The following is a 109,993-nucleotide window of genomic DNA, read 5'->3' as shown; positions in this document are numbered from 1 at the left end:
GTTCCCGGCCACCGGCTGGAAGTCCTACAGCGGGCCCTCGGACCACACCGACCACGTGCACATGTCGCTGCTCTGACGACGTACACCGAAAGGGGCCGGCCCGCGACACGCGGGCCGGCCCCTTCGACGTTTTCCGACGGCCGTCAGTTGGCGAGCGCCGGGTCCGCGGGCGCGGCCGGTGCGGGCACCTGGGCGGCCGGCGTGCCGGCCGGGGCCTGGGCCACCCTGCGCACCTCGCCCGCGCTGAGCCGGTACGACAGGCCGACCACCGCGCACCGCCCGGCGACCACCTCGTCGGCGAGGACGGCGGACCGGGCCAGCAGCGCCTCCACGGTCTGCGCGATGTGGATGTCGACGATCCCGTCGAGGTCCTCGACGCCCTCCCGGCCGGCCCGGAGCAGGCTGGGCGCGACGGCGTCCACCACGGCGCCCAGGTGCCCGGACGGCGACGTGCCGGTGCGGACCGCCTCGCGGGCGGCCTGGACGGCGCCGCACGAGTCGTGGCCGAGCACCACCACGAGCGGGGTGCCCAGCACGGTCACCGCGTACTCGACGCTGCCGAGCACCTCGGGGCCGGCGGTGTGGCCGGCGGTGCGGACCACGAAGAGATCACCGAGACCCCGGTCGAAGATGATCTCGGCGGCGAGCCGGGAGTCGGAGCAGCCGACGATCACGGCGAACGGGTGCTGGCCGTCGGCGACGGCCGCCCGGTGTCCGGCGTCCTGATTGGGATGGCGCGGGTCGCCGGTGACGAACCGGTGGTTACCGGCATAGAGCTCGGCGAGCGCCTGCTCGGGAGTGGTCGGCACTGGTCCTCACCTCGTCCTCGCGCGAAAACGCCCTGGTCAGCCGGCCTGCGACGGTGGCGGCCTCGGCACCCACGGTCACACGCAGCCCAAGGTACGTCAAGATTTACGTGATACGGATTTCATACGTTGGCCGGACCTTGACGGCGGCCGCGGCAGCGGCCTCGACAGGACCGGAGCACGCGGGACCCATACGATGACCATCATGGCGACGACACCGGGTGCGAGGGGCAGCGGCCGGAACTGGACGTTCCTCACCAATCACGGGCACGTGCTCCTGGCCATCGCCCGCAACCCCACCGCCCGGCTGCGGGACGTGGCCGACGAGGTGGGGGTCACCGAGCGGGCCGCCCAGGCGATCGTCGCCGACCTGGAAGCCGGTGGCTACCTCCGTCGCACCCGGGTGGGCCGGCGCAACGAGTACACGGTCAACCCGGCCGGGCACTTCCGGCACCCGGCCGAGGCCGACCAGCAGGTGGGTGCCCTGCTCGCCCTCTTCACCGCCGAGCCGCTCAGGGAGCCGGCGGCCGGGAGCTGAGCGCGCCCCGCGTACGCCCGTCACCGCACGGGCGGCGCGGCGACGGTAATCTCACCGCGTGCGCGACAGCTTGCGGCCGGACGGGACGACGGGGCGCGTCCGGGCCGGACACCGGATCCGATCCGTCCTCTCCGGAGCGGCGGCCGCCGCCGCCCTGCTCGGCGGCGTGCTGACGGTGCCCGCGCCGGCCGTGGCGGCCCAGGAGTGCGGGCCGTCCGGCGGCCCCGCCCCGACCGCTTCGCCGTGGGCGCTGAACCGGCTCGACCCGGCGTCGGCGTGGCGGGTGACCAAGGGGCAGGGCATCACGGTCGCGGTCATCGACTCCGGCGTCTCACCGACCCACCCGCTGCTGCGCGGCCGGGTGCTCCCCGGGGAGGACTTCAACCAGCTCGACAAGCGCAAGGGCCAGTGCGACCAGGTCGGCCACGGCACCCTGATCGCGGGCATCATCGCGGGCAAGGAGGGCACGGGCGCGCCGTACTCCGGGATCGCACCGGAGGCCCGGATCCTGCCGGTCCGCGTGCTGGCCGACAACAAGAAAGCCTTCGACGAGTCCATCCCGGCCGAGATCGGGAAGGCCATCCGGTGGGCGGTCGACCACGGCGCCGACGTGGTCAACCTGTCCCTGGTCACCCTCGACGACCCGGCCCTGAGGTCCGCCGTGGACTACGCGCTCGGCAAGAACGTGATCCTGGTGGCCGCCGCCGGCAACCGGCAGGAGAACCAGCAGGACCAGCCGGCCTACCCGGCCTCCTACCCGGGGGTCATCGCGGTCGCCGGGGTGGACGAGAGCGGCGGGCACGTCGGCAGCTCGGTCACCGGCGACTATGTGGACATCGCCGCACCCGGGCTGAACATCATTGGCCCGGCCCCGCAGGGCTCCGGCTACCTGGCCGAGCCCAACGGCGGCACCAGCTACGCCACCGGGTACGTCTCCGGGGCCGCCGCGCTGGTGCGGGCCGCGCACCCGGACCTCGACCCGAAGGACGTCGCGTTCCGGCTCACCCGCACCGCCGACAACCCGCCCGACGGGCACAACGCGCTCGTCGGCTACGGGGTGGTCAACCCGTACCGGGCCGTGACCAGCCTGCTGGGCACCCGCAGCGACCCGCCCCTGGGCGCGATGCCGGCGCCCGCGCCGCACGAGGATCCGCTGGCCTGGCAGCGCACCGTGGCGATCTGGGCGGCCGTGATCGGCGCCGTGCTGGCCGGGGCCCTGCTGACGCTGCGGCCGATCCTGGTGCGGGGCCGCCGGCGCGGCTGGCGCCCCGGCCGGCGTAGCGTGCCGCAGGACGCCTGAACGGCCCGGGCCGACCACCGGTGCGGGGCCCGGCCCGGAAAAGCACCACGGCCCCGACCCCGGCGTGAGCCGGAGCGGAGCCGCAGCGGATCGGTCGGGTCAGCCCCAGACCTTCGAGTTGCTCATCTCGGTGGTCATGTAGTTCTCGCGCGCGATGCCCACCGCGCCGCCGATCTCGTTCAGGACCTTGTTGATGTCCCGCACGGCGGCGTCCCACTGAGCCTGGTGCTGCTCGTAGGCCACGCGGTCCTGGCCCTCCCACTCGAGCTTGCTCAGCATCGAGCGCAGCGTGTCCAGCTTCTCGTCGATGGTCCGCGAGATGGCCTGCATCTGCTGGTTGCTGCTCTCGAGGACAGCGTAGTCAACCTTGATGCTCATCGATTCCTCCTCTGCCTGTCTTCGCGGATCACGGGTTGAGAGCAGAGTGGAACTTGTCCAGCATCTGCTGCTGCTCTTCGTCGTTGACCTGGTGCGTCGTGCCGGACTTGTCAAGCAGGTCGGCGATGTTGTCCATCGCCGTCAGCAGCTTGTTCGTGTCCTCGTTCCAACGCAGCATCAGGTTCTGGAAACCCGTGGACGCCCCGCCCTTCCAGGCCATGGCCAGGTCGTCGACGACGTTCCACAGCTTCTTGAGCTCACCGTCGACGTCGCTGCGCGTGGACCGCACGTCACTCGCGGCGGTGTGCAGGCTCGCTGCACTGACCTCGAACGCCATGCTTCACACCCTTCCGTCATCTCTGTGGCGGCGGATCCGCCGCGCCCCTCCCCCGCGGCAAGGCGTACACACCCCACCGACGGACACTTCAATCGAACCGTAGCGGACGACGTCCAATCCGCGCAGCCCTGCTTCCCCATGGCGCACAACGCCGTCCGGCGTTCAGACCGTACGACGTGGACGGTCGCGGTCGCCAGCGGCCGCTCAGGACGGCCGTCGATACGACCTGACGTGCAGCACCGCGCCGAAGACCAGCACCACCGCCAGCAGCGCCACGAACAGCCACAGCACCGGCTTGTCGAGCGCCCGGTCGAGCACCACCGGGATGAGCGCCGCGACCCCGGTGAGCAACACCACTTCGCTGGCCCGCTTCGCCCACGCGGCGCGGGCCAACTGGGCGACCAGCGCCAGCCCGAGGAAGACCGGCACGGTCACCAGGAAGTACACGAAGAGCACCAAGGTCACCCCGGACCCCTTCCCGTCACTGGTAGAACTTGGAGTCCTGCACCCAGTCGATCTTGATGTCCTTGATGTCCGGGTCCTGGCCGGCGGCCGCCCAACCCGGGCGGGAATCCGACACGAAGGCGAACCGGTCGTTGCCCTGGAAGCCGGCCACGACCGCGGAGAACAGCGCGCTGATGTCGCCGAAGACCAGCGCCAGGATGGCGGCGCTCGCGGCCATCCCGGCCACGCCGATCGCCTCGGCGATGGGCGCCGTCGGGGGGAACGCCTGGAGAGCGACCGAGGCGATCACCGCGATCAGGATCGGGATGAGCGCGTCGACCAGCGCGTTCACCGCGTCGTTGAAGGCGTCCCGGGCGGCCGTCAGGGTGTCCCGGTTGGCGTTGAACGCCTCGGCCAGCGAGTTGATCTCGGCCCCGAGCTTGCGGAGGAAGAGGTCGAAGGCGTCCCGGTCGTCGAAGTCCCACTCGGCGTCCGACGGCGGGACCTGCTCCAGCGCCGCCCCGAACTGGTCGCCGCCGAGCAGCCGCGCCGCGTCGCCCCACTCCTTGATGGACTTGTTGACCTCGTCGTTGTCGAACGTCTCCAGGTAGGCGATGGCGGCACCCAGCGCCCCGGCGAAGACCAGCCACATCCAGTTGGCCCGGGCCGCCGGCAGCAGGCCGCGCACCGGCGCCGTCGCGGCGGCGACCGTGTGCGTGCCGGTCACCGTGCCGGCCGCGTTGGCGATCAGGATCTCCGACATCAGCTGCTCCCCCCGTCCACCCGGCCGGTCACTTGACCACCCAGGGCTGGTCGGACTTCTCCCAGTTCTTCGCGGTCTGTTCCAGCTGCTCGGCCGCCTTGTGCAGGTGCTCGATGCCGGTCTTGACGTTGGCGAGGTGACCGTCCACCGAGGCGTTGTGCGCCTGCACGGTCCCGCCGCCGAAGAGGGTCAGCGCGCCGTCCGGCAACTTCACGCTCTCCAGCAGCGTCTGCACGTTGCGCAGGTACTGGATCGGGCCGTCCGGAGCGTCGAGCTTCTTGCTCGCCTTGCGGATCGCGTCGACGTCGACCTTGTTCGCCACCGCGTCTCCTCCCTGGTCAGCGGCGCAGGCCGCGGGTCGGGTCAGTCAGGTCCACGCCGAACTCCCGGAACCAGTCCTCCGGGGTGAGGTTGCCCGCCTGCGCCCGGCGGACCAGGTCCGACCCACCGAGCACCTCGCTCATCAGCTCCTGCTGCCGCTCGGCGAAGGCCGCGTACGCCGCGTCGATCGCGGCCTGGAGCGACTCGGCCAGGGTGTAGCTGTCCAGCCGCATGGCCCGGGCGTTGACGTCGATGCCACCGACCTTCATGTCACCGTCGACCGTGACCCGGACCAGGCCGTCCGGGCTCTCCCCGGTCACCCGCAGCTCGGCGCGCTGCTGCTGGAACTCCGCCAGCCGGCGCTGCTGCTCCTGCGCCTGGCGCAGCAGGTTCTCCACGGCGCCGCCGGCGCCGCCGTAACCCCACGAGGTGCTCACGACTGTCCTCTCCTCGGATCGACGGTCGGGCCGACGCTACCGGACCCGCTCATCCGGCGTCCGCCCCTGTCAGGCAGGCTCCGTCCACGCGGTCTGGATGAGCTGCTGGCCGTCGCGGCGGCGGACCAGGGTGCCCCGGCCCGGCGGTTGCGGGCTCGGCCGCAGGTTGCCGAAGACGGCACCCTCCTCGCGGCTGCCGGACATCAGCAGGCCCGGCGAGTCCAGCTCGCGCAGGCGTTGCAGCACCGGCTCGTAGAGGGCGCGGGCCACACCACCCACCCGGCGGGTGATGATCAGGTGCAGGCCGATGTCCCGCGCCTGCGGCAGCAGCTCGTGCAGGGCGCTGAGCGGGTTGTTGCCGCCGGAGGCGACCAGGTCGTAGTCGTCCACCAGGATGTAGAGCTCCGGCCCCTTCCACCAGCTCCGGTCGCGCAGCTGGGCGGTGGTCACGTCCGGCCCCGGCAGCCGGTTCTGCAGGGCGCTGCGGATCGAACCGAGGCCCTGGCTGAAGACCTGGTTGGACGGCGCGTAGTCGAGCAGATGGTCGCCCTCCACCGCACCCAGCAGGCCACGCCGGTAGTCGGCGATGACCAGCCGGGCCTGCGCCGGGGTGTACCGCTCGGCGATGCCCCGGGCGATCAGCCGCAGCAGGTTGGTCTTGCCGCACTCGGCGTCGCCGAACACGGTGAGGTGCGGCTCGGTCGTCAGGTCCAGGTAGACCGGGGCGAGCGCCGACTCGTTGACGCCGATCGGGATGCCCGGGGCCGACCGGTCGACCACCTTCGCCAGCTCGGCGACGCCCAGCTTGCGCGGCAGCAGCCGCACCTTCGGCGCCGGGCGGCCCGGCCAGTTGGCCGCGACGTGCCCGGCCAGGGCCACCGACGCCTCGGTCAGGTCCTCGATGTCGCGCTTGCCGTCGATCCGCGAGACGCCGGTGAGGAAGTGCAGCTTGTCGCGGGTCAGGCCGCGACCGGGCGTGCCGCCCGGCACGTTCTGCGCGGCCCGCCGGTCGATCTCCGACTCCGCCGGGTCGCCGAGCCGCAGCTCCAGCTTGGTGCCGAGCAGGTCCCGCATGTTGATCCGGATCTCCGCCCACCGCACGGCGGTGACCACCACGTGTACGCCGAAACCGAGCCCCCGGTTGGCCAGGTTGGTGATGGTCTGCTCCAGCTCCTCGTACTCCTGGCGCAGCGTGTTCCAGCCGTCGACCACGAGGAAGACGTCGCCGAACGGGTCGTCGGCGAACTCCCCGGCCGCCCGGCGCCGGCGGTAGCTGGCCACCGAGTCGATGCCGTGCTGGGTGAACCGGTTCTCCCGCTCGTCGATGACGGCGACCACCTCGGCCACGGTCCGGCGGACCGCCTCGACGTCGCGCCGCCCGGCCACGCCGGAGGTGTGCGGCAGCCCGTCCAGGCTGCGCAGCGCGCCACCGCCGAAGTCGAGGCAGAAGAACTGCACCTCGCGCGGGGTGTGGGTGAGCGCCAGCGAGGCCAGCATCGTGCGCAGCATGGTGCTCTTGCCGCTCAGCGAGGCGCCGACAATCACCACGTTGCCGCCGGCGCCGGACAGGTCCACCATCATCGGGTCGCGCCGCTGCTCGTACGGGCGGTCGACGATGCCGACCGGCACGGCGAGCCGGCCCCGCCCCGGCCAGTTGGCGGTGGTCAGCCCGAACGTCGGGTGCACGGCCAGCGGCGGCAGCAACTCGGCCAGGGCCGGCGGCTCGGCCAGCGGCGGCAGCCAGACCTGGTGCGCCGGGCGGCCCCGCCCCTGGAGCCGGTCGATCAGCACGTCGAGCATGGCCACGGCCTTGCCGTCGCCCGTCTGCTCCGGCTCGGGCGTGGTCTCGGCCGGGCTCGGCAGGGCCGGCGCCGGCACGTAGTCGATGCCGTACGGGACGATCCGCCGCTGCACCTGCGCCCGGGTGGACCGCTGCACCTGCCCCGGCGCGCGGTACGGGCCGGACACGTAGGCGGCCCGGAACCGGAGCATCGTGGCCGTGTCGGTCTTCAGGTAGCCGTGGCCCGGCGCGTTCGGCAGCTCGTACGCGTCCGGCACGCCCAGCACGATCCGGCTCTCCACCGCCGAGAAGGTCCGCAGACCGATCCGGTACGACAGGTGGGTGTCGAGGCCCCGGAGCTTCCCCTCCTCCAGCCGCTGGCTCGCCAGCAGCAGGTGGACGCCGAGCGACCGGCCGAGCCGGCCGATCATCACGAAGAGGTCGATGAAGTCCGGCTTCGCGGCGAGCAGCTCGGAGAACTCGTCACAGATGATGAGCAGGCTGGGCATCGGCTCGAGCGGCTCGCCCGCGGCGCGGGCCTTCTCGTAGTCGTAGCGCGAGACGTAGTTGCCGGCCGCCCGCAGCACCTCCTGGCGGCGGTTCATCTCGCCGGCCAGCGCGTCCCGCATCCGGTCGACCAGCGGCAGCTCGTCGGACAGGTTGGTGATGACCGCGCTGGTGTGCGGCAGCGCGTCCAGGGAGGCGAAGGTGGCGCCGCCCTTGAAGTCGACCAGGACGAAGTTGAGCTCCTCGGACGAGTGGGTCACGGCCAGCGCCCCGACGACCGTACGCAGGAGTTCGCTCTTGCCGGAACCGGTCGCGCCGATGACCAGGCCGTGGGGGCCCATGCCCTCGTGCGCGGACTCCTTGAAGTCCAGCTCGACCACGTTGCCGTCCGGCCCGACCCCGAGCGGGATGCGCAGGCGGTCCCGGTGGCTGCGCGGCCGCCAGGTCTGCTGGGTGTCCACGGTGGCCGCGTCGCCCACGCCCAGCAGGTCCGGCAGCTCCATGCTGCGGGCCAGCGGCTCCTCGGTGCTGGCGCCCTGCTGCTGGGAGAGCCGGTAGGGGGCGATCTGCCGGGCCAGCCCCTCGGCGGCCGCCATGCTGAGCCGGTCCGGCCGGCCCAGCCGGGACGTGGCCGTGCCCCGCACCAGGTCCAGCCCGCTGCCGTTGCCGGTGTCCAGGCAGAGCAGCCAGCGGCCCGCGTCGCGCGGCACCGTGCCGGAGAGGTCGATGACCGTGGCGCCGAGCAGGCCCGGCCCCATGAGCGCGCAGGTCGGCGAGACCTCGCCGCCGTCGAGCACCACCACGAGGTGCGGTGCCGTGGTGAGCGGCTTCGCCTCCGGGGCGAACCGGGGCCGGCCGCCCAGCTCGTTGGCGAGCGCCGCCTCCGCCTCGGCCAGGCTGGCGAAGACCATCCGCCGCGCCCCGGCCGCGTCCGTACGCCCCGGGTGCTGGGCGTGCGGCAGCCACTTCACCCAGTCCCACACCGGCTGCCGGTCCGGCGCGGCCACCACGGCCACCAGGAGGTCGTCCGGCGCGTGGAAGGTGACCAGCTGGCTCAGCGCGGCCCGGGTGAGGTCCAGCACCGGCTCCCGGTCGCCGCGCAGCGCGATCCGGCTGAACGCGCGCAGCGACAGCGCGGTGGGCAGGTCCGGCACGCTGGAGTGGGCCCGGACGAACCGGCGCAGCGCGATGGCGCTCATCGGCTCCAGGTCCTCCACCGGCTTGGTCTCCGGCGGCACGATCTCCACGGCCAGCCGCTGCGGGCCGAGCGCGATCCGGACCTCGCCGAAGTCGTCCTCGGTGATTCGCCGCTCCCACAGCCGGCGCGACGCGGCGACCGACCAGAGCGCGTCCGGCTCCGGGTGCCGCCAGGTCATCGCGGCGCGCTGCTGCTCGGCGGCGCGCCGGGTGCGCTTGCGCATCTGGGCCAGGTAGCGCATGTAGTCGCGCCGCTGGGCGTTCAGCTCGGCCTTGTCGTTGCCGCCGTTGCCGAGCGTGCCGACCGCCATGCCCAGCATCGACACGCCGAACAGGCCGCCGGCCACGTACGTCATCATGCCGCCACCGCGACCGGCGTAGAGGAAGGCCATCGCGCCGACACCGCAGAGCATCGGCAGGATCATCAGCACCTGACCCATGCCCTTGGCCTGCGGCTCCGGCAGCTCGGGCGGGGACTCCAGCAGCACCTCCCCGCGCGGCAGCGCGGGCCCCGGTTGACGCGGAAGCCGGCGGAACACCACCGTGCTCACGGCTGTCTCCTCCCCAGAAGCGGCCCTGCTCGTCGTCGGCCGACGCACCCGAGTCGTCGGGTGGGCAACCTGTGCGACCGCCATCGTAGGTAATCTCCCGGAGGCGCCGTGGACCCACGGGGGCGGCGCGGGCGGCCGAGGTGGATCGTAGGCGAGCACGAGGAGGCCACTGTGGCGACGAAAACGGCGACCGGCGGACTGAGCCGGATCACCATCGTGGCGCCGCGGACCAGGATGGATCTGGCGCTGCCGTCCGACGTGCCGCTGGCCGACCTGCTGCCGACGCTGCTGCGTTACGCCGGCGAGGATCTCGCCGACGAGGGCGTGCGGCACGGCGGCTGGAGCCTGTCCCGGCTGGGCGGTCAGCCGCTCGACGGCGGCCGCACCGCCGCGCAGCTCGGCGTCCGCGACGGCGAGGTGCTCTACTTCAACCCGCGCGCCGCCGCCGCGCCCGAGATCGTCTTCGACGACGTGGTGGACGCGGTCGCCACGGCGACCAGCCAGCGGGCCGGCGCCTGGCAGGTCGGCACCACGCGGGCGTTCTCGGTGCTCTTCGCCGGTGGGGCGCTGGCGGCCGGCGCGGCGGCCACGCTGTTCGCCGGCCCGCCGCAGCTGCCCGGCGCGCTCGCCGCGCTGGTGGTCGCGGTCGCCCTGCTGATCAGCGCCGCGGTGCTCTCCCGGGCGGCCGGCGACAGCCGGACCGGCGCCCTGCTGGCCATGGGGGGCCTCGGCTACGCCGCGATCGGCGGCCTGCTGGTCCTCGCCGGCGACCGGCGGCTCGCCGAGCTGGCCAGCCCGCACGTGCTGCTCGCCGCGACCGCCGTGGTGCTCTTCGGCGCGGTCGCCGCGCTGGCCGTCGGGGACCGGCTGCCGCTCTTCCTCGGTGCCGTCGGGGTGGGTGTGGCGGTCGGCTTCGGCGCGGCGCTCTGCCTGGCCTTCGACATCGGGGCGGCGGCCGCCGCCGCGGTGGTGGCGACGGTGGCGTTCGGCGCCCTGCCGGCGCTGCCGATGATCTCCTACCGGCTGGCCCGGCTGCCGGTGCCGTCGATCCCGACCGGCCCGGACGACCTGAAGAGCGACACCGAGTCGGTGGACGGCCCGCAGGTGCTTCGCAACAGCGAGCGCGCCGACGCGTTCCTCACCGGCCTGCTCTGGACGGTCTCGGTGCTGGTGCTCGGCGGCGAGGTGGTGCTCGCCGACAACGGCCGGCTGCCGGCCGTGCTGCTCTGCCTGGTGCTGGCCCTGCTGGCGCTGCTGCGGGCCCGCCCGTTCCTGGGCCGCGGCCAGCGCACCCCGGTGCTCCTCGCCGGCACCCTCGGCCTCGGGCTGGCCGCGGCGGCCACCTTCGGCGCCAACCCGCTCCCGGTCCGGCTCGGGCTGATCCTGGGCGGCCTGCTGGTGGTCGCCGTGATCAGTCTGATCTACGGGCTCACCGTGGCGGGCAAGCGGATCTCGCCGGTCTGGGGCCGCACCCTCGACATCGTCGAGATCCTGCTGATCGTCGCCCTGGTGCCGCTGGCCGTCTGGGTGTGCGGCCTCTACGGCTGGATCGTCAACCTTCGACCGTGACCGTGCCCATCGCGGTGCCCACCGGCGCCGTGGCGTAGACGGCCGGGCCGTGCTGGCCGTCGAGCGGGCGGGCCGGCACGCCGGAGCGGCGGGCCACGTCCCGGACCGCCTTCACCAGCGCCTCGGCGTGACCGTCCATGGCGGCCACCCGCAGCAGCGGCGGGAGCTGCCGGCCGCCGGGGAGGACCACGGCCGCCACGGTGTGCGAGGGGGCGGAGGTGGCGGTCACCGCGTCCACCAGCGCGCCCAGCGAGCCGTTGGGGCGGACCCGCAGCGCCAGGCAGCGCTGGGTCCAGCCACCGCCGCGCAGGCTGTTCCAGCTCTCCACCGGTGACTCCGGGGCCAGGTCGAGGCCGGCGCCGGAGACGACCGCCGCGTGCAGCTCGTCCCGGCCGAGCACCCGGTGGCCGAGGCCGGCGGCGTTGAGGGCCTTGCCGAGCCGGCCGACGCCGGCCGCGACCGTGCGGTGCACGCCGTGCATGCCGCCGCCCCGGCTCACCGTCTCGGCGCGGGCGTCGGCGACCGACAGGCGCAGCGCCACCCAGACCGTGCGGTGCGCGGCCGGGGGCGCGCCCGGCGAGGGGTACCACACCAGGGTGTGCGAGACGACCTGGGTCTGGGTGACCGGCCCGGAGAAGTCGGCGAGCACCGCGATCGCCTCGTCCACCGTCGCCGCCTCGACCGACCCGGCCGGGGCGCCGGGCCGGCCGGTCAGCGCGACGGCGGCGAACCAGCCCCGGTCGTCCTGGCCGATGCCGAGCCGGGTGCCGCGCTCGGTCAGCTCGACGACGGACAGCTCCGGGGCGAGCGCGGCCAGCCGCGGGTCGCCGGCCGGCGCGGCGCCCCGGGCGCGGTCGCGGCGGCGGCGCAGCCGGCGGCGGAGCATGAGGTCCTCGTACCACCACCGGCCGCCACGCCGAGCGAAGGCGGCCACCACGGCGAGCAGCGCCAGCGCGGCGACGACGCCCAGCAGCCAGGCCGGGCCGCCGGTGGCGAACCAGACGGCGAGCACGGCGCACTCCAGCACCACCAGCTGGCCGACGAAGACCGGGCCGAGCCGGCCGCGCCGGCGCCGGTCGACCGGGGTGACCGGTCGGTCCGCCGGCGCGGCGGAGGCGGTGGCCGTACGACCGGGTGGCGCCTGGACCTGGGTCATCGGTGAGCGTCCCTTCTGGACATCCTGGGCATCCGCCGGTGCGGTGGGTCGCCGGGTGGCGGGCGGGGTCCCGGTGAACCGTCGACGGCCCCTTATCGTAGGGAAGCCCGCGGCGGAGTTCGGACCTGATCGCCGCGGACCCACCCCTGCCGGAGGTTAGTCATGCGGACCCGCCGCGATCAGGTGCAGGCGTACCGCTTCGTCACCCGCCGGATCGTCTCGGCGCTGCTCTCCGGCGATCCGGAGACCAACGACCTGCCGATGCGGCGCCTCGGCATGGCGGTGTTCGGCAGCGTCATCGCGGCCGCCGTCGTGCTGGGCGGCGCGGGGGCGTACGGGCAGTTCACCAGCAACTCCGCCCCGCTGGAGCCGAACACGCTGGTAATCGAGCGGGAGACCGGGGCGACCTACGTCTTCACCGACGACAAGGTGCTGCACCCGACGCTCAACTACGCCTCGGCCCGGCTCATCCTCAACGACGCCGGCGCGCCGGTCCGCACCATGTCCCAGGCCTCGATCAAGGACCGGCCGCGGGGCCGGGCGGTCGGCATCGTGGGCGCGCCGGACGCCGTGCCGGACCGGAAGTCGCTGGTCGGGCTCCCCTGGTCGGTGTGCGACGTGCCCGACCCGAACGACCCGCAGCGCTCCACCACCCGCCTGGTGATCGACCGGCCGCTGCCCGGCGGCACCCCGCTCACCGACCGGGCGGTCCTGGTCAAGCTGAACGACGCGCGTTACCTGCTCACCGGCGGCGCGCGGCTGCGGGTGGTCGGGGACGAGCAGGCGCTGGTGGCGTTGAAGATGGCCGGCGCGACCACCCTCACGGTCGGCCAGCAGCTGCTCAACGCGGTGCCGGTCGGCCCGGCACTGCGCAAGCCGACCATCGACGGGGAGGGCGACCCGAGCGGGCTGACGGTGGGCGACCGCCCGGCCCGGGTCGGCCAGGTCTACCGGGCCGCCGGCCAGTACTACGTGCTGGCCAAGCAGGGCCTGGTGGCGATCCGGGAGGTCACCGCGCTGCTGCTGCTGGGCGGCGGCGGCCAGGTCACCGACATCACGCCGGACCAGGCCGGCCAGCTTCTCACCGACCAGCGGCTGGAGGCCGAGGGCCTGCCGGACCGGCTGCCCACCGTGCACGAGGTCCGCGCCGGGCGGACGGTGCTCTGCGCCACGTACCGCTCCGGGCCGGCCGGCCAGCCGACCACCACGCTGGAGGTCTTCGACCAGCCGCCGGCCGAGCTGACCGCGTCGACCGGGGTGGCGGCGCGGCAGAGCGACCGGGACGCCGTCCGGACGGCCGAGAGCGTGCTGCTGCCCGGCGGCAAGGGGGTGCTGGTGCAGGCCACCGCCGGGGAGACCGGCAAGGCGGCGGCCGGCTCGACGGTCTACCTGATCACCGCGCAGGGTGTCCGTTACCCGCTCGGCACCGCCTCCGGCGACGCGAAGAGCGCCCTGGGATACGGCGACGTGAGCCCGCTCGCGGTGCCCGCGTCCCTGCTGGCGCTGGTGCCGACCGGGCCGACCCTGGAGCGCGCGGACGCGATGAACCAGTTCGATGAGGGTGCGGTGCCGAGGGGCGGCGCGACCTCGGGACCGGGCGACGGCACGGCCCCTGCGCAGGGCGGATGACCGGGGCGGGCACGGTCCGAAGTGGATAGGGCCGGATGACGGGTCGCCCTGGCTGGCCCGTGTCGACTAACCTGAACGTGGCCAACGGTTCTCGACGATGACTACGGGGATGCAGCCATGACCGGGCGCACGACAGTGGACGTACTGTCCTTGGAGGACTTCCACCAGCGGCTCGAGCGCCGGCTGAGCGAGGCGGAGTCGGTGTTGAAGAAGCTCAACACCGAGATGCAGTGCCGGCCGCCGGCACTCGGCACGTTCACCGACGCCAACGACAACTCCCGTCGCTACTCCGAGACGCACCAGAGCTACGCCAACCACGTCGAGCGGTTGCGGCGGGCGATCGTGGCAGCCCAGAAGGCCACCAAGAGCATCATGACCAACTACCGGACGGCCGAGGCACGCAACGCCGCCGCCGCGGCCGACATCGTCGCCGCTCTCTCCGGGCTGACCGAGGCGATGAAGCCGAAGGGAGAGGATCCGCGTGTCTGAATACACCCAGCGCTACGAGCACGTCAGCCACAAGGAGCTCTACCAGGGCGTCAACGCCGGTGACCCGAAGCAGATCGACGGGCTGAGCGCCCAGTGGACGTCGATGAAGGGCACCCTCGACGACCTCAGCCGGGATCTGACCGCCGACCTGGACGCGCTGCTGAAGACCTGGACGGGTGACGCCGCCCGCGAGTTCCACCGCCGGCTCAACCTGGTCGCCGACTACTCCGGCAACCTGGCCGAGGGCATGACGGGCATCCGGCAGGGCCTCGACATGATGGCCAGCGAGCTGCGCACCGCCCAGGCGAAGGCGGAGAGCCCCGAGGAGACCGACGACAACGACAAGCTGCTCTCCGGCGCCGGCAAGGGGTTCCTGGTCGGTGGTGTGCCGGGCGCGCTGGTCGGCGGCATCGTCGGCCACGAGCAGGACAAGGCCGAGCAGGAGAAGGCGCACCAGCGGATGGTGCAGGTCGTCGCCAAGCTGGCCGAGGGCTACGACTTCTCGGCCTACGGCCGGATCGTCGTGCCGGAGGCGCCGGACTCGGGGCTCCCGGGTGACGGCGACCCGACGAACCCGACGCTGCGCAGCGGCCCCTCGGTGAGCACGCCGTCGGCCGCGCCGGGCGTGGGCAGCTTCGGTCCCGCGGCGAACGCCACCGCGAGCACCTCGGGCGTGCACCACACCGCCCCGGGCAGCGGCACGGTGGGTGGCGACACGACGGGCGGCGGCACGACCGGCGGCCAGCCCGGCGCGGGCAGCCCGGGCACCATCGGCGCGGGCGGCACGGTCGAGCCGACCGGCACCTCGCTCGCCGGTGCGGCCCCGCTGACCGCGACCGGCCCGACCACCGGCCTGGCGGCGGGCCCCGGGCTCGGCGGCACCAACGCGACCCTGCCGACCGCCGGGGGCGGCGGCTCGTTCTACGGCACGCCCGGCGTGCTGGGCGGCACCGGGTCGCTGGCCGGCTCGGGTGGCGGCTCGGCGACCTCCGGCCGGGTCGGCGGGATCGGCGCCGAGAACCGGTCGGCCGCCGGCACCGGCCGCCTGGCCTCGGGGCGCGGCGTGACGGTCGAGACGGAGAGCCGCTCCACCGGCAAGGGCGGCACGACCGGGCGGCCCGCGATGGCCGGCCGCAACGGTGTGCTGGGCGCGCGTGGCACCGAGGACGACGAGTCCGAGGGCCGGCTGACCTGGCTGACCGAGGACGAGATGGTCTGGTCCGACGGCGAGGCGGCACCGCCGCCGGTGCTCGGCGGCAACTGACCGCAGGTTCACGACGGCGCGGCGTCCCCCACCGGGGCGCCGCGCCGTTTCGCGTCCACCCCCGCGCCGGCCGCCCTACGGGACCGGGTTCGTCCACAGCGAATCGTGGGACGGGTCACGTCGACCGGAAAGATCGTCGAGCTGCACGAGGCGGAGCTGACCGATAGGTTGAAACGGTGCTGCCCGTAGCGTTCGCCTCGTCCCTCTGGACGGCCACGCTGCGCAGGATCGCCCGCACGGCGGTGACCGCCCTCGCGCTCATCGCCGGCGTCACCGGTCCGGCCGCCACGCCGGCCGCCGACCACCTCCACCCGACCGCGACGGCCCGCCCGGCCGTCGACCTCCGGGTCGACGTTCCGGCCGCCGCCCCCGTCGACATGGGCCCGGTCCGCCGGGCGTCCGGCATCCGGCCCGCCGCCGACTCGCCCGTCCGGCACCCGCTCGCCGCGCCGGCCCTGGCCGGGCCGCCGCACCGGGCCATCACCGACGCCTCCGCACCGGTGGCGGACGCGGCCGTCGTGGCGGACTCCGCCCACATGGCCGCCGCCGACCCCGGCCGGGCCGCCATCGCCCGCCGCGGGCCGCCGCGCGCCTGACCGCGCCGACCCGGGTACGCCCCGGGCGCCCCTCGACCGCGCCCGCCGCTCCCCCCGTCGCGTGCCGCCGCGACCCCGCCCGTCGACCGGGCCCCGACCGTTGACTCCGACCGTTCCACCACGAGGTGCTGGTGATGCAGACCGTCTTCTCCACCGTCCTGCCCGACGTTCCCCGAGCCGCCGTGATCTGGCTGGCCCTGCTCGCCGTGGCGGCGACCGTGGTCGCCGCCCTGATCGTCCGCCCGAACCGGTTCCGGTCGGTGTTCGGCGACCGGATCAGCGAGGCCGCCCGGCCGAGCAGCATCGAGCTGGCCGCGCAGGCCCGCGAGCACGCCCGGGAGCAGTCCCGGTACGCGCAGGAGGTGGCGGTGGCCGCGTCCCGGGCGGCGGCGACCGCCGAGCGGCGCCGGACCGAGTGGCTGGCCGCGCAGGAGGAGGTCGAGGAGGCGTGGCGGGCGTCCGAGGCGGCGGAGGAGGATGTCCGCCGGCTGGCCGCCGCCGCGGCGCTGCCCCTGCCCCGCACCGCCCGCACCCCCGCCGAGTACGTGGACCGGGAGCGCTGGCTGCACCGGGCGGCGCTGGACGCCCAGTGGCGCAAGGAGATCACCGTGCAGCAGCTCAGCGACATCCTCGGCCACCAGGGCTGGGATCCGAGCCGGCACCCGGTCGAGCAGGAGCTGCTGCTGCGCCGGCTGGTCCGGGACAACCTCCGCGCCCGGCAGGAGGCCGCCCGGGAGCGGGAGCAGGCTGCCTGGCGGGCCGCCGAGCTGGCCGCCGCCGCCGCGCGGAGCCTGCGCGACGAGGCGTACGCCGCGACCCGACCGGTCACCGAGGCGCAGCCGGCGCTGTCGATCGTGGACCTGACCGGGCCGGAGGCCACCCGTGAGCTGCCGACCTCCGCCCGGGCAGCCGAGGTCACCCGTGAGCTGACCCCGGTGGCCAGGGGGCGGGCGGCCGTCCCGGCGTACTGAGGCGCCGGACACCCGGACGGCGGAGAAGGCGGAGCTGGCCCGGCTCGGTTAGCGTGACCTCGTGTCCCGTGAAGCCTGGATACTCGTCGTGCTCGCCGCCGTCGCCGCGCTGGCGACGCTGGTCGGGGCGGTGCTGCTGGCCGTCCGGGTGGTCCGCACCCGTCGCATGCTGGGCGCGCTCGGGGTCGGCGGCAAGGTCGCCTTCTACGGTGCGCTGATCTACACGATCCTGCCGGTGGATGTGCTCCCCGACCCGATCTACCTGGACGACATGGGTGTGCTGGCCGGGGCGCTGATCTACCTGGGCCGGCTGGCCGCGAAGCACCGGGCCGCGCAGCGGGCGCTGCCCGACCGGTCGGACTCGCCGCCGGGCACGGGCCGGGAGCACCGCCCCGTGTCATGATCGGCGCGGGGCCGGCGGTCGGCCCGCACGAGCGCACCGAGGACGGCACATGGCGGGCGACCACCGGCTGGACCCACATGACGAGCGGGTCGCCCGGTTCTTCCGGGACCGGCATCTCGCCACGCTGACCACGCTGCGCGCGGACGGCACCCCACACGTCGTACCCGTGGGGGTCACCTTCGACGCGGACGCCTGCCTGGCCCGAGTGATCACCTCGGGTGCCTCGGCGAAGGCCCGGCACGTCGCGGCGGCCGGCGCGGCGGGCACGCCCGTGGCGGTGTGCCACCTCGACGGCCGCTGGTGGCTGACCGTGGAGGGCCGGGCGGTGCTGCGCCGCGACCCGGAGTCGGTGGCGGAGGCCGAGCGGCGGTACGCCGTCCGTTACCGCATCCCCCGTCCGAATCCGCAGCGGGTCGTCATCGAGATCGCCGTGACCCGCCTCCTCGGCAGCCTTCCCACGGTCACCACCTGACCCGCCCGTCACCGCGTCGACCACCCGCCCGCGCGCGGTGTCCGGTTAAACCGTGACGGCCGCCACCTGCGGAAATCCGGACCGGCGGCGGTCCGTTGCACCTTCCGTACGAGCGATACGAGCGAGCGGGCAGCCGGTCCGCCGCCCCCGGTGAGCGAGTGGGGCAGCGCCTCCAGTGCGCACCGAGATCCCCCGAGGCACGCCGAGCGCCACTCCCGGTGCCGCGTCTCCGAAACCCGGAGACGTCAACCCCCGAATGGAGCTTCGACATGAACTCGATCTTCCGTAAGAGCATGCTGTCCGTCGCCGGCCTGGTGATGTGCGGCGGGACCGTCGTGGGTCCGGCCGTGGCGGCGCAGGCCGCCCCGTCGGCCGCCCTCAAGGGCAAGGGCGAGCGCAGCGCCGGCTACGAGTACGAGGCGCAGCCGAACTTCTTCTACTGCGGCCCGGCCTCGACCCGCATCGCGCTGTCGGCCGAGGGCAAGGAGGTCAGCCAGGACGAGCTGGCCGCCAAGCTGGGCACCACCGAGAACGGCACCGACTCGGCCCTCGACATCACCCGGGTGCTCAACGAGTACACCGGCGGCAAGTACAAGACCACCGAGATCCGGGACGACGTGGCCACCAAGGAGCAGGTCGAGCGCCTGCGGGCGGACGTCAGGGCCGCCGTCGACCAGGACCGGCCGGTCGTCGCCAACATCCTGGGCGGCGCGCTGGACATCGACGGTGTCGAACACAGCTACCCCGGCCACTACCTGACCGTGGTGCAGTACAAGGACGACGGCAACACGGTGCTGATCGCCGACCCGGCCAGCCCGAACGAGCCGACGTACTGGATGGACGTGACCGAGCTGGCCAACTGGATCGCCGGCCGCGGTTACAGCTCCTGACCGAACCGAGCGAGGGCCGGTCTCCCCGAGCGGGAGGCCGGCCCTCTGCGTCCCCGGCCCCGGACGGTCCCGCTAGAGTCTGACCGTGCCGCGACCGGTGATCTTCGACCTGTTCCACACCCTGGTGCCCGGCGGGGACCCCGAGCGGGACCGGGTGGTCGGTGAGATGGCGCTCATGGTGGGGGTGGAGCCGGCCGCGCTGGTCGAGGCGTACCACGCCACCTGGCGGGACCGGATGACCCATTGGGACGCGGCGGAGACAGTCCGCGTCCTGGCCCGGCGGCTCGGCGGCGCGCCCACCGAGGAGCAGGTGGCCCGGGCGGCGGCGCACCGCCGCGCACTGGCCCGGCGGCTGCTGGCCCGCGTCCCGCCGTCGACCGTCGCGGTGCTGGACGCGCTGCGCGCCGACGGCCACCCGATCGGGCTGGTCAGCAACGCCACCGCGGAAACCGCCGAGGCGTGGCCGTCGACCGGGGTGGCCCGCCGCTTCGACGTGGCGGTCTTCTCCTGCGACGTGCGCCTGGCCAAGCCCGACCCGGCGATCTACCGGCTGGCGGCCGAACGCCTCGGCTTCGAGCCGGCCGACTGCGTCTTCGTCGGCGACGGCGCCGACGGCGAGTTGGCCGGCGCCGCGGCGGTCGGCATGACGGTGGTCCGGACCACCGAGCACAACGACAGCGACCCGGCCTGGGCCGGCCGGGCGCTCACCGCGCTCGGCGAGCTGCCCGACCTGCTGCGCGAGCCGGCTCGGGGGCGCTGACCCGGCGGCGCCCTCCCGCCACGGGGACGGGAGGGCGTCGGGAGCCGGAGGTCAGCGGGTGAGGATCTGGGACAGCACGTCGTGCACGTGGGTGTTCGGGTGCTTGCCGGTGAACTGCTCGGCCAGCGGCCCGTACGCGGTCACCGGCACGTCGGCGCCGGTGTGACCGCTGGTCGTCCAGTCCAGGTTGAAGGTCTGGCTGCTGCCCTTGATCGGGAACGGCCCGTCCTCGGCCGAGATGCCGTCACCGGACTCGTCGGAGGTCGCGGTGTCCTCGACGGTCAGGCCGCCGCACTCGTGGTCGCCGGTCACCACAACGAGGGTGTCCGGGTGGGTGGCCGCGAAGTTGCGGGCGACCGCCACGGCCTTCTCCAGCTCGCCGAGCGCCTGGAGCATCCGGGTGCCGTTGTTGTCGTGGGCGAACTCGTCGATGCCCTCCTCCTCGACGAGGAGGAAGAAGCCCTTCTTGTTCGTCGACAACGTCGAGAGCGCCTTCTCGGTCATCGTGGCCAGGCTGGCCGGCGGGGCGTAGACGTCGCCCTGGCCCTCGGCCCGCTGCTGGAACAGCTCCTCGTTGCCGAAGAGACCGAGCAGCTTGCCGCCCTTGGCGGCTTGGAGCTGCGCCGCGGTGGAGACGTACCGGTAGCCCTTGGCCTTGGCCTTGGCGATCAGGTCGCCCTTGGTGCCCTTGCTGGCCTCGGAGGGGTCCTCGGCCGGCTTGTCCGGGTACGCGCCGCCGTTGCCGGCCGGCAGCCACCAGTCCTCGCCACCGCCGAGGATCACGTCCGGCCGGGTGACGTCCAGGTACTGCCGGGCGATCTCGTCCTGCGCGCCGCGGTCGGCGGTGTTGGCGAAGAACGCGGCCGGGCTGGCGTCGGTGACCTGGGCCGTGGTGACCAGGCCGGTGGACTTGCCGGCCGCCTTGGCCTGCGCGCCGAGGGTGGGCAGCGGGTTGCCGTCCACGTCGACGCTGATCGCGCCGTTGTAGGTCTTCTCGCCGGTGGCCCAGGCGGTGGCCGCCGCGGCCGAGTCGGTGATCGGCGTCTTCGGGTCGTGCGGGCTGGTGGTGAGCTGGCCGGAGTACGGCAGCTTGTCCATGGTGAGCTGGCCGTCGAGCCCGGCCAGGTAGAGGCGGGCCGCCTCGCGCTGGGCGGCGGACATGCCGTCGCCGTTGATGAAGATGACGTTGCGGGCCTTGCCCTTCGCCGCGCCGGCGTCGGCGTCGGTGATCGGGTTGGCCAGGCTCAGTCCGGCGGCGGCCACCACCCCCGCGACGACGGGGGCGAGCAGCCAGCGGCTGGAACGGAAAGTCACGGGTGTCCTCCTGGCGGATGGAACGCTGGGCAGCCATCACGCAACCGCAGCCACCGGCCGGGCAGTTGGCCGTCAGATTAACGGAGGGCGGCCGTTGCCGGGACTCTTGTCGCCCGGGGCAACGGCAGTTGCCTGGTTGGACCGTTCGCCCGGGGGTAGTGGCCAGACGAGCCGTTCCGCAACCCACCGGTAAGGGGCTGTTGAGATGACCGACGTAGAGACGGAGCGGGACGTCGTCGACGTCCTGATGACGGACCACCACGAGGTCGAGGCGATCTTCGTCGAGCTGGAGAGCCGGCAGGGCACCCCCGAGCACCGCCGGCAGCTCGCCGACGTGATGATCGCGGAGCTGGTCCGGCACGCGGTGGCCGAGGAGGCCCACGTCTACCCGGCCGCCCGCAAGGCGCTTCCCGACGGCGACCAGCTCGCCGAGCACGAGATCTCCGAGCACGCCGACGCCGAGCGGACCATGAAGGAACTGGAGTCGGTGGACCCCTCCGACCCGCGCTTCGACGAGCTGCTGGCCCACCTCACGGCGACGATCAGGCACCACGTGCGCGACGAGGAGAACGAACTCTTCCCCCGGTTGCGCGCGGCCTGGGCGAGGGAGGAACTGGTCGAGCTGGCCGGCAAGGTGGAGGCGGCGAAGAAGTCGGCGCCGACCCGGCCGCACCCGGCCGCGCCGGACCACCCGCCGGCGAACAAGCTGCTCGCCCCGGGCGCCGGCCTGGTCGACCGGATGCGCGACGCGCTCAGCGGCCGGCCCACCTCGATGCGGGAGCTGCGCGAGAAGTCCTGACCACCGGTCGCGGCGGCCACGCTCCCGGCACGGGGGGCATGGCCGCCGCTCCGGCACCAGACCTGCCCGTGCGGCTTGTTAGCGTCAGGCCGGACGTCAGTCACGGGCGGAGGCGGTCGGCGTGGATCGGTTCAGGACGCGGTTCGAGGTGCGGGACGAGCGGTTCCGCCGGGTCAACGGCGACGAGTGGACGGAGTGCCTCTGGACCGGTGGCCGCTGGCTGGAGGGCCCGGCCTGGTTCCCCGCCGGGCGTCACCTGGTCTTCAGCGACATCCCCAACGACCGGCTGCTGCGCTGGGACGAGACCACCGGCGCGGTCGGGGTGTTCCGCCAGCCGGCCGGCTACGCCAACGGGCACACCGTCGACCGGCGGGGGCGGCTGGTGAGCTGCGAGCAGGGCGCCCGGCGGGTCACCCGGACCGAGGTCGACGGCACCGACACGGTGCTCGCCGAGCGCTGGCACGGCAAGCGGTTGAACAGCCCCAACGACGTGGTCGAGCACTCCGACGGCTCGATCTGGTTCACCGACCCCAGTTACGGCATCGACAGCGACTACGAGGGCCACCGGGCCGAGAGCGAGATCGGCGGCAACCACGTCTACCGGGTCGACCCGCACGACGGCGAGGTGCGCCTGGTCGCCGACGACTTCGGGCAGCCGAACGGGCTGGCGTTCAACCCCGACGAGTCCCTGCTCTACGTGGTCGACACCCGGGCGAAGCACCTGCGCCGGTTCACGGTGACCGGGGGCGGCGCGCTGCGCGGCGGCGAGGTCTTCGCCACCTGTGACGCCGGCTCCTTCGACGGCGTACGCCTCGACGACGCCGGCCGGGTCTGGGCGGCGGCGCACGACGGGCTGCACTGCTTCGACCCGGACGGCACGCTGCTCGGCAAGCTGCACCTGCCGGAGGTGGTTGCGAACTTCACCTTCGGCGGCCCGAAGCGCAACCAGCTCTACATCTGCGCCTCCAGCTCGCTGTTCAGCCTGCGGGTCAACGTGAACGGCGCGCGCTACCCCGGCTGGTGACCGGTCAGCCCTCCGGGGCGATCCGCCGGAGGCTGTCCACCTCGGAGACGACGATCGCCTCCAGCGGGCAGGACTCCGCCGCGTCCAGCACCGACTCGTCGGCGGCGATCCGCTCGGCCACCGGCCGGGACAGCCCGTCGACCAGCACGAAGTGCCCCGGCGCCACCCCGGCGCAGATCCCCGACCCGATGCACCGGGTCGGGTCGACGTGCAGCCGCCACTCGCTCACTCCGCTCACCCGTCCTCCCCCGGCCCGGTTCCCCAGGCCACCGGCATGGCCAGCAGGCCCCGCACCAGCAGGCCGCTCTTCCAGGTCAGCTCCTCCACGGGCACGGCCAGCCGGAGCCCCGGCGCCCGGTCGAGCAGGGTCTCCAGCACCACCCGCAGCTCCATGCGGGCGAGCTGAGCGCCGACGCAGTGGTGCACGCCGTGCCCGAAGCCGAGGTGCGGATTGACCTCGCGGGTCAGGTCGAGCCGGTCGGCGTCGGCGAAGACGGTGTCGTCCCGGTTGGCCGCCGCGATGTTGACCACGACCGGCTCACCGGCCCGGACCAGCACCCCGCCCAGCTCGATGTCCTCGGTGGCGTAGCGGGGGAAGGCCGCCGTGGCGCCGAGCGGGATGAACCGCATCAGCTCCTCGACGGCGGCCGGCACCAGCTCCGGCCGGTCCCGCAGGGTGTCCCAGGCGCCGGGGGTGGTGAGCAGGACGTACACCATGTTGGGGATCTGGGTCACGGTGGTCTCGTGGCCGGCGGCGAGCAGCCCGGCGGCGAGGATGACCATCTCCTGCTCGGTGAGCCGGTCGGCGTTCTCGTCGCGGGCCCGGACCATGGCGCTGAGCAGGTCGTCGGCGGGTTCGACCCGGCGCCGGGCGACCAGCGCGCCCATGTAGGCGAGCAGGTTGTCGAGGTAGTGCTGGGCCAGCCCCGGCTCCAGCGACGTGGTCGAGACGATCGCCTCGGACCAGGTGTGGAACTTGTCCTGATCGGACACGGGCACGCCGAGCAGCTCGCAGATCACCCGGATGGGCAGCGGCGTGGCCAGGTGCGCCACCAGGTCGGCGGGCGGCCCGGCGGCGAGCAGCCCGTCGACCAGTTCGTCGGCCACCGCCCGGGTGCGCGGCCGCAGCTCCTCGACCCGGCGCGCGGTGAACGCCTTCGCCACGAGCCGGCGCAGCCGGGTGTGCTCCGGCGGGTCCATCGAGAGGATGCCGGTCTCCTGCTGGCGCGGGGTGTTGCGGGGTTCGTCGCGCCCGACCGACGCGGCCCGGCTGAACCGGGGGTCGCCGAGCACCGTCTTCACGTCGGCGTACCGGGTGGCCAGCCAGGCGGGCTCGCCGTAGGGCAGTTGGACCCGGACCAGCGGCTGCTCGCGCAGCTCGGCGTAGCGGGCGTCCAGGTCGAGCCGGACAGGGGCGTTGAACGGGTAGCGCTGCGGGATGGTCGCCTGGGAAGTGTCGGTCACCGGCTGGCTCGCTCTCGTCCACGGCACCGCGGGCGGTGCGGTCGGCTCCGCACGACTCGACGCTGAGTCATGCCCCGACTGCGCATGGTAGCGAGAACGGTCGATGGAAACCAGAGGGTCGTTCCGGTTTCGACACGACGATCCCGGGCCGCCGTGCGGGACGGCCCGGGATCGGATCGCGGTCAGCGGCCGGTGTCGCCCTCGCCGGTCCGCTGCTGCGCCATGTCGACGCCCTTGTCGATCTTCTCGTCGTACTTGCCCTGGGTTCGCTTGTCGGCCATGTCGCCGCCCTTTTCGATCCCCTGGTCGACCTGCTTGTCGTGCTTGTCGGCGAAGTCCTTGGCCTTGTCCATGAAGTCGCTCATGTCGGTTCTCCCTTCGATACCGTGAATGCCTTCCCTGGGGCCGGCGGCACAAACACGCCGCGTCCCGAAGGCGCCCGGGTGTCGGATCCGCGTGCGTCGGGTACCAACGGCCACGATCGAGGAGGCGACGTGGACGAGGACGCGGGGACGCCGGAACCGGCGGCGCGGAGCAGGGCGGCGGGCCCACGGCAGACCTGGGCCGGGCTGCCGTGGCCGGTACGGACGGCGGTCACCTGGAGCGCCTGTCTCGTGGTGGTGGTCGCCGCACTCTGGCTGCTCGGGAAGATCGCGGTGCTGCTGGCCCCGCTGGCCGTCGCGCTGGCCGGCACGCTCTTCCTCACCGCGCTGCTCGACCCCGTGCTGCTCGGGCTGCGCCGGCTCCGGGTGCCGCGGGCGCTGGCCGCCCTGCTCAGCGTCCTGCTGCTGCTCGGCGTCCTGTTCGGCGTCGGTGCGCTGGTGGGGAACCTGACCGCGAGCCAGTTCGGCGAGCTGAGCCAGCAACTCGACCAGGGCCTGGAGCGCAGCCGCGACTTCGTCACCTCCAGCCTGCCGGTCACCGACGAACAGCTCGACCGCCAGATCACGCAGATCCGGGAGGGGTTGAGCGGCAGCGCCCCCGACCCGGTCGCGGGGGCCCGGACGGCCGCCGAGGTGGCCGGCTCGATCCTGCTCGGCCTGGTGCTGCTCTTCTTCCTGCTCAAGGACGGCCGGTCGATGTGGCACTGGGTGCTGCGCCGGATGACCGGCCCACGCCGCGACGTGACCGCCGAGGCGGGCCGGGCCGGGTGGCGGACGCTGAGCGCGTACAGCCGCGGCACGATGATCATCGCGGCCATCGACGCGATCGGCATCGGGCTGGCGCTGGTGGTGCTGCGCGTCCCGCTGGCCCTGCCCCTCGCGCTGATCACCTTCCTCGGCGGTTTCGTGCCGATCATCGGCGCCACCGTGGCCGGCGCGATCGCGGTGCTGGTCGCCCTGGCCGCCAACGGCCCCACCACCGCCCTGCTGACCCTGGCCGCGGTGATCGCCGTGCAGCAGATCGAGGGCAACCTGCTGGAGCCGCTGGTGATGAAACGGCAGGTCCAGCTCCACCCGGCGGTCATCCTGGTGGTGGTCACGGCCGGCACGCTGATCGCCGGCATCGCGGGCGCGTTCGTCTCGGTGCCGATCGCCGCGGTCACCTGGCGGGTGCTGGACACCGTGCAACGCCACCGAGCCGCCCGGCCCGACTGACCCGCGCGACCGACCGGCCCGGCTCCGGCCCGCTCAGGCCGGGTGTGGCTGGCGCAGGTGGGTGGTGAACCAGGTCCCGGCCTGGTCGGCCACCTGCTCCAGGGTGCCCGGCTCCTCGAACAGGTGGGTGGCCCCGGGCACGATCCGCAGCTCGGCGACGTCGCCCAGCTCCGCCGCGGCCTGCTCGTTGAGGACGATCACCTCCTCGTCCAGCCCACCGACGATCAGCAGCGTCGGGGCGCGTACCGCCGAGAGCGAGCTGCCGGCCAGGTCCGGGCGGCCGCCACGGGAGACCACGGCACCCACCTGGTCCGGCCTGGCGGCCGCGGCGACCAGGGCGGCGGCCGCTCCGGTGCTCGCCCCGAACAGCCCGATGGGCAGCCGGCCCAGGGTCGGCTCGCCGGCCATCCAGTCCACGATCGCGGCCAGCCGCTCGGCGAGCATCCCGATGTCGAAGCGCAGCTCGGCGGTGACCGCGTCCCGCTCGTCCTCCTCCGGGGTCAACAGGTCGACCAGCACGGTGCCCAGCGCCCGCCCGTTGAACTCGTGCGCCACCGCCACGTTGCGCGGGCTGTGCCGCGAACTGCCGCTCCCGTGCGCGAACAACACCACCCCCACGGCCCCCGACGGCACGATCACGTCAGCGGCCAGGCCGCCGTCCACCACGGGCACGCTCACCTCACGCGCATCCCCCATACCCCACACCTCCCACCCGCCGCATACCCCCACCCACCCCGACCTCACCTCCGGAGGTTGCCTTGACGTCGGCGGCAAGGTTTAGCGTGAGGGCGGTCAGGGGGCGAGCAGCAGGTCGGGGTGGGTGGGATGCGGATCGGTGAGTTGGCCGAGCGGGCCGGGACCAGCACCCGGACCCTGCGCTACTACGAGTCCCACGGGCTGGTGTGCCCGCGCCGGTCGGCGAACGGCTACCGGATCTACGACGAGGCGGAGCTGCGCGTCGTGCACGAGATCCGGGCGCTGCTGGCCGTCGGCTTCGGGCTGGACGACATCCGGCCGTTCGTGGCCTGCCTGCGGGCCGGCAACAGCTCCGGCGACGTGTGCCCCGACTCCGTGGCCGTGCTGCGGCGCAAGCTCGCCGAGGTGGACGACTACCTCGACCGGCTCGGCGAGGTCCGTCACCAGCTGCACGACCAGCTCGCCCGCGCGATCGCCCATCGGGAGGAAACATGCCTCAGGACACGCACCAGGGCCGACTGACCGCGGTCACCGACGACACCTTCGCGGCCACCGTGCTGGCCGCCGACCGGCCGGTGGTGGTCGACTTCTGGGCGGAGTGGTGCCCGCCCTGCCGCCCGGTCTCCCGGCACCTGGCGGAGCTGGCCGAGGAGTTCGGCGACGCGCTGCGCTTCGTCACCGTGAACTCGGACGAGAACCCGCAGAGCACGCGGGCGTACCAGGTGATGTCGATGCCGACGATGCTCGTGTTCCGGGACGGTCAGGTGGTCGGTTCGATCGTCGGCGCCCGGCCCAAGAACCACCTGCGGCTGAGCTTCGCCCGGCACCTGGACGGTTGAGCCCGCCGGAATCGGGAAGGCGCGGGGTGACCACGGACCCCGACGGATCGCGAGGCTCGTCATGGCGAAACAGGACAGGTCCCGAGAGCAGGAACTCACCGATCAGGAAAACCGCAAACAGGAGCTGAAGGGCTCGCCGGACTGGGCGGACCGCGCCTCCGTGGCACGCACCGCCGACGACGCGCGGGCGACGGCGCCGCGCGACGCCGGCGGCCGGCCGTCCAACGGCCGCCAGTTCTGAGGTACGCCGACGAAGCCCCGGCCCGCGCACACGCGGGGCGGGGCTTCGCTCAGGCCATGTTCTCGGGCAGGTGCAGCAGCGGCGCCCGGCCCGGCGGCTGTTCCGGCTGCGGCCCCGGGGGGTGCGCCGGCGGCACCGGCACGGTGACCGGCTGGGCGGCGGTGACCCGCAGCGGCTCGCCGTGGTGCCGCAGCTCCAGCACGGTGTCGGACCCGCCGTTGCGCAGCGAGTACGTCGTCTGGTGCGGCCGGACGTCGACCCGCAGCCGCAGGGACTGCCACTGGAGGGAGAACTCCAGCCGGCTCAGCCGGCTGGAGAGTCGGGGCGAGAAGGAGAGCGTCCCGTCGTGGTCGCGCAGGCCGCCGAAGCCGGCGACGAGGGCGATCCAGGCCCCGGCCAGCGAGGCCATGTGCACGCCGTCCCGGGTGTTCTCGTTGAGGTCGTGCAGGTCCATGAGCGCGGCCTCGCGCAGGTAGCGGTGGGCCAGCTCGGGGTGACCCACCTCGACCGCCATGACGGCCTGCGTGCAGGCGCTCAGCGAGGAGTCCCGCACGGTGCGCCGCTCGTAGTAGAGGAAGTTCCGCACCTTCTCCGCGTCGCTGAACGCGTCGCCGCGCCAGTGCATGGCGAGCACCAGGTCCGCCTGCTTGACGACCTGCTTCCGGTACAGGTCGAAGTACGGGTAGTGCAGCAGCAGCGGGTACTTCTCCGGCGGCGTGTGCTCGAAGTCCCACTCCTGCAACCGGGTGAAGCCCTCGACCTGCCCGTGCACCCCGAACTCCGGGTCGTACGGGATGTGCATGGCGTGGGCCGCGTCCCGCCAGGCGGCCGCCTCCTCCTCCGTGACGCCGAGGTCCTGGGCCTGGTCGCGGTGGCGCATCGCGCAGTCGGCCGCGGTGAGCAGGTTCCGCTGTGCCATGAGGTTGGTGTAGACGTTGTCGTTCTTCACGGCGGTGTACTCGTCCGGGCCGGTCACCCCGTCGATGTGGAACCGGCCGGTGCGGTCGTGGTGGCCGAGCGAGCGCCACAGCCGCGCCGTCTCGACCAGCAGTTCGAGCCCGATCTCCTCTTCCAGCGCCCGGTCGCCGGTGACCAGCACGTAGCGGCGCAGCGCGTCGGCCACGTCGGCGGCGATGTGGAACGCGGCGGTCCCGGCCGGCCAGTACGCCGACGACTCGGCCCCCTCGATGGTCCGCCAGGGGAAGGCGGCCCCGGCCAGGTTCAACGTCCGGGCCCGCTCCTGCGCTTGGGCGAGGGTCGAGTAGCGCCACTGCAGCGCGTCCCGCACCGCACCCGGCTGCGTGTAGGTGAGCACCGGCAGCACGAACATCTCGGTGTCCCAGAAGGCGTGCCCGTCGTACCCCGGGCCGGTGAGGCCCTTGGCGGCGATGGGCCGGCGTTCCGCGCGGGCGCCGGCCTGGAGCACGTGGAACAGCCCGAACCGGACCGCCTGCTGCACCTCCGGGTCACCCTCCACCCGCACGTCGGCGGCATCCCAGAACTCGTCGAGGTATTCGCGCTGCTCCCGGCGCAGCCCGTCCCAGCCGTCCAGCCGGGCCGCGGCCAGCGCCGCACCGACCTGGTCGCGCAGCGCCGGCAGCGACCGCCGACTGGACCAGCCGTACGTCAGGTACTTGACCACCCGCAGCGTCTGGCCGGGCTTGAGCACGCAGCCGATGGTGGTGCGCACCCAGTCCTCGTAGCCCTCGGACTCGAGGGTGACCCGCTCCGGGGCGTCCACGTCGTGGGCCATGGCCGCGGCGACCCGCAGCCCGCTGACCTTGGTGCGGTGGATGAGCAGGCCACCGTCGTCGGTGGTCAGCTCCTCCTCCGCCTGCAACGGCGATTCGAGTACGGCGGCGACGCGGGGATCCTTGCTCTGCGGCGGCAGGGTCTCGTTGGCCACCAGCTCGGACTGGACAATGAGCCGCAGCGGCCCGTCCAGCGCCTCGACCTCGTAGTGGATCGCGGCCACCGCCCGCTGGGTGAAGGACACCAGCCGGGTGCTGCGGACCTTCACGTCCCGGCCGGCGGGCGAGCGCCAGTGCAGCTCGCGGTGCAGGGTGCCGGCGCGCAGGTCGAGGACCCGCTCGTGGGAGATGAGTTCGCCGTACCGGACGTCGAGCGGCTCGTCGTCGACCAGCAGCCGGAGCAGCTTGCCGTTGGTGACGTTGACGACGGACTGCCCGGACTCGGGGAAGCCGAAGCCGGCCTCCGCGTAGGGCAGGGGCCGCAGCTCGTAGAAGGAGTTGAGGTAGGTGCCGGGCAGGCCGTGCGGCTCGCCCTCGTCGAGGTTGCCGCGCAGCCCGACGTGACCGTTGGAGAGCGCGAAGACCGACTCGGACTGGGCCAGCACGTCCATGTCGAGCCGGGTCTCCCGGACGTGCCACGGCTCGACCGGGTACGCCCGTTCCCGGATCACGCGTGGGCCCCGGTCAGCAGTTCCGACAGGTCGGTGACCACCACGTCGGCGCCGTGGGCACGCAGGTCGTCGGCCTGGCCGACCCGGTCGACGCCGACCACGTACCCGAAGCCGCCGGCCTTCCCGGCGGCGACGCCGGCCAGCGCGTCCTCGAAGACGGCCGCGTTCGCCGGCTCCACGCCGAGCAGTTGCGCACCGGCGAGGAAGGTGTCCGGGTGCGGCTTGCCGCGCAGCCCGCGCTCGCGGGCGACCAGCCCGTCCACCCGGGCCTCCAACAGCGGCTCCAGCCCGGCGGCGGCGACCACGTCCCGGCAGTTGGCGCTGGCCGAGACCACGGCCCGGCGCAGCCCGGCGGTCACGGCCGCCTCCAGGTAGCGCACCGAGCCCTCGTAGACCTCGACGCCGTCGGTGTGGATCCGCTTGAGCAGGATGACGTTCTTCCGGTTGCCCACCCCGTTGACGGTGTCCGCCTCGGGCGGGTCGTCCGGCGACCCCTCGGGCAGGGTGATCCCGCGCGAGGCCAGGAAGGAGCGCACCCCGTCGGCCCGCGGCTTTCCGTCCACGTACCGGTTGTAGTCCGGGCCGGGGTCGAACGGGCGGAACGGCTCGCCGGTGGCCGCCGCGCGCGCCTTCAGGAACGCGTTGAACGTCTCGGTCCAGGCGGCGTTGTGCACCTTGGCGGTCTGCGTGAGCACACCGTCCAGGTCGAAGAGACAGGCGGTCACCTGCGCGGGTAGGCCCAGCATTGCCTGAATCTATCCAGGGCACCGGCCGGGCAAACCCGATTCGGACCTCAGCGGTTCGGGCGAAGTGTCCAGATCACGGTGAGCGCCGAGGTCACGGTGCCGTCCTCGGTGCCGATCTCCACCTCGACCGGGAACTCCGGCCGCTGCCCGGCGTCCAGCTCGGCGAGCACCTCGGCCGGGGTGCGCCCCAGCCGCGCGGTGGCCAGCACCGGCCCCAGGGCGACCTTCTGGTAGCGGATGGTGGCGGTCACGGCGAGGGGTACGGCCCGGTCGAGCACCTGCCCGAACGCGGCGAGCACCACGGCACCGGAGGCGGTCTCCCCGAGGGTGAACATGGCGCCGGCGTGCGGGCCGCCGACGTGGTTGTGGTGCTCCGGGACGTCGGGGAGCCGGACCACGGCCCGGACACCGCCCTCGGCCTCGGGGGCGACCTCGACGAATTCGATACCGAGCGTGCGGGCGAACGGCACGGCCTCCAGCAGACCGGCCGCGACCTGGCGAGAGTCGATGGACATGCCCAGACGCTACTCGTGAGTAACTTGCTGGGCAAGGGCCGATCGGCGGGCTTGCCCGACGAAAGCGGCCCAGCTCAGCGGCGTGAAGGTCAGCACCGGGCCGCGCCGGTCCTTGCTGTCCCGCACGGCCACCACGCCGGGCAGGTTGTCTGCGACCTCGACGCAGTTGCCGGAGTTGCCGCTGCTACGGGTGCTCTTGCGCCAGATCGCGCCGGTCAGGTCCATCGCTCTGCCGCCTCCGAGATCGCCGCCAGGGTGGCTCCGTGCGGCATGGCTTCCGCGCGCACGGACTCCCAGATCTGCCGCAGGGAGTTTACGTCGACTGTCCGCTCGACGATGTGGCCCTGCAACTGGTTATCCAGGTAGCCCACATCGTCGCCATCGGGCGGGGTGGCGAGCACGAACGCCCCGTTCAACCCTGGGTAGGCACCGACACCACCCGGCACCAGGTGGAGGTGGATTCGCGGCCGGCGGCCCACTTCGACCAGGTGCCGCAACTGCTCTCGCATCACCTCCGGGCCGCCAACCGGGCGCTCCAACACGGTGTAGTCGAACACCGCCACGAGCTGCGGCGGGCTCGGCCGGTGCAGCACAGCCTGGCGTGCCAACCGGGCGACCACCTGCTGCTCCATCTCGTCGCCCACGAGCGGGCTCGCACCCTCGTGCAGCGACCGGGCGTATGCCTCCGTCTGCAGCAAGCCGGGCACGACCAGCGGCTCAAAGCTCCGCAGCGTCGTCGCCTCCTGCTCGACGCTCACCCATTCGCGGAACCACGGCATCAGGCTCTCGCGGACCAGGGTGTCCCGGATGCGCACCAGCAGGCCACCGGCCCGCAGCGCCTCGTCGCAGCGCTGGGCGAACTCCTCCCGGGGCGGGCGGCGGCACTGCTCCACGGCCGCCACCAGCGAGGCCGAGTAGTTGACCCGCTCGCCCAACGCCTCCTGGGACAGCCCGGCGTCGCCGCGCAGCCGGCGCAGCTCGCCGGCGAACAGTTCCAGCATCGGCATCCGGCTCATCTGCACACCTCTGCACAACGGGGGTGGCCGATCGCACGGCCGGGCTGGTGGGGACGGAACGGCTTCCGACCCTAGCCCCACGGTGACCAGACTGTCACCCAGCGGAGCCGCCCCGTACCCGTCAAGGGCCCGCTCCGGGGCCCGCCCCATCCCCCGAGCCGGGGCGGGCCCACCCCAACGAAGCGAGGCGCCATGCACCCACCACGGCAAGCAGATCTTGGTGGCAAACGGCCCCTTGAGGGGCCACCCGGTACCAAGATCTCGAACGAAGTGACCACAACGGACGGAACGGTTGGCGAGCGGCCGAGGGCGTACCCGTCACATGCCCCGCCGCACACGCCGCTGCGGCCCGTGTGGTGCTGCCGGGCCTGCGGGCAGCCGTGGCCCTGCGCACAGGCACGCCTGCTGCTCAAGGCCGAGTACGCGGACGACCAGATCGGCCTCTCGCTCTACCTGTGCGGGCTGCTCCACGAGGCGGCCCGTGACCTCTACCGCCTGAATCCGGACGACGGCCCGGCGCCGGCCGACCTGTTCCGCCGGTTCGTGGCCTGGGGCCCCTACCGCCGGCCGGTCGTCAACCCGCCGTAGCTGTTAAGCGGGGTCCCCTTCTCTACCGAATGCGTTAAGAGGGGGCCCTTCCTTGCACCTCAGCGCCAGCCGACGTCGATCCGGTCACCGCGCTCGTCGAAGAAATGCAGCGCGTCCATCCGCACCTGGACGGCGAGCGGGTGCCCGGCCGACACCTGCGGGTACGGGGCCAGCCGCACGGCCAGCTCCGCGGGACGGCGGTGGTGCCGGCCCAGGTCGGGGAGCACGCTGGTGCGGTTCCCGCTGCCGCTCGGCGCGGCGGAGACGGGTGCGTCCGCCGGCCGGCCGGCGAGCCGCTGCATGACCTGACCGAACCGGCGCAGGCCGCGCTGGCCGGGGGCGCTGTCCTCGGGCCGGCTGCCCATCTCGTCGACCACGATGGCCGTGGCGCCGATGTCGAGGAAGGCCAGGGACTCGTGGCCGTGGTGCTCCAGGTAGCGGATCCGGCCGTGCAGCACGTCACCGGCGGTGTCCGGGGCGACCGGGGTGAGGGCCTCGGCCCGCATGCCGACCACGATCCGCTCGCCGTGGTAGTGGGCCACGGCCCGGCTGCGGATGTCGTCCCACGGCAGGTAGAGCGACTGCTCGCCGAGGTTCAGCGTGACGTACCGGTCGAGGTGGACGTAGACCGACGCCTCCAGCAGGTTCATCCGCGGGCTGCCGAGGAAGGCGGCGACGTAGAGGGTGGCGGGGCGCCCGTACACCTGGGTGGGGGTGCCCACGTCCTGGAGCACCCCCTTGCGCATGATGGCGACCCGGTCGGCCATGGTGAGGGCCTCGGCCTGGTCGTGCGTGACGTAGATGGTGGTGACGCCCAGCTCGCGGGTCAGTCCGGAGATCTCGGCGCGCAGCTCGGCGCGGAGGCCGCTGTCCAGGTTGGAGAGGGGCTCGTCCATGAGGAACAGGCCTGGCCGGCGCACTATGGCCCGCCCCATGGCCACCCGCTGCCGCTGGCCGCCGGAGAGCTGGCTGGGCTTGCGCGCCAGCACGTCGCCGATGCCCAGCGCGCCCGCCACGTCCTGGATCCGCTCGCCGCGCGGCCCGGGCTCGACGCCGGAGAGCCGGAGGGGGAAGCCGATGTTGTCGCCGACGGTCATGTGCGGGTAGAGCGCGAAGTCCTGGAAGACCATGGCGATCTTCCGCTCCCGGGGCGGCAGGTCGTTGGCCACCTCGCCGCCGAGCATCACGGCGCCCGAGGTGGGATCCTCCAGCCCGGCGACCATCCGCAGCACGGTGGACTTGCCGCAGCCCGAGGGGCCGAGCAGCACCATGAACTCGCCGTCGTTGACGTCCAGATTGATGGTGTCGACCGCGATTGTCCCGTCCTGGAACACCTTGGTGACATCCTTGAGCGCGACGGTGGTCACCGTCTGCCTCCCCAGTTCTCGGCCGAACCCGGGAATGACTGTGGCCAGGATCATGCCGCCCGCGCATCGGGTAAACGTGCCATGTTCGACTCGTGAAAGAACCATTAACGAGATTGGCGGCCTTCCATCAGTAAAGCGACCGCTCAGTAACGCCTTTTCAGGCCGGTTCGCCCAGAAAGACCCGGCGGACCACCCGCTCGGCGGCGTGCCCGTCCTCCAATGCGCAGAACCGGGCCCGGAACCGCTCCCGGGCCTGCTCGGCGGCCGCGCCGCGCACCGCGCCGCTGCGGAAGACGTCGAGCAGCCCGGGAAAGTCGACGGCGACCGCGCCCGGCGGCTCGGCCAGCAGGTCGAAGTAGACGCCCCGGGCTACCCGGTAGGCATCCCAGTCCGGCGCGTAGACCACAATCGGCCGGTCGAGCACCCCGTAGTCGAACATCGCCGACGAATAGTCGGTGACCAGCACGTCCGCGGCGAGGTACAGATCCTCGACCCGGTCGTATCCGCTCACGTCCAGCACGGCGCCGTCGGACGCGCCGCGCAACTGCCGCTCCCGATCGTGGAAGTAGTGGCTGCGCATCAGCAGCCGCCCGGCCGGGCCGAGCACCGCACGCAGCCGGTCCGGGTCGAACGGCGGCCGCCAGCCCGGCAGGTGCTCCCGGTGCGTGGGCGCGTAGAGCACCACGTACTCGTCGGGGCCGATGCCCAGCCCCGCGCGGGCCTGGCGGCACTCCTCGGCGGTGGCCAGCGCCAGCCGGTCGTTGCGCGGGTAGCCGACCTCCAGCGTGGCGTAGTCGGCCGGGTAGGCCCGCTCCCACATCTGGGTGGAGAAGCTGTTCGAGCTGACGCTGTAGTCCCAGCGGTCCACCCGGCGCAGCAGGTTCGCGAAGTTCATGCCCATCGCGCCGACCGGATAGCGCTGCTGGTCCAGCCCCATCACCTTGACCGGTGTGCCGTGGTGGGTCTGGACGTGCACCGAGCCGGGTCGCTTGCGGACGAAGTCCGGGAAGTTGACGTTGTTGACCAGCCAGCGGGCCCGGGCCAGCACGCGGTAGTAGTCGGGCGTGCCGGCCACCACGTACTCGACGCCCGGCGGCAGCCCGGCCACCCGGTCCCGGCGGACGATCCAGACGCCGCGCACCTGCGGGGCGAGCCGGCGGGCGGCCGTGTAGATGGCGGCCGGGTTGCAGGAGTAGCCCCGGTACCAGTACGACGCGTAGACGGCGAGCGTCGGGTCGAGCGGGCGGTGCAACTCGGCCCGGTAGTACTCGCGCAACGCCGCGTCCCGGGCCCGGCGGGCGTTGCGCCGGGCCACCGGCAGCACCCGCCGCTTGACCCGCCGGGCCGAGCGCCGGGCCCGCTCCTCGGCCTGGTGGGCGGCCCGGAGCGCGCTGAACGTCCGCCACCGCCCGGCCGCCACGAGCCGGTGCTTCACCCCTTCCAGGCCGGGCGGGACCGGGTAGCCCTCGGGCGGCAGGAACCGGGCGTGGTCGGCGTGGATCTGTTCGAAGAACGGCGGCCGCAGCTCGGGGGCGATCCGCTCGCCGTTGCCCAGCACGGTCAGGTAGTGCCAGATCATCCGCTCGAAGACGGCCGGACGCAGCCCGTCCACCACCGCCGGCCCCCACTGGTCCATCAGCCGGAACACCCGGTGCCACTGGGCGAAGACCTCGAAGTGCCGGTCGCCCCGCGTCCGGGTGATCGCCCCGGTGCGGCGCTGCCGGTAGTTGAGGCAGACCCGGTCCAGCACACCGATCCGCTCGGCGGTCATCAGCACGGGATAGCTGAACGAGACGTCCTCGTACCAGCCGGGTGCGAAGCGCAGCCCCTGCTCGACCAGGAACTCCCGGCGGACCAGCCGGTTCCAGGCGGTGTGCAGCAGCCGCAGGGTCTCCGGCCGCTCCCGCAGCCGGAAGGTCGCCTCGCCGGGCGACTCCGGGAACACGTCCCGCATGGCGCTGCGCGTGCCGACGTTGTTCCAGTGCGCCCGGATGTGGTCGACGATCAGCACGTCCGGTCGGGTGGCGTGGAGCCGGTCGGCCACGTGCGGCAGGCAACCGGGGACCAGCCAGTCGTCGCCGTCGACGAACCAGACGTAGTCGCCGACGGCCCGGTCCAGCCCGATGTTGCGGGCCGGACCGAGCCCGACGTTCTCGGTGAGCCGGACCGGGTGGACCCGGGGGTCGCGGGCCGCGTACTCGTCCAGGATCTCGCCGCTGTCGTCCGGGGAGGCGTCGTCGATCCCGATCACCTCGACGTCCTCGAACGGCTGGTCGAGGATCGAGTCGAGACACTCCCGGAGGTAGCCCTGCACCTTGAAGGCCGGTACGACGAAGCTGATCAGGGTCATCCCGGCCGGCCCTCCGTCAGCCCGGCGAGCGGTCACCCCCACGGGCGCGGGCCGGCAGGACCACCCAGGCGAGGACCACGCTCGCGACAAAAACCACGAGAAGGTACGCACCGAGTGTAGCTAGAGCGATGCTCGCAATTCCGGCGATTGACCCGATGGTCAGCAGCGCCGAACGCCCCTCCCAGCCCAGCGCGGCGGCGTGCAGCGGCGGTGCGGCCTGCCGCTTCTCCAGCCGCGCGGTCAGGTCGTAGTGGTGCAGGGTCAGCACGAAGACGTACCCGAAGATGAGCCACGGCGGCACCCGCCCGGCCACCCCGACGGCGATCGCGAAGAGAAACTCGCCGGCCCGCAGCGCCGCCGGGACCAGCCAGTCCAGCGGCCCGTCGTGCGCCGCCCGCGCGCCCAGCGCCCCGCCCAGCAGCACCAGCAGGCCGAGCGGCACCACCCAGGCGCTCAGGTCCGCGCCCGCGTGCACCACCCGCAGCGCGACGACCAGCAGCGCCGCCGCGCCCAGCGTGCCGAGCGCCGCCAGCGCCAGCGGCTGCCGGGCGGCGGGCAGCGTCCGGGCCAGGAACCCGTCGTCGCGGTGCAGGCCCGTGTCGACGGTGCTCATGACCGGCACCCGCATCCACCGCGCGCGCAGGGTGCGCAGGGCCCCGGTGTACGCGAACGCCAGCACCCCCCACACCAGCACGGCGCAGAGCGCCACCAACGGCCCGAACAGCGCGGCGGCCACCGCCATGAGCGCCCACCGCTCGCCGATCGGGAAGACCACCGTCCGCTTCAGCCAGTAGGACACCGAGCCGGTGTCCGCCTGCACCTTCGTCGAGGCGGCGTTCAGCTTGCCGCCGATGCCACCCGCGTCCCCGGTGGCCGCGCGGGGGCGGCGGGCCGCCTCGTCGTGCAGCACCCCGTACCAGGTGTCGGTCATGTGGCGCACGGTCTGGAGGGTCATGGCGGCGATCGCCAGAGCCCAGCCGTAGCGGAAGCCGGCGTGCGTGGCGCCGTAGCCGAGACCGGCGTAGACCAGGTATTCCTTGGCCCGGTCGGCCATCGTGTCGAGCCAGCCGCCCCAGGCGCTGAAGTGCCGGGTGTACCGGGCCAGTTGGCCGTCCACGCAGTCCAGCACGAAGCCCAGGTAGAGCAGGACCGCGCCGGCCACCAGCGCGGGCCGCCCGCCGGCGCCGAACAGCACGGCCGCGGCCACCGCGAAGGCCACCGAGATCATGGTGACCCCGGTCGGGCCCAGGCCGATCCGGGCGGCCACCTTCACCACGTACGGGGACCAGGTGCTCACGAAGAACGTGGTGAAGAAGTCGTCCCGCTCCTTCACCGACAGCCGCAGCTCGGCCCGGTCCTCGTCGACCGCCGCCACGGCGGCCTGCGCCGCGGCCAGTTCCGCCGGGTCGCCGACCCGGTGCGCCACGAGCAGGCGGACCCGGTGGGCGAAGGTCAGCGTGCCGCAACCGGCCAGGTCGGCGAAGAGGCGGTCGACGCCGCCCCCGGCCGCCGTGCGGGCGGCGGCGGCGAGGGCCGGCAGGTCGGCCGGGCCGACCCGCAGCGCCCCGCCGAACACGCCCGTGGCGCCCGCCGGGTCGCCCACGGCCACCACCTGGCCGCGCTCCTCGCGGACGGTCACCTGCCCGGCGGCCGGCGTATCGGTCAGCACCAGGGCCACCGTCGGCCCGACCGGGCTGGTGGCCAGATGCCTGAGTACGGCGGTGTGCGCCACCAGGTCGGCCCCGCTGACCAGCACCGGCCCCGTGGCGGCGGCCACCAGGTCGGCCAGCTCGGACAGGTCGTCGACCACCCGCACCTCGTCCGCACCGGCCCGGCGCCACTGCCCGGCGAGCCGATCGGCCAGGCGCTCCCCGGCGTCGGTGGTCAGGCCCGCCGCCGGCCCGGCGGCGAGCACGATCGCGAGCGTCACCGCTGCGTCGCGCCGGCGTACGCCCGCAGCGCCTCGTCGATCGTCCCGTCGACGGTCAGCCGCCCGGCGTCGAGGTAGAGCCCCCGACGACAGAACCGGGTGAGGTCCTTTTCGTTGTGTGACACCAGCACCAGCGTGCGCCCTTCCGCGAGAAGTCGCTCGATGGTCGCATAGCACTTCGCACGGAACTCGGCGTCCCCGACCGCGGTCACCTCGTCCACCAGCAGCACGGGGTGCGGCAGGTGGGCGATCACCGCGAAGCCCAGCCGCACCTTCATGCCCGACGAGTAGTGCCGGACCGAGGTGTCGATGGCGCGTTCCACCTGCTCACCCGCGAACGAGACGATCTCGTCGAAGTGCCGCCGCAGGTACGCCGACGGCAACCCGTGCAGCCCGCCCACCAGGTAGAGGTTCTCCCGGCCGGTCAGGTCACCGGAGAAGCCCGCGGAGAGTTCCAGCAGCGGCGCCACCCGGCCGTGCACCCGGATCGCGCCCTCGTCGGGGATCAGCACCCCGGCGATCAGCCGCAGCAGCGTGCTCTTGCCGGTGCCGTTACGCCCGACCACGCCGACCGTCTCGCCCGGCTCGATCCGGAACGACACGTCCCGCAGCGGCCAGAACCGGCCCGCGTCCGGGTCGCGGGAGCCGCGGTGGATGAGCAGTTCCCGCAGCCGGAGCTGCCGGCGGCGGTTGCGGACGAACCGGATGCCGAGGCCGTCCGCCTCGATGATCGCCGCCATTCACAGTTCCTTGAGCACGGCCGGTTCGAGGCGGCGGAACGACCACCAGCCGACCGCGAACACCAGCAGGCTGCCCGCCACGGTGACGGTGAGCAGCCGGGCGTCGGGGAACTCGTCCGGATACCAGATGGCGTGGTGCAGCTGGAAGATCCCGACCAGCGGGTTCAGCTCGTACGCGACCTTCAGCCAGCCCGGCATGCCCGAGTCCCGCACCAGGTTCAGCGGGTAGATGATCGGGGTGGCGTAGAAGAGCACCCGGATGATCAGCCGCATGATGCGCTCGATGTCGCGCATCAGCACGTTGCCCGCCGAGAGCAGCAGCGCGAGCCCCACGAGCAGGACGAACTGCACCGCCACGGCCAGCGGCAGGGCCAGCAGCGTCCAGCCGAGGTGGATCCGGCCGTGGGCCACGTAGAGGGCCGCGATGGCGGCCAGGATGGGCAGCCCGGCGGCGTACTCGGCGAACCGGCCGGTGACCCGGCCGATCGGGAAGACCTGCCGGGGCAGGTTCATCGTGGTGATCAGCCGGGCCTGCCCGGTCAGCGCGTTGGCCGCCTCGGTCAGCGCCGAGCTGGCCCACATCCACGCGAAGATCCCGGTGATGAGGAACAGCGGGTACGACCCGGCCGCGTCGCCCAGGTGCCGCCGGGTGGCGCCGGAATAGAGCACGCCGAAGACGAACCAGTAGATCAGGCCCATGCCGAGGGGCTCGATGAGCGACCAGAGGTAGCCCAGCACGGACTGCTGGTATTTCACCGCGAGATCACGCCGGACCAGGATGCGCAGCGAGGTGCGGGCGGACCAGAGCGCGGCGACGCCGGACGTCACCGTCCCATCCTCGCCCGGAGCGTCCCGGCCCGCCGTACGGACGCGCCGGGTCACCCCTTCGGGGTCAACACTCGATGACGTTGACCGCGAGGCCGCCCCGCGCCGTCTCCTTGTACTTGATCTTCATGTCGGCGCCGGTCTCCCGCATGGTCTTGATGACCTTGTCGAGCGACACGGCGTGCACCCCGTCGCCGCGCAGCGCCAGCCGGGCCGCGGTGATCGCCTTGATGCTGGCCACCGCGTTCCGCTCGATGCACGGGATCTGCACCAGGCCGCCCACCGGGTCGCAGGTGAGCCCGAGGTTGTGCTCCATGCCGATCTCGGCCGCGTTCTCCACCTGCTCGGGCGTGCCGCCCAGCGCCTCGGCCAGCCCGGCGGCCGCCATCGAGCAGGCCGAGCCGACCTCGCCCTGGCAGCCGACCTCGGCCCCGGAGATCGAGGCGTTCTCCTTGAACAGCACGCCGATCGCGCCGGCCGCGAGGAGGAAGCGGATCACGCCCTCCTCGTCGGCGCCCGGCACGAACCGGGTGTAGTAGTGCAGGACGGCCGGGATGATCCCGGCGGCCCCGTTGGTCGGCGCGGTGACCACGCGCCCGCCGGCCGCGTTCTCCTCGTTGACCGCGAGCGCGAAGAGGGTGACCCAGTCCATGGCGTGCAGCGGGTCGGTGGCGTCGCCCTCCGCCTCCAGGCTGCGGCGCAGCTCGGCCGCCCGGCGGCGCACCTTCAGCCCGCCCGGCAGCACGCCGTCGTGGGCGCAGCCGTTCTCCACGCACTCCTGCATCACCCGCCAGATCTCCAGCAGCCCGGCCCGGACGTCGGCCTCGCTGCGCCAGGACAGCTCGTTGGCGAGCATCACCTCGCTGATCGACAGACCGGTGGCGGTGGTCACCGACAGCAGCTCCGCGCCGGTGAGGAAGGGGTGGCGGACCCGGGTGCTGTCCGGCTTGATCCGGTCCGCCCCGGCGGCGGCCTCGTCGACCACGAACCCGCCGCCGACGGAGTAGTAGGTGCGCGACCGCACCTGCTGCCCCGCCGCGTCGAAGGCCGCGAAGGTCATCCCGTTCGGGTGGTACGGCAGGGAGCGGCGGCGGTGCAGCACCAGGTCCCGGTCCGGGTCGAAGTCGATCTCCTGGCTGCCCATGAGGCTGAGCCGCCGCTGCGCGCGGATCCGCTCCACCCGCGGCCCGACCGTGTCGGTGTCGACCGTCTCCGGGACCTCCCCCTCCAGCCCGAGCAGCACGGCGCGGTCGCTGCCGTGGCCGTGGCCGGTGGCGCCCAGCGAACCGAACAGCTCGGCCTGCACCCGCACGACGTCGGCGAGCTGGCCGTCGGCCTTGAGACCGGCCACGAACGTCCGCGCGGCCCGCATCGGCCCCACGGTGTGCGAGCTGGACGGCCCGATGCCGACGCTGAAGAGGTCGAAAACACTGATCATGGCTGCACTTTCCTCGCCGTCGTCCCCGTCGTGCGGGTCCGGCCCGGTGTGTGCCGCTTCCCGGTGCGGGAGGCGGCGGGCGGCACCCGGGGTGTGGGCGCCCGACCGGCGAGCCTACCCGCCCCCGACACCTCCCGCCCGTGCCCGGGCACGCCCCCAGCCTGCGCCTCCACCCGTCTCCCTGCCGTCACGACCCGGGCGCGTCGGCGGGGGTCCGCGGGGGTAAAGCACCTACGGGTTCCCGGGTCGCCGATCCTCCTCGGGACCGAGGGCGGGAGGCGCGTCCGTTCCTACCGTGGAATCAGCGCGGCGGATCGCCGCAGAAGTGGGAGTTCGACGATGAGTCGCAAACTGGTCCGGCCCCGCCAGGGGCGCGTGTTCGCCGGCGTCTGCGCCGGCCTGGCCCAGCGGTTCGGCATGTCGGCCGGCATGGTCCGGCTGCTGTTCCTGCTGTCGCTGCTGCTGCCCGGCACGCAGGTGATCGTCTACCTGATCCTGTGGGTCCTCATGCCGAACGAGGACCGCTACCTGGCCGCCCGTCACTGACCGTGCCGCCCGCCCCGGGACCACCCGGGGCGGGCGCCGCCGGCGTCAGGGCGCCGTGTAGGTGACGGTCACCTTCTGGTAGCCGAGGGAGCGGAGCAGCCCCTCCAGCATCTTGCGGGTGTTCTCCTCGGCCCGGGCGGTGAGCCCGCTGTCGCGGGCCGCCGCGGTGATCCGGTCCTCGGCGAGCTGGTAGACCTGCTGCTGCCGGTTGGGGTCGCCGCCGACCAGGTCGTTCAGCCGGTTGATCAGGCCGCGCTGCTCGGCGAAGACGTAGCTCTTGTCCATGTCGAGGTCGGTCTCGCCGAGCTGCGGTGCGGGCAGCTTGATCTCCACGGACTTGCCGTCGTCGGAGACCACCACGGCCCCGTCGGCGATCTTCGCGAAGTCGACGTACGCCTCGATGCGGCCGGCCCCGACGAAGAGCGTGCGCTCGTTGAGCAGGAAGTCGGGCACGTTGCGCCGGTCCTTCTGCACGTCGACGACCACCTGGAAGTTGCCCTCGGCGGCCACGTAGCGGCTCAGGTCACGGATCGACTTGAGCAGCGGCGGCTGGCTGCGGTCGGTCTGCTCCTTGGCGAACGGGTTGCGGAACTCCGGCAGCAGGCCGGTCGCCTGCACGCCGAGCAGCACCACCACGGCCAGCGCGGCCGCGCCGAGCACCCAGAGCAGGCCGCGCACCGGGCCGCCGGACGACGCCGGGGCACCGGGCCGCGGGTCGGACGGCACGTCCGACCGGGCCCGGAGGGACTCGCCGGTCGGGTATTCCGGGAACTCCCTGGTGGGCTCGTTGATGTCACCGTCGCGGGCCATCGCCCCTCACCGTCCTCGTCAGACACATCCACTGAGAATGACGGTACGGCCACCGTGCGACAGTCGCTCGCCGAGCGACCCGATCGGGTGAATCCGCAGCTCAGGCGAACGCGGAAAGCCCGGTCAGCCGCTGCCCGATGACCAGCTGGTGGATCTCCGAGGTGCCCTCGTAGGTCAGCACGCTCTCCAGGTTGTTGGCGTGCCGCATGACCGGGTATTCACCCGAGACCCCGTTCGCGCCCAGGATGGTCCGGCACTCCCGGGCGATGGCCAGGGCCTCCCGGACGTTGTTCAGCTTGCCCACGCTGACCTGGTCGGGGCGCAGCCTCCCGGCGTCGGCCAGCCGCCCCAAGTGCAGGGCCAGCAGCAGCCCCTTGTTCCACTCGACGGCCATGTCGGCGAGCTTGGCCTGGGTGAGCTGGAAGCCGGCCAGCGGCCGGCCGAACTGGGTGCGGGTGGTCGCGTAGGACAGCGCCGTCTCCAGGCAGTCCCGCGCCGCGCCGAGCGCGCCCCAGACGATGCCGTGCCGGGCCTCGGTGAGGCAGCTCAGCGGCGCCTTGAGCCCGATTGCCTCGGGCAGCCGGGCGTCCGCCGGCAGCCGCACGTCGTCGAGGGCGATCTCGCCGGTCAGCGACGCGCGCAGCGACATCTTGTGCCGGATCTCCCGCGCCGTCACCCCGGGCGTGTCCATGGGTACGGCGAAGCCGCGCACACCCTCGTCGGTGCGGGCCCAGATCACCCCGACGTCGGCGATCGGCGCGTTGGTGATCCACATCTTGCTGCCGGTGAGGATCCAGTCGTCGCCGTCGCGGCGGGCGCGGGTGGCCATCGAGGCCGGGTCGGAGCCGTGGTCCGGCTCGGTCAGCCCGAAGCAGCCGATCGCCTCACCGCTCGCCATGGCGGGCAGCCACCGCTGCTTCTGCTCCTCGCTGCCGTAGCGCCAGATGGCGTACATGGCCAGCGAACCCTGCACCGAGACCAGCGAGCGGAGGCCGGAGTCGCCCGCCTCCAGCTCCAGGCACGCCAGCCCGTACGCGACGGCCGACGCGCCGGCGCAGCCGTAGCCGGTGAGGTGCATGCCGAGCAGGCCGAGCTTGCCGAACTCGCGGGCCAGCTCGCGGGCCGGGACGTGGCCGTCCTCGTACCAGCCGGCGACGTGCGGGCGGACCCGGTCGTCGACGAGCTGGCGCACCACGGCGCGGATCTGCCGCTCCTCCTCGCCCAGCGACGCGTCGATGTCCAGCAGGTCGAGAGGGGTCATGGCGTCACCTTAACGAAGACTCAGGGGCGCGTCACTCGGGCTGACCGCCCAGCACCAGCACCCGGGCGTGGATCTGGTTGCGCTGCTGGAGCGCCGCGCGCAGTGCCCGGTGCAGGCCGTCCTCCAGGTAGAGGCCGCCGTTCCACTGCACCACGTGCGGGAAGAGGTCGCCGTAGAAGGTGGAGTCCTCGGCGAGGAGCTTGTCGAGCGCCAGCTCCCGCTTGGTAGTGATGAGCTGGTCCAGCCGCAGCGGGCGCGGCGGGATCTCGGCCCACTGCTTGAGCGTGAGGTTGTGCTCCGGGTAGGGACGCCCGTCCCGGACCGCCCTGAAGATCACGGCACGCTCCCCTCCCCCCGGCCGGGCTGATGATGTCGATGCCAGCCTAGCCGCACCCGCCACACCGCGTTTTCCTCCCTCATGTCGGTTTCGCTACCGCCGATACCCGGGCCGGACGCGCTGAACCACGCTCAACTCCAGCGGCCCCGCCGGACCACCTCGTCCACCGGCCGGCGACCGCGCCGCAGCGACGGTGACCGGTGGTCGGGTGCCCGGTAACCTACCGTGATCGCGCCGATCGGGTGGTACCCCGCCGGCACGCCGAACGCCTCCCGGTACGCCGCGATCCGCTGCGGCGGGATGCCGAAGAAGCAGGCGCCCAGGCCCTCGTCCACGGCGGTGAGCAGCATGAGCAGGGCCGCGAAGCCGGTGTCGACGTACCAGTAGGGCACCGGCCAGCGGTCCTCGGAGCGGTCCGCCCAGCCCTTGTCCGGCTCCGCGTAGCGGTCGAGGTACGCGGAACGGTTGGCGTGCGGCACCACGATGAGCGGGGCCGTGCGCATCCCGGCCAGCCAGCGCTCCCGGCCGCCGCCGCCCGGTGTGGCCGCCGCCCAGAACCGCTCCCGGTCCGCCGGCTCCTCCAGCACCAGGAAACCCCAGCCCTGCGCGAACCCGGCCGACGGGGCCCGGACGGCGTGGTCGAGCAGCCGGTCCACCACGTCGGGCGGGACCGGGCGGTCCGGGTCGTAGTTGCGGACCATCCGGCGACGCCGGACGACCTCGGCGAACTCCACGCTCACACCCCGGGCCGGATGCCCCAGGTGCCCCGCCAGGTCTGCCCGGGGGCCAGGGTGATCAGGTCCTTGCCGGAGCGGAACGCGTCGGCCGGGCAGGTCATCGGCTCGACCGCCACCGACCTCCGGTGCCGCTCCCCGGTGAGGGTGTCCCCGGTGAAGACCTGCCACCAGCCGAACTCGCCGTCGGCCCAGATGTGCACCGCCGCCGAACCGTCCGGGGCGGCCAGGGTCACCGACGAGCCGCCGTCGGCGTCCCGCACCACGTCACCGAAGGCCAGGTCGAGCACCGCGTCGCCGATCGCGCGGGGCTCGGTGTAGTCGTACTCGGAGCCGGCCACCTCGGTCGCGGCCACCGGCAGCAGCCGGTTGTCCAGCAGCACCCGCGTCCGCCCCGGCACCCGCATGGTCAGCTCGTTCACGCCGACCTTCGGCAGTTGCAGGTAGGGGTGCACGGAGAAGCCGAACGGGGCCGGCTCGGCGGACAGGTTGGTCACCTCGTGGTCGGCGCGCAGCCCGTCCGCCCCGACGCTCCACCGGCTCCGCAACCGCAGCGCCCACGGGTAGCCGGGGCTGGGCGGCAGCTCGTAGCCGATCGTCACGCTCTCCGGCGACTGCTCCACGAGCTGCCACCGCACCCAGTTGACCAGCCCGTGGATGGCGTTGTGCCGGGCCGGCTCGGTCAGGTCGAGCTGCAACGACCGGTCGCCGAAGGTGTAGACGCCGTCCCGGATCCGGTTCGGCCAGGGCGCCAGCACGTGACCGGCCGACCCGGGGGCCAGCTCGTCCGCCTCGTACCCGTCGAGGTAGTCGATCCCGTCGTGGCGGTAGGTCCGCAGGCCCCCGCCCACCTCGACCACGACGGCCTCGTGGCCGCCGGCCGCGATGGTCCACTGTGCTCCGGACGGGGACGGGCGTGCGTCGGTCTCCATGCCGGCGACCTTAGTCCGTCGCACCGACCCGGCGCTCAGCCCGCCCGGCAACGTCCCAGCGTGCGGCCGGTCCGGCCCGGAGCGGCGGCCCGCACCGGGCCCCCGGTCAGGTCCGCTCGCCCGCCCCGGCGGCCCGGTAGCGGAGCAGGGCCGGGAAGATCGCCACCAGCAGCACCGCGAGCATGGCCGAGGCGAGGCCGCCGCCCACCATGGCGATGGTCGTGCCGGACGCGGCGGCCATCGCGCCCGCCCGCAGGTCGCCCAGGCGCGGGCCGCCGGCGACCACCACCGTGTTGACGCCCTGGAGCCGGCCGCGCATCCGGTCCGGCGCGTAGATCAGCAGCATCGACTGGCGCAGGGTCGCGCTCACCAGGTCGGCGGCGCCCGCCAGGCCGAGCAGCATCACCACCAGCCAGAGCTGGCGGGCCAGCCCGGCCGCGGCGATCGCCACACCCCAGCCGACCACGGCCACCACGAGCACGACCCCCTGCCGGCGCACCCGGCCGATCCAGCCCGAGGTGAGGCCGCCCAGCATCGCGCCGATGGCGATGGCGCTGTAGAGCCAGCCGACCGCCGCCCCGCCGCCGAAGCGCTCGTGCGCCAGCTCGGGGAAGAGCGCCCGGGGCATGGCCAGGATCATGGCGATCAGGTCGATGGCGAAGGAGAGCAGCAGCACCGGCGTGGTGGCCAGGTAGCGGAGCCCGTCGACGATGCTGGCCAGGCCCGCCCTGCGCGGTGTCTCGTCACCGTCCGGGTCCGGCTCGGGGGGCATGGCGGGCAGCCGCAGGGTGGCCCAGAGCGACACGGTGAACAGCAGCCCGTCGACCCCGTACGCGATCGGCAGCCCCGCATCGGTGTGCCAGGTGGCGAAGATCAGGCCGGCGGCGAGCGGCCCGAAGACCGAGGTCGCCGTGAACGTGGTGAAGTTCAGCGTGCTGGCCGCCGGCACCAGCTCGGCAGGCACCAGGCGGGGCAGGATCGCGCTGCGGGTCGGCGACGTGACCGCGAACGCGATCGACTGCACCGCGACCAGGACCAGCAGCAGCACCGGGCTGCCCACCCGCAGCAGCGACTGGAGCAGCAGCGCCAGCGTCGACGCCCAGAGCAGGGCGCCCCCGCCCAGCAGCACCCGCCGCCGGTCCCGGGCGTCGGCGACCGCCCCGCCCCACAGCCCGAAGACCAGCAGCGGCAGGAAGCCGGCGATCCCGAGCAGGCCGACCCAGAACGAGCCGCCGGTCAGGTCGAACATCTCCACCGGCACCGCCACGGCGGTGAACTGGAAGCCGAACATCGCCACGGCGTTGCCGAGCCACACCCGGCGGTACGCGGGCACGCCCAGCGGACGCAGGTCGATGGCCCAGCGACGCGCTCCGCGCGGCCGGGCCTCCTTCACCCCCGTCACGGGGCCAGCCGCTCGGTGACCCAGGCACCGTCCCCGGTACGCCGGAACCGCAGCCGGTCGTGCAGCCGGCCGGCCCGGCCCTGCCAGAACTCCACCGTCTCCGGCCGCACCCGGAACCCGCCCCACTGCGGCGGCGCGGGGATCTCGTCCACGCCGGCGAAGCGCTCGGCAGCCGCCCGGTACGCCGCGTCCAGCGCCGCCCGGTCCGGCACCACCCGGGACTGTGTGCTGGCCCAGGCCCCGAGCTGGGAGCCGCGCGGCCGGGCGGCGAAGTACGCCTCGGTCTCGGCCCGGTCGACCCGGCTCACCCGACCGGTGACCGTCACCTGCCGGTGCATCGGGAACCAGGGGAAGACCAGGCTGGCCCACGGGTTGGCAATCGCCTCGCCGCCCTTGCGGGAGCCGTAGTTGGTGTAGAAGACGAACCCGTCCGGGTCGTACCCCTTGAGCAGCACGGTGCGGCCACTCGGCCGCCCGTCGGCGTCGGCGGTGCCGACCACCATGGCGTTCGGTTCGGGCAGCGGATGCGCCACCGCGTCGGCGAACCAGCGGGCGAACTGGGTGTGCCAGTCCGGCGCGAGATCCGATTCGGAAAGGCCCAGCTCGGCGGCGTACTCGTTACGCATCCCGGCCGGGGCAGGTGTGTCGCCCGTCACTCTCGTCGTCCCTCTCCCGGGGATGCCGGCGTCCCCCGACGCTGGCCAGGCCCCAGCGTCCAGTCTTCTCCAGCCCGTGAGCTTGTCCACCGGCGGGGATGTCATGTGGCGCACACTCGCCGCGGGTCGCGGAGCCGGTTGCCGAGCAGGCAAGATGTTCCGAACACACCCCTGAGGGTCACCCAAAGCCGCGGGTCCGTCAGCCCGCGCGGCAACCACCACCGCCGGAAGCCAGGAGACGACATGGCCGACTTCAAACCGGGCCTGGAGGGCGTCGTAGCCTTCGAGACCCAGATCGCCGAACCGGACCGCGAGGGCGGCGCGCTGCGCTACCGCGGCGTGGACATCGAGGATCTGATCGGTCAGGTCTCCTTCGGCAACGTCTGGGCGCTGCTGGTCGACGGGCGCTTCGGCCCGGGCCTGCCGCCGGCCGAGCCGTTCCCGGTGCCGGTGCACTCCGGCGACATCCGCGTCGACGTGCAGTCCGCGGTCGCCATGCTGGCCCCGTACTGGGGGCTCAACCAGCTCCTCGACATCTCCGACGAGCAGACCCGCGAGGACCTGGCCCGGGTGTCGGTCACCGCGCTGTCCTTCGTCGCCCAGTCCGCCCGCGGCCTCGGCCTGCCGGCCGTGCCGCAGAAGGAGATCGACAAGGCGGAGACGATCGTCGAGCGGTTCATGAAGCGCTGGCGGGGTGAGCCCGACCCGCGGCACGTCAAGGCCGTCGACGCCTACTTCATCTCGGCCGCCGAGCACGGCCTGAACGCCTCCACCTTCACCACCCGGATCGTCGCCTCCACCGGCGCCGACGCCGCGGCCTGCATCTCGTCGGGCATCGGCGCGCTCTCCGGCCCGCTGCACGGCGGCGCGCCGTCCCGGGTGCTCAGCATGCTGGAGGCCGTCGAGCGCAGCGGCGACGCCGAGGGCTACGTCAAGGGCGTCCTCGACCGGGGCGAGCGCCTCATGGGCTTCGGCCACCGGGTCTACCGGGCCGAGGACCCGCGCGCCCGGGTGCTCCGTCGCACCGCCAAGGAGCTGGGCGCGCCCCGCTTCGAGATCGCCGAAGCGCTGGAGAAGGCCGCCCTGGCCGAGCTGCAGGCCCGCCGCCCGGACCGGGTGCTCGCCACCAACGTCGAGTTCTGGTCGGCCGTGGTGCTGGACTTCGCCGAGGTGCCGGCGCACATGTTCACCTCCATGTTCACCTGTGCCCGGATGGGCGGTTGGTCCGCGCACATCCTGGAGCAGAAGAAGCTCCAGCGGCTGGTCCGCCCGTCGGCCCGCTACGTCGGCCCCGGCAGCCGCAAGCCCCAGCAGGTAGAGGGCTGGGACGCCATCCCGCACGGCGTCTGAGCTGAAAGGAAGGGCCCCTTCTTAACGCCTCCTGTAGAGGAAGGGCCCCCTGTTAACGCCCCGAAGGGCCCGGTCCGCGACGGACCGGGCCCTTCGTGCTGTGGCGCATGCCTCAGCTCCGGGGGTGGGACCAGCCGCCGGGGCGGGCGGCGCGGGTGCGAGGATGAAGGCCGGCAGTGCCGCCGGACCGGGCTCGGACCCGGCTCCGCCGCGCGCCCGCGCGTGGCCGCCGTCGTTCCGCGCCCCGCTGACAGGGCCCACTCGCCCACGCGGAAGGATCGAGAAGACCGTGGCTGACGCACCGACCATCCGGATTCCCGACGACATCAGGCCCGCCGACGGCCGCTTCGGCTGCGGCCCGTCCAAGGTCCGTCCCGCGGCGGTTTCCGCGCTCGCCGACGTCGCCACCAGTTACCTGGGCACCTCGCACCGCCAGAAGACGGTCCGCGACCAGGTGGCCCGGCTGCGCCGCGGCATCGCCGAGTTCTTCTCCGTCCCCGAGGGCTACGAGGTGGTGCTGGGCAACGGCGGCACCACGGCCTTCTGGGAGGTCGCCACCTTCGGCCTGGTCCGCGACCGGGCCCAGTTCGCCAGCTTCGGCGAGTTCGGCGCCAAGTTCGCCAAGTCGGTCAAGGACGCGCCGTTCCTGGGCGAGCCGACCGTGCGCAAGTCCGAGGCGGGCACTGCGCCGACCCTGGTCGCCGAGGCGGGCGTGGACGTCTACGCCACCCCGCACAACGAGACCTCCACCGGCGTGGCGGTGCCGATCAGCCGGGTGCCGGGCGCCGACGAGGGCTCGCTGCTGCTGGTCGACGCCACCTCCGGCGCTGGCGGCCTGGAGGTCAACGTCGGTGAGACCGACGTCTACTACTTCGCCCCGCAGAAGTGCTTCGGCTCCGACGGCGGCCTCTGGCTGGCGCTCATGTCGCCGGCCGCGCTCGCCCGGGCCACCGAGATCAAGGAGTCGGGCCGCTACATCCCGGCCTTCCTCGACCTGGTCACCGCGATCGACAACTCGCGGCTGGAGCAGACCTACAACACGCCCGCGCTGGCCACCATCTTCCTGGCCGCCGAGCAGACCGACTGGATGAACTCGCAGGGTGGGCTAGCCTGGGCGGCCAAGCGCACCGCCGAGAGCGCCGGCATCGTCTACGGCTGGGCCGAGCGCTCGTCGTTCGCGACCCCGTTCGTGACCGACCCGGCGCTGCGCTCCAACGTGGTCGCCACCGTCGACTTCGCCGACGGGGTGGACGCCTCCGCGATCGCCAAGGTGCTGCGCGCCAACGGCATCGTGGACACCGAGCCCTACCGGAAGCTCGGCCGCAACCAGCTCCGGGTCGCGCTCTTCCCGGCCGTCGAGCCGGCCGACGTGGAGGCGCTCACCGCGTCCATCGACTACGTGGTCGAGCGACTCTGATCGTGTGGTGACGGTGGGTGGTCGTCGGGGCTCCGGCGACCACCCACCGTGATCATCGCCGCAGCTCAGTCGCAACATGCCGAGTGTCGCTTCCCCAAGCTCGGGGTAGATGAGCGTACGGTGGTCCGAGACGCCCGGGTGGCCGGCTCGTGGCGTGACGGCCAGCGAAGCGGGACGGAGGCAAGCCCATGCGCCCAGTACGCTTCGTCGCCCTCTCGGAGGACGGCCAGGCTCTGGTGCTCGCCGACGAGGTCGGGCGCCTACTCGCCCTGCCCATCGACGAGCGCATCGCCTCGGCGCTGCACGCCGAGCCCGGCGCGGCCCCGCTCGCGGTCGTGCCGAGCGCCGCCGACCCCATCCCGTCGCTCTCCCCGCGGGACATCCAGGCCCGGATCCGCTCCGGCGAGTCCGCCGAGGACGTCGCCCGGATCGCCGGCGTCCCGGTCGACCGCGTCCTGCGCTACGCGGGCCCGGTGCTCCAGGAGCGGGCCATGCTCGCCCAGCACGCCCGGCGCACCCGGCTCAAGGGCGCCGAGAAGCCGACCCCGCTGGCCGAGGTGGTCAACGGCCGGCTGGCCCAGCACGGGATCGACACCGAGAAGATCTCCTGGGACGCCTACCGCCGCGACGACGGCACCTGGCGGATCATCGCCACCTGGCCGTCCGGCAAGGCCACTGCGCAGGCGGTCTGGGATCTCGACAAGACCCGGCAGAACGTCATGCCGCACGACGACATGGCGCAGTACCTGTGCGCCGAGCGGCCCACGCCGATCCTCGGCCAGGAGCCGGCGCCGGAGCGGGGCGGCCACGCGCTGCCCGGCCCGTCGCGCGGCGAGCCGAGCCGGGGCGGGCACGGCCTGCCGTCGCCCGCCGAGCACGCCCGTCCGGGTCGGGACCCGATCCGCGCCGGCCGGGACGCGCTGCTCGCCTCGCTGGACCGGCCGCTCGGCGGCACGTCCGGTCGCGGTCTGGACACCCGCTCCCCGGCCGCGCTGGCCGGGTCCGACGCCCCCCGCCAGCGGGCGGTCACCGGGGGCGCGGCCGCGCTGCTCGGCGGCGGCCAGGGCTCCGCGTTCGACGACGACTCGGACGCGCCGAAGGAGATCCCCGCCGTGCCGTCGCTGGCCGTGCTCCGGCCCCGCCGCACCGGTCCCGTGGCGGCGACCGGCGGCACCGGCAGCGAGTCCACCGAGGCCGGTGGCAAGCCGCGCAAGCGCCTGCCGAGCTGGGACGACGTCCTCTTCGGCACCGGCCCGGCGGCCCGCGAGTCCTCCTGACCCGGCTCGGCTCGCGGAGTTCGCCGTGAGCCGAGCCGTCGTCATGCGTTGATCTCAGCGGCTCGCGGCGGGGCGGCTCAACGAACCGGCGACCACCCGGCGGGCGGGTACCACGCCGGCGGCGGCCGCCAGCGTCAGGCACAGCACCACGATCCCGGCCACGGTCGGCCACGGCACGACCAGGTCGACGCGCGCGCCGGCCTGTTCGCGGAGTGCGCCCACCGAGCCGAGCAGGGCGAGCAGCGCTGCCAGCCCGCCGACCAGGGCGCCGATCGCCGCGGCGAGTGCGGACTCGGCCGCCACGGCGACCAGCACCTGCCGGCGGGTCGCCCCGGCGTGCCGCAGCACCCGCAGGTCACGTGCCCGGGTCACCGTGGCCAGGGCGACGGTGCTGACCACCGCCAGCGCGCCGTACCCGGCGGAGACCCCGACGAGCAGCAGGGTGAAGACCCAGACCAGCCGGTCCTCCTCGGCGTCGGCGCGCGCCGCGTACGTGGCGACGTCCACCACCGCCGCGCCGAGTGGCGTCGCCGAGGGTCCCGGACCGGGCAGCAGGACCGCCGTGGCCAGCGCCGACGGGTCGCGCTGTCGGACCATGCGGCGGTCCAGCAGCAGCTCGGCCGGTACGCCCTCGTCGGCGACGACGGCCACCACCCGCAGCGGGGTGAGTTGCCCGTCGGCGAAGGCCACCCGCGTGGACGTGCCCACCCGCCAGCCGAACCGTTCCGCCGTCGACCGGCGGACCGCGACGGTCTCCGGCTCGGCCAGTTGGGCGACGGAACCAGACAGCACCGACAACCGGGACGCCGCCGCACCGAGCCGGTCCGGATCGGTCCCGACCGCGCTGAGGACGGTGTCGGCCAGGTAGACCCTGGTGGGGAGGAGGACGGTGCCCTGCGTGCCGGCCACGGCCGCGTCGGTCAGCCCCGGGGTGCCGTCCGGAACCAGCACCGACCCGGCCCGGACGGCCGCTCCCCGAGCAGCGGCGTACGCGCCGGTGGTGGTCTGGACGTTGCCGAGGATGAAGACCGCGAAGGTGACGGTCAGCAGCACCGGGGTGGCGGTCGAAGCGGTCCGCCGTACCGCGACCCGGGCGCTGCTCCGGACCACCGTGCCGAGCACCCCGGGAACCGCCCGGCCGAGCACCCGTACCAGGACCGGCACCACCGCCGGTGCGAGCAGGGTCGCCGCGACGACCAGCGCCATGGCACCCAGCAGCGCGGCCGTCGCGAGATCGGAAAGCTTCTCGGTGGTCACGGCGATGATCCCGGCGAGGCCGCTCGCGGCCGTCGCCGCCAGTCCGGCGCCCCACCTGGTACGGCTCATCGCCCGTTCCTCCACCTCGGCCCTGCGCAGGGCTTCTAGCGGGCGGACCCGCGCCGCTCGGCGGGCGGCGGCGCCGCTGCCCAGCAGGGCCACGATCGGCCCCACGGTGAGCCCGACGAGCAGGGGCCAAGCCCGCGGTCCGACCTGGAAACCGGCGGGCTCGAGCCGGGCGTCGACCAGCAGGTCGTCGGCGGGCAGGGCGACCAGCGCCCCGAGCAACGCACCGAGCGCCGCGGCGGGCACCCCGGTCCGGAGGGCGTCCCGGTACACCGTCCGGCGGACCTGGCGGGGGGTGGCGCCCAGCGCCCGGAGCAGGCCGAGCTCCCGCCGCCGCTGGTTGACCGTGAAGGTGAAGGTCGCGGCGACCACGAAGACGCAGGCGAAGGCGGCGAGGGCGGACACCGCGGTGAGCACCTGCGTCCCGATCCACCGCAGGCGGGTGTCCGCGCGGGGCTCGAGCGTGCCGCGCTCCGCTCCGGTGACCACCGTGCCGGCGGCACCGACCACGGCGTTCACCGCCCCGAGTCGCGGGGCGCCGAGCAGGCCGATCGCCCGCACTCCCGGCGCCAGGCGCCGGGCCTCGGCGTCGGAGACGTACAGCACGGCCGCGTCGACCAGGCCGGTGACCGTCCACCTCGACGCCCCGGTCGCGGTGAGCAGGGTCAATCCGTCGCCGACCGGCACGCCGAGCGCGCGGTCGACGACCACCTCCCGCTCACGCTCCGGTGGGGTGCCGGCGACGAGCCGGTACGGCGCGAGGGCCACGCTCGCCCACCCCTGTCCCTCGGTCAGCCCGGGCATGGCCCGCCCGTGGCGTACCGGCTGGGCGTAGAAGCTGTGGTCGGGGACGGCTGCCGTCACGCCCTGGACCGCCGCCAGTCGCCGCGTCAGGGCCGCCGCCTCCTCGGCCGACCAGGGGCGCGGGACGGGGATCGGGTCGGCGGCAGTGGTCACGTCGGGGCTGCGCACCACGGCTGCCGTACCGGCGAACCGGTCCGGGACCCGCGTGCCGGCCGAGGCGTAAAGCAGCAGGCTCGCCGTGACGAGCAGGGTTCCGGTGAGCACGGCCCAGAAGGCCGCGAACCGGCCGCGGTGCGCACCGGCGGCACGACGGAACCTCTCTGCCGGGCCGACGCTCAGCACGTACGCTCCCACGCGCCCATCCGGGCGACGAGCGACTCGGCGTCCAGTCCGGACAGGCGGTCGAGCAGCCGACCGTCGGTCAGCACCAGCACCTCGTCGGCGACGGTCGCCGCCGCCGGGTCGTGGGTGACCATGACGACGGTCTGCCCATGCTCATCGACGAGCGCGCGCAGCAGACGGAGCACCTGCCGGGAGGCGCGGCTGTCGAGGGCGCCGGTCGGTTCGTCGGCGAAGACCACCGCAGGCCGGCCGAACAGGGCGCGAGCGATCGCGACGCGCTGCTGCTCACCGCCGGACAGTTCGCTCGGCCGGTGGCCGGCACGCTCGGCGAGCCCGACCGCGGCGAGAGCGGCGGCGACGTCCGGCGGGTTCGGGCGCCGGCCGGCGAGCCGGGCCGGCAACGCCACGTTCTGCTCGGCGGTCAGAGAGGAGACCAGGTTGTACTCCTGGAACACGAAACCGATCCGATCGCGGCGCAGCCGGGTCAGCCCGGCCTCGTCCAGGCCGCCCACGTCGATGCCGGCGATCGTGATCCGGCCCGCCGTCGCGCGGTCCAGTCCGGCGGCGCAGTGCAGCAGGGTGGACTTGCCCGAGCCGGACGGGCCGATGACGGCGGTGAAGCTGGCCGGCGCGAAGTCCACCGTCACCCCGTCGAGGGCGAGCACGCGACGCGGTCCGCTGCCGTACACCATCCGAACGTCGCGGAGAGAAACCGTTGCTGTGGTCATGGCACCGAGGATCGTCACCGCGGGCGGCGGAGACATCGGGCCGGGATGGGCAGTTCGCCCTCGTACCCGGGTCGGAGCCGGCCGCCCGGCTCGGCCCGGGGAACGTCCGACCCAGGGCTGACGCGCAGGGGCCCGCCGGGTCACTACTGTCGATGGCGTGACCGCCGCCGCCCCGCCGCTGCCCATGCGCCGCCTCGGCCCGGTCGGGCTGGTCCTGGCGGATCTGCTCCTGGCCGGGGCGGTCGCCGCGCTCTGCTGGTACGCGGCGTTGGAGGTGCCGCAGCCGCCGGCGAGTGGACTGCACGAGCCGCCCCTGGTGTCGGCGTTCGCCGGTCTGGCCCTGGGCGCTCCGGTGGCGCTGCGCCGGCAGCGCCCGCTGATCGCCACCGCGGTCGTGCTCGTCGGGGTGGCGGCCACCCTGGTCACCGGCGTCATCCCGGACTACGCGGTGGCGGCACCGCTGACCGCGGCCGGCAGCGTCCTCTACACCGTCGCCCTGTCCCGGCCGGCCCGCCGTTCCCTCCAGGTCCTGGCCGTCTGCGTCGTGGTGACCTCCGTCGCGATGCTGCCGGTGACCCCCTCACCATTCGGACCGGGCTCCCTGGGCACAGCGTTCGCCGCCCTCGTGCTCTCTGCCGCCTGGGGCGTCGGATGGACGGTGCGGGAGCGGCGCGCCGCGGCCCGGCGGAGCACGGAACGGGCGGTCCAGGAGGAGCGGCTGCGGATCGCCCGGGAGGTGCATGACATCGTCGCGCACGGCATGGGGCTGATCGCGGTGCAGGCGGCGGTCGCCAACCACGTCGCGGAGGAGCGCCCCCAGCAGGCCCGGGAATCGCTGCGGGTGATCGAGTCCACCAGCCGGGGAGCACTGGCCGAACTACGACGCGTGCTCGGCACCCTGCGCCCCGAACCGGACCTCGAACCCATCCCGGGGCTGGCCGACCTGCGGTCGCTGGTCGAGCGGACGCGCGCGGCGGGGGTGCCGGTGGATCTGCGCCTGCGCGGCGCGGCGGAGGTCCCGGAGGGGGTTGGCCTGGCGGTGTTCCGCATCGTGCAGGAGTCCCTGACCAACGTGGTGAAGCACGCCGGCCGCGCCCGCTGCCGGGTCGAGGTCACGCTCTCCCCCGGTGAGGTACGCATCGAGGTGCGCGACGACGGGAACCCGCCACCCGGGCGGCGCGATCCGGCCGGCCAGGGCCTGCTCGGCATGCGGGAGCGGGTGGCCCTGTACGGCGGCGAGTTCCACGCCGGGCCGAGCGACGGGGCCGGTTACGTCGTCCTGGCCACCCTCCCGTACGGCGGCGCCGGATGACGCCGGTGCGGGTGCTGGTCGCGGATGACCAGGCGTTGCTGCGGGCGAGTTTCCGGCTGCTGGTCGAGCACACCGACGGGCTGAGCGCCGTCGGCGAGGCCGGCACCGGGGCCGAGGCGGTCGCCCTGGCCAGACGGGAACGGCCGGAAGTGGTGCTGATGGATGTCCGGATGCCCCGGATGGACGGCATCGAGGCGACCCGGCACATCTGCGGCTCGCCCGAGACCGCCGGCACCCGGGTGCTCATCCTGACCATGTTCGACCTGGACGAATACGTCTACGGCGCGCTCCGTGCCGGGGCGAGCGGGTTCTTGCTCAAGGACACCCTCCCGGCCGACCTCATCGCCGGGATCCGGCTGGTGGCCAACGGCGAGGCGCTGCTCGCGCCCAGTGTGACCCGACGGCTGATCGAGGAGTTCACCCGTCAGCCCAGGCCGGGTCGGGGACCGGGCCGGGCACCGGACGGGTTGACGCAGCGGGAGCAGGAGGTGCTCACCCTGATCGGGCGGGGACTGTCCAACACGGAGATCGCCGCGGAGCTTCACCTGAGCATGGCCACGGTGAAGACCCACGTCGGCCGGTTGCTGGCCAAGCTGCACGCCCGCGACCGGGCCCAGCTCGTGGTGGTGGCGTACGACAGCGGCCTGGTCACCCCCATCGGTTCACCCTGGCGTAGCGAGGCACTCTAAGTGCCCGCGTGCCAGGGTGGACCCATGGAGTACACGAACCTGGGACGCACCGGCCTGTCGGTGAGTCGGCTCTGCCTCGGCACCATGAACTTCGGGCCGCAGACCGACGAACCGGACAGCTTCGCCATCATGGACCGGGCGCTCGAACACGGGATCAACTTCTTCGACACCGCCAACGTCTACGGCTGGAAGACCGGTGAGGGCGTCACCGAGCAGATCATCGGCCGCTGGTTCGCCCAGGGCGGCGGGCGCCGCGACAAGGTCGTCCTGGCCACCAAGGTCTACGGCAAGATGGGCGAGTGGCCCAACGAGCAGGGCCTGAGCGCCCGGCACATCATCCGGGCCTGCGAGGACTCGCTGCGCCGGCTCCAGACCGACACCATCGACCTCTACCAGATGCACCACATCTCCCGGACCACGCCGTGGGAGGAGATCTGGCAGGCCATGGAGACCCTGGTCGCCCAGGGCAAGGTGCTCTACGTCGGCTCGTCCAACTTCGCCGGCTGGCACATCGCCCAGGCGCAGGCCGCGGCCGGCCGCCGCAACTTCCTCGGGCTCGTCTCCGAGCAGTGCATCTACAACCTCATGACCCGGCACGTCGAGCTGGAGGTGGTCCCGGCCGCGCAGCACTACGGGCTGGGCATCATCCCCTGGTCGCCGCTGCACGGCGGGCTGCTCGCCGGGGTCATCCGCAAGATGGCCGAGGGCGGCGCGGCCCGCGGCGCCAGCGGCCGGTCGGCCGACGCGCTCGCCGAGCACCGGGCCACCATCGAGGCGTACGAGAAGCTCTGCGCCGACCTCGGCCACGACCCGGCGGACGTGGCGCTGGCCTGGCTGCTCTCCCGCCCGGGCGTGACCGCCCCGATCGTCGGGCCGCGCACCATGGACCAGCTCGACCGCAACCTGGGTGCGCTGGCCGTACGGCTCGACGAGGCCACGCTGGAGAAGCTCGACGAGCTCTTCCCGCCGGTCGGCAACGGCGGCCCGGGCCCCGAGGCCTGGGCCTGGTGATCCGCTGACCGGGTCGGCCGGCTGCTCCGGCCGACCCGGTCAGACCGGCCAGGCGGCGAGGCGGTCGTAGGTGGGGCGCGGGCCCGGGTGGCTGCGCACCAGGACCAGTTCGTCGGCGCTCCACTCCGGGCCGTGGTAGTCGTGCAGGGTCTCCCGGTCGGCGAGCACGTCGGCGCGGTCGATCCGGTCGCCGGGGCGGGCGATGGTGAGGTGGGCCCGGAACGGCTTCTCGTCGTGCGGCAGCCGGGCCCGGCGCAGCCCCGACCGGATGAGCCGGGCGAGCACCTGCAACCCGTCGACCTCGCCGCGGACGTCCACCCAGAGCACCGTGAACCGGCCGCGCCCGAAGCTGCCCCCGCCGCCCAGCCGCAGTCGCGGGGAGCTGCCCCGGGCGTCCCGGAACGTCTGCGCGGCGAGGCCGAGGGCGCTCTCCACGTCGACCAGCCGGTCGTCGGGTGTGTCGCCGAGGAAGGCCAGGGTGAGGTGGGCGTTGGCCGGGTCGGCCAGCCGGACGTTGGTGCCGGCGGCCGCGGCGGCCCCGGTACGCAGCCGGGCCACCTCGGCGCTCAGGTCGTCGACCGCCGGCTTCGGCGGGTAGACCGCGACGAAGAGCCGCACCGGTCAGCGGTGCCGCTGGTGGTGGCCGGGGCGGGCGGCGGGCAGGGTGAGGCCGGCGGCATGCAGGAGGCCCTCGACGCGTACCCGTTCGATCTCCCGGTCGACGCCTTCCAGCTCGGCCAGGTGCTCGGCGATGCCGAGCGCCCCGCAGGCGGCCCGCAGTCGCTCGTCGTACGCGTCGATGACCGCGCCGTGCCACACCACCGAGCGGTCGGCGGCGGCGAGCCGGTGGCCGCCGAGGCGGCGCAGGTCGACGGCGAGTTGTTCCAGCGGGCGGCGGTCCTCCCGGTCGAACTCGGTGAGGTCGATGTCGCGGGTGAGCGACTCGGCCTCGATGGCCCGGTCCAGCCGGGCGATGGTGCGGCGTTCCCGGCGCTGTTCGCGCCACTCGGCCCAGCCGCAGGCCACCCGGTCGATGATCTCGTCGGCGCAGAAGACCAGCGCGAAGAGGGCCGGCAGGCAGCAGACAGCGAGAATCGCCAGTATCAGCAGCAGTCCTCGTCCCACTCCCACGTATCGACGCTATGCCCCACCGTCACCGCCCGCCACCCGATTGGCGAGATCCGGACGCGAATGAATGAGGAAGGACCGGTCCCCTCGGGCGGGAACCGGTCCTTCGGGCGGTCGACGGGTCACTCCGCCCCGGGCGACACCACGTAGAAGCGCGGCATGGGCAGCACCCGCATCCGCAGCCGGGCGCCTGAGCGGCGGAGCTGCCAGGTGAGCGCCAGCAGGGCGGCGGCCAGCGAGATCAGGCCACCGATCCAGATGCTCGCGCCGGCCCCGTAGGTCTCGGCCACCCAGCCGATGAGCGGCGCGCCCACCGGGTTGGTGCCCAGGAACACGAGCACCCACAGGGCCATCACCCGGCCCCGGAAGGCGGCGTCGACGCCGAGCTGGACCCGCTGGTTGGCGGCCTGGGCGAAGAAGACCATGAAGAACCCGGTGGGCAGCAGCAGCGACACCACCAGCCAGTACGTCGGGGCGAGCCCGACGAGGGTGCCGAAGCTGGCGCAGCCGATCGCCGCGCCGAGCACCAGCCAGACCGACGGCCGGCTGCGCCGCCCGGTGCCGGACAGGGCGCCGGTGAGCGCACCGACCGCCAGCGCGGTGCTGAACAGGCCGAACGAGGCGGCGCCGGTGTGGAACACGGTCTTGGCCAGCGCGGCGAGGGTGAGCTGGAAGTTGAACAGGCTCATCCCGATCACCGACATGACGAACATCGGCAGCAGGAGATCGGGGCGCCGCGCGACGTACCGGAGGCCGTCCACGACCTTGGCCTGGTCGCGCTGGCCGGCCGGCGGCAGGTCCTTGCGGTGCAGCTCCGCGGCGCGCATCCGGACCACGTTGACCAGCGGGGCGATCGAGCTGAGCGCGCTGAACATGAAGACCGGGCCGACGTCGAAGGCGGCGATGGCCAGGCCGGCGACGGCCGGGCCGACGATCCGGGCCGAGTTGAAGGTGGCCGCGTTGAGCGAGAGCGCGTTCGGCAGCAGCGGCACGCCGACCAGTTCGGAGACGAACGCCTGCCGGACCGGGGTCTCCACGGCGTTGGCGACGCCGAGCAGGGCGGCGAACGCGAAGACGTGCCAGAGCTGCACGAGCCCGGTGACCACCAGGATGCTCATCACCAGCGCCAGCACGGTCCAGAACGCGTTGGCGACGAAGAGCAGCAGCCGCTTGTCGTAGCGGTCGGCGAGGCGGCCGGAGAGCAGGGTCAGCAGGAGGACGGGGGTGAACTGCATCGCGGTGACCACACCGAGCGCGGTCGCCGAGTTGTCGCTGAGCTCGAGGACGAGCCAGTCCTGGGCGATGAACATCATCCAGACGCCGATCAGTTTGATCAGCTGCCCGGTGGCGAAGAGTCGGTAGTTACGGACTCGTAGGGACTGGAACATCGTGCTCAGCTTGGCCTGCACTCTAGGTGCGCCTCCTCGCGATCATGTACGCCTCATCCACAACGGACGAAGCGGACCGCAGGACGCGGGTACCCACTCAGGCGCGAGCGATGCCCTGAAGAATGTCGGCGGCACGCCGCAGCGTGTCGCGTTCCTCCTCGGTCAGGGCGGCCAGCCGGCTGGCCAGCCACTCGTTGCGGGCCCGCTCGAACTGGTCGAGCACGGCCTGTCCCCCCTCGGTCGCCGCCAGGATGACCTGCCGTCCGTCGGTCGGATGGGGGGTGCGCTGCACAAGGCCGCGCTCCTCCAGCTTCGCGACGATCTTCGTCATCGTCGGCGGCTGCACCCGCTCGGTGTCGGCCAGCTCCCGGGGTGTCAGGGCGCCTGCCAGCCTGAGGCTGGTGAGCGCCGAGAGCTGGGTGACCGTGAGGTCGCCGACCGGCCGGGCCTGTCGGACCCGCCGGTTGAGTCGGGTGATCGCATCACGCAGCTGAGGGGCCAGCTGCGCCGGTGGCACGCGTTTCGCCGTCACCGTCCGCTCCGTCACACTAGTTAGCTTAACTAATGAGCCTGGCTAACGACATGCGATATGACCAGGCTCACCAGAGGGGTCAGAGGACCACGGACTCGATCGGCCCGCGCAGGAAGTAGAGGACGAACAGCGCGGCCACCCCGTACAGCAGGGGGTGGACCTCGCGGAACCGGCCCTTCGCCAGCTTCAGCAGCACGAAGGTGATCACCCCGGCGCCGATCCCGTTCGAGATCGAGTAGGTGAACGGCATCAGCACGATCGTGAGGAACGCCGGGATGGCGATCTCGTAGTCGGTCCAGTCGATCGTGCGGACCGCCGTCATCATGAGGAAGCCGACCACCACGAGCGCCGTCGACGCGGCCTCGAAGGGCACCACCACCGCCAGCGGCGCCAGGAACATGGCCAGCAGGAACAGGCTGCCGGTGACCAGGTTGGCCACCCCGGTCCGGGCGCCCTCCGCGACACCGGCGGCACTCTCGATGTACGACGTGTTGCTCGACACCGAGGCCGCGCCACCCGCCGCGGCGGCGATCGAGTCGACCAGCAGGATCTCCCGGGCCCGTGGCGGGGTGCCCCGGTCGTCGAGCATGTCGCCCTCCTGGCCGATGGCGACCATGGTGCCCATGGTGTCGAAGAAGTCCGTGATGAGCAGGGTGAAGACGAACATCAGCGGGACCAGCCAGCCGACCCGGGTCCACGAGTCCAGCACGTTGAAATTGCCGAGCAGCGACAGGTCGGGGACGTCCACCACCTTCGCCGGCAACTCGGGCACGTTCAACGCCCAGCCCTTGGGGTTCGGCTTCCCGTCGACGAAGGACGGCCCGATGTTGCCGACCGCCTCCACCACGATCGCCAGGACGGTGGAGGCCAGGATGCCGATGAGGATCGCGCCGCGGACCCGGCGTACCACCAGCACCAGGGTCAACAGCAGACCCACCACGAAGACCAGCAGGGGCCAGCTGACGATCCGGCCGCTGATGCCCAACCCGACCGGGACCGTGGTGTTCGCGGCGTCGGGCACGCGCCTCACGAAGCCGGCGTCGACCAGGCCGATGATCGTGAGGAAGAGGCCGATGCCGACGCCGATCGCCGTCTTGAGCTGGGTCGGCACCGAGCGGAACACCGCCGTACGCAGCCCGGTGAGCACGAGGATCCCGATCAGCACACCCTCGATCACCACGAGACCCATGGCGTCCGCCCAGGTCATCTGCGGCGCGATCTCGAACGCGACCAGCGCGTTCACGCCCAGCCCGGCGGCCAGCGCGATCGGGAACCGGGCCACCACCCCCATCAGGATGGTCATCACGCCGGCGACCAGCGCGGTGGCCGCCGCCAGCGCCGGAATGGCGAGCTTGCGCCCGTCGCCGTCGACCGCGCTGCCCAGGATCAACGGGTTCAACACCACGATGTACGCCATCGTGAAGAACGTGGCCAGCCCGCCCCGGATCTCCCGGCCCGGCGTCGACCGGCGGGCGGAGATCTCGAAGAAGCGGTCGAAGGCGTCGCGCGGGTGCGCGGGATCGGGTGGGGTGCCGTGGTCCGGCGGCGGCGCGATGGCCATCGGGTCCTCACATATCGATCGACCGGTTGTCGCGCGCATCGTCCCAGATCACCCGCGGGCAGGGAAGGACGATCACGTACGCTGGGCGGGTGCCCCAGGAGCAACCGCCGCGGCCCGAGCCGCTCGACCCGCCGATGGTGCCGTTCGCCCTCGCCGGGCTGGTCGCGTGGGCGGTGGCCGGGCTGGTGCTGCTGCTGTTCTTCCGTGACTGGCTCACCGCGCACGGGCACCAGAACTGGCTCTGGACCTGCCTGGCCGGGTTCCTGTGGGGCTTTCCCGGGTTGGCCGTGATGATGCGGCACGACGCCAACCGGCGCCGCCGCCGAGGAGCCACCGCCCGTCAGGGCTGACGGTCAGGGGTGCCCGTACGGCTCCGCCGGCTCGGCCGCCTCCACCGAGCCCGGGGCCCGGCTCACCGACATGGCCTCGACCGCGCTGTCGTCGTAGACCGTCGGCAGCTCGTCCACCGGGCTCTCCGCCGCCTCGATCAGCGTCTCGGAGTGGGCGCCGCAGCCGTGGTCGGCGCTGACCACCCGGCCGTCGTCGGGGGCGTAGAAGTTGCCGCAGGCGCCGAAGGACTGCCGCAGCGCCCCGGCGAGCGGCAGGTAGAAGCCGCAGGTGCCGCAGCGGGCAGCGGCCGGCGCGGCCACCGAGATCGCGGCGTTGGGGCCGTGGTCGCCGTCGTACCAGCGCTGGGCCGCGTCGGTGCGACCCTCGCGGGACAGCACCCGGGCCCGGCCGAGGCCCAGCTCCCAGGCGGTCTCCTCCACGGCCGGGTCGTCGGAGAGCAGGTAGCCGGGGGCGAGCCGCTCGTCGTCCGCCGGGGTGGGCAGCAGGTCACCGGGGCCCAGGTCGCCCGGCTTGAGCCGCTCCTGCCAGGGCAGCCAGCCCGGGGCGAGCAGCGCGTCGGCGCCCGGCAGCAGCACCGTCTCGCAGATGGTGACCGTGCGGCTGCGCGGCGCCCGGGTCACCGTGACGGCCCAGCGCCAGCCCCGGTAGCCGGCCAGGCGGCACTCGAAGTAGTGGGTGACGAGCCGGTCGCCCTCGGCGACGGCCTGGAGATGGTCGCCGACGTCGGCGGGGTCCACCTCGGTGATGGCGGCGCGCGCCACATCGACGGCGGCGGCGCACACCTGGTCGAGCCGGGGAGCGCGGGCGGAGGCGGGCCTGGTCACCGGACCATTGTTCCCCATGCCTGCGGTCGGGCGACAGGCACTCCCCGGAGTCGTTCTCCCCGGGTGATGCGGCGCGCGTGGATCAGATGGGCGAGGATGGGACACATGCCGCTGTCCTCCCGCTCCGGCCGGTCCGTCCTCGGGCGGACCGTCGGCACCGGCATCCGCGCCACCCGCCTGCTGCTCAAGGGCTCGCTGCACGGCGGGCGGTGGATGACCCGGCGGGCCGGCACAGCCCGGGCCCGCAGCGCCGGCAACGAGGTCGGCATGGTCCGCCTCTTCGACCTGCACGCCCTCTCCTGCGCCGGGGACACGCTGATCGCCATCGGCCTGGCCGGCACGATCTTCTTCGACGTCCCGCTCGGCGAGGCGCGCAACAAGGTCGCGCTCTACCTGCTGGTGACCATGGTCCCGTTCGCCATGCTCGCCCCCGTGGTCGGCCCGCTGCTGGACCACTTCCGGCACGGCCGCCGCTACGCGCTGGCCGCCACCATGCTCGGCCGGGCCTTCCTGGCCTGGCTGATATCCGACTACATCGGCGGCTTCGGGCTCTATCCGGCCGCGTTCGGGGTGCTCGCCCTCTCCCGGGCGTACGGGGTGGCCCGCTCGGCGGCGGTGCCCCGGCTGCTGCCCGAGGGGCTCGGGCTGTCGCAGGTGGGCGCCCGGGCGAGCGTCTACGGCACGGTGGCCGGCGCGCTCGTCGCCCCGATCGGGCTGGCCGCGTTCTGGTTCGGGCCGCAGTGGCCGCTGCGGGTCGCGTCGCTCATCTTCCTGATCGGCATGATCATCTCGCTGCGGCTGCCGCCACGGGCCGACTCGGAGCCGCCCGAGCGGGTGCCCCGGCCGCTGCGGGCGCTGCGCCGCCGGGACGGCGAACGCCCGCTGGGCCGGGGCCGGCCCGCCGGCCGGCTGGTCATCGCCACGCTGATCGGCGCGGCGGCGCTACGCGGGCTCTACGGCTTCCTGCTGCTCTTCCTGGCCTTCGCGATCAAGGCCGGCGACCTGACCACCGATTTCTTCGGGCGGGACCTGGGCGCCCAGGGCGCGCTGGGCCTGGCCGGCGGGGCACTGGCGGTGGGCACCTTCCTGGCCACCGCGATCGGCACCCGGCTGCGCATCCACCGCCCGGCGGCGATCCAGTCCAGCGGCACGGTCATCGTGGCCGGGGTGGCGGTGCTCGCCGCCCTGAAGTTCTCGCTGCCCATGGTGGCGCTGCTCTGCGTCGTCACCTCGCTCATGAGCGGGATCGCCAAGCTGGCGGTTGACGCCTCGATCCAGGAGCGGATCCCGGAGCGGCTGCGGGCCAGCTCGTTCGCCCACTCGGAGACCGCGCTGATGCTGGCCTTCGTGGCCGGCGGCGGGCTCGGGCTGGTCCCCTTCACCGGCCCGGTCGGCGTGGCGGTCGCCGCCTGCGTGGCCGCGCTGGTGGCCGCCCGCGGGGTGCTGGTGGCCACCCGGCTGCGGGGCGAGCACCTGGTCGGCCGCCCGCTCGGCGACGACGAACTGGCCACCGACCCCGGTACGGAGTTCGACGACCCCGCCCCCACGTCGCCGGCCCCGCCCCGGACCGACCCGCCGCTCCCCCCGGACGACGACGAGCTGGCGCCGCCCGGGTTTCACATCTACCGCCCCTCGTCCTCGGTGGGCGGGCCGGGCGGCAGCGAGGAGGAGAACCGGCGGGAGCCCCGGGGACCGGTGGCGTGACCGGGTTGCTGGTGGTCACCGCGGTGCCCGCCGAGGCGGACGCGGTCCGGGCGGGCCTCACCGACCTCAGGGGCACCGACGCCACCGTCACCGTCGCGCCGGTCGGGGTCGGCTCCGCCGTCGCCGGCGCCGCCACCGCGCGGCTGCTGGCGCTGGCCGAGGCGGCCGGACGCCCGTACCGGGCGGTCGTCAGCGCGGGCATCGCGGGCGGCTTCGTCGGCCGCGCCCCGGTCGGCGGCACCGTCCTGGCCACCCGCAGCGTGGCGGCCGACCTGGGCGCCGAGTCCCCCACCGGCTTCATCCCGCTGGAGGATCTGGGCATGCCGCCCGAGCTGCTGGGCGGCGGCAGCGTCATACCCGCCGACCCCGGCCTGCTGGGCGCCCTGCGCACCGCCCTGCCGGAGGCGACCGTCGGCGCGGTGCTCACGGTCAGCACGGTGACCGGCACGGCCGCGAGCACCGCGGCGCTCGCCGACCGCCACCCCGACGCCGTGGCCGAGGCCATGGAGGGGTACGCCGTCGCCGTCGCCGCCGCCCAGGCCGGCCTGCCCTTCGCCGAGCTGCGGACGATCTCCAACCCGATCGGCCCGCGCGACCGCAGCTCGTGGCGCATGCGCGAGGCCTTCGCCGCGCTCACGTCGGCGGCCGCGGCCCTCCGCTAGACCTGCGGCGGCCGCCCTCGAGTGACCGGCCGGTCGAACCGCAACGCCGCCGGCCGGCTCGCCCCCAGCCGGAACCCGCACGCCAACAGGAAGGTGACTCCCGGCTCCTGAGCCAGCGCCCGGACGCAGGCGAGGTCACCCGACGCCACCTCGGCGAGCAACGCCTCCACGAGCCGGCGCCCGATGCCCAACCGGCGACGCTCGGCCGCCACCAGCACCCCGTCGAGGACGACCTCCCGCTCCCCCGGCCGCTCCTCGCCACCCCAGCGCAGGTGCGGACTCTGCTCGTGCGCCCGCAGCTCACCGACCAGATCGCCACCGGGCCGCTCCGCCACAAACCGCCAGGCCGTCGCCGGCACCGTGGGCCCGGTCACCCGCCGCACCGTCACGGACCGCCGCACCCACTCCCTTTCGCGCCGCTGGTCCCGGTACTCCCGGTTCAACCGGTAGGTGGCTGGCGGCAGCGGCAGGGGCCACCGCTTCGGCGGCAGTGTGTACCACTCCGCCCACCACGCTCCCGGCCAGTCCCGCGGCTCGTGGACCTCCCACACGTCCAGGTGCGCGGGATACCGCCGGCCGGCCTGGTCCCGCAGCTCCCCGTGCGGAACCGGCGACGGGCAGACCTCCTCGGCAACCGGCCCGGCATCCAGTCGGACCCGGCCATTCGCCGCCCGGACCAGCCGCTCCACGGTCCGGTAACGCGGGTCGGTGGTCCGCCCGGACTCGATCCGCGCCACGGCGGCCTGCGGAACTCCGGCCCGGTCGGCCAGCTCCCGCTGGCTCAGGTCAGCCCGCCGCCGTAGCCGGCGCAGCAGGTCACCCAGATCGGTGCTCGGTTCGGTCCCGGACGTCGGCTCCACCACACCGGGGATGCTCCCGCCTGCGCAGGCGCGATCTCAACAGCCACCACCAACCTGTGGATAACTCTGTGGACATCAGCTTCCCAAGGGGTCGGCATGTGGATAGAGAGCCGCTTTCGAGCTGAGTCGATGGTGATGTCGAACGTGCCCGGCCCGCAGTCGGATGCCGTTCGAGCTGAGTCGGTGGTGACGTCGCACATGCCAGGCGGCGCGGCATGCCCGTCCGAGCTGAGTCGGTGGCGATGTCGACATGCGGGGCGGCAACCGCATGCCCTTCCCACCTGAGTCGGGGACGACGTCGACATGCGGGGCGGCAACCGCATGCCCTTCCCACCTGAGTCGGGGACGACGTCGACATGCGAGGCGGCAACCGCATGCCCTTCCCACCTGAGTCGGGGACGACGTCGACATGCGAGGCGGCAACCGCATGCCCTTCCCAACTGAGTCGGGGACGACGTCGCACACCCCGAGCGACAGCCGCCGACCCTTCCCGCTGAGTCGGTGGCGACGGTGCACACGCCCGGACGGCATCACATGGCCGTTCGAGCTGAGTCGGGCAACGCCACCGGCTCGGCTCCCCGCCTCCCCGCCGATGAGTCGCTTCCGACATCAGCTCGAAAGGCACCAACTGGTCACCCCCGCCCCGGCCCCCAACCCCGGTCAAGGCGAGAATCGTGTCTGACATCCCACGGCGAGAAGGAGCCCCGCCACAGCGGTCGGGCTGAGTCGCCGGCGACATCACGGGCCCAGCCCTGATCGCCCACCGTCGAGTCATTCCCGGCATCAGCTCGACAGGCAGCGGCGAGTTGTCCCCGACCCCGTCAGCAGGCGGGAGTGGCTCGGCTCGCATCCACCCGGACTAGGGTGACGAGCCCAGAACCGGGCGGGGCTACGGTGGGGGGCGTGGCGCTCTCCCTGGCGATCTCGCCCTGCCCCAACGACACCTTCGTCTTCGACGCCCTCGTGCACGGCCGGGTGCCCGGCGCGCCGGCCGTCGAGGTGACCTACGCCGACGTCGACGTCACCAACACGGCCGCCGAGCGTGGGGCGTTCGACCTGGTGAAGGTGAGCTACGCGGCGTTGCCGTGGCTGCTCGACGACTACCACCTGCTGCCCTGCGGCGGTGCGCTCGGCCGGGGCTGCGGCCCGCTGGTGCTCACCCACGGCGACCGGACCGACCTGTCCGGCGCGACGGTGGCGGTGCCGGGTGAGCGGACCACGGCGTACCTGCTGTTCCGGCTCTGGGCGGCGGAGCAGCCGCCGGCGCGGATCGAGGTGGTGCCGTTCCACGAGATCATGCCGGGGGTGGCGGCCGGGCGGTACGACGCCGGGCTGGTGATCCACGAGGCGCGCTTCACCTACCCGCGGCACGGGCTGACCGCCCTGGTCGACCTGGGCGAGTGGTGGGAGGGCGACACGGGGCTGCCGATCCCGCTCGGCGCGATCCTGGCCCGCAAGGGCGCGGTGGACCCGGTCGAGGCGTCCGCCTGGATCCGCGAGTCGGTCCGGCAGGCGTGGGCCGACCCGGACGCCAGCCGGGAGTACGTGCTCGCGCACGCCCAGGAGATGGAGCCCGACGTGGTGGACCGGCACATCGGCCTCTACGTCAACGAGTTCACCGCCGACCTGGGTGAGGCCGGCTTCGCCGCCGTGGAGGCGCTGCTGGGCCGGGCCGCCGACGCCGGGCTCGTCCCTCAGACCTCCAGCTCGCGCGCCACCGCGTGGACCAGCTGAGCGATCTTCTGCGCGGTCTTCCGGTCCGGGAAGCGGCCCCGGCGCAGGTCCGGCTGGACCTTCGCCTCCAGCACCTTGATCATGTCTTCGACCAGGCCGTGCAGCTCCTCGGCCGGCCGGCGGCGCAGCTCCGCCACCGACGGCGGCGCCTCCAGCAGCTTGACCCCCATGGCCTGGGCGCCCCGCCGGCTGTCCACCACACTGAAATCGACCCGCTGGCCGCCCTTCAGGTCGGTGACACCCGCCGGTAGCGCGCCCTTCGGCAGGAACACGTCGCCACCCTCGTCACTGGTGACGAATCCGTATCCCTTGGCCGCGTCATACCACTTCACTCGACCCGTCGGCACCTGAAACCCCTGCTTCGCTCGGAACCTCTACCCCTCCAAGGCTAGCCGGATGATCCCGTCGAGCGCCGCTGGGAATCCGCCGAGATCATCCAGCACCACGTGGGCTCCGGCCGCGCTCAGCTCGTCCCTCGTGCAGGGGCCGGTCGCCACTCCCACGCCCGGGATTCCCGCAGCTTGTGCGGCGGCCATGTCGGCCACGTGGTCGCCGACGTAGAGGGTCCCGCCGTGGTCCCGCAGCGCGGTCGCCTTCTGCTCGGCGAACAGGTCGCCGGCCAGCTCGTCGACGGCCAGGCCGAGGTGGTCCAGGTGCAGCTTCGCGAGCCGGCCCATCTTCGCGGTGACCACCATGACCCGGCCGCCGTGCGCGTGCACCGCCGCGATGGCGGCCTTCGCGCCGGGCATCGGCAGGGTCGGGGTGATCGCGTACGCCGGGTAGAGCTCCCGGTACGCGGTCACCGCCTCCTCGACCCGCTCCGGCGGGAACCAATGCGCGATCTCGGTGCGCAGCGGCGGCCCGAGGCGGGAGACCGCCAGGTCGGCGTCGACGGGCACGCCGGTCCGCGCGGTCAGCGCCCGGAAGGCGGCCGCGATGCCGGGGCGTGAGTCGACCAGGGTCATGTCGAGGTCGAATCCGACCATGAGCGAGGGCATGTCGAGAACGTACCCGTCCGAGGGGCGCGACTGCCCCCGGCCGGGCTAGCGTGGAACGACGATGACCACCTCATTCGCCGACCACCTGCGGACCCTTCCCGACGAGTCCCTGGCCGCCCTGCTCCAGCTGCGGCCGGACCTCGTCGTGCCCGTGCCGGCAGACGTCTCCGCCCTCGCCATCCGCGCCCAGTCGCGGGTCTCCGTGGCGCGGGCGCTCGACGGGCTGGACCAGTTCACCCTCCAGATCCTGGACGCCGCCCGGCTCACCCGGGACCCGGAGGGCGGCGGCACGGCCACCGAGGCCATCCTGGCCCTGGCGACCTCCGGCCCGAATCCGCCCGCCCCGGCCGCGGTCCGCGGCGCGGTGAACCGGCTCCGCGCCCTCTTCCTCCTCTACGGGCCCGAGCACGACCTGCACGTGGTGGGCGGCGTCGACGAGGTGTCCCCGTACCCCGCGGGGCTGGGCCGGCCGGCCGCGGAGCTGGACCCGCGGGCGGCGGCCGTGTGCACGGACCCGGCGAAGCTGCGGCGGACGCTGCTGGCCGCGCCGCCCTCGGCCCGGGCGATCCTGGACCGGCTCGCCGCTGGCCCGCCGGTCGGCACCGTGCCCCCGGGCGCGCTGGACGCCCCCGCCACCGGCGAGGAGGACATCCTTCCCCCGGACCTGGTCAACGGCGGGGCGGCCACCGGCTCCCCGATCCGCTGGCTGGTGGAGCACCGGCTGCTCGTCCGCATGTCGGCCGTCAAGGGCGGCGGCACCGTCGAGCTGCCCCGCGAGGTGGGGCTGCTGCTGCGCCGGGACACCGGCCCCCTCGGCCCGCTGCGCACCAGCCCGCCCGAGGTGTCGAGCCCGCCGCGGGAGGCCAAGTCCGTCGACTCGGCCGGCGCCGGGCAGACCATGGAGGTGGTCCGGCACACCGAGGCGCTCCTCGAGGCCCTGGCCGCCGAGCCGGCCCCGGTGCTGCGCTCGGGTGGCGTGGGTGTCCGCGACCTGCGCCGGCTGGCCCGCGGCCTCGGGCTGGACGACCCGACCACCGCGCTGATCTTCGAGGTGGCGTACGCGGCCGGGCTGGTCGGCGAGCTGGACCTGACCGGGTCGGCCACGAGTCGGTATGGGGGCGACCAGCAGATCCTGCCCACCGGCGGGTACGAGGTGTGGCGGGCTGCGTCCCTGGCCCAGCGCTGGGAGCAGCTCGCCCGGGCCTGGCTGACCATGACCCGCCAGGTGGGCCTGGTCGGCCAGCGCGACGACCGGGACCGGCCCATCGCGGTGCTCTCCGCCGAGGCGGAACGGGCCGGCGCGCCGGCCGCCCGGCGCTCGGTGCTCGCCGTGCTGGCCGACCTGCCCCCGGCGACCGCCCCGACGCCGGACGAGGTGCTGGAGCTGCTGGACTGGCGGGCGCCGCGCCGGGCCCGGGGCCGGGAGGCCGCGCACCGCGAGGTGCTGGCCGAGGCCGCCCAGCTCGGGGTGACCGGGCTGGGGGCGCTGACCTCGTACGGGCGGCTGCTGCTGGTCGAGCTGAACGACGCCGACGAGCGGGCCGACGACCCGCTCGGGTTGCAGTCTGAGGCCGAGTCGGGCGAGCCGTCCACCGCCGTCCGCGCGCTGGACGCGCTGCTCCCCGCCCCGGTCGACCACTTCCTCGTGCAGGCCGACCTGACCGTCGTGGTGCCCGGCCCACCCGACCCGGCGCTCGCCGCCGAGCTGGACGTGGTGGCCGAGCACGAGTCGGCCGGCGGGGCGAGCGTCTACCGGGTCACCACGGCCAGCGTGCGGCGGGCCCTGGACGCCGGCTACTCGGCCGACGACCTGCACGCGCTGTTCCGCCGCCGGTCGCGTACCCCGGTGCCGCAGGGGTTGAGCTACCTGGTGGACGACGTGGCGCGCAAGCACGGCGGGCTGCGGCTCGGCTCGGCCGGCGGCTACGTGCGCAGCGACGATGAGGCGCTGCTCACCGAGGTGCTGGCCGACAAGCGGCTGGAGTCGCTGGCGTTGCGCCGGCTGGCGCCGACGGTGCTGGTCACTCCGTACCAGGTGAACCGGATGCTGATCGCGCTGCGCGACGCCGGTTACGCGCCGGTGGCCGAGGACGCCGGCGGCGCGGCCGTGCTGGCCCGGCCGAAGACCCGGCGGGCGCCGGCCCGCGTGCCGGCGGCCAGCCGGAGCCTCGACCCGCTCGCGGCGCCGCGGCTGCCCATGCCCCGGCTGCTCGGGGTGGTCGAGCAGATCCGCCGGGGCGACGCGGCGGCCCGGGCGGCGCGCCGCGCCCCGGACGTGGTCCGCGGGGCGGCCCGCAAGGGCCCGGGGCCGGCGCACACCCACAGCGATGCCCTCGCCGTGCTCCAGCAGGCGGTACGGGACAAGGCGCTGGTCTGGGTCGGCTACGTCGACGCGCACGGGGGGACCGCCTCCCGGCTGGTCCGGCCGGTGTCGATCGGTGCCGGCTACCTGCGCGCCGAGGACGAGCGCACCGAGATGCTGCACACCTTCGCGCTGCACCGGATCACGGCGGCGGTGCTGGAGGACTAGTCGCCGTTGCGGCGCAGGGTGCCGACCACCGAGACGGTGAGCAGCAGGGCGAACGCGGCCCCGGCCGACTCGCCGACCGAGTCGACGAAGCCCTGCCGCTGCACCAGCAGCCCGAACAGGAACCAGCCGAAGATGCCGGTGGCGGCGGCCGCGTAGCCGAACAGGGCCGCGGGTGAGACCTCCGGCTGGCGCGCCCGGTCGTCCTCGGGAAGCACGTCGTGGTCGACGGTCATCTGCAGCCCCTCCCCCGCACCGTGGTGGACCCCCTCCAGCGTGGCACCGGAGGGGGTCACCCGGACAGGGGATAAAACCCTGATCCGGGCGCGGGGGTCACGCCCGGCCGGGTATCAGGTGCCGGGGCGGCGGCCGAAGACGACCACGCGGGTGCCGACCGAACCCAGCTCCCAGAGCCGCACGGCGTCGCGGTGCAGCAGGTTCACGCAGCCGTGCGAGCCGATCGAGGAGTTGTGCAGGTACGTCGTCGTCTCGTGGAACCCGATCCCGCCGTTGAACCGCTGCCAGTAGGGCAGCCACACCTCGTACGGGTTGGACCACTCCCGCATGTTCTTCCCGCCGACCGAGTAGGTGCCGGTCGGGGTGGCGTAGCCGGACATGCCGGTGCGGGTCACCGTCGGGCCCATCACTACCTTGCCGCCGCGCATCGCCCAGACGGTCTGCCGGGTCAGGTCGACGCAGAAGGTGGTGCCGGAGCCGGCGCGGCAGCGCCCCGTGTCGGTGCTGGCCAGCCGCTTCGCCACGTCGTACGTGCTGGGGCCGGCGCGACCGGAGGCGGGGCTGATCCCGTACCGGATCTGGAACTTCTTGATCGCCGTGCAGTCGGCGGCGGACTGCTCACCGTCCACGCTCAGCGTCCCGAAACCGCCCAGCCGGCTCAGATACGTCTCGACGGCCCGCTGCTGCTCCCCCTGTGGGCACCCGGCGGGCTTGGACGGCTTCGGCGTGGCCGGCTTCGGGGTGGTGCGGCTGGGCTTGGGCGTCGGGCTCGGCTCCGCCGACTCCGACGGCGCCGGCTGCTCCGGCGCGGGCGGCGCGCTCGCCCCCGATGCCTCCTCCGTCACGCCGACGGGCTGCGGGGCGGCGGCCCCGGACCCGTCGCCCTGCGGATCGTGCGCGCACGCACCGACGCCGACCAGCACGACCACTGCCAGGCCGACGGCCCGGGCGGCGAAACGGACACGCTTCATGGGCCCTCCCCCTGGACAGTTGTCCCGCTTGCTAGACGTCTGTGAGCAGTGTGACGTTGCGTGTCCAGCGAGACTTTTTCCGGACACCCGTCGGCGTGCAACACTGGATGGTCCGCCTTCGGCAGGTCAGCCGCCGTGCGGGCGAGAATTTCCGGCTCTTGGAGAGGACACTGGCGTGAGCGGTGGACCACTGATCGTGCAGTCGGACAAGACCCTGCTGCTGGAGATCGACCACCCCGACGCCCAGGCGTGCCGGATGGCCATCGCGCCCTTCGCCGAGCTGGAGCGCTCCCCCGAGCACGTGCACACCTACCGGCTCACCCCGCTGGGGCTGTGGAACGCCCGCGCCGCCGGCCACGACGCCGAGGGCGTGGTGGACACGTTGATCAAGTACTCCCGCTACCCGGTGCCGCACGCGCTGCTGGTCGACGTGGCCGAGACGATGGACCGCTACGGCCGGCTCCAGCTCGCCAACGACCCGGCGCACGGCCTCGTGCTCCGCGCCCTGGACCGGCTGGTGCTCATCGAGGTCGCCAAGAGCAAGAAGCTCGCCGGGATGCTCGGCCCGAAGCTCGACGACGACACCATCCAGGTGCACCCCTCCGAGCGGGGCCGGCTCAAGCAGGCGCTGCTCAAGCTCGGCTGGCCCGCCGAGGACCTGGCCGGCTACGTCAACGGCGAGGCGCACCCCATCGAGCTGGCCGAGGCCGGCAAGGACGGCAGCAAGCCGTGGACCCTGCGGTCGTACCAGCGGGAGGCCGTCGAGGCGTTCTGGGCCGGCGGCTCCGGCGTGGTGGTGCTCCCCTGCGGCGCCGGCAAGACCCTCGTCGGGGCGGCGGCCATGGCCGAGGCCAAGGCGACCACGCTGATCCTGGTCACCAACACGGTCGCCGGACGCCAGTGGAAGCGCGAACTCATCGCCCGGACGTCGCTCACCGAGGACGAGATCGGCGAGTACTCGGGCGAGCGCAAGGAGATCCGCCCGGTCACCATCGCCACGTACCAGGTGCTCACCTCCCGCAAGAAGGGCGCGTTCACCCACCTCGACCTGTTCGGCGCCCGCGACTGGGGCCTGGTCGTCTACGACGAGGTGCACCTGCTGCCCGCGCCGATCTTCCGCTTCACCGCGGACCTCCAGGCCCGCCGCCGGCTCGGCCTCACGGCAACTCTGGTACGCGAGGACGGCCGCGAGGGCGACGTGTTCAGCCTGATCGGCCCGAAGCGGTACGACGCGCCGTGGAAGGACATCGAGCAGCAGGGCTGGATCGCCCCGGCCGAGTGCACCGAGGTCCGGGTGACGCTGACCGACGCCGAGCGGATGTCGTACGCGACGGCGGAGGCCGAGGAGCGGTACCGGATGGCAGCCACGGCGCGGACGAAGCTGCCGGTGGTGCGGGCGTTGGTTCAGCGGCACCCTGGTGAGCAGGTGCTGGTCATTGGCGGGTACATCGACCAGTTGCACCAGCTTGGGGAGTATCTGGACGCTCCGATCGTGCAGGGGTCTACGACGAACCGGGAGCGGGAGCGGTTGTTTGACGCCTTCCGGTCGGGTGAGGTCAAGACGTTGGTCATCTCCAAGGTCGGAAACTTCTCCATCGACCTGCCTGAAGCCGCTGTCGCGATTCAGGTGTCGGGGACGTTTGGGTCGCGGCAGGAGGAGGCGCAGCGGTTGGGGCGGGTGCTGCGGCCGAAGGCTGATGGGCGGCAGGCGCACTTCTACACGGTCGTCTCCCGGGACACGATCGACACGGAGTACGCGGCGCACCGGCAGCGGTTCCTGGCCGAGCAGGGGTACGCGTACACGATCGTGGACGCCGACGACGTCCTCGGCCCGAAGCTGCCGACGATCGATTAACTGGCCCGCTAATTTCGAGTCGCCTCCCAGTGCTGCTCGGCCATACGAATCTCCTGCGCCGCGTGCTGGCCCCGTCCGCGCTCGTTCGCTGCGGATCCCCGGCTTGGCTGCTCCCTTGGCTGCTCAGCCTTCGGTTGCTCTGGGGATGCCTAGCCGGGACTGCACCTGCTAGCCTGCTTGGCGGCGCCTCAGCGCTGCAAGGCCGGATGGTGTAATGGGCAAACACACCCGAGGAGGCTCGATGTTCGCGTCGCGCGTTGCGCATCGAGCCGTTGACGCGGGAGTTTACGAGTTCGACTCTCGTGCCGGCGGAGGAGACGGCCACCCGTATCTTGCGCCGACACGAGAGTGAAAATGCCGACACCATTATTCATGGCGATTGACGCCAATGTCCGCCAAGGCACCTCGGCTTTCGTTCATACCGTGCGACTAGCCAAACGACAAGTGGCCGTGAACCGGCCGGCCGAAGTGGCCGTAACTGAACGCCTTGCAGCACTCTTGCTAGCAGCACAATATGAAAGTCGGCTGCACTGGCTGCTGAACCACCCCGCTTCACGCCTATCGCCCTCCGACATCAGCGCAATACAAAGGAAGAAGGGGCTCGCTTCCAAGTGGGAGGAGCTACTTCGTACGTCGCTGGCCATGAGGAAGAGCAACCAAGACGGCACGTCTTACAAACCCCGCGATATTCCGGTTGCGCTTAACAAGGTCGAGCGCAGGCGGTATAACGACATCAATCGCTTCACTCGTGACCACCTAAATCCTCTAATCGATATTCGTAATTCGCTCGCACACGGCGAGTGGAACACCGCCTTAACCAAAACGGCGGATGGGATAAACTTTGACCGGAGCGTCAAGCTCCGATCCTTAAGCCTGTTCCGTGTCGTGATTCTGGCCAACATGCTTGATCACCTGTGGCGCGCCCACTTCGATGCTCAAGTGACTTATTATGCATTCGAGCGCGACTTCGATCGTCATTATCGGGGGATGGCCAATGCGTCCCGGCGCCTAGAGCGAGCCGATGAAGCGCGTTGGTTAGAAGTAATGCGGCATCGCTATAAGGGCGGGAGAAAGGCGCGAGTAGAACTCGGTACGCCGCCGCCGATACGGCGCTGGCATCAGTGACCGGGCACCGACGACGGGCGACGGGCGACGTGGAAATGCCCCCGCCCGAGGCGCAGTAACCGCAACCCCGTGACCGCAGCCAGCTCGCCTACGCGGCCAGCGTGCGCTCCCCTACGCCGCGCGGGCTCGTAGCCTCGCGGCCCGGCCGGCTGCCGGCCCACCAGCCTGCGGGCAGCGGCCTGTCGTTCCGCGGCGGCCCTCTGGGCTTCCCGCTGTCCGCGCTAGCCGCCGGGCGTCAGGCATGACGGCCGCAGAGCGAGAACAGCGGCACCACTATCCCAGATCAGCGCCGGGGAGACTCCGCGACGAAGACTCCGCGCCCCGGACGTCCGACCAGCACACCCCGCTCCCGCAGCGTCGCCACCGCGCGGTGGATCGTCGACACCGACACGTCGTAGTGATCGGACAACTGCTGTGTGGACGGAATCTGCGACCCGGGCTGGAACTCACCCTCCTTGATCCGCCTCAGCAGATCCTCGATCAACTCGTTCATGGTCGGCGGAATCGGCACGTGGAGGCCCCTTGCAGTCGGTTGGCCCTCCCAGTATCGAGCAACAGGTGAAACAGCGGCAATAACTGACGGAGGAGAAGCAGGTCAGGGGCTTTCAGCGAGATCCGACAGGTAAGAGAGCGTTGACAGAGGTGAGAGGTATCGGTAGCGTCGCTCTCGGTGATGCGGTGCTGCTGCGGTCGGTTGGCGCCTCTCGTACCGGTCTCGCATCGCCGTCGAGACCTCACCCTCCGCGCTCCCGCAGCGCGGCCCTGTCGCCGTACCCGAATCAAGGCCACAGGGCAGGGCGGCCTCCGCCGACTGCAACCCGACGGAGGCCGCCCCACCACACTTCGACGCGACCCGACGAAGGGCGGTCCCCCGTGCGCAACCTGATCCGTCGCGTGGCAGGCCGATCCAACGAAAAACAACCAACCGCACAAGCCAACAGAGCACAGCCGCTCCGCCCCTGGCAGATCCGCGAGCGCTGCTTCAACGTCCGCCGCCGGGGCCTGGACCCCGTCGAGATCCGCACCTTCCTCCACCAGGTCGCCGACGAACTGACGGTCGCGCAAACCGCCCTACAAGCGGTCCAGGAGGAGAACGTCCGCATCAAGAACGCCCTGCGCTCCTGGCAGAGCGCCCAATCCGCGAACCGCCTCTACCGATGACCAACCGCTGGGTGATCCACCTCCCGGTCACCGCCCCCGACCTGCGCCGCGCCCGGATCTTCGCCCGCACGGCAGCCCGCCTACTCGCCCAGCTCAGCGCCCGCGTAGAGCCCGGCGGCGTAACCGTCTCGCCCGAGGATCAGCAGTCCCTACGCCACTGGGTGTTCTGCGACCGCCCACTGCCCCCTGGCGGCCGCTGCGCCCTACCGGTCGACCACACCTCGCCCTGCGCCCGCCGCGCACCCTGGCTCACCCGCCGCTAAGCAGGACCGATGCCGCGGCCAGTGCTGACGGAATGGCGACGGACCCAGCGGGTACGCGCACTGGAGGCAGGTCGGTAGACGCCCTGCGCCGGAAGCACCATCTCTGAAGAGAAGCGAGGAACGCGATGAAGGACAGAATCCTCACCCCGATCAAAAGGGCTACAAAGAGCATCCAGGTGCGCCGTAGACGGGGAGACTCCTTGGTCACCAAGGCGAAGGCCACCCGTCCCGGCCGGCTCTTCCAGTAAGCCGACACCCCGGGATGGCTGCCCCATCCCGTGAGGACAAGCGCGCTCGGCCTCCACGAAGGCCGAGCGCGCCCAAGAGCTACGAACGGCGCAGGTAGCGGGCCCGCCGGCCAAAGTCCTGGAACCCGAGCCGCCGGTACAGCTCAGCCGCCGGGTTGTTGTCGTTGACGCAGAGCCACACCTCCTGCGCCCCGTCGGCCGCGAGACCGACCAGCGCACGAGCCACCAGATACGCCCCGACCCGCCGCCCCCGCCACCCCGGGACGACACCCACCTGGTCGATCCAGTTGTCGATGACGTTGACGAAGCCGACAGCGGCACCATCGGGACCACGCGCGATGAGCGACAGATCCGCCCGGTACTCGTCGTCCTCCCCCAGCTCATCCAGCCACTCCTCCGCGGTGGGCGAGGCAAACCCGGGCCGGTCGGCGAACGACGCCCGGTAGGTCTCGAACAACTCCGGCCCGAGCGTCACCGGCTCGGCGGTCACGTCGACGGGCCGGGCGACCTCCGGGAGCGCCCCGAGGTCGTGCCGCTGCACCCACTCGGCGAACGTCCGCTCGTAGCCGCGCGCCGTGAACAGCGCGTCCGCGCCCGCGCTCCACGACTCCGTGGTCACCAGCAGGTCCGCGTCGCCCGCCTGCTCCTCCGCCCAGCTCAGCAGCCGCCCCCCGAGGCCCCGCGCCCGCCAGTCCGGATGCACCAGGCCGGTGCTGGTGGCGGTCTGCCCGCCGAGGCCGACCCCCACGGCCGCGACGAGGCCGCCGTCGTGCCAGGCGCCGAGGGTACGGGTCTGGAGCAGCCGCGCCCGCAACAGCGGGGTACGCGCGAACAGCGGCAACCCCCCGTCGACGGCCAGGCACGCCTCGACCAGCCGGGCCAGCTCCGGGAGATGTTCCTCGCCAAACTCTTCCCAGGTCGGCGCGTCCGTTCCGGCCATCCCTACCCCTGTCCTCACGTGCCCACCGGCCGGCCACCCGGCGGTGATGAAGCCCGGCAGCAGTAGGCACCGCACCCACGGCGGGTGTCAATCAGATTCAGGACCGTATGAGCTGTCATACCCGCCTGGGAGCATCAGCACATGGCGACCTCGAAGCAGCCGGTGACCGTACCGACCGACGCCAGCGTCGACGATTTCCTGGCGGCCGTGCCTGATGACCGCCGGCGGGCCGACGCCGAGCGCCTCTGCGCCCTCCTGCGCGAGGTGACCGGCGAGTCCCCGGTCCTGTGGGGCCCGAGCATCGTGGGCTTCGGCACCTACCGCTACACCTACGAGAACGGGCGCACGGGCGACTGGCCCCTGGTCGGCTTCTCGCCGCGCAAGCAGCAGCTCGTCGTCTACCTGGTGGGCGGCTACGAGGAGCGCTACCCGTCGGTGCTGGCCCGGCTCGGCCCGCACAAGACCGGCAAGGGCTGCCTCTACCTGAAGCGGCTCGACGACGTCGACGAGAGCGCCCTGCGCGAGCTGGTCGACCGCACGGTCCGGGTGCACAAGGGCGTCGACCGGGCCAGCGAGCGCTGACCAGGCCAGGGGTTCAGCTTGCGACCTGCAACACCGCGTCGGCGAACGCCTGCGGCGCCTCCTGCGGCAGGTTGTGCCCGACGCCGCCACTGACGGTCCGGTGCTCGTACCGGCCGGAGAAGCGCCCGGCATACACGGACGGGTCGAGATGGGGTGCGCCGTTGGCATCGCCTTCGAGGGTGATGGTGGGCACCGCGATGCTCGGGTTCGCGGCCAGCTTCTGCTCCACCTCGTCGTACTGCGGCTCGCCGGGAGCGAGCCCGAGGCGCCAGCGGTAGTTGTGGATGACGACGTCGACGTGGTCGGGGTTGTGCAGCGAGGCCGCGCTCCGGTTGAACGTCTCGTCGTCGAAGGCCCACTTCGGGGACGCCGTGCGCCAGATCAGCTTGGCGAAGCTGTCCAGGTTCTTCTCGTACCCGTCGCGACCGCGGTCGGTGGCGAAGTAGAACTGGTACCACCACGAGAGTTCGGCCTGCGGCGGGAGCGGCGTGCGCCCCGATTCCTGCCCGGCGATCAGGTAGCCGCTGACCGAGACGAGGCCCTGGCAGCGCTCCGGCCACAGCGCGGCGATGATGTCGGCCGTGCGGGCGCCCCAGTCGAACCCGGCGAGGGTCGCCTTCTGCACCCCGAGCGCGTCCATGAGGGCCACGGCGTCGGAGGCGAGGGCCGCCGGCTGGCCGTTCCGCATGGTGTCGTCCGACCGGAACCGCGTCGTGCCGTAGCCGCGCAGGTGCGGCACGGGCACCCGGTGGCCGGCGGCCGTCAGCCGGGGCACGACCTCGGCGAAGCTGTGGATGTCGTACGGCCACCCGTGCAGCAGGAGCACGACCGGCCCGTCCGGTGGCCCGGCGTCGACGTATCCAACGGTCAGCACCCCGGCGTCGACCTGCCGCAGGTCCGTGAACGACGGTGCGGATCCGCTGGCGTTCATCCCGTCCGCTCCTCGTGCTCGCCCCACCGACGACTGCACGCTAGAGGCGGGCGAGGGCCATCGGCGGCGTTCCCGGAGAAGGCGTCTCCGGCGGCTCCGGGATGGCTAGGATCAGCGGCCGACCGCCCCCGCCCTCACAGCACCCGGGTGACCCGCTCCCCGGCGATGCGGGCGTCGCGGTCGGCCGGGTCGAGGTTGGCGCACAGCACCACGGACGCGCCGGCCGCAAGCGGGGCCAGCAGCCACTTCAACGGCTGCTCGTGCTCGCCCGCGTCGACCAGCAGCCGGTCGCCGGCACGCAGGTCGAGCTGCTGGGCGTACTCCCGGGCCACGGCCCCCCACTCGCCGTAGCTGGTGCCGTCCGGGCTGGCCGGATCGGACGGGCGGAGAGCGCCCAGGTCGGGGGCGATCTCGGGGTGCCGCAGCACCTCGGTGGACCAGTCCAACCAGCCCAGCGGCACCGAGGACAGCGGGCCGGGGCCGGTGCCGACGAGGTAGCGGTGCGTCCCCTCTGGCACGTCCTCCAGCCAGTCGTCGAGGCGTTCCGGCGTGACGAACACGGCGTCGTACGGCAGGTCGGCGCCGGGTTCGAGGACCGGCAGCCCGGCCAGGGCCCGGGGCCGGAACGAGACCGCCAGCCCGACCGACCAGGCCCCGATGAGCACGGCTGCGGTGCGCCAGTGCGGCGGCAGCAGCACCGCGACCCGGTCGCCGGGGCGCAGCCCGCAGCCGTCCCGGAGCAGCCCGGCGCTGCGGGCCGCCCACGCGCCCAACTGCTGCGCGGTGAGGTCGGTGCGCTCTCCGGTGGCGCCGTCGAGGTAGCTGAGCAGCGGCTCGCCGGTCGCGACGGCGACGGTTGTGTGGTCGGCCATCGGGTCCACTCCTCCCTGGCGGTCAGCTCACCCTAGCCGGGTGAACCGGTCGACCAGGATGGCCAGCCGCCGCTCGTGTTCCTCCCGCCGGAGCCGGCCGTTGCGCATCAGCGTGACCAGGCCGTGCAGCCCGCTCCAGAAGGTCTCGGTGAACGTCTCCAGGTCGTCGTCGCCGGCGAAGGGGCGCAGGGTCTGGGCCAGCTCGGCGAAGGCCCGCGCCAGCTCGACGGGCGTTTCCTGGGTGCCGAAGGACAGGTCGACGGGGAGGGTGAAGATCGCGTCGTAGAGCGCGGGCCGGCGTTCGGCGAACGCGGCGTACGCCGTGGCGATGCCGGCCACCGCCTGTCGCGGGTCGGTCGCGGCGGCCCGAGCGGCGGCGAGTTCGACGGCCAGATCGGCGCAGCCCTCCACGGCGACGGCCGCCATGATGGCGTCCTTGCCCTTGAAGTGGCTGTAGAGGACGGGCTGGCTGTACTCGATCTCGGCGGCGAGCCGGCGGGTGGTCACCGCGTCCCAGCCCTCCGACTCGGCCAGCTCCCGGGCCGCGGCGATGATCGCCCGCTCGCGCTCCGCCCGCTCGCGCTCCCGGCGCGCCTGAATCGACATGACCAGAACTCTAGCACCGCTAGCCAATCTGCCGCCGCTCTGCTAGCTTCGCTCTCAGACCTAGCAGCGCTAGAACTTGGAGTCGAACATGCTCAGCGCCATCGCCTACGGGCTCGCCGTCGTCCTCAGCCTCTTCTGTGTCTTCATCGGCGCCCGGTTCCTCCTGGCGCCCCAGGCCTCGGCCGCCGGCTACGGCGTGCCGGTCAAGCCGGACGAGGACCCCGCCTACCTCACGATCAAGGGCCTGCGCGACCTCAGCTACGGCCTGCTCGGTCTCGCGCTGATCGCCTTCACCAACGCCGAGGCGGTCGCCTGGTACATGCTGATCGTCGCGATCAACCCGCTGGGAGACACCCTCATCGTGCTGCGCCACGGCAGGAAGGCCGTCGCGTTCGGCGTCCACTTCGCCACCGCCGTGGTCGTCCTGCTCAACGCCGTCCTGCTGTTCGCCCTCTGACCCACACCGCCACGACAGGAGTAGCGCGATGTCCCTGATCACGCCCGACTTCGACCGGTCCGTCATCGTCCGTGACGCGGACGCCGAGGTGGTGGGCCGCGCCCCCACCACGATCCGGCTGCTCGCCGACAGCAGCGCCACCGGCGGGGCCCTCTCCACCCAGCGGGTCACGCTGACCGACGGCGCGGACGGCGCCCGGCCGCACCACCACGGCAACTCCGCCGAGCTGTTCTACCTGCTCGACGGCACCGCGCAACTGCTCTCCGGGGAGCAGCCGAGCGCGGCGACCTCGTGATCGTGCCGCCCGGCGTGGCGCACGCGTTCGCCGCCGCACCGGGCGAGAGCGCGGACATCCTCATCGTCATCACCCCGGGCGTCGAACGGTTCGAGTACTTCCGCCACCTGGAGCGGATCGCCTACGGCGAAGTGCCGCCGGAGAGCCTGCTGGAGGTGCAGGAGCTGTACGACACGTACTTCCGGAGCAGCGCCGCCTGGGACGCCGCCCGTCGCTGACACCGACGACCGGACCCGCGACCGTCGACTTTGGTCGCGGGTCCGTCGGCCGATGGCCGTTTCGGTGGTCCGGGCCGGCCGGGCACGGTACGGCCATGACAGCCAAGCGCCGCCGCCTTCCGCCCGCCATCGCGCTCCTGCTGCTCGCCCCCTGGGCTGCCGAGTGCGCCTGGGGCGGCTTCACCCTCACCGGCATGCCGTTCGTGGTGCTCGTGCTCGCCCCCATGTACGGGGGCGCCGCCCTGCTGATCCGCGAGACGGCCCGGCGGCTCGGCCTCGGCTGGCCGGGGATCGTGGCGCTCGCCGCCGCGTTCGGCGTGGTCCAGGCCGGCCTGGTCGACCAGTCGCTGTTCAATCCGGGGTTCCTCGACGACACCGAATTCGCCGACACCCAGGCTGTCGCGCAGCAGACGACGGTGCCCGGCCTCGGGTTCAGCGCCCGGCAGGCGGTCGACTACGTGGGCAACCACGTGGCCCTGAGCATCTGCGGGCCCATCGCGCTCGTCGAGTCCTACCTGGGAGCGGACCGGCGGCTGCGGCCGTGGCTGGGCCGGCCGGGACTGGCCGCCGTCGCCCTGCTCTGGCTGGCCGGCAGCCTGCTGGTCTTCGCCGACGACGGCGGCCGGAAAAACTTCCTGGCCGCCCCGGCACAGCTGGCGTTCGCCGCCGTTGTCGCGCTGGCGCTGATCACCGCCGCCCTGCGACACCGACCGCGACTCATGGCCGCCGCCACGTCGATCGCACCAAACCCGCCAGGAGCACTCACCCCCGACACCCGGACCGCGCGAGACCAGCCGCAACCCGTCCGCTCGACCACCCCGCTCGCGCCGCGTCCGATCTGGGTCGGCCTTGCGGTCGCCGTCGCATACGCGGGCACCGGCCTTGTGCCAGGCTGGCCGGGCATCGGCCTCGCGCTGGCCCTCGCCACCACCACCGCCGTCCTGCTCGTGCGCTGGTCGCACCGGCCGGGCTGGGGGCAGCGGCACGTGCTCGCCGCCGGCTCGGCCAGCCTGCTCGTCGCCGCCGCGTACGCGTACGCCGTGCCCACCTATGCCCCGGCGACGCCGGCGGCGGCCCTGCTGGGCGACGTGGCGATCAGCGTGATCGTCCTTGCCCTGGTCGGCGCCGGCTGGTGGCGGCTGCACACCCCCTCGTCGGCTGCTCACGCGCCCGCACGCTGACGACAGCAAAGCTGCCCGCGACCGGTCGGGTCGCGCGCAGCTCGTCGCCGGTGGGAGACCGCTACTTCTTGACCTTGACGACGTCGGCTGGGCGCTTCACCGTCACCGTGACGCCGTAGTCGAAGAGTTCGAGCGTCGAGCTGAACGTGCCCGTGTCGAGCCGGCCCTTCGCCGTCGACTGCCAGGTGCCGGTGAGGACCACCGTGGCGATCCGGCCGTCGCCGTCGAGCGTGACGTCACCGGACGTGGTGGTCGACCCGGCCTTGTCCGACGTCGTGTAGCCGAAGTGCAACGTCCCGTCGGGCTTCTCGGAGATCGTCGCGTTCGCGCTCTTGAGCGCCGTGAACAGGGCCGCCGGGTCGGGTGCCGCGGCACCCAGGACACTGTTCCCGTCGCCGTAGAGGGACAGCCGGTCATACCTGCCCGGGTACTGGCCGTAGCGGCCGTACATCTCACCCGGACCCACCTTGTCGGCCGGCAGTTTGCCCCGCGGGCGTTCCGCGCCCTCGTACCGGGTGCCGTTGATCAGCAGCTCGGTCATGACGGAGTCGTCCTGCGCCACACGGACGTACCCGATGGCAGTCCTCGGGTCGAACGCGCCCTCGTACGTCAGTCCCTGCGGCCCCGAGTTGGTCAGCCGCATCCGGTAACTGATGTTCTCGCTGGCGGTGACGGCCGAGACCAGCTGGAGCGCCGGCGAGGCCGGCTCCGGCGGCGACGCCTCGGCGGTGACGCCGGGACGGCCCGGCGCCGGTGTCGTCGCCACGGTCGCCGCGGTGGCGACGCCCAGCGCCAGCAGCGCGCACGTCGCACCGACCATCGTGGTCGTCCGGCGACGACGCGCCCGCCGACCGCGATCGAGCAGCGCACCCACCGGGGGTACGGAGCCCGGCTCGTCGTCGACGATGTCGTGCAGTCGGTTGGCGAGCCGCTCATCGAGCGTGTTCATGACTGAATCACCTGCTTACCGTGTGGGAGGGTTCGTCGAGGAGGTGGCGGAGCTTGTCCAGCGCCCGGGCGTTCTGGCTCTTGACGGTGCCTACCGAGCAACCCAGCAGCCGGGCGACCTCGCGCTCGGTCAGGTCCTCGTAGTGGCGGAGCACCACCACCGCACGCTGCTTCGCGGGCAGCGACATCAGCGCCCTGCGCAGGACGACGGCGTCGGGGCCGACGTCACCGGCCCGGGCGGCCCGGTCGGGGACGTCCGCGACGAGGCTCTCCCGGCGGCGCCGGCGCCATCCGGACGTGTGGTTGTTGACCAGGACGCGGCGCAGGTAGGCGTGCGGGTCGTCGAGCCGGGACAGCCGCCGCCATCGCTCGTACACCTTGACCAGGCTGTCCTGCAGCAGTTCCTCGGCCCGCCACCGGTCGCCGGCCAGCAGCATGGCCAGCCGGATATGTCGCTGCCAGGCCACCTCGACGAAGGCGACGTACGACCGGTCCGCCGCGGACAGTGATTGCGTTTGGTCGGTCACGCCCCTAACACGTCGCGGTGGCACGGAAGGTTGTCACGGACGCCGGCGAGACGATGCTCCTGCGGCTCGGCACCAGCCGGCAGGTGTTCGGCCGCCGCTGACATCCGGCCCGGCGTCCACCTCGGGAGTGGGCGCCGGGTCAGCGCAGCGGCAGCTCGGGACCGCCGTCGAGCAGCGGGGCCAGCAGGTCGCCCTGCTTCTCCACCCGCTTCAGCACCTCGGTGGCCGTGTACGGCTTCGTCGACGGGCGCTTCCCGGCCGCGCCCGCCTCGACCTCGTCCCAGGTCAGCGGGGTGGACGCCGAGGGCACGTCCTGGGCCCGCAGCGAATATGGCGCCACCGTCGTCTTGGCCGCGCTGTTCTGGCTCCAGTCGATGAAGACCTTCCCGGGGCGCAGGTTCTTCGCCATCTTCGAGACGATCTGCTTCGGCTGCGCCTTCTCCAACTCCTGCGCGATCCGCTTCGCGTAGGCCGAGACGTCGTCGGAGGACTGCGTGCCCGCGATCGGACAGCAGAGCTGCATGCCCTTCTTCCCCGACGTCTTCGGGTAGCTGTCGATGCCGTCCTGGGCGAGCCGGTCCCGCATGAGCAGCGCCACCTGGCAACACTGCCGCAGCGCGGCCGGTGCGCCCGGGTCCAGGTCGACCACCATCATGTCCGGGTGTTGGCCGATCTTCCACTGCGGCGTGTGCAGCTCCAGCGCCGCGAGGTTGGCCAGCCAGACCAGCGTGGGCAGGTCGTCGGCGACCACGTAGTCGATGGTCTCCCGCCCCTTGCTCGACCCGGGGGCGGGCAGGTTCTCGGTGCGTACCCACTCGGGGGTCGCGGCGGGCGCGTTCTTCTCGAAGAACGAGCCGCCGTCGACGCCGTTGGGGTAGCGGATCCGCGTCAACGCCCGGTCCCGCAGGTGCGGCAGCAGCACCGGGGCGATGCGGGTGTAGTAGTCGATCACCTCGCCCTTGGTGAAGCCGGCCTTCGGGTAGAGCACCTTGTCCAGGTTGGACAGCTCCAGCGAGCGGCCCTCCACCTCCACCTTGAAGCGGTCAGCTGGCATCCTCGACCTCCTCGGGGGGCTTGTCCGGGCGCAGGCGCAGGATCCGGGGGAAGCGCAGCCGGCCGTCCGGCGTGCGCTGGCCGTACTTGACCTCCACCACGACCTGGGGACTTACCCAGATCGCGCCGCGGGCATCCTCGCGCGGCACGTCGCCGGCGAACGGGGACCCGGCGGCGCGCAGCGGTTCCAGCTCGCGCAGCAGCTCACGCTCGATCGCCGCACCGATCCCGCCGCCCACCCGGCCCCGGTAGACGAGCCGCCCGTCCGGGCCGGGCACCCCGACCAGCAGGCCGCCGACCTTCCGCGCGCCGGGCCGCCAGCCGCCGACCACGAAGTCGCCGGTGACCTCCAGCTTGACCTTCACCCAGTCCGGCGAACGCACCCCGGGCCGGTAGACCGCGTCGACCCGCTTGGCCATCACCCCCTCCAGGCCGTGCTCGCCGGCCGCCGCGTAGGTGGCCGGCCCGTCCGCGAAGACCGGCGGCACCGCCCACCGGGCCGCGCCGAGCCCGAGGGACTCCAGCGCGGCGCGCCGCTCCCGGTAGGGCATGCCGGTCAGGTCCGCGCCGCGCAGCCGGAGCACGTCGAAGATCATGTACGTGACGGGGACGGTAGCCGCGAGCCGCGCGGCCTTGGCCGCGTTGCGCACGTGCATCCGCTCCGCGAGCGCGGTGAACGACGGCTGGCCGTCGGTGAACAGCACCACCTCGCCGTCCAGCAGGGCGTCGTCGACCTGCTCGGCCAGGGGAATCAACTCGGGGTACGCCGTGGTGATCTCGACGCCGGAGCGGGCGTAGAGGTGCGGGTGGCCGCGGCTGATGTCGGCGAGCGCGCGGACCCCGTCCCACTTGAACTCGTACGCCCAGCCATCACCGGCCGGGAGCTGCCCGGTCATTGCGAGCATCGGCTTCAACGGCGCGCCGGGCACCTTCTGACTGTAGTTGCACGCGGAAGCGCGTGCGTCCCGTTCGATCATTTGCGATTCTGGTCAGAACCGGGGAGAGGAGCGCGTCATGCGGGCGATCTGGAAAGGAGCGGTGTCGTTCGGCCTGGTGTCGATCGGGGTGAAGGTCTACTCCGCGACCGAGGAGAAGGACATCCGCTTCCATCAGGTGCACCGCGAGGACGGCGGCCGCATCCGCTACAAGCGCACCTGCTCGGTCTGCGGCGAGGAGGTGACCTACGACGACATCGCCAAGGGCTACGACATCGGCGGCGGCGAGATGGTCATCCTCACCGACGAGGACTTCGCCGAGCTGCCGCTGACCACCTCGCACGCGATCGACGTGCTGGAGTTCGTGCCGGCCGAACAGGTCGACCCGATCCTCTACAACAAGGCGTACTTCCTGGAGCCGGAGGGCACGGCCACCAAGCCGTACGTGCTGCTGCGCGACGCGCTGGCCGACTCGGAGCGGGTGGCGATCGTCAAGGTGGCGCTGCGCCAGCGGGAGCAGCTCGCGACCCTGCGGGTCCGCGAGGGCGTGCTGCTGCTCAACACCATGCTCTGGCCCGACGAGGTGCGGCAGCCGGACTTCGGCTTCCTGGACGAGGACCTCAAGGTACGCCCGCCGGAACTGGCGATGGCCAGCTCGCTGATCGACTCGATGGCCGGTGAGTTCGAGCCGGACGCCTTCACCGACGACTACCGGGCGGCGTTGCAGGAGGTCATCGACGCGAAGGTCGAGGGCCGCGAGGTGGTCCAGCCGGAGGAGGAAGAGGCCGCGCCGGCTGCCGCGGTGGACCTGATGGCCGCCCTGAAGGCGTCGGTCGAGCGGGCCCGCGCGGCCCGGGGCGAGGCGCCGGAGGGCGGGGCGGGCGAGCCGACCCCGATCTCGGCGGCGCGCTCGGCGCAGAAGGCGGCCAAGGCCACGAAGGCGCCGGCCAAGAAGGCGGCCGAGAAGAAGGCCCCGGCGAAGAAGGCGCCCGCCAAGAAGGCGGCGGAGAAGAAGGCCGAGCCGGCCAAGAAGACCGCCGCCAAGAAAACCCCGGCGAAGAAGGCACCGGCCAAGAAGACCGCCGAGAAGAAGGCCGCCCCCCGCAAGACCGCCTGACCTGCCAATCCCCGCCGACCGTTTGGATCTTGCAGGACATCAACCCGCTGACGGTGACTGGCCAAGCGGGGGTTTCGAGCAGTTGCTTGAGCTCGCAAAGATCGCTCGGTGACAACCGAGCCCCCCACCTCGCCCTGGCCGTCCCCGCACCAACCACCGGCGAGCCAGCCCCCGCCGCCGTTCCTGGTCCCGCCCCCGCCCGCACCCCGACGCAAGCTCGGCACCGGCGCGATCATCGGCATCGTGATCGGCGCGGTCGTCCTCGGCTGCTGCGGCCTCACCGGCGTGGCCGCGCTGGTCGGCGACGACGACCCGGCATCCACGTCGGCCAAGAAGGTCGCGCCGACGGCTGCTGCCGCTCCGGTCGTCCCGTCGCTGCTTCCCACGACCGCCGCGGCTCCCACCACCGCCGCGCCGACCGTGTCCATCGCACCGACCACCCCGGCAGCCCCACCGAAGCCGACCACCGTCGTCATGCCCAACCTGGTGGGGATGAACGCCGCCATCGCCCAGGACAAGCTCGAGAAGCTGGGCCTGACCGACATCCAGTTCGGCAGCCAGGACGAGAACGACACCGTCGTGCTCCTCGCGGCCAACTGGACGGTGACCAAGCAGTCCCACAAGAAGGGCACCCGCGTCGCTCTCGACGAGTTGGTGGTCCTGACCTGCACCAAGCAGCGCTGACGCGGACATCCCGCCGGCCCAGCCGGCGGGATGTCACAGCTCGTCAGCCCCGGCCGAGCTTTTCGGTCGGGGTGATGCGGACGATCACCCGCTCCTCGCCGGGCCGGCGGAAGGGGTAGGTCTCCTGCCCCAGGTACTTCTGCGCCATCCGGTCGATGTGCGCGTCGGCCCCCTCGGTGACGAACTCGGCCCGGCCCTTGACCCACAGGGTGCGGAAGTCGTCCGCCTTGTCCACCACCGAGACCGCGACCACCGGGTTGCGGGCCATGTTCAGGTACTTCTGCCGGCCCTTGGCCGTGTTGAAGACGATGTTCTCGCCGTCGGTGTCCACCCAGACCGGCGTGACGTGCGGGGTGCCGTCGGACTCGATGGTCGCCACGTGGGCGAGCTGCGGCTCGGCGAGCAGGGCCAGGTCTTCTTCGGTGAGGATCGCCATGGTGGAGAACCTACCCCCGTGGGCCCGGCCGTCACCCTTGTTCGCTCCGGCGCCAGCTTGTCGGGATCGGGTCGGCCGAGGGAGCACCGCGGGCGTCCGGGCGGGTACCGTGTGCGCTGGCTTCGGCGGCGGCCCGCCGGAGGCGCACCCACCCCACCCAGCAGGGAGTCGACGTGAGCGAGCGCGTGGAGAACCGGTCGGCGGGCCAGAGCCCGGGCACCAAGGCGGAGCGGCGGCTGGCCGCCCAGCTGGCGGCGAAGAAGGCCGCCGAGGCGAGGCGCCGCCGGCAGTCGATGCTGGGCGCCGCCGCCGGTGTGATCGCCGTGGCGGCCCTGATCGGTGGCATCGTCTGGCTCAACAACGGCGACGACGACAAGCCGGCGAGCCCCACCGCGTCGGCCAGCGCGACCGCCCCGGCCGAGCCCACCGCCGCCCCGGAACAGCAGTTGCCCGCCGACCTCGACCCGGCGCTGAAGAGCAAGCCGGCCGTCGAGGCGGGCAAGGGCGAGCTGACCAAGCTCTCCGTCACCACGCTGGTCAAGGGCAAGGGCCCGGCGGTGAAGGCCGGCCAGCAGATCACCACGAACTACGTGGGCGTGTTCTACAAGGACGGCAAGGAGTTCGACGCCTCCTGGAACAACGGCCAGCCGGCCACCTTCCCGATCGGCGTCGGGCAGGTCATCCCGGGCTGGGATCAGGGCCTGGTGGGCGTGCCGGTCGGCAGCCGGGTGCAGCTGGACATCCCGGCCGAGCTGGCGTACGGCAAGGACGCGTCGGGCGGCCGTCCCGCCGGGCCGCTGCGCTTCGTCGTTGACGTGCTCGCCGCGCAGTAGGTCACAGCAGGCTTCCGCCCGGTCACCCAGCGGCAGTAGGTTCATGGTCACCGCGGGCGGTCCCCCCGCCCGCGGCGACCCGCCCACCGACGCGGAGGTACACGTGGCGGCGCTGGACGACACCGGGCTGACCCGGCTGATGTGGACGCTCTTCGAGCCGGTCCACGCGGTGACCTACTTCCACCCCCGGGCGCGCTCGGCGTACGAGGCGGTCGGGTTGCGCGGCTACTGGCGGGGCTACTTCGCCGGGCGGGCCGCCCCGCTGGGGCCGGTCGGCGCGCCGACCGTGGTGGCCGCGTTCTTCAGCTTCGCGCCGTCGATGGTGGCCCGGGCGCTGCCCTCGGTATGGCGGCTGGCCACCCCGGAGGAGGCGCTGCGCGCCCGGCTGACCGGCGCCGTGCAGGCGCTCGCCGAGTTCACCTACGAGCTGCCCGAGTCGCACCTGGTCGAGGCGGCCGACCTGCTGGAGGAGGCGGCCGCGCGGGTGGAGACCGCCGGCCGGGTGCTCGGCGCGGTAAACGCGGCGCTGCCGCGGGGCGAGTACCCGCTGGCCCGGCTCTGGCAGGCCGCCACCACGCTGCGCGAGCACCGGGGCGACGGGCACGTGGCCGCGCTGGTCACGACCGGTCTGGCGCCCATGGAGGTGGTGGCCTGGCGGTGCCGGGTCGACCAGTCCCGCGAGTTCCACCAGCCGGCCCGGGGCTGGACCGACGAGGAGTGGGCCGCGGCCGAGGAGCGGCTGGTCGAGGCGGGCTGGCTGACGGCCGACCGGTCGCCGACCGAGCACGGCACCGCGACCTTCCGGGCCGTCGAGGAGGCCACGGACCGGGCGGCCCTCGGGCCGTGGCGGGCGCTGGGCGCGGAGCGGACCGCGCGGCTGCGCGAGCTGCTCGAACCGATCGCCACCCGGTGCCGCACGATCATCCCGCCGAAGGCCCCGATCGGCCTGCCGGCGCAGCGCAGCGTCAGCACGGAGGCGGCGAGCCCCACCCGCTGAGCGCCGGGCGGCGTAGCCTTCCGGGCATGTGGATCGTGGAACTGGCGTTCACCGAGGCGCCGGAGCGGCTCGCCGCCCGCCCCGCCCACCGCGCGCTCCTCACCGAGCTGCACGGGAAGGGCACCATCCGGATGGCCGGCCCGCTGGCCGACGACGCCGGCGCCGTGCTCGTCTTCGACGTGCCGGACCGGCCGGAGCTGGACCGGCTGCTCGCGGCCGACGCCTACTTCACCACGCCCGGCGTCGAGGTCACCCGGATCCGGGAGTGGGCGCCGTTCCTGACCTGACCCCGGGCCGTCCGGCAGGATGGGTACGTGGTGGACGCGGTGCTCTTCGACCTGGACGGCGTGATTGTGGACTCCGAGCCCGTCTGGGAGGAGGTCCGGCGGGCGTACGTGGCGGAGCACGGTGGCACCTGGCAGCCGGACACCCAGCGCCGGCTCATGGGGATGAGCACCGGCGAGTGGGCCGCCTACCTGAGCGGTGAGCTGGGCGTCGACCGCAGCGCCGAGCAGGTCGCCACGGAGGTGGTGGCGGAGATGACCCGGCGGTACGCGCAGCGCGTACCCCTGATCGACGACGCCGACGCGGTGGTGCGCCGCACGGCCGCGCGGTGGCCGCTCGGGCTGGCCAGCTCCTCCCCCACCCGGCTGATCGCGGCGGCGCTGGATGCGACGGGTCTGGCCGGAGCGTTCGGCGCGACCCTGTCGACCGAGGAGACCGCCCGGGGCAAGCCCGCACCGGACGTGTGGCTGGCCGTGGCGGCGCGGCTCGGCGTGGACCCGTCGCGGTGCGTGGCGGTGGAGGATTCCTCGAACGGGGTCCGCTCGGCGGCCGCCGCCGGCTGCCGGGTGGTGGCCGTGCCGCACGGCTCCTATCCCCTCGATCCGGACGCGGAGGCCCTGGCGGCCGTGCTGCTGCCGTCGATCGACGCGCTCACCACCGAGGTGGTGGAACGGCTCGACTGAGGCCGGTGTCCGCGCATGCCCCGGTTGTACGGTTTCCGGGGCGCGCCGGATCGGAATGATCGCGGGGCGTCCGGGTAGCGCAGCCGGCAGGACGGCGGAGGGGACGGGCGATGAGGGCGATCGTGTACGAGAGCAACGGGGACGCCTCGGTGCTCCAGGTGGTGGACCGGCCGGTGCCGGAGCCGGGCCCCGGCGAGGTGCTGGTGCGGATGGCGGTGGCCGGGGTGAACCCGACCGACTGGAAGGCCCGCCGCGCCTGGCCGCTGCCGCAGGGCTGGCAGATCCCCGGGCAGGACGGCGCCGGTGTGGTCGAGGCGGTCGGCGAGGGCGTCGACCAGATCCTCATCGGCGAGCGGGTGTGGCTCTGGGAGGCGGCCTGGCAGCGGCCCTGGGGCACGGCCAGCGAGTACACGGTGGTGCCGGTCCGGCACGCGGTGAGCCTCGGCTCGGCGTCGTTCGACCTGGGCGCGGCGCTGGGCATCCCGTTCATGACCGCGCACCGCTGCCTGACCGCCGGTGAGTTCATGCCGGACAAGCTGCACGCCGGCGCGTTGAGCGACCACGTGGTGCTGGTGCAGGGCGGGGCGGGCGCGGTGGGGAACGCGGCGATCCAGTTGGCGCGGTGGGCCGACGCGTGCGTGATCGCCACCGTGAGCAGCCCGGAGAAGGCGCAGCTCGCGGCGGCGGCCGGGGCCAGCTTCGTCATCAACTACCGGGAGCAGGACGTGGTCGAGGAGGTCCGCAAGATCGCGCCCGACGGGGTGCACACGATCGTGGAGGTCTCGGCCGCGCGCAACGCCGCCGCCGACGTGCAGGTGCTGCGCACCGGGGGCGCGGTCTGTGTCTACGCGGACGACGGCGGCGAGCAGGTGACCCTGCCGATCCGGCCGCTCATGATGCCGAACGCCCGCTGGCAGTTCGTGCTCATCTACACGGCGCCGAAGGTGGCCAAGGCGCAGGCGGTCACGGACATCGCGGCGGCGGTGGCCCAGGGGGCGGTGCGGGTGGGCGAGGAGGCCGGCCTGCCGCTGCACCACCACACGCTGGACGCGGCGCGGGCGGCCCACGAGGCGGTGGAGAACTCGGTGGTCGGCAAGGTGCTCATCACGACCAGCGACACGTGAGAACGCGAAACGTATTTAGCCATCATCGGGACAGAGACGAACAAGTTTCGCGAGAATGACATTGCGGGTCGCCCCGCATGGACGGGCGGCCCCGGCGCGGTGCGAACGCCGGGGCCGCCCTCTGGGGAGGAATGCTCCTACCCGTGTTGGCGACGCTACGCCGGAAAGTGTTACGGCGCGGTCAGTTCCCGGACGTCCAGGCCACCGTCCGCGTAGCGGGAACGCACCACTTTCTTGTCGAACTTGCCGACGCTGGTCTTCGGCACCGAATCGATGAACGCCCACCGCTCCGGCAGTTGCCAGCGCGCCACCGACGTCGCCAGGAACTCGCGCAGCTCCTCTGCGGTGACCGTGGCGCCCTCCCGGACCACCACGGTGGCGAGGGGCCGCTCGTCCCAGCGCTCGTCCGGCACGCCCACCACGCACGCCTCCAGCACCGCCGGGTGCGCCATCAGCGCGTTCTCCAGCTCGACCGAGGAGATCCACTCCCCGCCCGACTTGATCACGTCCTTGGCGCGGTCGGTGAGGGTGATGTAGCCGTCCGGCGAGAGCGTGCCGACGTCCCCGGTCCGCAGCCAGCCGTCGCGGAACTTCTCCTCGTCCGGGGTGTCGTCGCCGACGTACCGGGCGGTCACCCACGGCCCGCGGACCTCCAGCTCGCCGACGGACGTGCCGTCGGCGGGCAGCGGCTCACCCAGCGGGCCGACGATCCGCGCGGCCACCCCGGCCGGCACCCGGCCCTGGGTGTAGCGGTAGCGCCACGCGGCCTCGCCGGTCGCGCCGGCCGGCGGCCGGGAGACCGAGCCCAGCGGCGACATCTCGGTCATGCCCCAGGCGTGGATGACCTCGATCCCGTGCCGCTCCTGGAAGGCGTGCATGAGCGATGGCGGGCAGGCCGAGCCGCCGACGATCACCTCCGTCAGCGAGGAGGTGTCCACGTCGTGACTGTCGAGGTAGGCCAGCAGGTCGGTCCAGATGGTCGGCACCGCGCCGGCCAGGGTGGGGCGCTCGGCGGCGATCATCGCGGCGATCGGCTCGGCCTGGAGGAACCGGTCCGGCATGATCAGCGACGCGCCGGAGAGGAACGCCGCGAAGGGCAGGCCCCACGACATCGCGTGGAACATCGGGACGATGGCCAGCTCGCGGTCCTTCGGGCCGAGGCCGAAGCCCTCCGGCATGCAGACCTGGAGCGAGTGCAGGTAGATCGAGCGGTGCGAGTAGGCGACCCCCTTGGGATTGCCGGTGGTCCCGGAGGTGTAGCAGAGCGCGGCGGCGTCGCGCTCGTCCACCTCGGGCCACTCGTAGACCTCCGGCCGGTCGGCCAGCAGGGCGTCCCAGTGGTGGACGGCGATCCGGTCGCCGGCCGCGGCCACCAGCGGGGCCGGGTCGCCGCCGCCGACCACCACGACGTGCCGCACCGTGGTCATCTCGCCGATCACCCGGGCCAGCAGCGGGATGAGCGTGGTGTCGACCAGTACCACCCGGTCCTCGGCGTGGTTGGCGATGTAGGCCACCTGGTCGGGGAAGAGCCGGATGTTGAGGGTGTGCAGCACCGCGCCCATGCTCGGCACCGCGAAGTAGGCCACCAGGTGCTCGTTGTTGTTCCACATGAAGGTGGCGACCCGCTCGTCGCCGGTCACCCCGCACTCGTCGCGCAGCGCGTGGGCCAGCCGGGCGGCCGTCCTGCCGACCTCGGCGTACGTCATCCGACGGGGCTCGGCGCCGGTCCAGGTGACGACCTCGGCCGTGCCGTGCACGGTGGTGCCGTGTTCGAGGATCCGGGCGACCTGGAGGGGGGCGTCCATCATCGTGCTACGCATGGGTAACAACGTAGTGTCGCCGGTCACACGAGCGGAACCCCCGGAACGGCCGAGCCGGCCGGGGAAGCTGCGTAGATTGTCCGGGTGAGCATCTCGTGGGCCGACTCGTACGTGGGCCAGCTCCGGGCCCTGGCCGGTGACCGCACCCTGATGTTCGTCGGCGCCCGCGCCGTGGTGCGCGACAACGCCGCCCGGGTGCTGCTGATCCGACGCTCGGACAACGGCCAGTGGGCGCTGCCGGCCGGCGCCATGGAGCTGGGCGAGTCGATCGCCGACTGCGCCGTCCGGGAGGTCCGCGAGGAGACCGGCCTGCGTGCGCTGCGGGTCTGCGCGTTCGCCCTCTACACCGGCCCCGACTTCACCAACACCAACATGTACGGGCACACCTACCAGGTCTTCACCACGGCGTTCCGGGTCGAGGAGTGGGACGGCGAGCTGGCCCGGATGACCGACGAGACGACCGACGCGGGCTTCTTCCACCGGGGGGAGCTGCCCACCCCGCTCTCCGGCAGCGTCATCGAGACCCTCGCCGACCTGGACGTCTTCGAGCAGACCAACCGCCTCATCCTCAAGTGACGGCGCCGGCCGCCACGGGCCGCTCGTCGGGGGCCGCCCCGGCCTGGCTCGACCGGGCGCCGGACCGTTCCGCGCCGATCCCGGCCACCACCACGAAGGCGATGCCGGCCACCGCGCCGACGCCCGGCACCTGATTCAGCGCGACCAGGCCGACCACCAGGGCGATGGCGGGCTCCAGGCTCATGAGCGTGCCGAACGCGGCCGTGGTGAGCCGGCGCAGCGCCAGCATTTCCAGCACGAACGGCACGACGGGCAGCAGCACGGCCAGCCCCAGGCCGGCCAGGAGCACCGGCCAGGTCAGGTCGCCGAACACCGACGGGCCGGCCACCACGGTGGCGACCAGGGCGGCCACCGGCATGGAGACCGCCAGGCCGCGGATGCCCGAGACCTCGTCCCCCACCCGCTGGGTGAGCAGGATGTACGCGGCCCAGCAGGCCCCCGCCCCGAGGGCGTACGCCACCCCGACCGGGTCGGCGCCGCCGTGCCACGGCTCGGTGAGCAGCAGCACCCCGACCGCCGCGAGCGCCGGCCAGAGCTTGGCGCCGCCCCGGCCACGCGCCACGGCCACGCCCAGCGGCCCGAGGAACTCCAGCGCGCTGGCCGTGCCCAGCGGCAGCCGGGCCACCGCCGCCATGAACAGCATGGTGACGCCGGCCGTCACGACGCCGAGCGCCACGCAGGCCCACAGGGCGGAGCGGGTGAAGGCCGACGGACGGGGCCGCACCACGACCGCCAGCAGCACCCCGGCCCAGGCCAGGCGCAGCCAGGCGGCGCCCTCCGGACCGACGCGGTCGAAGAGCCCCACCGACGCGGCCAGCCCGAGCTGGACGCAGGTCATCGCGGCGACGGCCATGGCGGTGCCGGCGCGGGCCGGAGTCACGGTGCTCATGCGGACAGTAGAACCGGTCCGGACCGCTCACGTCCACATGTCAATCCTGGACGAACCATTCGCTGATCATGAACAATCACTCGTATGGACCTGCGTCGCCTGCGCCTGCTGCGGGAACTGGCCCGGCTCGGCTCGATGCGCCAGGTCGCCGACGAGCTGCACGTCACCACGTCGACCGTGTCGCAGCAGCTCGCCGTGCTGGCCCGCGAGGTGGGCACCGAACTGGTCGAGCCGCACGGCCGCCGCGTCCGGCTCACCCCGGCCGGGCGCCGGCTGGCCGAACACGCCGTGACGATCCTCGCCGCGGTCGACGCCGCCCGGCTCGACCTGGACCCGCGGGCCGAGCCGGCCGGCACCGTACGCGTCGCCGGCTTCGCCACCGCCGTCCGGCGCTCGCTGCTGCCGCTGACCGCCCGGCTGGCGGCGGACCACCCGGGGGTGCGCCTGCGCATCCACGAGCACGAGCCGGCCGAGGCGTACGCGGCGCTCGCCGCCGACGACGTCGACCTGGCGCTCACCTACGACTACAACCTGGCCCCGCTCTCGCCCGACCCGGCGCTGGACGCCACACCGCTGTGGTCGGCGGCCTGGCACCTCGGGGTGCCGGCCGACATGCCGCCCGGCCCGGCGGCGGACGCGCCGGCGGTGTTCGACCGGTTCCGCCACGCGGACTGGATCGTCAACTCCCGCAACACCGCCGACGAGGTCGTGGTCCGGACCGTCGCCTCGATGGCCGGCTTCGAGCCCCGGATCGTGCACCGGGCGGACAGCCTCGACCTGGTCCAGGACCTCATCGTCGCGGGGCTCGGCGTCGGCCTGCTCCCCGCCGACCAGCCCACCGGGCCCGGCGTCCGCCTGCTGCCGCTGACCGGACCGCCGGCCCTGCTGCGCGCCTACGCCCTGACCCGGCGCGGCCAGGCCGCCTGGCCGCCGCTGGCGCTGATCCTCGACCTGCTCACCACCCCGCCGCCGGACACCCCGTGACCCATGACCGCGCCCGCCCGCGAGGGCGGCCGGTCAGAGCATCGTCTGCGACTTGGACTCCATGTCGGCGGCCGCCTCCTCCTTCGACTCCCTGGTGAGGGGCTTGCCGCCGGGGGCGGCCGCCGGGCCGCCGAGCGGGTCGGCGCCGCCGGTCGAGCCCTGCGGGCCGGCGCCGCGCAGCTGCTCGTTCGGCATCAGCAGGGTGACCAGCACGGCCAGGATGGCGATCAGCCCGGTGGTCAGGAAGACCAGGTGCAGGGACTCGACGAACGAGGCCTGGATGGCGGCCCGCACCGGCCCGGGCAGCGCCAGGACGGTCGCCGGGTCGTTGATCGAGATGTTGGCGCCGCCGCTCGCCGCCACGGCGGCGCGCTGGTCCGGCGGGAGCTGGGCGATGGCCCCCGGCAGCCGGCCGGCCAGCTCCCCGGTGAGCCGGGACGACAGCAACGCGCCCAGGATGGCCACTCCGAACGAGCCGCCCAGCGAGCGGAAGAACGTCGCCGAGGAGGTGCCCGCGCCCAGGTCCCGCGGGTCGACCGCGTTCTGCACGGCCAGGATCAGCGACTGCATGCACAGGCCCAGCCCGACGCCGATCACCACCATGTAGCCGAAGGCCGCCCACAGCGAGGTGGCCACCTGGAGCTGCCGGAACAGCAGCATGCCGGCGACCAGCACGGCGGCGCCGGCCACCGGGAACCACTTGTACCGGCCGATCCGGCTCATGGCCCGCCCGGTGATGATCGAGGTGAAGATGATGCCGGCCATCATGGGCAGCATGAGCAGGCCGCTGCGGGTCGGCGAGGCGCCCTTGACGATCTGGAGGTAGAGCGGGATGAAGATGATCGACCCGAACATCACCAGGCCGAGCACGAAGCCCGCCGAGTTGGCCAGCGCGAAGGTGGCGCTGCGGAACAGCCGCAGCGGCAGGATGGGCTCGCGTACCCGGGCCTCCTGGAGCACGAAGAGCGTGCCGAGCACCGCGCCGGCCACGAACAGCCCGATGATCACACCCGAGCCCCAGGCGTACTCGTTGCCGCCCCAGCTCAGCGCGAGCAGCAGGCAGCTCACCCCGGCCACCAGCAGCCCGGCGCCGACCCAGTCGACGGTGTGGTCCCGGCGCTGGAACGGCACCAGCCGCATGACGTGGTAGCAGACCACGATGGCGAGGATGGCCAGCGGCACGTTGATGTAGAAGATCCACCGCCAGTTGGTCTCCGCGAAGTAGCCGCCGACCAGCGGGCCGGCGACCGAGGAGATGCCGAAGACCGCGCCGAACAGGCCCTGGTAGCGGCCCCGCTCCCGAGGTGGCACCACGTCCGAGATGATGGTGAACGCCAACGTCAGCAGGCCGCCCGCGCCGATGCCCTGCACGCCCCGGGTGACGATCAGCTGGGTCATGTTCTGCGACAGCCCCGCCAGCAGCGAGCCGAGCAGGAACGTGCCGATCGAGAAGAGGAAGACCGGGCGGCGCCCGTAGAGGTCGGCCATCTTGCCGTACAGGGGCGTCGAGGCCGTGGAGGCCAGCAGGTACGCGGTGACCACCCACGAGTAGTGGTTGATCCCGCCCAGCTCGCCCACGATGGTGGGCAACGCGGTCCCGACGATGGTCTGGTCGAGCGCCGCCAGCAGCATGCCGGTCATCAGGCCGAACATCAGCAGGCGGATCTGGCGGGCGTGCAGCACGGGACGAGCGGCCTGGGCTGTCATCCCGCTTCCTTTCCCACCGGGGGCGGATCATGCCCCCGGTAGGAGAAGAAGTGTCAGTGCTTTCCCTCGGCGAACTCCTCGACGATCTTGTCGCAGAAGGCCGGCAGGTCGTCCGGCTTGCGGCTGCTCACGAGGCCGTTGTCGGTGACGACCTCCTGGTCGACCCAGTTCGCGCCCGCGTTGGTGAGGTCGGTGCGCAGGCTCGGCCAGGAGGTGATCGTGCGGCCGCGCACCACGTCCGCCTCGACCAGCGTCCACGGGCCGTGGCAGATCACCCCGACCGGCTTGCCGGCCTCGAAGAACGCCTTCACGAACCGCACCGCCTCCGGGTCGGCCCGCAGGAAGTCCGGGTTCGCCACGCCGCCGGGCAGCACCAGCGCGTCGTACGCCCCCGCGTCCGCCTCCTTGGTGGTCACGTCGACCGGGTACTGCTTGCCGTGGTCCAGGTGGTTGAAGGCCTGGATCGAACCGGACTCGATCGAGACCAGCTCGACCCGGGCGCCGGCGTTCTCCACCGCCTCGCGGGGCTTGACGTACTCGACCTCCTCGACGCCGTCGGCGGCCAGGAACGCGATCCGCTTGCCCTGCAGTGTCGCTGCCATGGTGGTTCTCCTCTCCGGGGTGTGCCTGCACCCGTTCCCGGGCGTGACCGGCCGAAACCGGACGCCGTGGGTGGCCCGCACCGCAGGTTTGGCCGGTCCCGCCCGGGGGACCCGAAGGGGCATGGCAGGAGCAGCAGCGGAAGAGCGCCGGCTCGCCACCGTCGTGGCCGGTTGGCAGGGGCGTCCCGTGCTGGTCGTCGGCGACGCCATGCTGGACGAGTGGCGGTTCGCGGAGTCGGAGCGGCTCTGCCGCGAGGCGCCCGCGCCGGTCCTCACCCTGCGCCGGCGGATCTCCGCCGCCGGAGGGGCGGCGAACACCGCCGTCAACGTGGCCGCGCTCGGCGGCCGGGCCGCCCTGGTCGCCCCGGTCGGCGCCGACGTCGCCGGTGACGAGCTGCACGACTGCCTCGACCGGGCCGGCGTCTGGGACCGCACGGTCAACCAGCCCGGCCGCCCCACCCCGGTGAAGCGGCGGATGCTCGCCGGCAACCAGATCCTGCTCCGCGAGGACTCCGGCGACCCGGACGACGCGCTCGACGACGACGGGGTGGCCCGCCTGCTGACCGCGCTGCACTGCGCCACGGAGGAGCTGCGGGCGGCGGCCCCCGGGCAGCCGCCCACCCTGGTCGTCTGCGACTACGGCCTCGGCGCGCTGCCCCCGGGGGTGCGCGCCTGGCTGGTCGCCAACCGGGACCGGTACGCCACCGTGGCGCTCGACGCGCACGACCTGGCCGACTGGCGCGGCCTCAACCCGACCGTGGTGACCCCGAGCTTCGCCGAGGCGACCCGGCTGCTGGCCCGGGCGGCCGCCGGCTTCGGCGGCGGGCACCGCAACGCCCCGCGCGGCGCGACCGCCGCCGACCTGCACCTGGACCACCTGGCCGACCCGGCCGACGGCCCCTCCGAGCTGGTCGTCGGCGCCGCGCCGGGCGGGGCCGGGGAACGGGAGCCGGGCAGCCCGCACCCGACCTCCGGGGCCCCCGCCGCCGAGCACGACGGCGGGGTCGCCGGCCCGACCGGCGAGCCGACGCCCGCCGAGGAACGGGTCGCGCTGACCGGGGACGGGCTCACCGTCACCGGCACCGGGGTGACCGTCAACGCGGCGGCCGGTGCGGGCGTGGACCGGGCCGTGCTGGCCGAGTCCCGCCTGGACGAGCTGCGCCAGCACACCGGCGCGGACGTCGTGGCGGTGACCCTGGACACCGAGGGCGCTGTGGTCGGCGGCGCCGACGGCGAGCCCCGGCGCAGCCACAGCACGCCGGTCCCGGCCAGCCACGCCGTGGGGGCCGGGGACGCGTACCTGGCGGCCATGACCCTGGCGCTGGCCGCGGAGGCGAGCCTGCCGACCGCCGCGCAGCTCGCCCAGCTCGCCGCGACCATCACCGTCTCCGACACCGGCACCTGCGTGTGCCGGCGGGAGGACCTGCTCGACTCGCTGGGCACCGGGCCGGAGGAGGTCGGCCGCCCCACCCAGGTGGGCGCCGAGGAGCTGACCGCCATCGTCGCGGAGCACCGCCGGGCCGGCCGGTCGATCGTCTTCACCAACGGCTGCTTCGACGTGCTGCACCCCGGGCACGTCCGCTACCTGACCCAGGCCCGCGCGCTCGGCGACCTGCTGATCGTGGCCGTCAACTCGGACGGCAGCGTACGCCGGCTCAAGGGCCCGGACCGGCCGGTCAACCCGGTCGAGGACCGCACCGCCCTGCTCGCCGCGCTGGAATGCGTCGACCATGTGGTGGTCTTCGAGGAGGACTCCCCGGCGAAACTCATCGAGGCGGTCCGCCCCGACGTCTACGTCAAGGGCGGCGACTACCCGCCCGAGATGGTCCCGGAGGCGCCGCTGGTCCGCCGGCTGGGCGGCCAGGTGCGCACCCTCGGGTACGTGCCGGACCGCTCCACCTCGGCGATCATCGACCGGATCCGGGCGCACCCGGTGATCCCGCCGGTCGGCGAGGGCAGGCCGGCGTGAACCGACCGCTCGACCTCGGCGTGCCCGACGGGTTCCGCCGCCCCCGGCAGCTCGACGTGCTCATCCCCACCCGCAACCGGCCCGCCGAACTGGCGGTCACCCTCTCCGGGCTGGCCGCGCAGGAGGGCGTACCCGACTTCGGCGTGGTGGTGAGCGACCAGTCCGACGGCGACCCCGCGTACGGGCACCCGGCGGCGGCCACCATGGTCCGGGCGCTGCGCCACCGGGGCCACCCGGTGCTGCTCACCCGGCGGCTGCCCCGGCGCGGGCTGGCCGAGCACCGCGCCTACCTGCTGGACCGGTCGGCGGCCCGGTACGTGCTCTGCCTCGACGACGACGTCTGGCTGGAGCCCGGCACGCTGTCCCGCCTTGCCACCGCCATCCGGGAACTGGGCTGCGGGTTCGTCGGCAACGCCGTGCACGGCCTCTCCTACGCCCACGACGTGCGCCCGGAGACGCACGGGCACTACGAGGAGTGGCAGGGGCAGCCGGTGCCCGAGCGGATCCGCCCCGGCAGCCCGGAGTGGCAGCGGGCGTCCATCCACCCGGCGGCGAACCTGCTGCACGTCACCGAGAAGCTGCGGCTGCCGGCCGGGGCGTGGCGGGCGTACAAGGTCTCCTGGATCGGCGGGTGCGTGCTCTACGACCGGGCCAAGCTGGTCGACTCCGGCGGCTTCGACTTCTGGCGCCGGCTGCCGGAGCGGCACCAGGGCGAGGACGTGGCCGCGCAGCTCGCGGTGCTGGAGCGGCACGGCGGCGCCGGCGTGCTGCCCAGCGGGGCCTACCACCTGGAGTCGCCGACCACGGTGACCGAGCGCGAGGTGGAGGCGTGGGAGGTCGTGGCCGCCGGGTCCGACACCCCGCAACCGGCCTGAGCGGCTACTCCGCCAGCAGCTCGCGGGCCGCCTCGACCACCTCGGCCACCGGCACTTCGGCCACGAACGAGTCGCGGTGCGGGCACTCCCCGCCGCCCGGCCGGTGCGGATAGATGTCCCGCGTGCAGTCGATGCCGCACACCGGGCAGTGGGTGGTCCACGAGGCGATCGGCCGGTGCCGGACGCGCAGCGGGGTCGCCCCGTTGATCAGGTTGCCGATCCAGTAGATGCCCACCGTCGGGGCGCCCACCGCGGCGGCCAGGTGCAGCGGGCCGGTGTCGTTGGAGACCACCAGCGCGCAGCCGGAGTACGCGGCGCCCAGCCCGCCCAGGCTCAGCGTGCCGACCTGCGGCCGGACCGGCACGCCCGCCGTGGCGACCACCTCGTCCACCGTCTCCCGCTCGGCGGGGGTGCCGGTGACCAGCACCTCGTACCCGTCGCCAACCAGCGCCCGGGCCACCTCGCCGAAGCGCTCCGGCGGCCAGCGCCGCCGGCTGTCGGTGGCCCCCGGATGCAACGCCACCCGGGGCCGGGTCGGCTCGCCGAGCACCTCGCGGGCCTCGGCCCGGTCGGCGTCGGTCACCGCCAACGCCGGGGTGATCGTCACCGCCCCGGCACCGACCAGGGCCACCGCCTCCAGGTAGCGGATCACCTCGTGCTGGTAGTAGACGTACCGGATCCAGCGGTCCAGCGGCGGCGCGTCCTCGGCCCGCAGGCCCGCGGTGACCCGGGCGCCCAGCCCCGCGATGATCGGGTTGGAGTTGGCGCCACCGCCGTGCAGTTGCAGGGCTAGGTCGAACCGCTCCTTGCGGGCCGCCGCCACGAAGTCCGCCAGCTCGGCGGGCGCCTCGTCGGGACCGAGCTCCCGGATGCCGGGCGCCGGCGGGACCACCAGGACCCGGTCCACCGGGCCGGGGCGGTCGCGCCAGAGCTTCGCGTGCCACGGCGCGCCCAGCAGCACGATCTCCGCCGACGGGTACGCGGCGCGCAGCGCCTCCAGCGCCGGCAGCACGAAGATGAAGTCGCCGAGCGCGTTCGCCCGCAGCACGGCGATCCGCTCGACGTCGGGGACGCGCTCGCCCACCGGGCCGAGCACCGACGACGGCTCCAGGTCACGGCGCGGCGACAGACGCGCCGAGCTGGAGTCGTCGGACGAGGTGGTCACGCCACCCCTACGGCCGGTCGATCTCGTCGGCCGTGGTGTCCGGGTGATGCAGCTCCCGGTCGGCGGCCGGGTCGACGAAGGTCCGCGTACCCCCGGGGGTCGTGCTCGGGCCGGTGCGGCCGACGGTGATGGTGCGCGGCGCGGGCCGGGCCGCCCGGGGCAGCCGCACCCGGAGCAGGCCGTGGTCCATCACCGCGTCGATCCCGTCCGGGTCCACCCGGGACGGCAGGTCCACCCGGTATTCGAAGCCCCGGGTGGTGAAGCCGCCGGGGATGCCCTGGTCGGCGTTGACCTCGGCCTCCGACCGGGCCCGCACGCACAGCTCGCGGTCGTCCAGCTCGACGGCCACCTCCTCGGGCGCCACACCGGGCAGCCGGACGACCACCTCCCAGCCGTCGGCGACCTCGGTCAGCTCGACGTCGGGGCTGCCGCCGCGGCCCCCGACCAGGCGGCTCAGCTCGGCGCGCAGCGACTGCAGCTCGCCCATCGGGTCCCAGCCCTGCTGGCGGCCCCGCCAGCCCCGGCCGCCGCCACTCTGTTCCGTCATCGCACGTCTCCGATCCGCTGGGTCGCCGAAGGGGGGCGCAGCGAGCTGGGGGCGTTCAGGTCGTGCTCCGGGTCGACGCCCACGCCCAACCGGTCCACCAGTTCGCCGCCGAGCCAGGCGCTCACGCCGAGGATGGCCACGGCGACCACCTCGATGGCGATCAGCGCGCCGCCGGCGGCCCGGGAGTCGGCGTTGAGCCGGACCACCCAGACCGCGGCGAAGAGCAGGATCACCGCGACGTTGGCGGCGGCGTGGGTGAGCCCGACCCGCTTGGCGCGGGTGCCGGTGGGCAGGGCGAGCAGGTCGAAGGCACCGGCCGCCGCGGCCAGCAGGCCGCCGACGAGGCCGACCGTGATGTTCCAGTACGCCACCTCGCCGAGGAAGTCCGGCCCGCCCACCGTGTCGATCACGTCGAAGATCACCGCGGTCACGAGGAGGCCCACCGGGAACATCACCAGCATCGGGTGCACGGGATGGCCGAGCACCTTCAGTCGGCTCTCCATCTCCGCCTCCATCGATCGCGTCCGGGCGCGCTGCGGCTCAGTCCGTACCCGTGGGCTCCGGGGGCAAACCTCGCCGTCGACGCGCTCTCCTAGGCTGACGATGGCGGAAACCGGCCGTTCCCGCGCCGGAATCGCCGTCAAGGTCAACGGACGGGGGAGGCAGACGTGACGACACGGGAGATCACCAGCCCGGAGGAACTGGCGGACCTGCTGGGCGCGCCGACGCCGCGCGCGCGGGACAAGGAGCGCACGGTGCTGCACCAGCGGGACCGGGAGTGGCTGGCCGCCTCGCCGTTCTGCCTGGTCGCCACCGCCGGCGCGGACGGCAGCTGCGACGTATCCCCGAAGGGTGACCCGGCCGGCTTCACCCTGGTGCTCGACGAGACCACCATTGCCATCCCGGAGCGGCCCGGCAACCGGCGGGCCGACGGCTACCGCAACATCCTGGCCAACCCCCACGTCGGGCTGATCTTCCTGATCCCCGGCCGCACCGACACGCTGCGGATCAACGGCCGGGCCCGGCTGGTGGTCGACGCGCCGTACTTCGCCGACATGGTGGTCAAGGGACACCGCCCGGTGCTCGCCGTCGAGGTGGCCATCGAGCAGATCTTCTACCACTGCGCGAAGGCGTTCTTCCGCTCCGAGCTGTGGCGGCCGGAGACCTGGCAGCCCGACGCGCTGCCCACCCGCGCCCGGCTGGTCAAGGAGGTCGAGGCGCCGACGGAGAACCTCGCCGACCTGGAACGCCACTACGGCCCGGACTACGTCAAGACCATCTACACCTGATCCTCCTTACTCGACCGCCGCCCGCCGAGGACGTGTTCGATTGGGACCGCTTCCCCTGCGGTACCTTTCACCTCCCTGCCGGAGCGAGCCCGGTGGACCGGCCAACCGCGCCGTGCCCGCCGGGCTCGCTTCGTGTGGCGCGTATCGTTGCCGCCCGTGACCGACCTCGGACCAGGCCCACCGGTGATCACCGTTGCCACCCCGGCGGACCGCGGGCGGGTGGTCGACTCGCTGGTCGCCGCCTTCGCCGCCGACCCCGTCCTGACCCACCTCTTCCCCGACCCGGCCAGCTACCCCCGGCACGCCGCCGCCTTCTTCGGGCACCTCTTCGACAAGCGCGTCGCACGGAAGACGATCTGGACGATCGGCGGGGGCGCCTCGGTGGCGATCTGGGAGCCGCCCACCCCGTCCGAGCCGGGGCCGGCCGACCCGCTCGCCGGCCGGCTGCCCGCCGACGCGCTGGCCCGGGTGCGCGCCTACGACGAGGCCGTGCACGCCGCGCTGCCCGCCGGCCCGTTCTGGTACCTCGGCGTACTCGGCACCCATCCCGGCAGCGCCGGCCGACGCTGGGGCCACGCCGTCATGCGAGCCGGGCTGGGCCGGGCCGCGGCGGACGGGCTGCCTGCCGTGCTGGAGACCAGCAACCCCGCCAACGTCAAGGTCTACCGCCGGGCCGGCTGGCACGTGGTCCGCGAGGTCGCCGAACCACTGCCGACCTGGATCATGCGACAGCCGGGCTGACCGCGGTCAACTCCAGGTCAACCTGCTGACTTCCCGCTTGAACTGGGTGAGGCTCACGGTGGTCCCCTCCGCCGGCGTCAGCCGCAGCGAGTAGGTGACCTCCCCCACCGCCCACCACAGGGTCCACGAGCGTTCCGCCGCGCCGGTGATGACGCCGTCGTGCGCACCGATCGCGACGGCCGTGCCGCTGGCGGGTCGCCTCACCTCGGCCGTGCGGCCCGCGCTCACGATGAGTTGCAGGCCTTCCGGACCGTTGTAGCCCTGGTACCAGCCCTCGTTGGTGGAGTCCCACTCCCCTGGGTGCGGGCTCCACCGCTTGTCCGAGCCCAGGTCCGGCAGGTCACGTGCGAAGTAGGTCGGCGGGAGTTCTGCGGAGGCGGCATCGCGGAGCACCCGGTCGCCGAGAGGCTCCGGCAGCGACAGCGCGACGGGAACGGCTGAGCCACTCCTGGTGCAGTCGGCCGCACTCAGGACGCGGGCCTTCACCGCCACGACCACCTGGCCGCCGTCCTGCCCGGTGATCGCCGCCCCGGGCTGCACGAGCTGCTTGCACTGCACACTCGTTCCGGCGTACACGGTGACGGACGTGCCGTCCCGGGCGACCATCGCCGACAGCCACGGCAGGGCCGATGGCGCGTCGGTCGGCGCCGGCTGCCGGGGCGCCACCTGATCGGTCCCGCGCTGCTGCCTGACGAAGAGACTGCCGACCAGCGCCAAGCCGATGGCGGCAGCCGCGACCACGAGGGTGACCCACTTTGTGCGGCGTGCCCGGTCGGTCGGCAGGGATGCCCGCGTTGCTTGGCCGCTGACCGTCAGCTCGGGCCGTCCGTCGTCGGTTTCCATCAGCCGCCTTCACGTCGTGTGCAGGAGCGGATCGTACGCGAGCATCCGGGTGCAACCGGTGACGCGTTCGATGGCGGGATCGGCCTCGAACCCAGGCCAAGGACCCTGGCTTCTGCACCGAGCCCGAACCGTCGACCTGCCCTTCACGAGGTCAGATAGCCGCGTCGCCACCACGAGGCGCCATGGCTGTTCTTCCCCCTTGTGCGGTTGCTTCTTCCGGCACGGCACTGGGTGGGGTGAGACGTCGGCGCTCCCGGGGTGTCGCGGCTGGATCTGCCGCGGCGTCGGGTGACAGTGGCTGTGGCGTCTGCGTGCCGTTGCGCAACGCCAACTTCCGGTCGCGGGGTGACGTGATCGACCTTGGAAAACGGCGAAGTCCAGGCCGATTGACCTGGGCTTCTGTACCGAGCCGCCTGACGGAATCGAACCGTAGCGCTCCCCCGCCGTTGGTCGACCTCTTGCGGACTAGATGCGGACTGCCAGATCAGGCGGCAGAGAGCGTCAGTTTGGAAGAGTGCGATCAACGGGCTGAGATGCGCGTAAACGCCTGCGGCCGGCGGTGGAGCTGCTGGCCCCTCGTGCCCGCTCATGACCGCTGCCCGCCACGGTTACTGGCCCGTGGATGGCCCCGAGGGGTGGGCGAGGAACACCACTTGGTCGTCGGCCAGCTCGTACGCCATCATCGGCGGGCAGCTGTGATCGCCTTCGGGGCTGTGATCGCCTCCGCCGTATACGAGCACACGCTTGTCGAGGGTCTTGCCAAGTGTCCGAAGGAATCCGCAGAAGACGTCCAGGCGTTCCTGCCCCTGCATCTCGAACAGGCTGACGTCGCTGTCAATCTCATCCGGGCTTGACGGTCGAACGGTCCACTCCATGGCAGGGTCTGGCCAGACACGCAGGGGCCAATCTTCGGGGTCGGCGGTGAACAGATCGGCTGCTGACGCGGGCGGCGGAAGCGTCTGCTCCCGGAAGTCGTATTCACACCGCCAACCCTGGGACCGAATCAGCCGGAGCAGGGTCTCCTAGTCGGTCAGAGTCATGCCAGGCACGACGACGTCGGGCAGGCTGCCGTTTTCGTACGGGTCGAACCACTCTCTGACGTCGTCCCACCGGAGATCGCGCATCCGGCCATTATCTGGATCAACGCCGAGATGTCACACGCTGCGGCTCACGCTTCGCGAATCTCCTCGTCGGGCAGTCGTAGACCGTTCAGCCTCCCCGGACGGGGACAAGGTGGAGCGCCCTACCGGACGAACGACCTGGACCCCATCCGGGGAGGCTGGACGCCCTTGTGGTGCCCGGCGAGGGGATCTGCGGCTGATCTCTGAGGAGGGTCGGGGTTCGGGGCGGAGCCCCGAGGTCTCCTAGCTCCTGGTCGTCCCCATGCATGGCCGGCCGGCCCGGCCGATGCCGGCCGGAGGTCGCCAGCAGGCCGGGGCCGGGTCGGCGCGGCCCGCTTGCGGGCCGCCTTGATCCATAAACGAACAATTCGGCAGTGCGCGAGCCTCGGGAGCCCGTCCCTTCGGCAGTGCCCTCCGTCGACTGATACGCGACAGTCGTCCGGCAACTGATATGCGACACCCTCAGCGCGCTGATCGCGGCTACTTAGAGACTTTCTGCAGGGTCGATGTCCGGCCAGACTCGGTCCAGGTGCCCGGCGAGACGCTCCCACATTGCGGCTGCCCACCGGTGTCATTGGTGTGGCTCTCTCATGGCCTGCGGTCTCGCCGGGCACCGCGCGAGGAGTGGCTG

The 109,993-nt window shown here is 73.3% G+C and carries 118 protein-coding genes (1 of these 118 cut by a window edge); 55 read left to right on the top strand and 63 right to left on the bottom strand.

Features of this window, described 5'->3' with window-relative positions:
- A protein-coding gene (locus ABZS80_RS18790; RefSeq protein ID WP_355057399.1) for a hypothetical protein crosses the window boundary here: on the top strand, positions 1 to 76 show its end. 944 nt of this gene lie to the left of the window's left edge; the window shows 76 of its 1,020 coding nt (coding positions 945-1,020); its start codon lies off the left edge, out of view; its stop codon occupies positions 74 to 76.
- 67 nt (positions 77 to 143) lie between these two features.
- Here ABZS80_RS18790 and ABZS80_RS18785 read toward each other — a convergent pair whose 3' ends face one another.
- On the bottom strand, positions 144 to 809 hold the full coding sequence (locus tag ABZS80_RS18785) for a carbonic anhydrase (protein ID WP_355057397.1): 666 nt from the start codon (positions 807 to 809) through the stop codon (positions 144 to 146).
- A 193-nt stretch (positions 810 to 1,002) separates the two neighbouring features.
- Between ABZS80_RS18785 and ABZS80_RS18780 the strand changes: the two genes are divergently transcribed.
- The gene (locus ABZS80_RS18780) at positions 1,003 to 1,344 is read left to right on the top strand and encodes a MarR family winged helix-turn-helix transcriptional regulator (RefSeq protein ID WP_355057395.1); all 342 of its coding nucleotides are present in this window, start codon (positions 1,003 to 1,005) and stop codon (positions 1,342 to 1,344) included.
- A 58-nt stretch (positions 1,345 to 1,402) separates the two neighbouring features.
- Positions 1,403 to 2,644 (top strand): type VII secretion-associated serine protease mycosin, encoded by a 1,242-nt coding sequence (gene mycP / locus ABZS80_RS18775; RefSeq protein WP_355057393.1) that lies wholly within the window; start codon positions 1,403 to 1,405, stop codon positions 2,642 to 2,644.
- A 99-nt stretch (positions 2,645 to 2,743) separates the two neighbouring features.
- On the opposite strand, the gene ABZS80_RS18770 is transcribed toward mycP, so the two are convergent.
- The 7 genes from ABZS80_RS18770 to eccCa form a co-directional block, all read right to left on the bottom strand.
- Positions 2,744 to 3,022, bottom strand: coding sequence for a WXG100 family type VII secretion target (locus tag ABZS80_RS18770; RefSeq protein WP_355057391.1), 279 nt, complete (start codon positions 3,020 to 3,022; stop codon positions 2,744 to 2,746).
- Positions 3,023 to 3,050: 28 nt separating this feature from the next.
- A complete protein-coding gene (locus tag ABZS80_RS18765) occupies positions 3,051 to 3,359 on the bottom strand; it encodes a WXG100 family type VII secretion target (RefSeq protein WP_151462501.1) in 309 nt (102 codons plus the stop codon).
- Positions 3,360 to 3,563: 204 nt separating this feature from the next.
- Positions 3,564 to 3,824: a hypothetical protein gene (locus tag ABZS80_RS18760; protein ID WP_355057389.1), complete on the bottom strand. Its 261-nt coding sequence runs from the start codon at positions 3,822 to 3,824 to the stop codon at positions 3,564 to 3,566.
- 16 nt (positions 3,825 to 3,840) lie between these two features.
- Complete coding sequence (locus ABZS80_RS18755) at positions 3,841 to 4,566, bottom strand: hypothetical protein (protein WP_355057387.1); 726 nt, start codon at positions 4,564 to 4,566, stop codon at positions 3,841 to 3,843.
- 28 nt (positions 4,567 to 4,594) lie between these two features.
- Positions 4,595 to 4,888, bottom strand: a complete 294-nt coding sequence (locus tag ABZS80_RS18750) for a hypothetical protein (RefSeq protein WP_355057385.1) — start codon at positions 4,886 to 4,888, stop codon at positions 4,595 to 4,597.
- Positions 4,889 to 4,904: 16 nt separating this feature from the next.
- Positions 4,905 to 5,324 carry a YbaB/EbfC family nucleoid-associated protein gene (locus ABZS80_RS18745; protein ID WP_355057383.1) on the bottom strand — a complete coding sequence of 140 codons (420 nt, stop codon included), beginning with the start codon at positions 5,322 to 5,324 and terminating at the stop codon, positions 4,905 to 4,907.
- 69 nt (positions 5,325 to 5,393) lie between these two features.
- On the bottom strand, positions 5,394 to 9,359 hold the full coding sequence (eccCa, locus tag ABZS80_RS18740; protein ID WP_355057381.1) for a type VII secretion protein EccCa: 3,966 nt from the start codon (positions 9,357 to 9,359) through the stop codon (positions 5,394 to 5,396).
- A gap of 171 nt (positions 9,360 to 9,530) precedes the next feature.
- Here eccCa and eccD point away from each other — a divergent pair, with 171 nt between their 5' ends.
- Positions 9,531 to 10,928 (top strand): type VII secretion integral membrane protein EccD, encoded by a 1,398-nt coding sequence (eccD, locus tag ABZS80_RS18735; protein ID WP_355057379.1) that lies wholly within the window; start codon positions 9,531 to 9,533, stop codon positions 10,926 to 10,928.
- Here eccD and ABZS80_RS18730 read toward each other — a convergent pair.
- The gene (locus ABZS80_RS18730) at positions 10,912 to 12,084 is read right to left on the bottom strand and encodes a type VII secretion protein EccE (protein ID WP_355057377.1); all 1,173 of its coding nucleotides are present in this window, start codon (positions 12,082 to 12,084) and stop codon (positions 10,912 to 10,914) included. The two genes, eccD and ABZS80_RS18730, sit on opposite strands and share 17 nt — an antisense overlap.
- A 162-nt stretch (positions 12,085 to 12,246) precedes the next feature.
- Between ABZS80_RS18730 and eccB the strand changes: the two genes are divergently transcribed.
- The 9 genes from eccB (at position 12,247) to ABZS80_RS18685 (ending at position 19,558) form a co-directional block, all read left to right on the top strand.
- Positions 12,247 to 13,713 carry a type VII secretion protein EccB gene (gene eccB / locus ABZS80_RS18725; RefSeq protein ID WP_355057375.1) on the top strand — a complete coding sequence of 489 codons (1,467 nt, stop codon included), beginning with the start codon at positions 12,247 to 12,249 and terminating at the stop codon, positions 13,711 to 13,713.
- Between the two features lie 117 nt (positions 13,714 to 13,830).
- Positions 13,831 to 14,202 carry a hypothetical protein gene (locus ABZS80_RS18720; protein ID WP_151462492.1) on the top strand — a complete coding sequence of 124 codons (372 nt, stop codon included), beginning with the start codon at positions 13,831 to 13,833 and terminating at the stop codon, positions 14,200 to 14,202.
- A complete protein-coding gene (locus ABZS80_RS18715) occupies positions 14,195 to 15,466 on the top strand; it encodes a WXG100 family type VII secretion target (protein ID WP_355057373.1) in 1,272 nt (423 codons plus the stop codon). The genes ABZS80_RS18720 and ABZS80_RS18715 overlap by 8 nt, the downstream gene beginning before the upstream one ends.
- A gap of 176 nt (positions 15,467 to 15,642) precedes the next feature.
- Positions 15,643 to 16,062: a hypothetical protein gene (locus ABZS80_RS18710; RefSeq protein WP_355057371.1), complete on the top strand. Its 420-nt coding sequence runs from the start codon at positions 15,643 to 15,645 to the stop codon at positions 16,060 to 16,062.
- A gap of 134 nt (positions 16,063 to 16,196) precedes the next feature.
- Complete coding sequence (locus ABZS80_RS18705; protein ID WP_355057369.1) at positions 16,197 to 17,033, top strand: hypothetical protein; 837 nt, start codon at positions 16,197 to 16,199, stop codon at positions 17,031 to 17,033.
- A 61-nt stretch (positions 17,034 to 17,094) separates the two neighbouring features.
- Entirely contained in the window at positions 17,095 to 17,436 is a 342-nt protein-coding gene (locus ABZS80_RS18700; protein ID WP_355057367.1) for a YkvA family protein, read from the top strand.
- 49 nt (positions 17,437 to 17,485) lie between these two features.
- On the top strand, positions 17,486 to 17,908 hold the full coding sequence (locus ABZS80_RS18695; protein WP_355057365.1) for a pyridoxamine 5'-phosphate oxidase family protein: 423 nt from the start codon (positions 17,486 to 17,488) through the stop codon (positions 17,906 to 17,908).
- Positions 17,909 to 18,177: 269 nt separating this feature from the next.
- On the top strand, positions 18,178 to 18,798 hold the full coding sequence (locus tag ABZS80_RS18690) for a C39 family peptidase (protein ID WP_151462486.1): 621 nt from the start codon (positions 18,178 to 18,180) through the stop codon (positions 18,796 to 18,798).
- Between the two features lie 85 nt (positions 18,799 to 18,883).
- Positions 18,884 to 19,558: an HAD-IA family hydrolase gene (locus tag ABZS80_RS18685; RefSeq protein ID WP_355057363.1), complete on the top strand. Its 675-nt coding sequence runs from the start codon at positions 18,884 to 18,886 to the stop codon at positions 19,556 to 19,558.
- Positions 19,559 to 19,609: 51 nt separating this feature from the next.
- On the opposite strand, the gene ABZS80_RS18680 is transcribed toward ABZS80_RS18685, so the two are convergent.
- A complete protein-coding gene (locus ABZS80_RS18680) occupies positions 19,610 to 20,872 on the bottom strand; it encodes an alkaline phosphatase (RefSeq protein WP_355057361.1) in 1,263 nt (420 codons plus the stop codon).
- Between the two features lie 205 nt (positions 20,873 to 21,077).
- Here ABZS80_RS18680 and ABZS80_RS18675 point away from each other — a divergent pair, with 205 nt between their 5' ends.
- Together ABZS80_RS18675 and ABZS80_RS18670 are read left to right on the top strand one after the other, a co-directional pair.
- Complete coding sequence (locus ABZS80_RS18675; protein WP_355057359.1) at positions 21,078 to 21,671, top strand: hemerythrin domain-containing protein; 594 nt, start codon at positions 21,078 to 21,080, stop codon at positions 21,669 to 21,671.
- Between the two features lie 121 nt (positions 21,672 to 21,792).
- Positions 21,793 to 22,695, top strand: a complete 903-nt coding sequence (locus ABZS80_RS18670; RefSeq protein ID WP_355057357.1) for an SMP-30/gluconolactonase/LRE family protein — start codon at positions 21,793 to 21,795, stop codon at positions 22,693 to 22,695.
- Between the two features lie 4 nt (positions 22,696 to 22,699).
- Here the strand turns inward: ABZS80_RS18670 and ABZS80_RS18665 are convergent, their stop codons facing one another.
- The 3 genes from ABZS80_RS18665 to ABZS80_RS18655 all read right to left on the bottom strand — a co-directional run bounded on the left by ABZS80_RS18665 (position 22,700) and on the right by ABZS80_RS18655 (position 24,524).
- Positions 22,700 to 22,933, bottom strand: a complete 234-nt coding sequence (locus ABZS80_RS18665) for a ferredoxin (protein ID WP_151462480.1) — start codon at positions 22,931 to 22,933, stop codon at positions 22,700 to 22,702.
- Complete coding sequence (locus ABZS80_RS18660) at positions 22,930 to 24,159, bottom strand: cytochrome P450 (protein WP_355057355.1); 1,230 nt, start codon at positions 24,157 to 24,159, stop codon at positions 22,930 to 22,932. Before ABZS80_RS18660 ends, ABZS80_RS18665 begins: the two co-directional genes overlap by 4 nt.
- Positions 24,160 to 24,341: 182 nt before the next feature.
- Complete coding sequence (locus ABZS80_RS18655; protein ID WP_313723353.1) at positions 24,342 to 24,524, bottom strand: antitoxin; 183 nt, start codon at positions 24,522 to 24,524, stop codon at positions 24,342 to 24,344.
- A 129-nt stretch (positions 24,525 to 24,653) separates the two neighbouring features.
- Between ABZS80_RS18655 and ABZS80_RS18650 the strand changes: the two genes are divergently transcribed.
- Positions 24,654 to 25,757, top strand: a complete 1,104-nt coding sequence (locus ABZS80_RS18650) for an AI-2E family transporter (protein WP_355057353.1) — start codon at positions 24,654 to 24,656, stop codon at positions 25,755 to 25,757.
- A gap of 33 nt (positions 25,758 to 25,790) precedes the next feature.
- Here the strand turns inward: ABZS80_RS18650 and ABZS80_RS18645 are convergent, their stop codons facing one another.
- Positions 25,791 to 26,453: a dienelactone hydrolase family protein gene (locus tag ABZS80_RS18645; RefSeq protein WP_355057351.1), complete on the bottom strand. Its 663-nt coding sequence runs from the start codon at positions 26,451 to 26,453 to the stop codon at positions 25,791 to 25,793.
- Positions 26,454 to 26,582: 129 nt separating this feature from the next.
- On the opposite strand from ABZS80_RS18645, the gene ABZS80_RS18640 reads away from it, so the two are divergent.
- The 3 genes from ABZS80_RS18640 to ABZS80_RS18630 all read left to right on the top strand — a co-directional run bounded on the left by ABZS80_RS18640 (position 26,583) and on the right by ABZS80_RS18630 (position 27,533).
- Positions 26,583 to 26,975 (top strand): MerR family transcriptional regulator, encoded by a 393-nt coding sequence (locus ABZS80_RS18640; RefSeq protein WP_355057349.1) that lies wholly within the window; start codon positions 26,583 to 26,585, stop codon positions 26,973 to 26,975.
- Positions 26,945 to 27,292, top strand: coding sequence for a thioredoxin (gene trxA, locus ABZS80_RS18635; RefSeq protein WP_355057347.1), 348 nt, complete (start codon positions 26,945 to 26,947; stop codon positions 27,290 to 27,292). Before ABZS80_RS18640 ends, trxA begins: the two co-directional genes overlap by 31 nt.
- Before the next feature lie 61 nt (positions 27,293 to 27,353).
- Positions 27,354 to 27,533, top strand: a complete 180-nt coding sequence (locus ABZS80_RS18630) for a hypothetical protein (protein ID WP_262283215.1) — start codon at positions 27,354 to 27,356, stop codon at positions 27,531 to 27,533.
- A gap of 49 nt (positions 27,534 to 27,582) precedes the next feature.
- On the opposite strand, the gene ABZS80_RS18625 is transcribed toward ABZS80_RS18630, so the two are convergent.
- The 5 genes from ABZS80_RS18625 to ABZS80_RS18605 are packed head-to-tail and all read right to left on the bottom strand — an operon-like array spanning position 27,583 to position 32,232.
- A complete protein-coding gene (locus tag ABZS80_RS18625; protein WP_355057345.1) occupies positions 27,583 to 29,955 on the bottom strand; it encodes a glycosyl hydrolase family 65 protein in 2,373 nt (790 codons plus the stop codon).
- Positions 29,952 to 30,701 carry a beta-phosphoglucomutase family hydrolase gene (locus ABZS80_RS18620; RefSeq protein ID WP_355057343.1) on the bottom strand — a complete coding sequence of 250 codons (750 nt, stop codon included), beginning with the start codon at positions 30,699 to 30,701 and terminating at the stop codon, positions 29,952 to 29,954. Before ABZS80_RS18620 ends, ABZS80_RS18625 begins: the two co-directional genes overlap by 4 nt.
- 47 nt (positions 30,702 to 30,748) lie before the next feature.
- Positions 30,749 to 31,216: a DUF4442 domain-containing protein gene (locus ABZS80_RS18615; RefSeq protein WP_355057341.1), complete on the bottom strand. Its 468-nt coding sequence runs from the start codon at positions 31,214 to 31,216 to the stop codon at positions 30,749 to 30,751.
- Positions 31,217 to 31,225: 9 nt separating this feature from the next.
- A complete protein-coding gene (locus ABZS80_RS18610) occupies positions 31,226 to 31,441 on the bottom strand; it encodes a DUF397 domain-containing protein (RefSeq protein ID WP_355057339.1) in 216 nt (71 codons plus the stop codon).
- Positions 31,432 to 32,232 (bottom strand): helix-turn-helix transcriptional regulator, encoded by an 801-nt coding sequence (locus tag ABZS80_RS18605; RefSeq protein ID WP_355057338.1) that lies wholly within the window; start codon positions 32,230 to 32,232, stop codon positions 31,432 to 31,434. Before ABZS80_RS18605 ends, ABZS80_RS18610 begins: the two co-directional genes overlap by 10 nt.
- Before the next feature lie 270 nt (positions 32,233 to 32,502).
- On the opposite strand from ABZS80_RS18605, the gene ABZS80_RS18600 reads away from it, so the two are divergent.
- Positions 32,503 to 32,820: a hypothetical protein gene (locus ABZS80_RS18600; protein WP_355057336.1), complete on the top strand. Its 318-nt coding sequence runs from the start codon at positions 32,503 to 32,505 to the stop codon at positions 32,818 to 32,820.
- Between the two features lie 59 nt (positions 32,821 to 32,879).
- Here ABZS80_RS18600 and ABZS80_RS18595 read toward each other — a convergent pair whose 3' ends face one another.
- The 6 genes from ABZS80_RS18595 to ABZS80_RS18570 all read right to left on the bottom strand — a co-directional run bounded on the left by ABZS80_RS18595 (position 32,880) and on the right by ABZS80_RS18570 (position 41,470).
- The gene (locus ABZS80_RS18595) at positions 32,880 to 34,187 is read right to left on the bottom strand and encodes an ABC transporter ATP-binding protein (protein ID WP_355057334.1); all 1,308 of its coding nucleotides are present in this window, start codon (positions 34,185 to 34,187) and stop codon (positions 32,880 to 32,882) included.
- Between the two features lie 157 nt (positions 34,188 to 34,344).
- Complete coding sequence (locus ABZS80_RS18590) at positions 34,345 to 36,537, bottom strand: bifunctional glycosyltransferase family 2 protein/CDP-glycerol:glycerophosphate glycerophosphotransferase (RefSeq protein WP_355057332.1); 2,193 nt, start codon at positions 36,535 to 36,537, stop codon at positions 34,345 to 34,347.
- A 16-nt stretch (positions 36,538 to 36,553) separates the two neighbouring features.
- Positions 36,554 to 38,425: a DUF5941 domain-containing protein gene (locus ABZS80_RS18585; protein WP_355057626.1), complete on the bottom strand. Its 1,872-nt coding sequence runs from the start codon at positions 38,423 to 38,425 to the stop codon at positions 36,554 to 36,556.
- A 38-nt stretch (positions 38,426 to 38,463) separates the two neighbouring features.
- The gene (locus ABZS80_RS18580; RefSeq protein WP_355057330.1) at positions 38,464 to 39,207 is read right to left on the bottom strand and encodes an ABC transporter ATP-binding protein; all 744 of its coding nucleotides are present in this window, start codon (positions 39,205 to 39,207) and stop codon (positions 38,464 to 38,466) included.
- Positions 39,208 to 40,035, bottom strand: a complete 828-nt coding sequence (locus tag ABZS80_RS18575; protein WP_355057328.1) for an ABC transporter permease — start codon at positions 40,033 to 40,035, stop codon at positions 39,208 to 39,210.
- A gap of 64 nt (positions 40,036 to 40,099) precedes the next feature.
- The gene (locus tag ABZS80_RS18570; protein ID WP_355057326.1) at positions 40,100 to 41,470 is read right to left on the bottom strand and encodes an L-serine ammonia-lyase; all 1,371 of its coding nucleotides are present in this window, start codon (positions 41,468 to 41,470) and stop codon (positions 40,100 to 40,102) included.
- A 339-nt stretch (positions 41,471 to 41,809) separates the two neighbouring features.
- Here ABZS80_RS18570 and ABZS80_RS18565 point away from each other — a divergent pair, with 339 nt between their 5' ends.
- Entirely contained in the window at positions 41,810 to 42,016 is a 207-nt protein-coding gene (locus ABZS80_RS18565; protein WP_151464180.1) for a PspC domain-containing protein, read from the top strand.
- 45 nt (positions 42,017 to 42,061) lie between these two features.
- Here ABZS80_RS18565 and ABZS80_RS18560 read toward each other — a convergent pair whose 3' ends face one another.
- From ABZS80_RS18560 to pdxH, 7 genes are all read right to left on the bottom strand, one after another.
- Positions 42,062 to 42,826 (bottom strand): DUF4230 domain-containing protein, encoded by a 765-nt coding sequence (locus ABZS80_RS18560; protein WP_355057325.1) that lies wholly within the window; start codon positions 42,824 to 42,826, stop codon positions 42,062 to 42,064.
- Positions 42,827 to 42,926: 100 nt separating this feature from the next.
- The gene (locus tag ABZS80_RS18555) at positions 42,927 to 44,087 is read right to left on the bottom strand and encodes an acyl-CoA dehydrogenase family protein (RefSeq protein WP_151464182.1); all 1,161 of its coding nucleotides are present in this window, start codon (positions 44,085 to 44,087) and stop codon (positions 42,927 to 42,929) included.
- A 31-nt stretch (positions 44,088 to 44,118) separates the two neighbouring features.
- Complete coding sequence (locus tag ABZS80_RS18550; protein ID WP_151464183.1) at positions 44,119 to 44,424, bottom strand: type II toxin-antitoxin system VapB family antitoxin; 306 nt, start codon at positions 44,422 to 44,424, stop codon at positions 44,119 to 44,121.
- A gap of 131 nt (positions 44,425 to 44,555) precedes the next feature.
- On the bottom strand, positions 44,556 to 45,158 hold the full coding sequence (locus ABZS80_RS18545) for a nitroreductase family protein (protein WP_355057322.1): 603 nt from the start codon (positions 45,156 to 45,158) through the stop codon (positions 44,556 to 44,558).
- Between the two features lie 2 nt (positions 45,159 to 45,160).
- Complete coding sequence (locus ABZS80_RS18540; protein ID WP_355057320.1) at positions 45,161 to 46,090, bottom strand: aldose 1-epimerase family protein; 930 nt, start codon at positions 46,088 to 46,090, stop codon at positions 45,161 to 45,163.
- Between the two features lie 106 nt (positions 46,091 to 46,196).
- Positions 46,197 to 47,492: an MFS transporter gene (locus ABZS80_RS18535; protein ID WP_355057318.1), complete on the bottom strand. Its 1,296-nt coding sequence runs from the start codon at positions 47,490 to 47,492 to the stop codon at positions 46,197 to 46,199.
- Positions 47,489 to 48,118, bottom strand: a complete 630-nt coding sequence (gene pdxH / locus ABZS80_RS18530; protein WP_355057624.1) for a pyridoxamine 5'-phosphate oxidase — start codon at positions 48,116 to 48,118, stop codon at positions 47,489 to 47,491. Before pdxH ends, ABZS80_RS18535 begins: the two co-directional genes overlap by 4 nt.
- Before the next feature lie 273 nt (positions 48,119 to 48,391).
- Between pdxH and ABZS80_RS18525 the strand changes: the two genes are divergently transcribed.
- The 3 genes from ABZS80_RS18525 (at position 48,392) to sepH (ending at position 52,192) form a co-directional block, all read left to right on the top strand.
- Positions 48,392 to 49,498, top strand: a complete 1,107-nt coding sequence (locus ABZS80_RS18525) for a citrate synthase 2 (RefSeq protein ID WP_355057316.1) — start codon at positions 48,392 to 48,394, stop codon at positions 49,496 to 49,498.
- 289 nt (positions 49,499 to 49,787) lie between these two features.
- A complete protein-coding gene (serC, locus tag ABZS80_RS18520; protein WP_355057314.1) occupies positions 49,788 to 50,915 on the top strand; it encodes a phosphoserine transaminase in 1,128 nt (375 codons plus the stop codon).
- Between the two features lie 188 nt (positions 50,916 to 51,103).
- A complete protein-coding gene (gene sepH, locus ABZS80_RS18515) occupies positions 51,104 to 52,192 on the top strand; it encodes a septation protein SepH (protein WP_355057312.1) in 1,089 nt (362 codons plus the stop codon).
- Positions 52,193 to 52,246: 54 nt separating this feature from the next.
- Here the strand turns inward: sepH and ABZS80_RS18510 are convergent, their stop codons facing one another.
- Positions 52,247 to 54,673 carry an ABC transporter permease gene (locus tag ABZS80_RS18510; protein WP_355057310.1) on the bottom strand — a complete coding sequence of 809 codons (2,427 nt, stop codon included), beginning with the start codon at positions 54,671 to 54,673 and terminating at the stop codon, positions 52,247 to 52,249.
- Complete coding sequence (locus ABZS80_RS18505; RefSeq protein WP_355057308.1) at positions 54,655 to 55,389, bottom strand: ABC transporter ATP-binding protein; 735 nt, start codon at positions 55,387 to 55,389, stop codon at positions 54,655 to 54,657. The genes ABZS80_RS18510 and ABZS80_RS18505 overlap by 19 nt, the downstream gene beginning before the upstream one ends.
- A 157-nt stretch (positions 55,390 to 55,546) precedes the next feature.
- Here ABZS80_RS18505 and ABZS80_RS18500 point away from each other — a divergent pair, with 157 nt between their 5' ends.
- From ABZS80_RS18500 to ABZS80_RS18490, 3 genes are read left to right on the top strand one after another with little or no spacing between them, the layout of a single operon-like run.
- On the top strand, positions 55,547 to 56,701 hold the full coding sequence (locus ABZS80_RS18500; RefSeq protein WP_355057306.1) for a sensor histidine kinase: 1,155 nt from the start codon (positions 55,547 to 55,549) through the stop codon (positions 56,699 to 56,701).
- Entirely contained in the window at positions 56,698 to 57,390 is a 693-nt protein-coding gene (locus ABZS80_RS18495; protein ID WP_355057304.1) for a response regulator transcription factor, read from the top strand. The genes ABZS80_RS18500 and ABZS80_RS18495 overlap by 4 nt, the downstream gene beginning before the upstream one ends.
- A 24-nt stretch (positions 57,391 to 57,414) precedes the next feature.
- On the top strand, positions 57,415 to 58,401 hold the full coding sequence (locus ABZS80_RS18490) for an aldo/keto reductase (RefSeq protein WP_355057302.1): 987 nt from the start codon (positions 57,415 to 57,417) through the stop codon (positions 58,399 to 58,401).
- A gap of 39 nt (positions 58,402 to 58,440) precedes the next feature.
- Here the strand turns inward: ABZS80_RS18490 and thpR are convergent, their stop codons facing one another.
- The 5 genes from thpR to ABZS80_RS18465 all read right to left on the bottom strand — a co-directional run bounded on the left by thpR (position 58,441) and on the right by ABZS80_RS18465 (position 63,010).
- Positions 58,441 to 59,019 carry an RNA 2',3'-cyclic phosphodiesterase gene (gene thpR, locus ABZS80_RS18485; protein ID WP_355057300.1) on the bottom strand — a complete coding sequence of 193 codons (579 nt, stop codon included), beginning with the start codon at positions 59,017 to 59,019 and terminating at the stop codon, positions 58,441 to 58,443.
- 3 nt (positions 59,020 to 59,022) lie between these two features.
- Positions 59,023 to 59,532, bottom strand: coding sequence for a hypothetical protein (locus ABZS80_RS18480; protein ID WP_355057298.1), 510 nt, complete (start codon positions 59,530 to 59,532; stop codon positions 59,023 to 59,025).
- A gap of 119 nt (positions 59,533 to 59,651) precedes the next feature.
- Positions 59,652 to 60,938, bottom strand: coding sequence for an MFS transporter (locus ABZS80_RS18475; RefSeq protein WP_355057296.1), 1,287 nt, complete (start codon positions 60,936 to 60,938; stop codon positions 59,652 to 59,654).
- Positions 60,939 to 61,014: 76 nt separating this feature from the next.
- A complete protein-coding gene (locus tag ABZS80_RS18470; RefSeq protein ID WP_355057294.1) occupies positions 61,015 to 61,464 on the bottom strand; it encodes a MarR family transcriptional regulator in 450 nt (149 codons plus the stop codon).
- 64 nt (positions 61,465 to 61,528) lie between these two features.
- The gene (locus ABZS80_RS18465) at positions 61,529 to 63,010 is read right to left on the bottom strand and encodes an NCS2 family permease (protein WP_355057292.1); all 1,482 of its coding nucleotides are present in this window, start codon (positions 63,008 to 63,010) and stop codon (positions 61,529 to 61,531) included.
- Positions 63,011 to 63,099: 89 nt separating this feature from the next.
- On the opposite strand from ABZS80_RS18465, the gene ABZS80_RS18460 reads away from it, so the two are divergent.
- Entirely contained in the window at positions 63,100 to 63,360 is a 261-nt protein-coding gene (locus ABZS80_RS18460) for a DUF2530 domain-containing protein (RefSeq protein ID WP_151464196.1), read from the top strand.
- Between the two features lie 3 nt (positions 63,361 to 63,363).
- On the opposite strand, the gene ABZS80_RS18455 is transcribed toward ABZS80_RS18460, so the two are convergent.
- Positions 63,364 to 64,203, bottom strand: a complete 840-nt coding sequence (locus ABZS80_RS18455; protein WP_151464197.1) for a DUF3027 domain-containing protein — start codon at positions 64,201 to 64,203, stop codon at positions 63,364 to 63,366.
- Between the two features lie 87 nt (positions 64,204 to 64,290).
- On the opposite strand from ABZS80_RS18455, the gene ABZS80_RS18450 reads away from it, so the two are divergent.
- Together ABZS80_RS18450 and ABZS80_RS18445 are read left to right on the top strand one after the other, a co-directional pair.
- Positions 64,291 to 65,889, top strand: coding sequence for an MFS transporter (locus ABZS80_RS18450; protein WP_355057290.1), 1,599 nt, complete (start codon positions 64,291 to 64,293; stop codon positions 65,887 to 65,889).
- Complete coding sequence (locus ABZS80_RS18445) at positions 65,886 to 66,551, top strand: futalosine hydrolase (protein WP_355057288.1); 666 nt, start codon at positions 65,886 to 65,888, stop codon at positions 66,549 to 66,551. Before ABZS80_RS18450 ends, ABZS80_RS18445 begins: the two co-directional genes overlap by 4 nt.
- Here ABZS80_RS18445 and ABZS80_RS18440 read toward each other — a convergent pair.
- Positions 66,548 to 67,414: a GNAT family N-acetyltransferase gene (locus tag ABZS80_RS18440; RefSeq protein ID WP_355057286.1), complete on the bottom strand. Its 867-nt coding sequence runs from the start codon at positions 67,412 to 67,414 to the stop codon at positions 66,548 to 66,550. The two genes, ABZS80_RS18445 and ABZS80_RS18440, sit on opposite strands and share 4 nt — an antisense overlap.
- 900 nt (positions 67,415 to 68,314) lie before the next feature.
- Here ABZS80_RS18440 and ABZS80_RS18435 point away from each other — a divergent pair.
- Positions 68,315 to 69,145 carry a 1,4-dihydroxy-6-naphthoate synthase gene (locus tag ABZS80_RS18435; protein ID WP_355057284.1) on the top strand — a complete coding sequence of 277 codons (831 nt, stop codon included), beginning with the start codon at positions 68,315 to 68,317 and terminating at the stop codon, positions 69,143 to 69,145.
- On the opposite strand, the gene ABZS80_RS18430 is transcribed toward ABZS80_RS18435, so the two are convergent.
- Both ABZS80_RS18430 and ABZS80_RS18425 read right to left on the bottom strand, forming a co-directional pair.
- Positions 69,106 to 69,492 carry a cold shock domain-containing protein gene (locus tag ABZS80_RS18430; RefSeq protein ID WP_088997128.1) on the bottom strand — a complete coding sequence of 129 codons (387 nt, stop codon included), beginning with the start codon at positions 69,490 to 69,492 and terminating at the stop codon, positions 69,106 to 69,108. The two genes, ABZS80_RS18435 and ABZS80_RS18430, sit on opposite strands and share 40 nt — an antisense overlap.
- A 27-nt stretch (positions 69,493 to 69,519) precedes the next feature.
- On the bottom strand, positions 69,520 to 70,143 hold the full coding sequence (locus ABZS80_RS18425; RefSeq protein ID WP_355057282.1) for an HAD hydrolase-like protein: 624 nt from the start codon (positions 70,141 to 70,143) through the stop codon (positions 69,520 to 69,522).
- Positions 70,144 to 70,204: 61 nt separating this feature from the next.
- Between ABZS80_RS18425 and ABZS80_RS18420 the strand changes: the two genes are divergently transcribed.
- Complete coding sequence (locus ABZS80_RS18420) at positions 70,205 to 72,673, top strand: helicase-associated domain-containing protein (RefSeq protein WP_355057280.1); 2,469 nt, start codon at positions 70,205 to 70,207, stop codon at positions 72,671 to 72,673.
- Here ABZS80_RS18420 and ABZS80_RS18415 read toward each other — a convergent pair.
- Positions 72,670 to 72,906, bottom strand: coding sequence for a hypothetical protein (locus tag ABZS80_RS18415; RefSeq protein ID WP_151465495.1), 237 nt, complete (start codon positions 72,904 to 72,906; stop codon positions 72,670 to 72,672). The two genes, ABZS80_RS18420 and ABZS80_RS18415, sit on opposite strands and share 4 nt — an antisense overlap.
- A gap of 114 nt (positions 72,907 to 73,020) precedes the next feature.
- Positions 73,021 to 73,878 (bottom strand): L,D-transpeptidase family protein, encoded by an 858-nt coding sequence (locus ABZS80_RS18410; protein ID WP_355057278.1) that lies wholly within the window; start codon positions 73,876 to 73,878, stop codon positions 73,021 to 73,023.
- Between the two features lie 175 nt (positions 73,879 to 74,053).
- Here ABZS80_RS18410 and ABZS80_RS18405 point away from each other — a divergent pair, with 175 nt between their 5' ends.
- Both ABZS80_RS18405 and ABZS80_RS18400 read left to right on the top strand, forming a co-directional pair.
- The gene (locus ABZS80_RS18405) at positions 74,054 to 75,733 is read left to right on the top strand and encodes a DNA repair helicase XPB (RefSeq protein ID WP_355057276.1); all 1,680 of its coding nucleotides are present in this window, start codon (positions 74,054 to 74,056) and stop codon (positions 75,731 to 75,733) included.
- Positions 75,734 to 76,105: 372 nt separating this feature from the next.
- Positions 76,106 to 76,858 (top strand): hypothetical protein, encoded by a 753-nt coding sequence (locus ABZS80_RS18400; RefSeq protein ID WP_355057274.1) that lies wholly within the window; start codon positions 76,106 to 76,108, stop codon positions 76,856 to 76,858.
- Positions 76,859 to 77,141: 283 nt separating this feature from the next.
- Here the strand turns inward: ABZS80_RS18400 and ABZS80_RS18395 are convergent, their stop codons facing one another.
- Complete coding sequence (locus ABZS80_RS18395; RefSeq protein WP_355057273.1) at positions 77,142 to 77,369, bottom strand: winged helix-turn-helix domain-containing protein; 228 nt, start codon at positions 77,367 to 77,369, stop codon at positions 77,142 to 77,144.
- 383 nt (positions 77,370 to 77,752) lie between these two features.
- Here ABZS80_RS18395 and ABZS80_RS18390 point away from each other — a divergent pair, with 383 nt between their 5' ends.
- On the top strand, positions 77,753 to 78,019 hold the full coding sequence (locus ABZS80_RS18390) for a DivIVA domain-containing protein (protein ID WP_355057622.1): 267 nt from the start codon (positions 77,753 to 77,755) through the stop codon (positions 78,017 to 78,019).
- Positions 78,016 to 78,282: a hypothetical protein gene (locus tag ABZS80_RS18385; protein WP_355057271.1), complete on the top strand. Its 267-nt coding sequence runs from the start codon at positions 78,016 to 78,018 to the stop codon at positions 78,280 to 78,282. The genes ABZS80_RS18390 and ABZS80_RS18385 overlap by 4 nt, the downstream gene beginning before the upstream one ends.
- 327 nt (positions 78,283 to 78,609) lie before the next feature.
- On the opposite strand, the gene ABZS80_RS18380 is transcribed toward ABZS80_RS18385, so the two are convergent.
- Positions 78,610 to 79,470 (bottom strand): GNAT family N-acetyltransferase, encoded by an 861-nt coding sequence (locus ABZS80_RS18380; RefSeq protein ID WP_355057269.1) that lies wholly within the window; start codon positions 79,468 to 79,470, stop codon positions 78,610 to 78,612.
- A gap of 141 nt (positions 79,471 to 79,611) precedes the next feature.
- Between ABZS80_RS18380 and ABZS80_RS18375 the strand changes: the two genes are divergently transcribed.
- On the top strand, positions 79,612 to 80,052 hold the full coding sequence (locus ABZS80_RS18375; protein WP_355057267.1) for a DUF1801 domain-containing protein: 441 nt from the start codon (positions 79,612 to 79,614) through the stop codon (positions 80,050 to 80,052).
- Between the two features lie 13 nt (positions 80,053 to 80,065).
- Here ABZS80_RS18375 and ABZS80_RS18370 read toward each other — a convergent pair whose 3' ends face one another.
- The 3 genes from ABZS80_RS18370 to ABZS80_RS18360 form a co-directional block, all read right to left on the bottom strand.
- Positions 80,066 to 80,983 carry an alpha/beta hydrolase gene (locus ABZS80_RS18370; protein ID WP_355057265.1) on the bottom strand — a complete coding sequence of 306 codons (918 nt, stop codon included), beginning with the start codon at positions 80,981 to 80,983 and terminating at the stop codon, positions 80,066 to 80,068.
- 134 nt (positions 80,984 to 81,117) lie between these two features.
- Positions 81,118 to 81,855, bottom strand: a complete 738-nt coding sequence (locus ABZS80_RS18365) for a TIGR03089 family protein (protein WP_355057263.1) — start codon at positions 81,853 to 81,855, stop codon at positions 81,118 to 81,120.
- 27 nt (positions 81,856 to 81,882) lie between these two features.
- Positions 81,883 to 82,461 carry a TetR/AcrR family transcriptional regulator gene (locus tag ABZS80_RS18360; RefSeq protein WP_355057261.1) on the bottom strand — a complete coding sequence of 193 codons (579 nt, stop codon included), beginning with the start codon at positions 82,459 to 82,461 and terminating at the stop codon, positions 81,883 to 81,885.
- 88 nt (positions 82,462 to 82,549) lie between these two features.
- On the opposite strand from ABZS80_RS18360, the gene ABZS80_RS18355 reads away from it, so the two are divergent.
- From ABZS80_RS18355 to ABZS80_RS18340, 4 genes are all read left to right on the top strand, one after another.
- Positions 82,550 to 82,918, top strand: coding sequence for a DUF4267 domain-containing protein (locus ABZS80_RS18355; RefSeq protein ID WP_262283261.1), 369 nt, complete (start codon positions 82,550 to 82,552; stop codon positions 82,916 to 82,918).
- A gap of 28 nt (positions 82,919 to 82,946) precedes the next feature.
- A complete protein-coding gene (locus ABZS80_RS18350) occupies positions 82,947 to 83,213 on the top strand; it encodes a hypothetical protein (RefSeq protein ID WP_355057260.1) in 267 nt (88 codons plus the stop codon).
- Complete coding sequence (locus ABZS80_RS18345; protein ID WP_355057258.1) at positions 83,210 to 83,431, top strand: hypothetical protein; 222 nt, start codon at positions 83,210 to 83,212, stop codon at positions 83,429 to 83,431. Before ABZS80_RS18350 ends, ABZS80_RS18345 begins: the two co-directional genes overlap by 4 nt.
- 95 nt (positions 83,432 to 83,526) lie before the next feature.
- Positions 83,527 to 84,612: a hypothetical protein gene (locus tag ABZS80_RS18340; RefSeq protein ID WP_355057256.1), complete on the top strand. Its 1,086-nt coding sequence runs from the start codon at positions 83,527 to 83,529 to the stop codon at positions 84,610 to 84,612.
- 61 nt (positions 84,613 to 84,673) lie between these two features.
- Here the strand turns inward: ABZS80_RS18340 and ABZS80_RS18335 are convergent, their stop codons facing one another.
- The 4 genes from ABZS80_RS18335 to ligD (ABZS80_RS18320) form a co-directional block, all read right to left on the bottom strand.
- Positions 84,674 to 85,561: a hypothetical protein gene (locus ABZS80_RS18335; RefSeq protein ID WP_355057254.1), complete on the bottom strand. Its 888-nt coding sequence runs from the start codon at positions 85,559 to 85,561 to the stop codon at positions 84,674 to 84,676.
- A 7-nt stretch (positions 85,562 to 85,568) separates the two neighbouring features.
- Positions 85,569 to 86,087, bottom strand: a complete 519-nt coding sequence (locus tag ABZS80_RS18330) for a SigE family RNA polymerase sigma factor (RefSeq protein ID WP_355057252.1) — start codon at positions 86,085 to 86,087, stop codon at positions 85,569 to 85,571.
- Between the two features lie 139 nt (positions 86,088 to 86,226).
- Positions 86,227 to 87,141, bottom strand: coding sequence for a non-homologous end-joining DNA ligase (gene ligD / locus ABZS80_RS18325; protein WP_355057250.1), 915 nt, complete (start codon positions 87,139 to 87,141; stop codon positions 86,227 to 86,229).
- Entirely contained in the window at positions 87,131 to 88,069 is a 939-nt protein-coding gene (gene ligD, locus ABZS80_RS18320; RefSeq protein WP_355057245.1) for a non-homologous end-joining DNA ligase, read from the bottom strand. Before ligD (ABZS80_RS18320) ends, ligD (ABZS80_RS18325) begins: the two co-directional genes overlap by 11 nt.
- 85 nt (positions 88,070 to 88,154) lie before the next feature.
- On the opposite strand from ligD (ABZS80_RS18320), the gene ABZS80_RS18315 reads away from it, so the two are divergent.
- Positions 88,155 to 89,192 (top strand): Ku protein, encoded by a 1,038-nt coding sequence (locus ABZS80_RS18315; RefSeq protein ID WP_151464485.1) that lies wholly within the window; start codon positions 88,155 to 88,157, stop codon positions 89,190 to 89,192.
- A gap of 108 nt (positions 89,193 to 89,300) precedes the next feature.
- Positions 89,301 to 89,876, top strand: a complete 576-nt coding sequence (locus ABZS80_RS18310) for a PASTA domain-containing protein (RefSeq protein WP_355057243.1) — start codon at positions 89,301 to 89,303, stop codon at positions 89,874 to 89,876.
- Between the two features lie 43 nt (positions 89,877 to 89,919).
- On the opposite strand, the gene ABZS80_RS18305 is transcribed toward ABZS80_RS18310, so the two are convergent.
- Positions 89,920 to 90,312: a PPOX class F420-dependent oxidoreductase gene (locus ABZS80_RS18305; protein WP_355057241.1), complete on the bottom strand. Its 393-nt coding sequence runs from the start codon at positions 90,310 to 90,312 to the stop codon at positions 89,920 to 89,922.
- A gap of 173 nt (positions 90,313 to 90,485) precedes the next feature.
- Here ABZS80_RS18305 and ABZS80_RS18300 point away from each other — a divergent pair, with 173 nt between their 5' ends.
- The 5 genes from ABZS80_RS18300 to ABZS80_RS18280 all read left to right on the top strand — a co-directional run bounded on the left by ABZS80_RS18300 (position 90,486) and on the right by ABZS80_RS18280 (position 94,234).
- Positions 90,486 to 91,145 carry an FKBP-type peptidyl-prolyl cis-trans isomerase gene (locus tag ABZS80_RS18300; protein WP_355057239.1) on the top strand — a complete coding sequence of 220 codons (660 nt, stop codon included), beginning with the start codon at positions 90,486 to 90,488 and terminating at the stop codon, positions 91,143 to 91,145.
- A 139-nt stretch (positions 91,146 to 91,284) separates the two neighbouring features.
- Entirely contained in the window at positions 91,285 to 92,142 is an 858-nt protein-coding gene (locus ABZS80_RS18295) for a hypothetical protein (RefSeq protein ID WP_355057621.1), read from the top strand.
- 26 nt (positions 92,143 to 92,168) lie between these two features.
- Positions 92,169 to 92,429, top strand: a complete 261-nt coding sequence (locus ABZS80_RS18290; protein WP_151464489.1) for a YciI family protein — start codon at positions 92,169 to 92,171, stop codon at positions 92,427 to 92,429.
- 27 nt (positions 92,430 to 92,456) lie between these two features.
- Complete coding sequence (locus ABZS80_RS18285; protein WP_355057237.1) at positions 92,457 to 93,110, top strand: HAD family phosphatase; 654 nt, start codon at positions 92,457 to 92,459, stop codon at positions 93,108 to 93,110.
- 110 nt (positions 93,111 to 93,220) lie between these two features.
- Positions 93,221 to 94,234: an NADPH:quinone reductase gene (locus ABZS80_RS18280; protein WP_355057235.1), complete on the top strand. Its 1,014-nt coding sequence runs from the start codon at positions 93,221 to 93,223 to the stop codon at positions 94,232 to 94,234.
- A gap of 170 nt (positions 94,235 to 94,404) precedes the next feature.
- Here ABZS80_RS18280 and ABZS80_RS18275 read toward each other — a convergent pair whose 3' ends face one another.
- Complete coding sequence (locus ABZS80_RS18275) at positions 94,405 to 96,054, bottom strand: fatty acid--CoA ligase (RefSeq protein ID WP_355057233.1); 1,650 nt, start codon at positions 96,052 to 96,054, stop codon at positions 94,405 to 94,407.
- 84 nt (positions 96,055 to 96,138) lie between these two features.
- Here ABZS80_RS18275 and ABZS80_RS18270 point away from each other — a divergent pair, with 84 nt between their 5' ends.
- Positions 96,139 to 96,630, top strand: a complete 492-nt coding sequence (locus ABZS80_RS18270; protein ID WP_355057231.1) for an NUDIX domain-containing protein — start codon at positions 96,139 to 96,141, stop codon at positions 96,628 to 96,630.
- Here the strand turns inward: ABZS80_RS18270 and ABZS80_RS18265 are convergent.
- Positions 96,623 to 97,519 carry an EamA family transporter gene (locus ABZS80_RS18265; protein WP_355057229.1) on the bottom strand — a complete coding sequence of 299 codons (897 nt, stop codon included), beginning with the start codon at positions 97,517 to 97,519 and terminating at the stop codon, positions 96,623 to 96,625. The genes ABZS80_RS18270 and ABZS80_RS18265 overlap by 8 nt on opposite strands.
- Before the next feature lie 84 nt (positions 97,520 to 97,603).
- Between ABZS80_RS18265 and ABZS80_RS18260 the strand changes: the two genes are divergently transcribed.
- Positions 97,604 to 98,503 (top strand): LysR family transcriptional regulator, encoded by a 900-nt coding sequence (locus ABZS80_RS18260; RefSeq protein ID WP_355057227.1) that lies wholly within the window; start codon positions 97,604 to 97,606, stop codon positions 98,501 to 98,503.
- 33 nt (positions 98,504 to 98,536) lie between these two features.
- On the opposite strand, the gene ABZS80_RS18255 is transcribed toward ABZS80_RS18260, so the two are convergent.
- Positions 98,537 to 100,210 (bottom strand): MDR family MFS transporter, encoded by a 1,674-nt coding sequence (locus ABZS80_RS18255; protein ID WP_355057225.1) that lies wholly within the window; start codon positions 100,208 to 100,210, stop codon positions 98,537 to 98,539.
- A gap of 53 nt (positions 100,211 to 100,263) precedes the next feature.
- Entirely contained in the window at positions 100,264 to 100,812 is a 549-nt protein-coding gene (locus tag ABZS80_RS18250) for a type 1 glutamine amidotransferase domain-containing protein (RefSeq protein ID WP_355057224.1), read from the bottom strand.
- A gap of 121 nt (positions 100,813 to 100,933) precedes the next feature.
- On the opposite strand from ABZS80_RS18250, the gene rfaE2 reads away from it, so the two are divergent.
- Together rfaE2 and ABZS80_RS18240 are read left to right on the top strand one after the other, a co-directional pair.
- Complete coding sequence (rfaE2, locus tag ABZS80_RS18245) at positions 100,934 to 102,781, top strand: D-glycero-beta-D-manno-heptose 1-phosphate adenylyltransferase (RefSeq protein ID WP_355057222.1); 1,848 nt, start codon at positions 100,934 to 100,936, stop codon at positions 102,779 to 102,781.
- Positions 102,778 to 103,656 carry a glycosyltransferase family A protein gene (locus tag ABZS80_RS18240; protein WP_355057220.1) on the top strand — a complete coding sequence of 293 codons (879 nt, stop codon included), beginning with the start codon at positions 102,778 to 102,780 and terminating at the stop codon, positions 103,654 to 103,656. The genes rfaE2 and ABZS80_RS18240 overlap by 4 nt, the downstream gene beginning before the upstream one ends.
- Positions 103,657 to 103,660: 4 nt before the next feature.
- On the opposite strand, the gene ABZS80_RS18235 is transcribed toward ABZS80_RS18240, so the two are convergent.
- From ABZS80_RS18235 to ABZS80_RS18225, 3 genes are all read right to left on the bottom strand, one after another.
- Positions 103,661 to 104,767 (bottom strand): glycosyltransferase family 9 protein, encoded by a 1,107-nt coding sequence (locus ABZS80_RS18235; protein ID WP_355057619.1) that lies wholly within the window; start codon positions 104,765 to 104,767, stop codon positions 103,661 to 103,663.
- Positions 104,768 to 104,828: 61 nt separating this feature from the next.
- Entirely contained in the window at positions 104,829 to 105,368 is a 540-nt protein-coding gene (locus ABZS80_RS18230) for an Hsp20/alpha crystallin family protein (protein ID WP_355057218.1), read from the bottom strand.
- A complete protein-coding gene (locus ABZS80_RS18225; RefSeq protein WP_151464205.1) occupies positions 105,365 to 105,871 on the bottom strand; it encodes a DUF2231 domain-containing protein in 507 nt (168 codons plus the stop codon). The genes ABZS80_RS18230 and ABZS80_RS18225 overlap by 4 nt, the downstream gene beginning before the upstream one ends.
- A 165-nt stretch (positions 105,872 to 106,036) precedes the next feature.
- On the opposite strand from ABZS80_RS18225, the gene ABZS80_RS18220 reads away from it, so the two are divergent.
- Both ABZS80_RS18220 and ABZS80_RS18215 read left to right on the top strand, forming a co-directional pair.
- On the top strand, positions 106,037 to 106,657 hold the full coding sequence (locus ABZS80_RS18220) for a pyridoxamine 5'-phosphate oxidase family protein (protein WP_355057216.1): 621 nt from the start codon (positions 106,037 to 106,039) through the stop codon (positions 106,655 to 106,657).
- Positions 106,658 to 106,813: 156 nt separating this feature from the next.
- A complete protein-coding gene (locus ABZS80_RS18215; protein WP_355057214.1) occupies positions 106,814 to 107,398 on the top strand; it encodes an N-acetyltransferase in 585 nt (194 codons plus the stop codon).
- 6 nt (positions 107,399 to 107,404) lie between these two features.
- Here the strand turns inward: ABZS80_RS18215 and ABZS80_RS18210 are convergent, their stop codons facing one another.
- Positions 107,405 to 108,241 carry a hypothetical protein gene (locus tag ABZS80_RS18210; protein WP_355057212.1) on the bottom strand — a complete coding sequence of 279 codons (837 nt, stop codon included), beginning with the start codon at positions 108,239 to 108,241 and terminating at the stop codon, positions 107,405 to 107,407.
- Between the two features lie 635 nt (positions 108,242 to 108,876).
- Between ABZS80_RS18210 and ABZS80_RS18205 the strand changes: the two genes are divergently transcribed.
- Positions 108,877 to 109,095, top strand: a complete 219-nt coding sequence (locus ABZS80_RS18205; RefSeq protein WP_355057210.1) for a hypothetical protein — start codon at positions 108,877 to 108,879, stop codon at positions 109,093 to 109,095.
- The last annotated feature ends 898 nt before the right edge of the window (positions 109,096 to 109,993 follow it).

Origin of the sequence: Micromonospora sp. NPDC005305 (genome assembly GCF_040607315.1) — a bacterium.
In the GTDB taxonomy this organism is placed as follows: Bacteria; Actinomycetota; Actinomycetes; order Mycobacteriales; family Micromonosporaceae; genus Micromonospora.
This window is presented reverse-complemented; position numbering and strand designations above follow the sequence as displayed.

Excerpts from the sequence above, each read along its gene's own strand:
- ABZS80_RS18780 (WP_355057395.1), top strand. The coding sequence starts at position 1,003 with ATGACCATCATGGCGACGACACCGGGTGCGAGGGGCAGCGGCCGGAAC.
- ABZS80_RS18770 (WP_355057391.1), bottom strand. The coding sequence starts at position 3,022 with ATGAGCATCAAGGTTGACTACGCTGTCCTCGAGAGCAGCAACCAGCAG.
- ABZS80_RS18765 (WP_151462501.1), bottom strand. The coding sequence starts at position 3,359 with ATGGCGTTCGAGGTCAGTGCAGCGAGCCTGCACACCGCCGCGAGTGAC.
- ABZS80_RS18755 (WP_355057387.1), bottom strand. The coding sequence starts at position 4,566 with ATGTCGGAGATCCTGATCGCCAACGCGGCCGGCACGGTGACCGGCACG.
- ABZS80_RS18730 (WP_355057377.1), bottom strand. The coding sequence starts at position 12,084 with ATGACCCAGGTCCAGGCGCCACCCGGTCGTACGGCCACCGCCTCCGCC.
- eccB (WP_355057375.1), top strand. The coding sequence starts at position 12,247 with ATGCGGACCCGCCGCGATCAGGTGCAGGCGTACCGCTTCGTCACCCGC.
- ABZS80_RS18720 (WP_151462492.1), top strand. The coding sequence starts at position 13,831 with ATGACCGGGCGCACGACAGTGGACGTACTGTCCTTGGAGGACTTCCAC.
- ABZS80_RS18705 (WP_355057369.1), top strand. The coding sequence starts at position 16,197 with ATGCAGACCGTCTTCTCCACCGTCCTGCCCGACGTTCCCCGAGCCGCC.
- ABZS80_RS18695 (WP_355057365.1), top strand. The coding sequence starts at position 17,486 with ATGGCGGGCGACCACCGGCTGGACCCACATGACGAGCGGGTCGCCCGG.
- ABZS80_RS18690 (WP_151462486.1), top strand. The coding sequence starts at position 18,178 with ATGAACTCGATCTTCCGTAAGAGCATGCTGTCCGTCGCCGGCCTGGTG.
- ABZS80_RS18675 (WP_355057359.1), top strand. The coding sequence starts at position 21,078 with ATGACCGACGTAGAGACGGAGCGGGACGTCGTCGACGTCCTGATGACG.
- ABZS80_RS18655 (WP_313723353.1), bottom strand. The coding sequence starts at position 24,524 with ATGAGCGACTTCATGGACAAGGCCAAGGACTTCGCCGACAAGCACGAC.
- ABZS80_RS18645 (WP_355057351.1), bottom strand. The coding sequence starts at position 26,453 with ATGGGGGATGCGCGTGAGGTGAGCGTGCCCGTGGTGGACGGCGGCCTG.
- ABZS80_RS18640 (WP_355057349.1), top strand. The coding sequence starts at position 26,583 with ATGCGGATCGGTGAGTTGGCCGAGCGGGCCGGGACCAGCACCCGGACC.
- trxA (WP_355057347.1), top strand. The coding sequence starts at position 26,945 with ATGCCTCAGGACACGCACCAGGGCCGACTGACCGCGGTCACCGACGAC.
- ABZS80_RS18630 (WP_262283215.1), top strand. The coding sequence starts at position 27,354 with ATGGCGAAACAGGACAGGTCCCGAGAGCAGGAACTCACCGATCAGGAA.
- ABZS80_RS18620 (WP_355057343.1), bottom strand. The coding sequence starts at position 30,701 with ATGCTGGGCCTACCCGCGCAGGTGACCGCCTGTCTCTTCGACCTGGAC.
- ABZS80_RS18615 (WP_355057341.1), bottom strand. The coding sequence starts at position 31,216 with ATGTCCATCGACTCTCGCCAGGTCGCGGCCGGTCTGCTGGAGGCCGTG.
- ABZS80_RS18610 (WP_355057339.1), bottom strand. The coding sequence starts at position 31,441 with ATGGACCTGACCGGCGCGATCTGGCGCAAGAGCACCCGTAGCAGCGGC.
- ABZS80_RS18605 (WP_355057338.1), bottom strand. The coding sequence starts at position 32,232 with ATGAGCCGGATGCCGATGCTGGAACTGTTCGCCGGCGAGCTGCGCCGG.
- ABZS80_RS18590 (WP_355057332.1), bottom strand. The coding sequence starts at position 36,537 with ATGACCCTGATCAGCTTCGTCGTACCGGCCTTCAAGGTGCAGGGCTAC.
- ABZS80_RS18580 (WP_355057330.1), bottom strand. The coding sequence starts at position 39,207 with ATGGCGGCGATCATCGAGGCGGACGGCCTCGGCATCCGGTTCGTCCGC.
- ABZS80_RS18570 (WP_355057326.1), bottom strand. The coding sequence starts at position 41,470 with ATGATCAGTGTTTTCGACCTCTTCAGCGTCGGCATCGGGCCGTCCAGC.
- ABZS80_RS18565 (WP_151464180.1), top strand. The coding sequence starts at position 41,810 with ATGAGTCGCAAACTGGTCCGGCCCCGCCAGGGGCGCGTGTTCGCCGGC.
- ABZS80_RS18560 (WP_355057325.1), bottom strand. The coding sequence starts at position 42,826 with ATGGCCCGCGACGGTGACATCAACGAGCCCACCAGGGAGTTCCCGGAA.
- ABZS80_RS18555 (WP_151464182.1), bottom strand. The coding sequence starts at position 44,087 with ATGACCCCTCTCGACCTGCTGGACATCGACGCGTCGCTGGGCGAGGAG.
- ABZS80_RS18540 (WP_355057320.1), bottom strand. The coding sequence starts at position 46,090 with ATGGAGACCGACGCACGCCCGTCCCCGTCCGGAGCACAGTGGACCATC.
- pdxH (WP_355057624.1), bottom strand. The coding sequence starts at position 48,118 with ATGCGTAACGAGTACGCCGCCGAGCTGGGCCTTTCCGAATCGGATCTC.
- ABZS80_RS18525 (WP_355057316.1), top strand. The coding sequence starts at position 48,392 with ATGGCCGACTTCAAACCGGGCCTGGAGGGCGTCGTAGCCTTCGAGACC.
- sepH (WP_355057312.1), top strand. The coding sequence starts at position 51,104 with ATGCGCCCAGTACGCTTCGTCGCCCTCTCGGAGGACGGCCAGGCTCTG.
- ABZS80_RS18505 (WP_355057308.1), bottom strand. The coding sequence starts at position 55,389 with ATGACCACAGCAACGGTTTCTCTCCGCGACGTTCGGATGGTGTACGGC.
- ABZS80_RS18495 (WP_355057304.1), top strand. The coding sequence starts at position 56,698 with ATGACGCCGGTGCGGGTGCTGGTCGCGGATGACCAGGCGTTGCTGCGG.
- ABZS80_RS18490 (WP_355057302.1), top strand. The coding sequence starts at position 57,415 with ATGGAGTACACGAACCTGGGACGCACCGGCCTGTCGGTGAGTCGGCTC.
- ABZS80_RS18465 (WP_355057292.1), bottom strand. The coding sequence starts at position 63,010 with ATGGCCATCGCGCCGCCGCCGGACCACGGCACCCCACCCGATCCCGCG.
- ABZS80_RS18455 (WP_151464197.1), bottom strand. The coding sequence starts at position 64,203 with ATGGGGAACAATGGTCCGGTGACCAGGCCCGCCTCCGCCCGCGCTCCC.
- ABZS80_RS18450 (WP_355057290.1), top strand. The coding sequence starts at position 64,291 with ATGCCGCTGTCCTCCCGCTCCGGCCGGTCCGTCCTCGGGCGGACCGTC.
- ABZS80_RS18425 (WP_355057282.1), bottom strand. The coding sequence starts at position 70,143 with ATGCCCTCGCTCATGGTCGGATTCGACCTCGACATGACCCTGGTCGAC.
- ABZS80_RS18420 (WP_355057280.1), top strand. The coding sequence starts at position 70,205 with ATGACCACCTCATTCGCCGACCACCTGCGGACCCTTCCCGACGAGTCC.
- ABZS80_RS18415 (WP_151465495.1), bottom strand. The coding sequence starts at position 72,906 with ATGACCGTCGACCACGACGTGCTTCCCGAGGACGACCGGGCGCGCCAG.
- ABZS80_RS18410 (WP_355057278.1), bottom strand. The coding sequence starts at position 73,878 with ATGAAGCGTGTCCGTTTCGCCGCCCGGGCCGTCGGCCTGGCAGTGGTC.
- ABZS80_RS18400 (WP_355057274.1), top strand. The coding sequence starts at position 76,106 with ATGGCGATTGACGCCAATGTCCGCCAAGGCACCTCGGCTTTCGTTCAT.
- ABZS80_RS18385 (WP_355057271.1), top strand. The coding sequence starts at position 78,016 with ATGACCAACCGCTGGGTGATCCACCTCCCGGTCACCGCCCCCGACCTG.
- ABZS80_RS18380 (WP_355057269.1), bottom strand. The coding sequence starts at position 79,470 with ATGGCCGGAACGGACGCGCCGACCTGGGAAGAGTTTGGCGAGGAACAT.
- ABZS80_RS18375 (WP_355057267.1), top strand. The coding sequence starts at position 79,612 with ATGGCGACCTCGAAGCAGCCGGTGACCGTACCGACCGACGCCAGCGTC.
- ABZS80_RS18370 (WP_355057265.1), bottom strand. The coding sequence starts at position 80,983 with ATGAACGCCAGCGGATCCGCACCGTCGTTCACGGACCTGCGGCAGGTC.
- ABZS80_RS18365 (WP_355057263.1), bottom strand. The coding sequence starts at position 81,855 with ATGGCCGACCACACAACCGTCGCCGTCGCGACCGGCGAGCCGCTGCTC.
- ABZS80_RS18360 (WP_355057261.1), bottom strand. The coding sequence starts at position 82,461 with ATGTCGATTCAGGCGCGCCGGGAGCGCGAGCGGGCGGAGCGCGAGCGG.
- ABZS80_RS18355 (WP_262283261.1), top strand. The coding sequence starts at position 82,550 with ATGCTCAGCGCCATCGCCTACGGGCTCGCCGTCGTCCTCAGCCTCTTC.
- ABZS80_RS18350 (WP_355057260.1), top strand. The coding sequence starts at position 82,947 with ATGTCCCTGATCACGCCCGACTTCGACCGGTCCGTCATCGTCCGTGAC.
- ABZS80_RS18340 (WP_355057256.1), top strand. The coding sequence starts at position 83,527 with ATGACAGCCAAGCGCCGCCGCCTTCCGCCCGCCATCGCGCTCCTGCTG.
- ABZS80_RS18335 (WP_355057254.1), bottom strand. The coding sequence starts at position 85,561 with ATGAACACGCTCGATGAGCGGCTCGCCAACCGACTGCACGACATCGTC.
- ligD (WP_355057250.1), bottom strand. The coding sequence starts at position 87,141 with ATGCCAGCTGACCGCTTCAAGGTGGAGGTGGAGGGCCGCTCGCTGGAG.
- ABZS80_RS18315 (WP_151464485.1), top strand. The coding sequence starts at position 88,155 with ATGCGGGCGATCTGGAAAGGAGCGGTGTCGTTCGGCCTGGTGTCGATC.
- ABZS80_RS18305 (WP_355057241.1), bottom strand. The coding sequence starts at position 90,312 with ATGGCGATCCTCACCGAAGAAGACCTGGCCCTGCTCGCCGAGCCGCAG.
- ABZS80_RS18295 (WP_355057621.1), top strand. The coding sequence starts at position 91,285 with ATGTGGACGCTCTTCGAGCCGGTCCACGCGGTGACCTACTTCCACCCC.
- ABZS80_RS18290 (WP_151464489.1), top strand. The coding sequence starts at position 92,169 with ATGTGGATCGTGGAACTGGCGTTCACCGAGGCGCCGGAGCGGCTCGCC.
- ABZS80_RS18280 (WP_355057235.1), top strand. The coding sequence starts at position 93,221 with ATGAGGGCGATCGTGTACGAGAGCAACGGGGACGCCTCGGTGCTCCAG.
- ABZS80_RS18275 (WP_355057233.1), bottom strand. The coding sequence starts at position 96,054 with ATGCGTAGCACGATGATGGACGCCCCCCTCCAGGTCGCCCGGATCCTC.
- ABZS80_RS18265 (WP_355057229.1), bottom strand. The coding sequence starts at position 97,519 with ATGAGCACCGTGACTCCGGCCCGCGCCGGCACCGCCATGGCCGTCGCC.
- ABZS80_RS18260 (WP_355057227.1), top strand. The coding sequence starts at position 97,604 with ATGGACCTGCGTCGCCTGCGCCTGCTGCGGGAACTGGCCCGGCTCGGC.
- ABZS80_RS18255 (WP_355057225.1), bottom strand. The coding sequence starts at position 100,210 with ATGACAGCCCAGGCCGCTCGTCCCGTGCTGCACGCCCGCCAGATCCGC.
- ABZS80_RS18250 (WP_355057224.1), bottom strand. The coding sequence starts at position 100,812 with ATGGCAGCGACACTGCAGGGCAAGCGGATCGCGTTCCTGGCCGCCGAC.
- rfaE2 (WP_355057222.1), top strand. The coding sequence starts at position 100,934 with ATGGCAGGAGCAGCAGCGGAAGAGCGCCGGCTCGCCACCGTCGTGGCC.
- ABZS80_RS18230 (WP_355057218.1), bottom strand. The coding sequence starts at position 105,368 with ATGACGGAACAGAGTGGCGGCGGCCGGGGCTGGCGGGGCCGCCAGCAG.
- ABZS80_RS18225 (WP_151464205.1), bottom strand. The coding sequence starts at position 105,871 with ATGGAGAGCCGACTGAAGGTGCTCGGCCATCCCGTGCACCCGATGCTG.
- ABZS80_RS18210 (WP_355057212.1), bottom strand. The coding sequence starts at position 108,241 with ATGGAAACCGACGACGGACGGCCCGAGCTGACGGTCAGCGGCCAAGCA.